Genomic DNA, 115,343 nt, shown 5'->3' with positions numbered 1-115,343 from the left:
GACATGAAATTCTTCGCAGAGCGCGTAGACAGCGATGCGGTGGCGCGTCTGGAGCGTTTCGTCTCCGCCGACTTTGCGCAGGTGGACTATACCGACGCGGTAGCGATCCTTGAAAAATGCGGTGAGAAGTTCGAGAACCCGGTTTACTGGGGCGTCGATCTGGCGTCTGAACACGAACGCTATCTCGCCGAGAAACATTTCAAAGCGCCGGTTGTCGTTAAAAACTACCCGAAAGACATTAAGGCCTTCTATATGCGTCTTAACGAAGACGGGAAAACCGTGGCAGCGATGGACGTACTGGCGCCGGGCATCGGTGAAATCATCGGTGGTTCTCAGCGTGAAGAACGTCTGGACGTGCTTGACGCGCGCATGGAAGAGATGGGTCTCAACCCTGCGGACTACAGCTGGTATCGCGATCTGCGCCGTTATGGCACCGTTCCGCACGCAGGGTTCGGTCTGGGCTTCGAGCGTCTGATCGCCTACGTAACCGGTGTTCAGAACGTGCGTGACGTGATTCCGTTCCCGCGTACTCCGCGCAACGCCAGCTTCTAAGTAACACAACAGACAATGGCCAGCATTTGCTGGCCATTATTTTATTCTGCCTTGTCAGTTTTTGTCAGCGTAAAGTCAGCGTTTATAAACCACTACCCCGTCACAACCACTACCTGTTACGTTTTGTTTCCGCGAAATATCCAGCCACAAAAAATAAACCTCAGTCTTATTGCGATTATTACAGCCTGAAGTAATAGCACAAATTTCAACCAATTTTTCAGCCATCCAGAAGTCTTTCTATGGTCATAAGAAAAAACGAGTCGTTTAACTTTCGTTTATAGGAATTGCCTTTATTCAAATTAAACATAAGGAATTCATATATATAGGAAAGGTGCTGTTGCTTAGTTCGCCAGGCCGCTCTGAAATTTGAGATGGTTCACAAAGTTCCTAAAAATACATATTTAGTTACACATATTTTCTTTCTGTAACTCAATCTTGAGAATTGTAGCACTTTCAGGCTAGCGAAACGCTTCGGTGAATGGAAAGATGCCTGTCAGATACATAAAGACACCTAACTCTCATCAATAGTTCCGGAAATATTTATTGACAGAATTTATTGACGGCAGTGGCGAGTGTCATAAAAAAACCAATGAGGGTAATAAATAATGATGAAGCGCAATATTCTGGCAGTGGTAATCCCTGCCCTGCTGGTAGCCGGTGCAGCTAACGCTGCAGAAATCTATAACAAGAACGGCAACAAACTGGATCTGTACGGAAAAATTAACGCTGAGCGTGATTTCGTTACCAACGGCGATAATACCAACAACGCAGACTCCACCTACGCGCAGATCGGTTTCAAAGGCGAAACTCAGATCAACGACCAACTGACCGGTTATGGCCAGTGGGAATACCGTGCACTGGCCAGCTCAGCTGAAAGTGAGCAGTCTTCAAACAACTCTACCCGTACTCGTCTGGCTTTCGCGGGTCTGAAAATGGCTGACGCTGGCAGCATCGACTATGGCCGTAACTACGGCATCGTATACGATGTTGAGTCTTACACCGACATGGCGCCAACCTGGTCCGGCGAAACCTGGGGCGGTGGTTATGTTGATAACTACATGACCAGCCGTTCTACTGGCCTGCTGACCTACCGTAACAGCGATTTCTTCGGTCTGGTTGATGGTCTGAGCTTCGGTATCCAGTACCAGGCTAAAAACGAGCGTGCTGATCTGCGTCGTGCCAACGGCGACGGTGTTGGTTACTCTGTGGGTTACGACTTCGGCGGTGGCTTTGGTCTGACCGGCGCATACAGTAATGCTAACCGTACTCTCGACCAGAAAGCTGATGGCAAAGGCGACAAAGCTGAAGCATGGGCAATCGGTGGTAAATACGATGCTAACAGCCTGTATCTGGCAGCTGTGTACGCAGAAACTCGCAACATGAGCATCCTGGGTAACAGCACCGGTTCCAATACTCCGGATGCTAATGGTGACGTGTTCAACGTAGCGAACAAAACCCAGAACTTCGAAGTTATCGCTCAGTACCAGTTCGATTTCGGCCTGCGTCCATCCCTGTCCTACGTGCAGAGTAAAGGTAAAAACCTGAACACCGTAGCCGGCGGCGATGCAGATCTGGCTAAATACGTTGAAGTAGGCGCAACTTACTACTTCAATAAAAACTTCAACGTGTCTGCTGACTACCGTATCAACCTGATCGACGAAGATCAGGCCAAGCGCACTGGCGGCGGCTGGGTTGGTACCGACGACCAACTGGGTCTGGCTGCAGTTTACCAGTTCTAATCAGAACACCACTTTGTTATATGCATAATGAACAGGGCTTCGGCCCTGTTTTTTTATGCCTGACAGAAAATAATGGCGACTTTTGAAAAGCCGCACGCTTTTCGTCGCAAACGGTTGGCATTTTGTAAATCTACCGTTAACCTGATAGCGGATTTCACTTCTGTAATCACAATGGAACTTCGTCATGTTTGAGAACATTACCGCCGCTCCTGCCGACCCTATTCTGGGCCTGGCCGATCTGTTTCGTGCCGACGACCGCCCTGGCAAAATCAACCTGGGTATTGGTGTATATAAAGATGAAACCGGCAAAACTCCGGTACTGACCAGCGTTAAGAAAGCCGAGCAGTATCTGCTGGAAAATGAAACCACCAAAAACTACCTCGGTATTGATGGTATCCCTGAATTTGGTCGCTGCACCCAGGAGCTGCTGTTCGGTAAAGGCAGCGCAATTGTGAGTGACAAACGTGCGCGCACGGCGCAGACCCCTGGTGGTACCGGCGCGCTGCGCGTGGCGGCGGATTTCCTTGCGAAAAACACCTCTGTTAAGCGCATATGGGTGAGCAACCCAAGCTGGCCGAACCACAAGAGCGTGTTTAATTCTGCGGGCCTGGAAGTGCGCGAATATGCATACTACGACGCGGCAAACCACGCTCTGGACTTTGACGGCCTGCTTTCAAGTCTGAGCGAAGCGCAGGCGGGTGACGTGGTGCTGTTCCACGGCTGCTGCCACAACCCGACCGGTATCGATCCAACGCTTGAGCAGTGGGAACACCTGGCGAAGCTCTCCGTTGAGAAAGGCTGGCTGCCGCTGTTTGACTTTGCTTACCAGGGCTTCGCCCGCGGTCTGGAAGAAGATGCCGAAGGCCTGCGCGCGTTCGCAGCCGTGCATCAGGAGCTGATCGTTGCAAGCTCCTACTCCAAGAACTTTGGTCTGTACAATGAGCGTGTAGGTGCCTGTACGCTGGTTGCGGCTAACGATGAAACCGCCGATCGCGCCTTCAGCCAGATGAAATCCGTTATTCGCGCTAACTACTCTAACCCGCCGGCACACGGTGCGTCTGTTGTTGCGACCATTCTGAGCAACGATGCGCTGCGCGCGATCTGGGAACAAGAGCTGAACGATATGCGTCAGCGTATCCAGCGCATGCGCCTGCTGTTTGTGAACACCCTGGCTGAGAAAGGCGCAGACCGCGACTTCAGCTTCATCATCAAACAGAACGGCATGTTCTCGTTCAGCGGCCTAACCAAAGAGCAGGTTCTGCGTCTGCGCGAAGAGTTCGGCGTATACGCCGTAGCCTCTGGCCGCGTGAACGTTGCAGGCATGACCCCTGACAACATGGCGCCACTGTGCGAAGCGATTGTCGCCGTCCTGTAATAGCGCCCACAAAAAAGCCTGCGCTAAGCAGGCTTTTTTTTATGCTGGTTACCAGACAGGCATTTCATCCTGAAGGAACGGGTTATGGAGCCGTTCATAGCCCAGCGTCGACATCGGACCGTGTCCTGCGATAAACGTTACGTCATCACCCAGCGGCAATAACTTCTGTTTGATCGACTGAATCAGCTGCCCGTGGTCGCCACGCGGAAAATCGCTGCGTCCTACGCCACCTTTGAAAATCACATCGCCGGATATCAGCAGACGGGACTGGTCGTCAAAGAAGACGATATGGCCTGGCGTATGCCCAGGACAATGCAACACCTGTAAAGTCACATTCCCTACGTTAACGCGCTCTCCTTCGTTCAGCCAACGATCGGGCGTCAAAGGCAGACACTCATCAAGGCCAAACATGCGGCTTTGGGCGGGTAACCCCTGCAGCCAGAACTCATCCTCTTTTTCCGGGCCGATAATCGGCACACCGTAGTATTTAGCCAGTTCAGCCGCTGCACCCACATGGTCGAGGTGACCATGCGTCAGTAAAATCTGCATCAGCGTCACGCCGCTGTCGGCAACTTCCTGCTTGATTTTCTCAGCGTCACCGCCGGGATCGACAAGCGCGGCCAGTTTGGTTTGTTCGCACCAGATTAATGAACAGTTCTGGGAGAACGCGGTAACCGGAATAATACGATAGTTCATACTGCTCCTGTGTTTCGTTATTACCAGTGCCGAACCGGCCCGGTATCAATATGCACAAAGTTGCTACGTGGGTAATATCCTACACCACCAGCGCGCATAGATAACGCGGCTTTGCGAATATTGGCTAACGAAACGCCTTCAATGTGGAAATCCATTGCCTGTCCCTTCGTGTGGTAGCTTTTTTTCGCTACCCCACGGCTATGGGCGCGCAGTTCGTTATTGGTATCAATTGAGCGATAACCAGAAATAAGCTGCACCGGCTTGCTGGTGCCCAGCAGGCCCTGAAGGCGGAAAAGCTGATCAAACAGTCCAGGGTCGATGGCTTTTACTTTATTCGCGCGGAAATCACGGAAAAAATGGTTGAGTCTTGCTAATTCATCCTGAATATAGCCTCTGCCATCGAAAAACTCCGCTTTTAGCGACTCACCGGTGTGAAGATTGCTGAGCGTTAAAACGCGCGGACGAGGTGTCGAGAGGGTGGCAAATGCTGGCGTCGGTAAGATGGCCGCTGCGCCAAGCGCAACACCACCTAACGCCAGCAGCTTGCGGCGATTAGCGTCAAATTTGTCCATGATAATCAGGTCTACAGGTCAAAGAAATCGTAATATGCTTAGCGCACGAAGGGCACCTTAACTGGCAAAACGGGGTACGTCAAGGCGCCCAACCCCAGTGAATACGCGGCTTACAGCGATATTGGCCCCGATTCACCATAACTTACGACAATCATTTTTCCCGAACTGCTTCATTTACCTGATTAATTGTTCCGCTTTTGGCAAAATTTGTGCGCCGGATCGCGCGGTGAGATCATAATTGTAAATATCTGTACGGTACTGAGTGCGCCCGTCTTCGCCCACAAACGCCGTCAGATAGTAAAGATTGACCGGAATGTTGTGGCGAATATTCACGTAGCGCGTATCCCCCTGCTTCAGGGCGTCAGAAATACGCGTATCGTTCCAGCCCGCATCCTGCAACAGCATGTTGGCCAACTCCGAGGCTTTATTCACGCGCACGCAGCCTGAACTCAGTGCCCGGGTATCTTTCTGGAACAGATTATGGTTCGGCGTATCGTGCAGATAGATAGCATCTGAACTCGGCATGTTGAATTTATAGCGTCCAAGCGAGTTATGTGCGCCAGGTGCCTGCTGGAAGCGGAACGGCAGGTTTGATGGCGTGATCGTCGACCAGTCGACCATATAAGGATCGATCGCCTCTTTACTGTTCCAGCCACGCATTACCGTATAGCCATGACGTTCCAGATAACCCGGATCGTTCCAGACCTTAGGCAGAATGTCCTTACGCGCCAGCGTCGGCGGTACGTTCCACGGCGGGTTAACCACCACGTTATTTAACGCGCTGCTCATCATCGGCGTTTTACGATCAGGACGCCCGACAATCACGCGCGAGGCCAGCTTCTCGCTACCATCCTGATAATAGACCAGGGAATAGGCCGGGATGTTAACCATAATGCCGGTTGACAGCGTTCCCGGCAGCAGGCGCAAACGCTGAATATTGAGCGCCAGCACCCCTGCCCGCTGCGCAGGCGATACGTTAAGCCAGTCACGCGTTGACGGGCCAATGACGCCATCGGCTCCTAGCCCCTGAGCGGCCTGGAACTGTTTAACCGCGGCGACCAGTTCGCGATCGTAGGCCGCGGGCTTATTACTCAGGTTAGTGGCCTTGCTCTCTTTCACGGGCGCTGACGGGCTGACCACCGCGCTTTGCGGATCGTCGCCCGGCAAGGCAATCTTCGGCCCGCCATCAAGAATACCGGAGCGTTTCAGGATCTCGCGCAGGGCAGGCACATCGCTGCTCCACTGACCCGGCCGCAGCGTTGCGGTCCCCCGCATTTGCGGCCATGGCCGCGAGTCCCCCACCAGCGCGAGGAGCGACTGGTGCAGGGTGGCATACTGCGGATGCGCCGGCGCGAGGCTGGCAATGAAGCGCGGCAGGTCGCCGTTATCCAGCGCTAATTGCCACTGGTTAATCACCGACAGGGCTGGCGTCGCCAGCTTATAGGGCTTATCGCTGTACAGCCAGCGGTTGCCGTTGACCGGAATACCCGCCACAAACTGCAGGTAGCCCATCATGGCATCGGAAAGGACCACATCTCGCGCCTGACCGGTGACGGCAGGATCGGTTAACAGCTCAACCCACTTCGTAAACTGCGGCTGAAAGCCCGCAATCGCCACTTCCGCCAGCTGCTGCTGGAAGGCGCGCACGGCTTCACGGTTTTCCCACATGGGTTTCATATCGCGGGCAGCATAAAGCAGCGTGAGCTGATTGATATAAGCGGGCGTGTAGCCTGACGGCAGCCCCGTCTGGAGCTGCTGGCTGAGCGATTCGACGTCGATGCCTTCCGGCAACGGCTTAATCCCGGCCATGATGGCCGTTGCCGGAGACTGTTCCAGCGGCTGAGACAATGACGTCGGCTGCGCGCCTGTCGCTGCGGAGCTGTCAGTCGGCACAATTTCAGGCTCGTCGGCCTGGGCGGTTAACAGTGGAGCAAACATCACTGCCAGGCAGAAACTCAGCGCTGACAGCTGACGACCACATTCTTTCTTTAGCAACATCCCTTGCCCCCTGTTTTCACGACATGCCCATTACACTGGGGCTTTTCTTCATTATAGAAAGGCTTATAGGCTGTTGCCTTACCTTATGTAAAGAAGTTTAAAGATAACGCAGCCGCGAGGGGATGTTAAGTTAAATCAGAGTCTCCCCGCATCACAGGATGCGGGGGAAACGATCATTTCGTTATTGAAACAGCAATGTCATACGAAAGTAATTTAATTCCAGAGCTCCAGTCCTGTCCGTAAAAGGTTATATGCCCCGTATAGTGCCCTGCCGGCAAATCCGGATTACTGGAATAATAAAAATTAAGACGTGGCGCATTCTTATGCCCTTCGCAAACAGCTGCATTGTTAAATGCAAATTGTGCGCAGTCGTATGTAACCCTGGCAGCAGCAATGATCACATTATAGACCTGCCCCTCATCATTGGTCACTGGTACGGTTAAAACGCTACCGCCTGGAGTTCCGCTCTGGTATAAACTTGTTGGACCTTGTGTATCACCCGATACAACGAAACCAATAGCCGGGTAATTTGGAATAATATCTCCCGTATATTCATTTGATGAATTGTGATCAACCGTCCAGTCATACTCAATGAGGTTGATAAATTTTGCGCTATTGTCCTTCAACGACGTGCCATTCGCTGCTGCCGTCACGGTTACATAGCCAAGTGATGTGCCATCCAGCGTCACTTTCGCATTACCCGAACTGTCGGTTTGGCTTGTGGTAGCGGAGAGTTTATTGAGATCCGTTGTCCAGGAAACCGATTCCCCCGAGACAATATTACTGTTCGCATCCTTGACCACGGCCGTATATACCACGCCTCCGGTATTTATCCCCACTTGTGTTTTAGAAGGCGAAAGGCTCGTCAGCTTCGCGGTTTTCGCGTCACCAATAAACGTCATGTCGCCTCCCTTTTTCTGACCTGCGCTGTTGCCAGAAGGGGTTGCCGTGACGCTCACCGAACCGGCTTTTATGGACGTCCCCTGGGTGGTCGCCTTCCCGCTGTCATCCGTACTGCTGGTTGCTGGTGCCAGCGTCACGCCGCTCAGGCTGGCGCTCCAGTTCAGTGGCGCTCCGCTCAGGACGTTACCGTTGGCATCCGTCACCGTCGCCGTCCAGGTAATCGCTTCTGCGCCGTCGGCGACCGCCTGCGGTTTGTCCGCAGTGATATCGGTCACCTTCGCCGTCGCCGGGTTACCGACAACCTGCAATGTCAGAACTTTGCTGCTGGCGGTCATCGCTGTGGTTGCCGTCACGTCGATACTGCCCGCCTTCAGGCTGGAGAACGTGACGGATGCTTTACCATCGCTGCCGGTGACCGACGAATTTGCGCTGAAGTTGCTGTTGGTTTCACTGCTGCTCCAGTTGACTGTCACACCGGAGACGGGATGCTGCTGCGCATCCACCACCAGAGCGGTCAGGCTGACGTTGTCTTTCTCCGCCACGATATCCGTGGTTTTGTCCGCCGTCAGGGCGGATAGCTGAGCTGTACTGCCGTCGGACGTAAAGCTCAAATCCTGCAGTGATTTTGTTGAACCATTGTCGCTGGCCGTGATGGTAAATTTCGCCACATCAGTCGTCGTCAGCTGCACCTGTGCCACACCGCTGGCATTGGTCTTACTGCTGACTGCCGACAGTTTTCCGGTCGCCGATGAGGCGTCCTGCGCTTTCACGCTCCAACTGACGTCCGAGCCTGAGAGCACATTACCGCTGGCGTCAGTTACCGTTGCGCTCACCGTAATCGCATCCGCCCCCGTCGCCAGCGCTGCGGTTTTGTCGCTGGTGATGGACTGAACCTGAGCGGTCGAGGCATCCGCAATGAATGTCACTTTTTCCGCCTGTCTCGCCACCGATTCGGAGGTCTGCGCGGCGATCACCACGTTGCCGGCTTTCTTCGATGTCACGGTAATCTGTGATGTCCCGTCGCCTGAACTGGTGGTCTGACTGGCACTCAGCTTCGCGTCGCTGCTGTCTGCCGACCAGCTGACCGCCGCGCCGTCTATCACATTGCCCTGTGCATCGGTCACCGTCGCGGTATAAGTAATGCTGTCCGTACCGTTCGCCAGCGCCTGATCCTTGCTGCGCGTAAGCGTGCTTACCCTCTGCGAAGCCGTATCCGCCACAAAGGTGATCGGATCCGTTTCCTGAGCGGGCGTGCCCTTCACCTCTGCGCTTACCGTCACACTACCAGTTTTGGATGATTTCAGCGTCAGCACGGCATTACCGCTGCTGTCGGTGGTTGTGGTTTTAGTGATCACTGGCGTGTTGTCCGTTTTTTCCACCGTCCAACTGACTGTCACCCCGGGGAGCGGATGGCTGAAATTGTCCGTCACCTGCGCCGTGATTTTATCTGTGTCGTTGTTGTTAGCGACCACCTGCTGTTTTTCACTGTCAATAGTCGCCACTTTTGCCGTAGAGATGTCTGCGGTAAAGGTCAGTGATGGCGTCGCCATGGTATTCCCCTCCGGCAGCTTCGCCGTCACCACGGTGGCGATCACATCCTTACTACTGACCTGAATCTGCGCGCTCCCGTTTTCATCGGTACTGCTCTGCGCGGCAGACAATACGGCCTGCGCACTGTCGGCAGACCAGTCAAGTATCACCCCGGGCAGCACTTTTCCGTACTGATCGGTAACGTGCGCCGTTAGCGTGATTGATGCACTGCCGTCTGCCAGCGCGCTGGTGGTGGACGAGTCCAGGGCGGTTATCTGTGGAATAAGCGCGGTGGCCTCTTCAATCAGCTTCGCTGTGGCCAGTTTCGTCGTCCCGTCGACCAGAGGCTGAATGGTCAGAGTGTCCGGCGTGGTGCCGCTGGTCAGGGTAGCGGTATAGGCTCCGTTTCCTGATTCCGTGAAGGCGGCTATCGTGGGCGCTTTTTCTGGCTCCAGGCCCGCCGTTTTCACTCCGGCGGCCGCCGACGAGGTCAGCGTCGCCGTCAGACGCGGGGCCAGACCGGTCGCCGCTTCACCCGTGGCGGTTTTAAGCGTTACGCTCACCGTGGCCGGGGTTTTTCCGTCTGCGGGGATCTTTGCCGGCGAAACCACCGTGGTAGACTGCAGGGTACTGACATCTATTCCATTGACCGTGACGGTCATCTGCGCCGGCTTCGAGGCATTACCGCTTTTATCCCACGCGGTGGCGTTCAGGGCGTAGCTGTTACTGCTGCTGCCCTGCCAGACCGGCAGCGTCATCACAAACTGTTCTGGGCTGCCACCTGCGGTTATTTTCCCGCCGTGGCTGAAGAAGCTGTCGCCCTGCCATTCAATGCGATCCAGGCCGTGCTTCGCTTTCACCTTCGCCGTTACAGCCTGTTTCGACTGCTCTGCTCCTTCCAGCTCTGGCGGCAGTGAGAGGGAGATCACCTCCTGCTTGCGGTATTCCAGCACGATGTTGTTGTTACGATCAACCAGATCCATCCGTCCGCCCTGCAGCGTGCGGCGCAGCGCCACCTGAGACGGGTCGAGCTGGGCACTGAGCGGCACACCCGGCGTCCAGGTCAGGGCCAGATTCACTTGAGTATCATTCTCGCCGCTCTTGCCCATTTTCTGATTCAGACCCATGGTGACCAGCGGCACAGGCGTGTAGTTCACGCCGAGCGTGACGGCATAAGGATCTTTTTGTCTGTCGTCGTCGTCATCGCCAAACAGGCCGACGCTGTCGCCATAATACTGCTCATAAATAATATTCGCCCCTAACTGCGGGTGCGCGGGTAAATAGCCGGTGGCGCGAAGATCAAACCCGTTAGCCACGCGCTCATCGTAATCCTCATAAGCGGAAGAGGACATCCAGTCGCTCAGGCGAAAATAACCGTTAGCGGAAACTTTCAGATAATCCCATCCCATTTCGGAACCAAATCCAAGACGCTGGTGCTGATTGCCTGAAACCTGCCTATCGTAAAAAACATTCGTTCCCCACATCCAGTTCTGATTAAAATGACGATAACCAAATCCGCCATTCACAATATTGCGTTCATCGTGGCGACGGCCGCCCAACTGGGTGAAAAACATGTTTTCTTTACCATTATATAAGGGAACCAGTAAATCCAGATCTGAATCATTGAGGGTAAAATGTTCGTCGGTACTGATGTTCACACGGGCGGTGCCAAACTGGCTCAGCCACTGCTGTGCACTGGACGCAGCCTTGCCGGCTACGGCGGAGACCACTGCACTGCCGAGAGCATCAGAGGCATTGTCGTTGCTGAGCAGAGAGCCTGCCTGAACAGCCCCCTGCGCGATACTGTTGTCAGATTGACCGGCATTGTTCGTGGATTGTTTTTCGGAAGAAGATTTTATTTCTTTCGCAGTGGCATTAAAGGTCGGGGATAAATAGATTAACGATGAAGGTGAGAGTAACTGTAATATAATTTGTATTACAGCAAACAACTTCCTTGTTCTTGTCTTCATAATTACCAGCCTCACTAAAAGAAGTTTATTAAATACAAACACTGTATTAATCTCCCGAGCCGATCGCAATAATACAGTAGAGGATGGCATTGCTTAAACGAAGACTCAACCGTCGCTGAAAATAAACCATATGAATATAAAATGGGATAATTTTATTTATAATAAAGAAATACAATACAATTTATTCATTAAACAAATAAATCACGATAGCAATGTTATTAAACTGATTGTCATAATATTATCTTAATATTGATTTAAGAATATCTAATATCAAAATAAAAATGCAGTAATAAAGTCTGCTTCGGACTGCTGAAAAAGTGCATTTTGTACATTTCGCACAGCGGCACTACGCTTGCAGGGACACACAATGAATTGCGTAGTGTATCGTTAAACAATGTAGGCCGGGTAAGCGTTGCGCCACCCGGCATGAAAGGCGGCTACATTAGAGATGATAAATATACTAAGAGGCGTCAGCCGCATCCGGCAGTGACTCCGGCGGCTGCGGCGCAAAGCCACGCAGCCCGACAACGTGCACGTGTTCGCTGTTCTGGAACACTTTACGCACCAGTTTATAGGTGGTGCCTTTTTCAGGGCTGATGTTTTCCGGTGCCGCAATAATGAGCTGCATATCGAGACGTTCGCAAAGCTCGAACAGCGTGGCAATAGAGCGGGCATCGAGACGCGCCGCTTCATCCAGGAACAGCAGTCGGCATGGGGAGATATCTTTCCCGCGCAGACGACGTGCTTCATCTTCCCAGCTCTGCACCACCATCACCAGAATTGACATCCCGGTACCGATCGCTTCACCGGTAGAGAGCGCCCCGGATTCCGCACGCAGCCAGCCGTCTGAACCACGGTTAACCTCAACTTCCATTTCCAGGTAGTTACGGTAGTCCAGCAGCTCTTCACCGATGGTTTGCGGCGTACGCTGGCCCATATCAATCTGCGGATTCAGGCGCTGATACAGCTTCGCCAGCGCTTCGGAGAAGGTCAGACGGTTGCTGTTGAACAGATCCTGATGCTGCTCGTGCTGCTCAGAGAGCACTTCCAGCAGCGTCGCGTGGGCTTCACGGACGTTGACGTTAAGACGCACGCTGTTGACCTGACCAAACGAGACGCTCTGCAGCCCCTGGTTCAGCTGGCGGATACGGTTCTGCTCGCGCTGAATGGTTTTGCGAATGATGTTCGCCACGCTGCGGGAGCTGATCGCCAGCTTCTGCTCGCGGGAGGTCAGCTCTTCCGTCAGACGCCCCAGCTCAATTTCCATCTGTTCGATGGCTTCGACCGGATCGTCGGTACGGATGATGTCCTGACGAATACGCTCGCGCAGGTGCTGATAAACGGCCACGAAGAACTGAATTTTACGTTCAGGACGTTTCGGATCCTCTGACATGCGCAATACATCGCGCAGATGTTCGTTATCCGCCACCGCCAGACGCAGCGCACCCAGCGCCTTATCCGACATCGAACGCAGCTCATCGGCAGAGAGGTATGCCAGCTCGCGACGGTGCAGGCGACGTTCAACGTTGTTGTCTTTCACCATGCGCATCACGGCGCACCAGCCCGCTTTCGCCGTCACGACCTGCTCACGCATTTCGTGATAGTCGCGCTCCAGCTTGCGCAGGCGACGGGTCAGGTTATCCATTTCCGCTTCGCAGAAGGTGAGCGCTTTCTCCAGCTGATTACGACGCGCACGGTTATTGCTGAGCTGGCTATGCAGCTCGTCACGACGAATGCGCGCACGCTCTTCCGCCCCGCTGTCGGCACGAACGCCAATGTCCTGCAGCTCTTTCTGCAGGTCGTTTAACAGCTCTTTCTTGGTGTCGAAGGAGCTTTTCAGCGAGGCCAGCACCTGGTTGTACTGATTCAGCTGAGCAGAGTGGCTGCGCATCGCTTCGCGGGCGCGGGTACGTTCGGCTTCCGCCTGCTCAAGGCGTTGACGCAGTTTTTCATTCAGGTCGCTGTTACCGCTCAGCATTTCAGCCGAATCGGAGTAGCCGAAATGGGCCCGACGCTGCACCACTTCCGTCAGGGCAAACGCCTGCTGGCGCGCCTCGCGCTGCACCTGCTGCGACCAGGCATAATCTTCTTTTAACTGCTCGAACTGTTCCGGGTCGCTTTGCAGTACAGACACCACGGGCTCCAGCTTCGCCAGCTGGTTGCCGTGCTGCTGCACGAAACGCGCGGCTTCCTGGGCTTCATCCAGACGCTCCTGGATCTCATCCACGCGGTCGGCCAGCGTATCATCCGCCAGCAGGTTGAGGCGCGGCAGGATGCGGTTAAGGGCAGCGACGCCCTCTTTCGCCTGTTCAAACTGGACGCGGCTCTGCTGGTTGTCACTTTCATGACTGGTAATCGCGCGCTCCAGCTCGCCACGGCGGGTATTGAGCTTGCGGATTTCCGCTTCCGGGTCGGCTTCAAACGCCACGGCGAGATGGCTTCCGATAAAGCGGCTGAACGCCTGGTGCAAACGCTGGGTTTTCTGCACGTCAAACGACAGGGTCGCAAAACGTTCAGACAGCGTTTCACGCTCGGCGTGCAGGCTCTCGATGCGGCTTTCGCGCGCGGCGCGGCCAAACAGCGGCAGCTCGGGGAAGCGGGAATAGCGCCACTGGCGATCGGCGATTTTCACCACCACCGCTTTTTCCAGCTCGTCAACGCTGAAGACGCTATCATCGAACGACTGCGGATCCCCTTCGATCAGATAGAGATCTTCCGGACAATCCTCAAGCCCTGCCAGCTGCTCAGAAATCAGTGACAGATCCGGCACCACGATTGCGTTGCGGGATGGACCGTACAGCGCGGAGAAATACGGCGCATCGTCCAGGCCAACGTCATCGTAAATCTCAGACAGCAGTACGCCGCCAAAACGCTCGGCCAGGGTATTCAGACGCGGATCTTCTGACCCGCCCGGCTGGCTTAAGCGCTCGATTTCTTCATCCACGTCACGCTTGCGCGCGCCCACTTCGTCACGCTCAACGATGGCTTCGCGCTCGCGCTCCAGCAGCTGCTGCAGGTATTCGGTCACCTGCTGGCTGGATTCAAACTCCTCGCCACACTGTTCGCTGAGCTGGTTCAGGCTGCTTTGCGCTGCCAGCCAGACAGGCGCACGCTCCAGAAGCGTCTTCGAACGAGACTGAAGCTGCTCCAGCTCCTGACGCAGCGTCATACGCTGTTCGCTGGCGTTTGATACGGTATCAGACAGGGCCGCAATACGTGCTTCCAGCTCCTGATGCAGTACCTCAAGCTCGTCGAAATCGTATTGTTTGCCCTGGCGCTTGCAGAACTCAGCGAGCAAACGCTCGGCTTCCTGCTGCTCGCGCAGGCGCTGTTCCAGTTCGTTCAGGCGCATACGCAGCGGCTGCACCTGTTCGGCCAGATGGCGCTGGTTCACGCCGTCGCGCAGCAGTTCACGGGCTACGTCCCAGGCTTCATTACGCGCCAGCGGGCCGTTAATCGCGACCACCAGCTGATAAGCCTGCTCAAACTGGCTGTGCGCCGTTTGCGCGACGCTCATTTTCTGTTCAAGCGAGAGCAGTTTCTCGGTGGCTTCCTGCTCTTTGGCCTGGAAGGTATCCAGCCACTCGTCGGCGCTGTCCGGCGTCAGGTCTGGCAGATGGCACAGCTCTTTCGCACGCTGTAGCGCCTGCAGCGCCTGGTTGTACTGAATCGCACGCGTCTGCTGCACGTCCAGCGCCTGCTGGTAATCAGCAAGCTGGCTTTTCAGCTCGTCCACTTCCAGCTCGGCAGCTTCGGCGCGGGCTTCGTTCTCTTCCTGCATCTCGGCGGCTTCGGCCACCACTTCATTTTGCTCTTCGAGACGAATCTGCAGCTCATCGAGATCCGCTTCGTAGCGCTCGATCTTCTCCTGCTGGCGCAGCGCGGTCTGCACCAGGTTCAGGTGATCGCTGGCAGCCTGGTAATCGGCTTCCAGATCGCCTTCGGCACCGTTGTGCTCGCCCAGCTCGCGCGCCATCTCGACGTGCTTGTACTGCTCGGCCACCAGCTGTTTACGGGAGGTAAACAGTTCGCGGCGGTATTCTAACGCCTGGTCGAGATGGACGCGGCGCTCGTTGGCGTGACGCATATAGTCCGCCGCCACGTAGTTAGTGGCTTCGCTGATCAGGTGTTTAAACAGGTCGCGGTCAGACTGGGTTACGCGAATCGCTTCCAGCGTCATGCGGTTTTCACGCAGCGCCGCTTCCATATCCTGGAAGGCCTTACGCACGCCGCTGTTTTCCGGCAGCAGGTAGTCTCGCAGGGAGCGGGTAATGGCGCTGGAGATACCGCCGTACAGGGAGGCTTCGATCAGACGGTAGTATTTGCTACGGTCTGATGCGGTGCGTAGACGGCGCGCCACCACGCCCAGATCGAACATCAGGGAGTGGTAATCGGTAATCGAGTTGAACTGCTTGAACTGCACGCCTTCAATAGCTTCGAGCTTGTCCTTCAGCTCCTGCAGCGTCAACACGCGCGCCTGGCGTTCGTTTAGGGTTTCCGTGAGCAGCGCGGTCGGCTGCACGGAGGTTGGCAGCCCCTGGATGGCAAACGGTTTGATATCCACTTTACGGTCGCGACCGGCGACCTGCTGCAGGCGCACGCCCACCACCACGCGCTGGTGACGCGAGTTAATGACGTCCAGCACGGAATAACAAACGCCCGCTTTCAGCTTACCGTGCAGACCTTTATCACGGGAGCCGCTTGTCGCGCCCGCTTCGGTGGTGTTACGGAAGTGAAGCAGCGTCAGATCGGGGATCAGCGCCGTAACAAACGCCGCCATGGTGGTGGATTTCCCCGCCCCGTTACCGCCGGAGAGCGTCGTGACCAGCTCATCCAGATCGAACGTTCGGGCAAAGAAGCCGTTCCAGTTAATCAGCGTCAGTGAGCGAAATTTACCGCGTTCAATCATTACTCTTCCTCCCCGCTATCCGGCAGATTCTCTTCATGCTCGTCGTTGAGCTGCAAATGGTTTTCCACCGGCATCGCTTCACCGTCGCGGATCATGCGAAGCTGCGCTTCACGCGCGTCATCGCCCGCACGCACGTCGGCGCCGAAGCGGAAGACCGATTCCGTAATGCGGAATTTGCTGCTGTCGTGGCCCATAAACCAGACCATCCCCAGACGGCGCAGACGGTTCAGGGAAGAGCGAACCTTTTCCTGTAATTTCTGACGATCGAGATCCGACCCCGTGGAGCGGTTGTTCACCAGCTTGAGCAGCTTGCTTTCATCCGCCAGCGTCAGCAGCTCGTCGTAAAGTTCCTGCTGGGTGAAGATCCCTTCATTCGCCAGACGTTCCGGGCTGAGATAGAGATAGCAAAGAATTTTGCCGACCATCATGTCCAGCTCGGAGAGAACAGAGCGCGGGATCAGGGTCGTGGAGCGCGGGCGCAGGTAGAAAAAGCCTTCCGGCGCGCGGATAAGCTCCACGTTATAGCGGGCGTAAAACTCTTCCAGGTACTCCTGGAAGTCCATCAAAAAGGCGTGATTATCCAGCTCGTCCAGGCCAATGTGACGACCGGCACGTAGCTGGCTGTCCAGCGCCGGAAATAACGGATTCGCCAGCGCCTGTGCCAGCTTAACTGGCATCACTTGTTCAATATTTGTCAATGACATGCGCCTGTACCTTGGCTCCGTAATCGTTAATTGGCTGCCACTTCGGCGGCAGTCCGGTGAAATCTGCTTGCGCGATACCCAGGCGCACCGCCTGGTCTACCACAATGCGGGCAACGTCGAAATGGCGCGCGCGAGGATATTGCGCCAGATAGTCGCGCACCACGAGTCCAAGATCCAGCGGCGCTTGTCTGGTTTTGTAGACAGCGAGCTGTTCTTCGATCATCGCCGCAAGCTGCTCGCGAATTTCGTTGAATTCTTCGTACTCCAGATCCGGCGGCAGTTCACCGGTCACCTCTTCATCGCGCAATGCCATCTCTTCGTCGCGCATATCCAGCAAACGATCGGCATTGGCATAGGTCAGCGCCCACGGCGCATCAAAGTAGGTCTGTACCGACTGACGCAGACGCTGGGCAAAGACACGATTTTTATCCATATCAATCGCGGTACGGATAAATTTATGCACGTGGCGGTCATAGCCGATCCACAGATCGATCGACTGCTGGCCCCAGCTGATAATGCGGTCGAGTTTACTCTGCAGATCGAACACCAGACGGTCAATAAAATGCAGATCGTCGTGCGCCAGGGTCGCGTCCTGGATGCGCAGCAGGTTGGCCTGCAGCTTGTCCCCTGCGGCCTCCAGCGTATCCTGCAGTTCACGCAGCGTACCAGAGGTTTCTGACAGCAAAAGTTCACAGCTGGAGATGGCCGCTCGCCAGTCTTTATTCAGCAGCTGCGCGATATCGTCTTTCACCTGCTGCTGCTGTTCGTCCATCAGGCGCTGGGTGAGATCGATACTGTCGAAAATCTCGGCCACCGAGTATTTCAGCGGCGCGTAAACGTTGCGATGCCAGTGGAATTCGTCACCGTTTTCATCCGCCGCATCGGCGGCGCGCTTAAGCTCACCGGCCACGATCGAGAGCTGCATGGAAAGACGCAGCGTGGAAAATTCGCGCTGGCGAATATAGTAATCGGTGATGCCGATGCCCAGCGGCGTCAGGCGATAGATGGCGTTTCCTTCCGCCTGCTCGCTGGTAAAGCGGTTCAGCAGACGTTGACGCACCATATCGTTGATCGCGTTGTTGGCACGCACGCTAATGGTTTCGCTGGTTTGCTCAAACGCATCACTGACGTGGCGGAACGCATCCACCAGTTCACCCTCGCTCATTTCACCGTCCAGCCGCTCGCCGTTCAGCGTGGCAACCGCCAGCAGGAAAGAGAGTCTGTCTACCGGCAGCGAGATGGAGAAATCGTTTTTCCTGGCCCAGGCAACCAGTTCGGGGACTGTCTGGGAAAATTCACTCATAGGTTATCCTTGCATCTGCGGCTTGTGCGCGGTGACGTGAATATAGCGGCCAAGGCTGACAAAAGGCTCCTGGCGGCAATACCGCGTTTCTAATTCTGTTAAGGTGTCAAAACAGTCACGCTGTTTGTGTTTTTCACGCAGATAATCATGAAACACCCTGACGCCCGTCTTCCCGACGATCTGCCAGCCAATCTCTTCCAGCCAGCCGTAAACCTGCTGCGGATCGCGCGGATAGTCCGGGGAAAGCGTGCGTTTTTTCTTTTTAGGCATCCCGACCTGAACATAGTCGAAGTTTCCTGCCACCATGTTGTGCATCAGGAAGCCGTTAGCATTGTAGAACATCAGCGACAGCGTGCCGCCCGGGCGTAACATCGACCACAGGGTTTGTAACACGCTTAGCGGATCGGCAACCCACTCCAGCACCGCATGAAACAATATCAGATCAACCTGGGTTTCCAAATGCTGTGCGATGTCCTGAGCGGCGCATTGTATAAAATGCATGTTGTCGCTCACACCTTTCTCTTCTGCGGCACGCGTCGCGCGGGCGACCATTTCAGCAGAAAGATCGCAAAGCGTGACGTGATGACCGAGCCCGGCCATTTTTATCGCCGTCTGCCCTTCACCGCCTCCGGCGTCCAGCACGCGCAACGTTTGGCCGCCAAAGGTAGCCAGAATGGTGTCCAGATCCTGCCAGAGGATCGTCTGACGGAGCTGCCCTTTCGTGGTGCCATAAATGTTGCGCGAAAACTTTTCCGCGATGTCATCAAAATTGCGATCCCGCATTGGGAGAGTTCCACTCGCTAACTGCAAAACCGCTATTTTGTCACACCCGCGCGGAGAATGAACCTCTCTGGTGTAATATCACGGGTAATCACCTGCTATATGGTCAAAAAAGGAACCAAAAAGGATGCTTTTTACCCTTAAGAAATACGTTGGAGGGATGATGCTTCCCCTTCCGCTGCTACTCATCATCATTGCGCTGGGGCTGGCGCTGGTGTGGTTTAGTCGCTTTCAGAAAAGTGGCAAAACGCTTATCACGTTCGGCTGGCTTGTCCTGCTGCTGCTGAGCCTGCAACCGGTGGCGGATGGCCTGTTACGTCCCATCGAAGCTAAGTACCCAACGTGGCAGGGAAATCAGAAAGTTGAATACATCGTGGTGCTGGGCGGCGGATATACCTGGGATCCTGACTGGGCCCCCAGCTCGAACCTGATTAACAACAGCCTGCCGCGGCTAAACGAGGGCATTCGCCTCTGGCTGGCGAATCCGGGATCAAAAATGATCTTCACCGGCGCGGCGGCAAAAACGAACCCGGTGAGTACGGCTGAAGCGGGCGCCAGAATCGCGGAATCGCTCGGCGTCCCGCGTTCCTCGATTATCACCCTGGACAGCCCAAAGGATACCGAGGAAGAGGCCGCTGCGGTGAAGCAGGCGATTGGCGATGTTCCGTTCTTACTGGTGACCTCCGCCTCACACCTGCCAAGAGCGATGATCTTCTTCGAGAAGCAAGGCCTGCACCCGCTTCCCGCACCGGCAAACCAGATGGCCATCAGCGCGCCGCTCAACCCATGGGAGCGGATTATTCCATCTCCGATGTGGCTAATGCATAGCGATCGCGTCGGCTACGAGACGCTCGGACGCCTCTGGCAGTGGCTGAAAGGATCGTCAGACGAGCCAGGGCAGGAGTGACCTCGCCGCAAGATCGAAGTTGGCGCGATTGAAACGTCCGGTGTTGACCAGCTGCGCCACTTCGTCCCAGAGCAGGTAGAGCCAGCGTCGCCAGAGAAACGCCTCCGCAACGGGCGCGCGTTGAAGGTAGTGCCACAGTAACCCTTCCGCTGCCCCGCTGTCGCTGAGCCTGAACAGTTCATATTCCCGCGGCGCCCAGAGCATGATCCCCGGCCCCAACATCGCCAGAAGCTGATCGCTGCGGGAGTCCTTTAGCATGCTGCGCAGAGTAAAATTACCGTGGATCAGCACGCAGTTGTCATTAAAACCGTCGAACAGCGCCGGCAAGCACTCGCGGGTACGAAACAGGATACGTTTGTCCTGCATGGTTAAACCGGTATTGTTGAACTGGTTAAGCGTCCCCCACAGCACTTCCACCCGCTGGCGATACCACAGCGGCCACAGGTTTTCCTGAGTGCTGTCGACCGGACCGACAAGCCCGCGGCTATCCTGACGGTGCCAGGCCAGCAGCGCCTCGACAATCTGGTCTTTCAGCTGCTCCCAGCGTTCCGGCGTGCGCGCGGGCGCTTCAACGGGCACGCCGCGCAAACGCTCAATCAGCAGTACGTCCGGACCGGGGTGTTCCTCATGCGTCATCACGCCGTACACGGTCGGCATACGGACGGTCCCCTCCCGCGCCAGCATCGACATTTTCCACGCAAGCTGCCTGGCAACGCCCGGCGAGGTGAAACTTCTGGCCATCAGCGGCATCGGGTTGCCCTGGCTGTCATACAACGACCAAAGTGCGGTATCGGCCTTTTCACTCACGCATTCGACCCGGCTTAACTTCTCACCCAGCAGATGGCTAAGTTCGGCACGCAGCTGTTCCATATGAGATTACCCCCATTAAGACTACTGCTTTTATAATGAGCGCACAGCGTGAAGATGTCACCCGGAAGAGATCAATTAGGGTAAAGAAAGGGGAATTAGCGGGGAGAGGACATCCCCCCGAAAGGAGGGATGCAGGCGGGATTAGCGCAGCTCGGCGCGGACGCGCTCAAGATCTTCCGGCGTATCAACACCCGTTCCCGGAACTTCGCGGGCAACGGCAACGTGGATTTTTTCGCCATACCAGAGCACGCGAAGCTGCTCCAGCATTTCGATATGCTCCAGCGGGCTCGGCGCCCAGGCAACATAGCGACGAATAAAGCCGGCGCGATAGCCGTAGATCCCAATATGACGCAGGAAGGAATCACCGATGGTCTCTTTTGATACCGCAAAGCGATCGCGATCCCAGGGGATCGTGGCGCGCGAGAAATAGAGCGCGTAGCCTTCGGCATCCATGACAACCTTCACCGCATTCGGATTGAATGCCTCTTCAGCGTGGTGAATGGGCACCGCGAGCGTCGCCATACCGACCTGGCGCTGCGCCAGATTCTCCGCCACCTGACGGATAATAACCGCCGGGATCATCGGCTCGTCGCCCTGCACGTTTACGATGACCGTATCGTCACTGAAACCACACTTCTCAACCACTTCCGCCAGACGCTCGGTGCCGGACTGGTGATCGGCGCGGGTCATGCACACCTCACCGCCTGCGGCTTCAACCGCGCGGGCGACATCAGGATGGTCGGTTGCAACGATAATGCGGTCGGCACCGGACTCACGCGCCCGCTCAAGGACATGCACAATCATCGGCTTGCCGTTGATATCCACCAGAGGTTTACCCGGCAGACGCGTTGAGGCATAACGCGCAGGAATAATGACGACAAAACTCATGGTTTGCTCTCTTCTGCCACCAGGGAACGGGCTTCGTTTTCCAGCAATACCGGAATGCCGTCACGCAGCGGGAAGGCCAGACTGTCCAGCTTGCAAATCAGCTCCTGTTTGTCCTGGCTGTAGTAGAGTTTGCCGTTGCATACCGGGCAGGCAATAATTTCAAGTAAACGGTGATCCATAGTTCCTCCGTATGGGTAATCGCTAAAGCTTAACACATTCCCTTTTCAGGGAGTGCCTGTTTCCCAGCCACTTCGACAGGATGTGAATAACCCGTCAGGTACCCGGCCAAGCGTCACGTCGTGAGCTCCCTGCCAGCGCGCGAACTCGCTAATGGCGAACGTTAGCCCTATTTCCAGGCTCGCAGTGACCCTGACGCCTTCTTCCAGATAAAGCGCAATGACTTCCAGCGTGCCGGTCTTGCGGTGCATTTTGGCATCCATGCGGCCGACCAGTTGCCCCTTGTGCAGCAGCGGTAAAACAAAATAGCCGTACTGCCGCTTTGGCGCCGGGGTATAGCACTCCAGCCGGTAGCTGAAATCGAATAGCTGCTCGGCGCGCTTTCTGTCCCAGACCACCGGATCGAAAGGTGACAACACCGCGCTGTGCGTTGCCCGGAGTTTCCCCTCCAGGGCCTCAGGCAGCAGAGGGAGGAGATCCGCATGCAGCCACATTTCTCCCAGCGCTTCCACCGTGACGGGAATGACTCGCTGTTCGCGCTGCCATATCTCCAGCAGCGGCTTCAGCGCGGGCTGGCGAAGGCGGTAATAATCTGCCAGCCATTGCGCACGGAAAATACCCAGGCTGCGGGCGCTGTTTTCCAGCATGATAGCCTCGGCGGCCTCCTGAGTAAGCATGTCGCGCTCGTCGTCCCAGTGGGGCATCACGCGATGCGTCAGGTCATAAACGCGCTGAAAATTACGCCGTTCAATGACCATGACTTTGCCTGACGTGAATAACCCTTCCAGATGACGCTTGTGCGGTTTCCACTCCCACCAGCCACTTGCACCTTTGCGGGGATGTTCAAAATCAGCGGAGCGAACGGGGCCTTTTTCCTGAATATGGCTGATAAGCTGCTCTATTTCGGCCGCGTGTTCCTGCATCCACGCCTGCCGGTATTTCCAGCCCATTTTTTCCGGGGCAAGCATACGGTGGCGCACCAGGGCAAAGTCGCTGCGGGGCAGGAAGCAGGCTTCGTGCGCCCAGTACTCCATCAGTTCCCCTTTGGAGAGCGCCTCATCCAGCCACTGCGAAGGATAACTTCCCAGACGGCTAAACAGCACCAGGTAAGGGCTACGGGCCACAATATTAATGGTGTCGATTTGGAGCAGCGACATGCGCTGGACGGTAGAGAGGATATCGGCAGGCTGCGCGCGGCGGCGGGGCTTTTTGAGCAGCCCCTGCGCGGCAAGGTGTAAATGACGTGCGGCTGAAAGCGAGAGTTGCGGTAAAGACATGCGTTTTCCTGTCAGTCAAAGCGCCACCAGAACCGCGTAAGTCTCTACTGCACCAACGCAATCAGTTCCTTGAGCAAGTGTTCCGGCTGTTCGCCGCTGAGTTCAGCGTCAACCGGCAGATACCACCAGTTTTCTTTCGCAAAGGCACGGCATTTCACCGCATCTTTTTCGGTCATGATCAGCGACTGTCCGGGTACGGTCAGGGCATCCACCTGCCCTTCCACCAGCGCCTGATGGTCGGCCAGCGGAACGCGTTTTTCAAGCCGGGCGCCACACTGCTCCAGCGTCGCGAAGAAGCGCGGCGGATGACCAATTCCCGCCATCGCCACCAGTGAAGGTAGCTCAGCAACCGACCGGCGTTCACCCGTCGCCAGGTTGACCGCCAGACCCGGCTGCAGGTTCATCGGGATTTCACCCGATTTTGCCTCTCCACCGTTCACAATCACTGCATCAACGGACTTCAGTCGCGAAGCGCGTTCGCGCATGGGGCCAGCAGGCAGCCACCAGCCGTTGCCGAAACGGCGAACGCCGTCAATAACCACGATCTCTTTATCACGCGCCAGAGCGTAATGCTGCAGGCCATCGTCAGTGATGATGATTTGTACCGCCTGTTCGGCAAGCAGTGCCTGAATGGCGTCGCTGCGCACCGGAGAGACCGCAACCGGCGCGCCGGTACGCTGGAAAATCAATACTGGCTCATCCCCCGCTTCTGCGGTCGTGGTTTCCGCCGACAGAAGCAATGGGTAATGCGCCGCTTTGCCACCATAGCCGCGCGACACCACGCCGGGGCGAATACCGCGCTTTTGCAACTGCTCTACCAGCCAGATCACCACCGGCGTTTTGCCGTTGCCGCCCGCCGTGAGGTTACCCACCACTACAACCGGCACCGGCGCGCGCCAGGCGCGCTTGATCCCCAGACGGTAAAACAGGCGAATAGTGCCGCTCACCAGGCCATACAGCCAGGAGAGCGGCAAAAGCAGCAGCCACAGCGGGGATTCACCGGACCAGATGCGTGCAATCATTCGCCGAACTGCATCTTATGAAGCTGGGCGTAAACGCCGCGGTGTTCCAGCAGATCAGCATGGCTTCCGCGTTCAACAATGATGCCGTCCTCAACCACGACGATCTCATCCGCCTGCTCGATAGTGGACAGACGGTGCGCAATCACCAGCGAAGTACGGTTCTTCTGCAGTTCATCCAGCGCCGACTGAATCGCGCGTTCAGATTCCGTATCCAGAGCAGAGGTTGCTTCGTCCAGGATCAGAATCGGGCTATCGCGCAGCAGCGCGCGCGCAATGGCGATACGCTGGCGTTGACCGCCGGAGAGCAGTACGCCGTTTTCACCGATTATCGTATCCAGACCGTTATCCATCTTGTTAATAAAGTCCATTGCATAGGCCATACGCGCGGCGTTCTCAATCTGCTCGCGGCTGTACTCGTCAGTGCGCGCATAAGCAATGTTGTTGGCAACCGTATCGTTGAAGAGATGCACGTTCTGAGAAACCAGCGCAACCTGGTTACGCAGCGACTGCAGGGTGTACTCCCGCAGGTCGTGACCATCCAGCAGGATCTCACCTTCGTTAATGTCGTAGAAACGGGTGATGAGGCTGGCAATGGTGGATTTACCGGAGCCGGAGCGGCCTACCAGCGCAACGGTTTTACCTGCCGGAATCGTCAGGTTGATATTGCGCAGAGCCGGCGTTTCGCGGCCTGGATAGGTGAAGGTCACGTTGCGGAACTCAACGTCGCCGCGCGCACGCTCTACCTCGCGTTTACCTTCGTCTTTTTCCTGTTCGGAATCCAGAATGCTAAACAGCGTCTGGCAGGCGGCCATCCCGCGCTGGAACTGGGCGTTCACGTTCGTCAGGGATTTCAGCGGGCGCATCAAGGCGATCATAGAGGAGAAGACCACGGTGATGGTACCCGCCGTCAGTGTCTCCATTACGCTCGGGAAGCTTGCCGCATAGAGAACGAACGCCAGCGCCAGTGAGGCAATCAGCTGAATGATCGGGTCAGAGATGGAAGAGGCCGAGACCATCTTCATCCCCTGCAGACGCATTTTGTTGCTGACTTTGTCAAAGCGTTTGGTTTCGACTTCCTGACCGCCGAAGATCAACACTTCTTTATGCCCTTTCAGCATCTGCTCTGCGCTGGTCGTCACCTGCCCCATGGTGTTCTGCATATTTTTACTGATATTGCGGAAGCGCTTCGAGACGACACGGATAGCAATAGAAACTATCGGCGCCAGAACGATAAGGATGATCGACAGCTGCCAGCTGTAATAGAACATCATCGCGAACAGGCCGATGATCGACGCCCCTTCACGCACGACGGTAATCAGTGCGCTTGAGGACGAGGAGGCTACCTGCTCTGAGTCGTAGGTGATGCGGGACAGCAGCGTCCCGGTAGACTGCTTGTCAAAGAATGAGACCGGCATGCCCATCATGTGGCTGAACAGACGACGGCGCATGGTCATAACCACTTTCCCGGAAACCCAGGAGATGCAGTAGCTGGAGATATAGCTGGTGATACCACGTAAGATCATCAGCCCGATAACCACCAGAGGCATCCATAGCAACACTGAGCGATCCGTTTTACCAAAACCGTCATCCAGTAACGGTTTGAGGAGCGATAACATAAAAGTATCGCTGGCTGCGTTGAGAATTAACGCTACACCCGCCACGATCAGGCCTGCTTTAAAAGGTGCAATCATCGGCCAGAGTCGGCGGAAGGTTTGCCACGTGGAGAGATCTTTGTCGTTATGCATTCAAAAAACCAGCATTTGTTGAAATAGCCGCATATTCTACCCGTTATCTACGGGCGCGCCAAACCACTGATGATACCAACGTGGTAAAAATTGATCCCGCAAGAGCCGGATTTGCCAGCGATGGTGCGAAAACGTCACCGATATTTGCCCGGAATGGGGGGTATCGTGCCAGATATACCCCTCTTTTCGATAACGCCGGACCACTTTAACCGACGGGAACCGCCATGCGTTGTAGCGGGCCGCTGAATCCAGCGCAATCTGTCCATCCACCCGCTGTACCAGCGGCAAAGATGACGAGGTATTGCTGCCGTGATGCGGTACCTGTATGAGTGTTGACGTAAGATGTTTCCAGTAATGGCTAAGCATAGCCTGTTCTGCCTGTGCTTCAATGTCTCCCGTCAGCAGAACGCTCTGCTCGCCGTCGTCAATTTTTACCACGCAGGAGTGATTGTTCCCCTGAGCCGGATAATTTTCAGGAGGCCAGTGGACGGAGAAGGTTAACCCCTGCCATCGCCATTTTTGCCCACGAAAACAGGGAAGATGCCCCGCCAGGCGCAGCGGACTTCTTACCCATATCTCAGGCCATGCTTTTTGTAGCGATGCAAGGCCTCCCGCATGGTCGAGGTGCTCATGGCTGAGAATAACCCCCTCTGGCCGCAGGTGATGCCAGCGCAGCCACGGTATAATTAACCGCTGCGCGCTATCCCCGCCCGGCCAGGCGAGCCCGGTGTCATAGAGAATGGCTTTACCCTGCCGTTCAATGACCATTGCCAGCCCCTGCCCTACATCCAGCATATGTAGCGTCCAGGCGTCGCTTTTCGCCGTTCGCCAGAGGGGAAATGCCAGTAAGACACTTCCAGCCAGACAAACGGCAGGAACGGTTTTCCAGGCACGAAAACGCCAGCCGATGATGATAAGCCAGGGCAGTAACGTTATGTATTGCCAGCGTTGATCCACACTCTGCCAGCCGTCTGGCAGGCGCATCAGCAGCCAGAACAACCCGGCAAGCGTCTTATCGGCCGTATACCAGATGCCGCTTTCCAGCCCCGCCAGTGGCAGCAGATGGAACAGCATGCCAAGTAAAATCAGCGGTACGCAGACAAACGTCACCAGCGGAACGGCAAAGAGATTGGCGATCAACGATGAAATGCTAAAGCCATGGAAAATCAGAACCTGTAACGGCATGAGAAGCAACAGCATGCCGACCTGAAGATAGAGAAGGTTCAGCAGCGGCCGAATACGTCGAGCCCGTTGCCAGTCAGGAAGCGGCAGCCACTGAAACCAGAAAATCAGCGCGGCGACGGCAAATGCAGACAGAAGCAGACTCTGCGATAGCATGGCTAAGGGATCGCTTATCAGGATCGCCGCGACACAGCAGATCCACACCTGCCAGGGAGACCACTGCCGGGCACCGATGCGCAGTGCCGCCAGCACGGCAAGTGCGATGACCGTGCGTAGCGCGGGCGGCTGCAGGCCGGTCAGCCAGGCGTAGAAAGCGGCAAAGCATAACCCGGCCAGCAGAGGCATTTGCCAGTGGACACGATGGCAAGGTAATAAAAACTGAAGCCCGCGCGTGAGCAACCAGACGATGGAGGCCGCCAGCGCGATATGCAGGCCCGAAATCGCCATCAGATGCAGCGTGCCGGTTTCACGCATCAGATCTTTTATTTCTCCTGGAACATCCAGACGTTCCCCCATCCCCAGCCCGAGGATCACCGCACCCCAGCGATAAGCAGAAAGTCGGTTTTGCAGCGACGTCAGGTATTGCGCTCGCAGACTGCAACGCCCATCGACGAGTTCTGCATGGGTAAAGCGCCCGCTCAGCGTTTGATGGCGAGCAATAGCGCTGCGCTGGGGATCATACCCTCCGTCGTTCAGTTCGCCGTGAGCCGGCCTGAGCCTGAGGGTCATTGCCCAGCGCTGACCGGCGCACGCTTTCTGCGGCAGATAATGACCATAAAGCGTTACGCCCGTTGACGCCCACCAGCGTTGGCCATCAACGGTGAGTATTTTTCCCTGATGCACAGTGGCACCATCAGTGGTGGAGATTTCTACCTCGGCCTGTACGGCACCTGTGGTTAAATGCTGCATCGGCCAGACGCTCTCTTGCGCAGCCAGAATGCCCCACACGCAAAAGAGCAGCGTAAGCCCCACATACTTAAGCCGTATGTTTTGGCGTGCGGCCAGTGCAGCCCCGCCAGCCATCATTATCCACACGGTATAACGCGATGGCAGTTCGGGTAACCAGAGTAACGGGGCTATCGCCAGAATGGCGCAGATACCTAAAGCGGGAATTCCCATTGCTACCTCCCTGTTTCAGGGTGGCAGTATGCTAGCGGGTGGTGCGGGTCGTCAGGTAAGAAGAATGCGATTTACAGCAAGCGCAGCAATGTATTTTATGCGTTACAGAAAACGAAACGGAAAATGCGGGGCACCTTCAGAAAGAAAGCGACGGGTACAAAAAAAGCACCCGCAGGTGCTTTCTTTCGAACCCAGTTTAACCGGCTGGCTAAACTCAGTTGCCGTAAATATTGGCGCGATCGCGCAGCTCTTTACCCGGCTTAAAGTGTGGAACGTACTTACCTTCCAGCTCGACTTTATCACCAGTTTTCGGGTTACGCCCGGTACGTGGAGCACGATAGTGCAGAGAAAAACTACCGAAACCGCGGATTTCAATGCGCTCGCCCTGGGCAAGAGTGGAGGCCATATGCTCCAGCATCTCTTTTACGGCATCTTCCACTGCCTTGGCAGGGATATGCGGTTGCTGACTGGCAAGTCTTTCAATCAATTCTGACTTGGTCATGATTCCTCCGGTTCCTTTCAAACCAATTAGCTGAACAGCTCATTAAACAAGGGCGGCCGTAGCCGCCCTTTGTTATTGATTACAGGACGAATCCTGCAATCTGTCAAGTCTGCTCCTCATCCTTCGCGCTGTAAATGCGTTACAGTTCAAATGATGCCGAGAACCTGATATTACTCGCCTTTAGCTGCTTTGAAAGCTTCAGCCATTGCGTTGTTAGAGAAGTTTGCATCTTCCTGTTTGTTAACAGTTGCGATTGCATCTTTCTCATCAGCTTCGTCTTTAGCACGAACAGACAGGCTGATTGCACGGTTCTTACGGTCAACACCGGTGAACTTAGCTTCAACGTCGTCGCCAACGTTCAGAACCAGAGTGGCATCTTCAACGCGGTCACGTGAAGCTTCAGAAGCGCGCAGGTAACCTTCAACGCCGTCAGCCAGTTCTACGGTTGCGCCTTTAGCGTCAACTGCAGTCACTTTACCGTTTACGATTGCGCCTTTCTTGTTCAGTGCAACCCAGTTGTTGAACGGATCTTCTGCGAGCTGTTTAACGCCCAAGGAGATACGCTCACGCTCTGCGTCAACCTGCAGAACAACTGCAGCGATTTCGTCGCCTTTTTTGTATTCACGAACTGCTTCTTCGCCTGCAACGTTCCAGGAGATGTCAGACAGGTGAACCAGGCCATCGATGCCGCCGTCCAGGCCGATGAAGATACCGAAGTCAGTGATAGACTTGATTTTACCTTCAACACGGTCGCCCTTGTTGTGGGTTTCCGCGAACTGCTGCCATGGGTTGTTTTTGCACTGTTTCAGGCCCAGGGAGATACGACGACGTTCTTCGTCGATATCCAGAACCATCACTTCCACTACATCACCAACGTTAACAACTTTGGATGGGTGGATGTTTTTGTTGGTCCAGTCCATTTCGGAAACGTGCACCAGGCCTTCAACGCCTTCTTCGATTTCAACGAAGCAGCCGTAGTCGGTCAGGTTGGTTACGCGACCAGTCAGTTTAGTACCTTCTGGGTAACGCTTAGCGATAGCTACCCATGGATCTTCGCCCAGCTGTTTCAGGCCGAGGGATACACGAGTACGCTCGCGGTCGAATTTCAGCACTTTAACAGTGATTTCGTCGCCCACGTTCACGATTTCGCTTGGGTGCTTAACGCGTTTCCACGCCATGTCGGTGATGTGCAGCAGGCCATCAACGCCGCCCAGGTCAACGAATGCGCCGTAGTCAGTGAGGTTCTTAACGATACCTTTGACTTCCATGCCTTCCTGCAGGTTTTCCAGCAGCTGATCGCGTTCTGCGCTGTTTTCGGATTCGATAACGGCACGACGGGAAACAACAACGTTGTTACGCTTCTGGTCCAGCTTGATTACTTTGAACTCAAGCTCTTTGCCTTCGAGGTGCAGGGTGTCACGGACTGGACGAACGTCTACCAGTGAACCTGGCAGGAACGCACGAATACCATTCAGCTCAACAGTGAAGCCACCTTTAACTTTGCCGTTGATAACACCGACCACAGTTTCAGCTTCTTCGTAAGCTTTCTCCAGCGTGATCCATGCTTCGTGACGTTTAGCTTTCTCACGAGACAGCAGGGTTTCGCCGAAGCCGTCTTCTACTGCGTCCAGAGCAACGTCAACTTCGTCACCAACCTGGATTTCCAGCTCGCCCTGGGCGTTTTTGAACTGCTCAGCCGGAATGGCGGACTCAGATTTCAGACCGGCGTCAACCAGTACTACGTCTTTGTCGATAGCAACAACAACACCGCGAACGATGGAACCCGGACGGGTTTCGATTTCTTTTAAGGATTCTTCAAACAGTTGAGCAAAAGATTCAGTCATGTTTAATCTTCAGGTTAATATTAACGTCCACCTGGCTCCGTGCCGGATGGGGTTGTTTCACATACCCGCCGTCAGTCCATTGCAGCGGGGGTACTGCTAAATCGGTCGCAATTACGCGAGTGCCAGTTTTTGGCGCGCATATTGTAGCGCTTTTTCAATCACTTGCTCAATAGTTAAACTGGTTGAATCCAGTACTAAAGCATCTTCTGCAGGAACAAGTGGTGCGACGGCGCGGTTACGATCGCGGTCATCGCGCTCTTTTATCTCGGATAAAAGGCGATCAAAGTTAACACTAAACCCCTTTTCCTGCAACTGAAGCATGCGGCGTTGAGCACGCTCTTCCGAAGAGGCGTCAAGGAAAATTTTTACTGGTGCATCAGGAAATACTACGGTTCCCATGTCGCGTCCGTCAGCGATCAGACCCGGGGCTTCACGAAACGCACGCTGCCGACGTAGCAGCGCCTCGCGAACGCGTGGGAAAGCGGCCACCTGAGAGGCCGCATTAGCGACTTCCTGCGTACGGATTTCGCCGCTCACATCTTCACCTTCCAGAATCACTTCCAGGTTGCCATCGGTGGAAACAAAACGCACATCCAGATGCGCTGCCAGCGGTACCAGCGCTTCTTCAGAGGCGACATCCACATGATGATGCAGCGCAGCCAGCGCCAGCACGCGATAGATTGCTCCCGAATCTAAAAGATGCCATTGCAATGCTTCCGCCATCGCTTTGCACAGAGTACCTTTCCCTGCGCCACTCGGCCCATCAATGGTGATTACCGGGGCAATTGCCGTCATCTTTTTCTCCTTAAATAAGGCATACCGTTAACATGAACGCCGCGCATTATACGCGCCAACGTGCGCAACTGTTACCTTTGCGTGCAAATTGCGGAATGATTGAAGCAGAGTGTAGAAGAAATGAGCGGGAAAGATCGTCAGGAAGCGTAAGGAAATGCCGCATCAGGTGATGCGGCAGGTATTCATTATGCCAGGGTACTAATGCGCGCCAGCTGTTCGAAATAGTCCGGGAAGGTTTTTGCCGTACATTTCGGATCGAGAATGGTCACAGGGGTATCGGACAGCGCCACCAGCGAGAAACACATCGCCATACGGTGATCGTTATAGGTCCCGATTTCAGCAAACTGCAGTTTTGCCGGAGGGGTAACGCGAATGTAATCTTCGCCCTCTTCTACCTCAGCGCCGACTTTACGCAGCTCTGTCGCCATTGCGAACAGGCGGTCCGTCTCTTTTACGCGCCAGTTGTAGATGTTACGCAGCGTGGTGGTGCCTTTGGCAAACAGCGCCGCCGTGGCAATGGTCATCGCCGCATCCGGGATATGGTTCATGTCCATGTCGATGGCGTTCAGCTCGCCGCGGGTACAGGAGATGAAGTCATCACCCCAGGTGACAATAGCGCCCATTTTTTCCAGCACGTCCGCAAAACGAATATCGCCCTGCACGCTGTTGCGGCCAATGCCGGTCACTTTTACCGTACCGCCTTTAATCGCACCCGCGGCCAGGAAGTAGGACGCGGATGACGCATCCCCTTCCACCAGGTAGTTACCCGGAGACAGATACCGCTGTGCCCCGCGCACCACGAAGCGCTGGTAAGACTGGTTTTCCACCTCAACGCCGAAGGTTTTCATCAGGTGCAGCGTGATATCAATATACGGTTTGGAGACCAGCTCACCTTTAATCGTGATAACCGTATCCTGTGGGGCCAGCGGCGCGGTCATCAGCAATGCCGTCAGGAATTGGCTGGAGACGCTGCCGTCAACCTCGACGTGACCGCCGGTAAAGCCCCCGCGCAGACGCAGTGGCGGATAATTTTCCTGCTCCAGATAGTCAATCTGCGCGCCGCCCTGACGCAGGGCATCTACCAGATGACCGATCGGACGCTCTTTCATGCGCGGCTCGCCGGTCAGCACGATGTTGTTGCTCCCCAGGCACAGGGCCGCCGCCAGCGGACGCATCGCGGTACCCGCGTTGCCCAGAAACAGCTCAAGCTCTTCACTCGCCTGCAGCGCGCCGCCGTTGCCGGTCACTTCGCAGCGGGTACGATCGTCAGAGAGTGTGTAATGAACGCCCAACGCTTTCAGCGCATTGAGCATATGGCGCACGTCATCGCTGTCCAGCAGGTTAGTGAGGACGGTGGTGCCGTTTGCCAGAGCTGCCAGCAGCAGAGCGCGGTTCGAGACACTTTTTGAACCAGGCAGATTGATAGTGCCATCTACCCGCGCGATAGGTTGTAACGTCAGGGATTCCATGAAAACTAAACTCTCAACTCAACATAATAAAAACCCCGCAGGGACGCTGCGGGGGTGAAAAACAGCAAATTAACCGTGACGACGTTCAAAGTCGATCATGAAATCCGTCAGGGCCTTAACGCCTTCCAGCGGCATCGCGTTATAGATAGAGGCACGCATGCCGCCCACCACACGGTGGCCCTTGAGCGCGTGCAGGCCTGCCGCGAAGGACTCTTCCAGGAACACTTTGTCCAGGCTGCTGTCCGCCAGCTGGAATGGCACGTTCATGCGGGAACGGTTAGCTTTCGCTACATCGTTGCGGTAGAAATCGCTCTTGTCGATCACGCCATACAGCAGTTCGGCTTTCTGCTGATTCACCTTGTCCATCTGCGCCACGCCGCCGTTTTGCTTCAGCCATTTGAAGACCAGGCCGGAGAGGTACCAGGCAAACGTTGGTGGGGTGTTGAACATGGAGTCGTTATCGTTCAGCACGGTGTAGTCGAGAATCGACGGGCAGGATTTATGCGCTTTACCCAGCAAATCTTCACGCACGATGACGATAGTCAGACCCGCAGGACCGATATTTTTCTGCGCGCCCGCATAGATAACGCCGTAACGGCTGACGTCAAGTGGCGCAGACAGAATGGTGGAGGAGAAGTCGGCGGCAACTACAACATCTTTGCCAAAGTTTGGCGTCTCGTCGATGGCAATCCCGTCAATGGTTTCGTTCGGGCAGTAATGAAGATAGGCGGCGTTATCAGAAAGCTGCCACTCGCTCATAGGCTTCACGGCGCGCAGGCCGTCAACGGTCACTTTGGCGTCGATAACGTTCGGCGCGCAGTACTTGTGCGCTTCTTTAACGGCGCTTGCCGCCCAGTAACCCGCGTCAACGTAGTCAGCCGTCGTTTTGTCACCGAGGATATTCAGCGGTACGCCTGCAAACTGACCGCGGCCGCCACCGTGGCAGAACAATACTTTGTAGTTCGAGGGAATATTCAGCAGATCGCGAAAATCCTTTTCTGCCTCTTCGGCCACCTGAATAAACTCTTTACCACGGTGGCTGATTTCCATCACCGACGTACCCAGACCGTTCCAGTCACACAGCTCCTGTTGAGCCTGTTTAAGCACGTCTGCCGGTAACATTGCCGGACCTGAACTGAAATTAAAAACTTGAGCCATTTCCCCTCACCACGCTAAAAGCCATAAGTTATAACTGTGGATATCGGTTTTATCATTCAGTGACACGCGCCGCAATGTCTAAAACTTATGACCGGGGAAATGTGCCCCGCGTCACACAAAACAATCTGCCGCCTCGATACGACAAAACCGACAAAATGGCTGTCAGGTAATACGTTTGGCCCGGCTAACCTTCGTCCATTCCGGATTTGCACAGCGGGGGCATAATTGACGATCCCCTGGCTGCATCGCGACAACATGGCTACACCTTACGCAAGCATACTCGCCTGATTCAGGTACCGTTCTGAAACGCTCTATGAGCATATCCGGCAGGATACACAGTCCCGGCTTCACCTCGTCGTCAGAATAGTAATAGACGCTGATTTGGCCGTTGGTTTCCATAATCGCCAGACGCACCTGCCCCAGTTGCTCAACGCTGTTCAGGCGAAGCTCCATAAAGAACTCAAACTCGGTCATGTTGGCGCTTTGCACATTTTGCCAGGCCAGTTGGCCGTCCTCGACGATAACCACCGGCTTCCCTTCGAACAGATCTTCCAGCTTTTCGCTTTTCGACATCAGCCACATGACGAGACGGTAAAGTAGCGCCAGTGAGACAAAAACGATAAACACCGGCACCATCGGCACATCGTCATAAAAGGCGACGTCTCCCGCCGCCGAGCCCAGCGTCAGAATGATCAGCACCTCAAACAGCGACATCTGCCGAACGCCGCGACGGCCGGTGATTTTAAGAAACAGGAAGACGAGTACGAAGGTATACAGGCTGCGCAGCGCCACTTCGCCCAGAAATTCAGGAGGAACTTTATCAAACGCCATCCGCTGGAGATCAAATGCTTTCATTTTTCTATGCCTTAACAGTCAGTTACTGTCACTAAGCATAGCCCAGCCATTTATTTTCGCCGGAGATAGCACCCGTCACTCAAAACCCGTATCATTGCGCGCTTTACGTACGATAAAAGTGAACGCCATGACTCAAACGTTTATCCCCGGCAAAGACGCCGCTCTGGAAGATTCCATCGCTCGCTTCCAGCAGAAACTGACCGACCTGGGCTTTAACATCGAAGAAGCCTCCTGGCTCAACCCGGTGCCTCACGTCTGGTCCGTGCACATTCGCGACAAAGACTGCGCGCTCTGCTTTACCAACGGTAAAGGCGCGACGAAAAAAGCGGCACTGGCCTCTGCGTTGGGTGAGTATTTTGAGCGTCTGTCCACCAACTATTTCTTTGCTGACTTCTGGCTGGGTGAAACCATCGCCAACGGTCCTTTCGTTCACTATCCGAACGAAAAATGGTTCCCACTGACCGAAGACGACGAACTGCCGGAAGGGATCCTCGATCAACGCCTGCGCGCTTTCTACGATCCAGAAAACGAACTGACTGCCAGCATGCTGATCGATCTGCAGTCGGGTAACGAAGATCGCGGTATCTGCGCCCTGCCGTTCACCCGTCAGTCTGACGAGCAGACCGTTTATATTCCGATGAACATCGTCGGCAACCTGTATGTGTCCAACGGCATGTCCGCCGGTAACACCCGCAACGAAGCGCGCGTGCAGGGCCTGTCTGAGGTGTTCGAGCGTCACATTAAAAACCGCATCATCGCTGAATCCATCAGCCTGCCGGAGATCCCGGCGGACGTTCTGGCGCGCTACCCGGGCGTGGTGGAATCCATCGCGAAGCTGGAAGCGGAAGGTTTCCCAATCTTTGCCTACGACGGCTCGCTGGGCGGTAAATATCCGGTTATCTGCGTCGTGCTGTTTAACCCGACTAACGGCACTTGCTTTGCCTCCTTCGGCGCGCATCCTGACTTCGGTGTGGCGCTGGAGCGTACCGTGACCGAGCTGCTGCAGGGCCGTAGCCTGAAAGATCTCGACGTGTTTACCCCGCCAACGTTTGACGATGAAGAAGTGGCCGAGCATACCAACCTCGAAACCCACTTCATCGACTCCAGCGGTTTGATCTCCTGGGATATGTTCAAGCAGGACGCGGACTATCCGTTCGTGGACTGGAGCTTTGCCGGTACCACGGAAGAAGAGTTCGCCACGCTGATGGCAATCTTCAACGCCGAAGATCAGGAAGTCTACATTGCCGACTACGAACACCTGGGCGTTTACGCGTGCCGCATCATCGTGCCCGGCATGTCCGACATCTATCCGGCGGAAGATTTGTGGCTGGCTAACAACAGCATGGGCGCGCACCTGCGTGAGACCCTGCTGTCCCTGCCGGGCAGCGAGTGGGAGAAAGAAGATTATCTCAACCTGATCGCCCAGCTGGACGATGAGGGCCACGATGATTTTACCCGCGTGCGCGAACTGCTGGGTCTGGCGACCGGGAAAGACAACGGCTGGTACACCCTGCGCATCGGCGAACTAAAAGCGATGCTGGCGCTGGCGGGCGGCGATCTGGATCAGGCCCTGGCCTGGACCGAATGGACCATGGAGTTTAACCAGTCGGTCTTCTCCGCCGAGCGCACCAACTATTACCGCTGCCTGCAAACCCTGTTGCTGCTTGCACAGGAAGACGATCGCGAGCCACTGCAGTACCTGAACGCTTTCGTACGTATGTACGGTGCTGAAGCGGTTGAAGCCGCCAGCGCGGCGCTGAGCGGTGAAGAGCCGTTCTACGGTCTGCAGGCAGTTGACAGCGATCTGAAAGCCTTTCCGGCGCATCAGTCTCTGCTGAAGGCCTATGAGAAGCTGCAGAAAGCAAAAGCCGCTTACTGGTCAAAATAAGCGCACATAACATTAACAGCAGTAGGCGTATTCAATCGTCTGGGCTATATTACGGGGCAATTTCATTGCCCCGTTTTTTATTCTCTTCGGCAATGATTATTGATTGTAATAATAAAGTTAAACATGGGTAAATATAATAATATTTGCCTGGGCTTTATTGTTACTTTTTATGGTAAATACCCCATATTAATTAACTGTTTCGAAGGGGGCCGAACGAAAAAATTCAACTCTTTTCATAACTTTTAAAATTTATTTTTATACGGATAATCAAATACTTACTCCGCATTTGTTGTAAAACCATACACACTGCGGGCCTATAAGCCAGGCGAGATATGATCTATATCAATTTCTCTTCTATAATGCTTTGTTAGTATCTCGTCGCCGACTTAATAAAGAGAGAGTTAGTGTGAAAGCTGACAACCCTTTTGATCTTTTACTCCCCGCCGCGATGGCAAAAGTTGCCGAAGAAGCGGGTGTCTATAAAGCAACGAAACACCCGATGAAGACGTTCTATCTGGCGATCACCGCAGGTGTGTTCATCTCAATCGCTTTCGTCTTCTACATCACCGCCACCACCGGTACTGCCGGAATGCCTTTCGGCATAGCTAAACTGATTGGCGGCATTTGCTTCTCACTGGGCCTGATTCTCTGCGTCATCTGCGGCGCCGACCTCTTCACCTCAACGGTGCTGATTGTCGTGGCAAAGGCCAGCGGAAGAATTACCTGGGGTCAACTGGCGCGCAACTGGCTTAACGTCTACGTTGGTAACCTGATTGGCTGTCTGCTCTTTGTTCTGTTGATGTGGCTCTCTGGCGAGTATATGACCGCCAACGGCGGCTGGGGCCTTAACGTCCTGCAGACCGCCGACCACAAAATGCATCACACATTTATCGAAGCCGTTGCTCTCGGCATCCTCGCAAACCTGATGGTCTGCCTGGCGGTCTGGATGAGCTACTCGGGTCGTAGCCTGATGGATAAAGCCATGATTATGGTTCTGCCGGTTGCGATGTTTGTTGCCAGCGGCTTTGAGCACAGTATTGCGAATATGTTCATGATCCCGATGGGGATTGTTATCCGCAACTTTGCAAGCCCGGAGTTCTGGACCGCAGTTGGTTCATCCCCGGAAAGTTTCTCTCACCTGACTATTATGAATTTCATTACTGATAACCTGATCCCCGTCACTATCGGGAACATTATCGGTGGGGGTCTGTTAGTTGGGTTGACATACTGGGTCATTTACCTGCGTGGCGACGATCATCATTGATGGTTTTCTCAGGCAGTAAATAAAAAATCCACTTAAGAAGGTAGGTGTTACATGTCCGAGCTTAATGAAAAGTTAGCCACAGCCTGGGAAGGTTTTGCGAAAGGTGACTGGCAGAATGAAGTAAACGTCCGCGACTTCATTCAGAAAAACTATACCCCGTATGAAGGTGACGAATCCTTCCTGGCTGGCGCAACTGATGCGACCACCAAGCTGTGGGACAGCGTAATGGAAGGCGTTAAACTGGAAAACCGCACTCACGCGCCAGTTGATTTTGACACCTCCGTTGCTTCCACCATCACTTCTCACGATGCTGGCTACATCAACAAAGCCCTTGAGAAAATCGTTGGTCTGCAGACTGAAGCACCACTGAAACGCGCAATCATCCCGTTCGGTGGTATCAAAATGGTTGAAGGTTCCTGCAAAGCGTATAACCGCGAGCTGGACCCAATGCTGAAAAAAATCTTCACCGAATACCGCAAAACCCACAACCAGGGCGTATTCGATGTTTACACCAAAGACATTCTGAACTGCCGTAAATCTGGCGTTCTGACGGGTCTGCCAGATGCATATGGTCGTGGTCGTATCATCGGTGACTACCGTCGCGTTGCGCTGTACGGCATCGACTTCCTGATGAAAGACAAGTACGCGCAGTTTGTTTCCCTGCAGTCCGATCTGGAAAACGGCGTAAACCTGGAAGCGACTATCCGTCTGCGTGAAGAAATTGCTGAACAGCACCGCGCGCTGGGTCAGATCAAAGAGATGGCTGCGAAATACGGCTGCGATATCTCTGGTCCTGCAACCAACGCTCAGGAAGCTATCCAGTGGACCTACTTCGGCTACCTGGCTGCGGTTAAGTCTCAGAACGGTGCAGCAATGTCCTTCGGTCGCGTGTCTACCTTCCTGGATGCGTACATCGAACGTGACCTGAAAGCAGGCAAAATCACCGAGCAAGACGCTCAGGAAATGATTGACCACCTGGTCATGAAACTGCGTATGGTTCGCTTCCTGCGTACCCCTGAATACGATGAACTGTTCTCTGGTGACCCAATCTGGGCAACAGAATCAATCGGTGGTATGGGCGTTGACGGCCGTACGCTGGTTACCAAAAACAGCTTCCGCTTCCTGAACACCCTGTACACCATGGGTCCTTCTCCGGAGCCGAACATCACCGTTCTGTGGTCTGAAAAACTGCCTCTGAACTTCAAGAAATTCGCCGCTAAAGTGTCCATCGACACCTCTTCTCTGCAGTACGAGAACGATGACCTGATGCGTCCGGACTTCAACAACGACGATTACGCTATCGCTTGCTGCGTAAGCCCAATGGTTGTTGGTAAACAAATGCAGTTCTTCGGTGCGCGTGCAAACCTGGCGAAAACCATGCTGTACGCTATCAACGGCGGCGTTGATGAAAAACTAAAAATGCAGGTTGGTCCTAAGTCTGAGCCAATTAAAGGTGACGTGCTGAACTATGACGAAGTCATGGAGCGCATGGACCACTTCATGGACTGGCTGGCTAAACAGTACGTCACTGCACTGAACGTTATTCACTACATGCACGACAAGTACAGCTACGAAGCCTCTCTGATGGCGCTGCACGACCGTGACGTTATCCGCACCATGGCGTGTGGTATCGCTGGTCTGTCCGTTGCTGCTGACTCCCTGTCTGCAATCAAATACGCGAAAGTTAAACCAATTCGTGACGAAGACGGCCTGGCCGTAGACTTCGAAATCGAAGGCGAATATCCGCAGTTTGGTAACAACGACGCTCGCGTTGATGACATGGCGGTTGACCTGGTAGAACGTTTCATGAAGAAAATTCAGAAACTGACTACCTACCGTAACGCTATCCCGACTCAGTCTGTTCTGACCATCACCTCTAACGTTGTGTATGGTAAGAAAACCGGTAACACCCCAGACGGTCGTCGTGCTGGCGCGCCATTCGGCCCAGGTGCTAACCCAATGCACGGTCGTGACCAGAAAGGTGCGGTTGCCTCTCTGACCTCCGTTGCTAAACTGCCGTTTGCTTACGCGAAAGATGGTATCTCTTACACCTTCTCTATCGTGCCAAACGCGCTGGGTAAAGACGACGAAGTGCGTAAAACTAACCTCGCGGGTCTGATGGATGGTTACTTCCACCACGAAGCGTCCATCGAAGGTGGTCAGCACCTGAACGTGAACGTAATGAACCGTGAAATGCTGCTCGACGCGATGGAACACCCTGAGAAGTATCCTCAGCTGACCATCCGCGTATCTGGCTACGCAGTACGTTTTAACTCCCTGACTAAAGAACAGCAGCAGGACGTTATCACCCGTACTTTCACTCAGTCCATGTAAGTGGAATTGACTGAAATCACGCGTTAAAAAGCGTACAATAAAGGCTCCACGCAAGTGGGGCCTTTTTAACACCCTCGCTTCATCAGTCTCTTTTGTCCGCTATCTATACTCTATGGATAACAGCCAAAACAGACTCGACATAGCCTTTGAGCTGTGCAACTACACAGGCCCCCGGATGGGCCAAATTCGGAGATATCACCGCAATGTCTACTATTGGTCGCATTCACTCCTTTGAATCCTGTGGTACCGTCGATGGCCCGGGGATCCGCTTTATTACCTTTTTCCAGGGCTGCCTGATGCGCTGCCTGTACTGCCATAACCGTGATACCTGGGACACGCACGGCGGTAAAGAAGTCACCGTGGAAGATTTGATGAAAGAGGTGGTGACCTACCGCCACTTTATGAATGCGTCCGGCGGTGGCGTGACCGCGTCCGGCGGTGAAGCTATTCTGCAGGCTGAGTTTGTCCGCGACTGGTTCCGCGCCTGCCGTAAAGAAGGTATTCATACCTGTCTCGACACCAACGGCTTTGTGCGCCGCTACGATCCGGTTATTGATGAACTGCTCGAAGTGACCGATCTGGTGATGCTCGATCTCAAACAGATGAACGATGAGATCCACCAGAATTTGGTTGGCGTTTCTAACCACCGTACGCTGGAGTTTGCCAAATACATTGCCGACAAAGGCATCAAAACCTGGATCCGCTACGTTGTAGTTCCCGGTTGGTCAGATGACGATGATTCCGCGCACCGCCTGGGGGAATTTACCCGCGACATGGGCAATGTCGAGAAAATTGAGCTTCTGCCCTATCACGAGCTGGGTAAACACAAATGGGTGGCGATGGGCGAAGAGTACAAACTCGATGGCGTGAAGCCGCCGAAGAAAGAAACGATGGAGCGCGTGAAAGGTATTCTTGAGCAGTACGGTCACAAGGTCATGTATTAAAGAGAAGGCCCGGTGAGAACCGGGCCTTTTTATATTCTATTTAAAGACGCCGTTAATAACGGAAGTCACAATCGCCGTACTCAGCGCAATTAAGACCAGATCGTCACCCACGACGCGCCATTCATAGCCAGGGTAGGAAGGAAGCTGGCCGAGCATAGACGCTGGCACGGTTTTCTTAGCAATGCCCGGAGGAAGTGGTTTACCGCGGGCGAGGTTTTTTGCAATACCCGGAGGCAGAGACTCATAGCCCGTTAAGCCGTAATTCAGTGCCAGGTGGCGGGCATGATCGAAGCTCACGCGAGCATCAACGTCATTACCGACATCTTTGCTGTTTTTGAAGCTCTTATCCGATTTTCCAGGGTTATCCTTTCCGCTATTTTGCTTATTACCATGGTTACCGGAGTTACCAGAATTCCCGTTACCATGATTGCCGCCATTACCTTGTCCGCCACCGTTTCCGTGACCACCGCCGTTCCCGTTACCAGGATTAGCCATGACCGGAGCCGTTGCAAACGTTAAAGACAACACTACGGCAAGTGCGGTAGTGGAAAAACGACGTATAGACATGATTGTTGCCTTTTAGTGGTAGAACTCATTTGAATTATCGCCAGGCGGGAAAAACAAACAATACGTAAAAGTCTTATATGTGACAGGGATAAAAAAGCCTGTCTATGACAGGCTTTTATTTAATCAGGCGTGAGCCACAGGCGTTGGATGCTCGCCCGCTTTACGCAGCAGCATTAAGAGATAAATAAACGACACGCTGGCGATCATGATAAACAATAAATTATCGGAATAATTCTGCATCAGCATCGCGGTAAACGTCGGCCCTAATAAACTGCCGATAGTATAGCTCAGTAACAGCGCCTGATTCATTGCCACCAGCTGGTGATGTTCAACTTTCTCACAGGCCCAGGCCATCGCGACCGGATAGAGCGTAAAGCCGGCAGCCCCCAGAATAAACAGCGCGGGCGCCATCGCGGCGTTGCTGAGCATGGCGAGGCATCCCATGATCACCACGAAGACCTGAACGCGCAGCACCAGCAGACGACCAAAGCGGTCCGCCAGGCGGCCAATCGGCCACTGACCCACAATACCCGCGCTCACCATCACCGCCATCCAGAAGCCAATTCCGGAATCACTGACCCCCTGGTGGTTCAGGTAGAGCGGCATCAGGCCGTAGAGCGAGCCCAGTACAATCCCTGAGATAATGCAGCCGTTAACGCCCAGACGCGCCTGACGGAGTCTCAGCATTGGCCAGACGTGGGTCGCTTCCTGATGTTCGCTGTTTTGGTTCACAATGCGCGTAAAGAGCAGCGGCAGGATCGCCGCCAGCACCATGCCTGTCACCCACGGCAGCACGCTCATCAGGTCGGTTGACAGCTTGCTGACCATCAGTTGACCCAGCACGGTGCCGACGTAGTAAACCATCATGTAGGCCGCCAGCAGACGTCCGCGGTTGCGGGAGGTGCCGCTGCACATCAGCGCACTTTCAACCACCACCCAAATCATCGCGCAGCCGATACCGGCGATAAAGCGCCACGCCATCCAGCTCCAGAAGCCGACCATCAGACCCAACCCGGCGCACCCGGCAGCGAAAATCAGCGACGCCAGATAATAGCTGCGATTAAAGCCGAAGCGCTTAATCAGGCTCCCGGTTAATAATGTGCCCAGCAGGTTCCCGGTGAAAAAGGACGAGCTGACCATACCCACCTGCCAGGTCGGTAAGTTTTCATGGGCGAGCCACAGCGGGACGAGCGTGTTTAACACTGCGATCGCCAGGGTCAACAGAAGCAGGCCACAGAGCAACAGGAGCACTGGCCGGGTATAGGTGGTCATGGATTAAAAACCGTGAGGAAGTTCAGATTTCGTGCGCATCATGCCACTGGCAAAAACAAAGTCAATCCACTGATTTAGCTGGCTCGCACAATATGTTCCCTGTCGATTTAAAAAACTTATCCTGCTAATGCAGCGCCTGCTATAGATATTAATTATGTGTCTGTTTTTATTTATTAATGACCGAAATTAAAACAAAACGACAGTCGAAAAATTTCATGATCGAAAAAAGAAAAAGCCGGGCACTCAGGCCCGGCTTGATATAACTAAATGCAACGTTAACTGGCGATAGCCATACCAACGGTCATATGCAACCCGTAGAAAATGCCGCGACCAATCAACTCCCCTGCCAGTACCAGCACAAAGGCCAGTGACAGCAGCGGCAGCGCGGGCTGATAACCTTTAAGCTGAGGAGCGATCCAGAATACCAACGCCGCGACCAGCAGAACGATGCGCCAGGCCATCAGAGAACCGTAATCAGGAACCAGGGCGGACGCCTGCTGAATGGAGCTGTGAATAGTTGCCAGCTCAGCCCCCTGCATCAGAGCAACCATCGCACTCACCACCAGCGCCAGCAGCGAAACGGCGGGCAGAAGACGCATTGCCCACCCGTCGATACCCGCCACGCGCAGCAGCAGGTAGCCCAGCAGCGGCCCGCCGATAAACATCGTCAGGAAGAAGCTCATCGGCGTCCAGACGCTGTACCAGGTTGGGACGGTATCGATGGTGTTATAGACGCGCACCATCATCCACACGAACACTACGCCCAGCACCATGGTGACGATCAGCCACAGGCTTCGCAGACCCGCAGGCAATTTCTTCATCGCGGCCAGCAGCCAGCCCAGCCCGCCGACGGCAAAGAAAATTGCCCCGCTCGCAATCTCGTTACTGAGGGACGACGCTCCTACGCGGTTCAGAGAGTTAAACGCGCGCATCGGCGAACCCAGGTGCAGCGTGGAGGCGATAAAGCCAATTCCCATCAGCACCCACAGACCAAACATGCTCAACACCAGACGCTGCTGCTGTTCAGCGTTGAGATCGCCTTTCAACAGCGCCAGCGCGAGTACGATGAAGCCGCCCGCCACGCACTGACCAAAGACCGTGAAGATCATCAGCGGCCATTCATGCCATCCACTTCCCATCTTACACCTCCTTCGGATTTGCCAGGTAGCCGGTGGTGTCACCCGTCGGACGGCTGTTGGCGTTAGGTTTAATGACAATACTCGGCTTCGTGAAGTGCGCTGACGGCAGCGGCGCCACTGCGGCAAGCTGACCGTGTTTTTGTCGCAGCTCTTCAACAGGACCAAAGTCCAGCGCGCGGAGTGGACAGGACTCGACGCAGATGGGTTTCTTACCATCCGCTACGCGGCTGTGGCAGCCGTCGCACTTGGTCATATGCCCTTTGGCGGCGTTGTACTGCGGCGCGCCGTACGGGCACGCCATATGGCAGTAGCGGCAGCCGATGCAGACATCTTCATCCACCACCACAAAACCGTCTTCCCGCTTGTGCATCGCCCCGCTCGGGCAGACCTTGGTGCAGGCCGGATCTTCACAGTGGTTACAGGCAATCGACAGGTAATATGCAAAGACGTTCTGATGCCAGACGCCGTTATCTTCCTGCCAGTCGCCCCCGGCGTATTCGTAGATGCGGCGGAAGCTCACGTCCGGAGTGAGATCTTTGTAATCTTTACAGGCCAGCTCGCAGGTTTTGCACCCGGTGCAACGGCTGGAATCAATGAAAAATCCATACTGGGTTGTCATCGGTTACTCCTTAAACCTTTTCAACCTGGACAAGGTTTGTGTGGGATGGGTTGCCCTTCGCCAGCGGCGACGGACGTTGCGTGGTCAGCACGTTAATACTGCCCGCCTGGTCGATGCGGTTGGCATCGGGGCTGTACCAGGCCCCTTCCCCCAGCGCCACCACGCCTGGCATCATGCGCGGCGTCACTTTGGCCTCAATGTGTACCTCGCCGCGACCGTTGAAGATACGCACGCGATCGCCATTGCCGATGCCGCGAGCCTTGGCATCCATCGGGTTGATCCACATCTCCTGACGGCAGGCGGCTTTCAGTACGTCGACGTTGCCGTAGGTGGAGTGCACTCGCGCTTTGTAGTGGAAACCGGTCAGCTGCAGCGGGAATTTCGCCGTCAGCGGATCGTTATAGTTTTCAAAACCAGGCGTGTAGATCGGCAGCGGATCGATAACGTCCCCTTCCGGCAGTTCCCAGGTCGACGCGATTTTTGCCAGCTCTTCGGAGTAGATCTCGATTTTGCCCGATGGCGTGGTCAGCGGATTCGCCTGCGGATCTTCACGGAACGCTTTGTACGCCACGTGGTGCCCTTCCGGATCGCGCTGTTTGTACATACCCTGCTTGCGGAAGGTATCGAAATCCGGCAGGTCAGGGATCGCTTTACGGGAAAGTTCATGCAGATGGCGCATCCACCCTTCCTGAGTACGTCCCTCGGTAAACTGCGGCTCAACGCCAAGACGTTTCGCCAGCTCAGAGGTCATCTCATAGATGGTTTTACACTCGAAGCGCGGTTTAATCGCCTGGTCGGTAAAGATCACGTAGGACATGTTGCCGCAGGAGGCGTCCAGCGCGAAATCCATCTGCTCAGAGGCGGTGCAGTCCGGCAGCAGGATATCGGCATATTTCGCCGAGGAGGTCATGTGGCAGTCAATCACCACAATCATCTCGCACTTCTTGTCATCCTGCAGGATTTCATGGGTGCGGTTGATTTCAGAGTGCTGGTTGATGAGACAGTTACCGGCATAGTTCCAGATCATCTTGATCGGCACGTCCAGCTTGTCCTTGCCGCGCACGCCATCGCGCAGGGCGGTCATTTCCGGGCCGCGTTCGATCGCATCGGTCCACATAAACATGGAGATGCTGGTCTGAACAGGGTTATCCAGCGTCGGCATACGTTCAAACGGCACTTCATAAGAGCCTTCACGCGCGCCGGTGTTTCCGCCGTGAACGCCCACGTTACCCGTCAGAATAGAAAGCATTGAGATGGCACGGGTCGCGATTTCGCCGTTCGCATGACGCTGCGGTCCCCAGCCCTGGCTGATATAGGCCGGTTTGGCTGAGCCAATCTCACGCGCCAGCTGAACGATACGCTCCACCGGAATACCGGTGATGGTGGAGGCCCACTCGGGCGTTTTCGCCACGCCATCGCTGCCCTGACCGAGAATATACGCCTTGTAGTGACCGTTAGCCGGCGCGCTGGCGGGCAGGGTTTTCTCGTCATAGCCGACGCAGTATTTATCCAGGAAAGGCTGATCGACGAGGTTTTCGGTGATCATCACCCACGCCAGCGCGGAAACCAGCGCCGCATCGGTACCCGGACGGATTGGGATCCACTCGTCTTCACGTCCGGCACCGGTGTCGGTATAGCGCGGATCGATGATGATCATGCGAGCATTGGATTTTGCGCGGGCCTGTTCCAGGTAGTAGGTTACCCCGCCGCCGCTCATACGGGTTTCGCCCGGGTTATTGCCAAACATCACGACCAGCTTACTGTTTTCGATATCAGACGGGCTGTTGCCGTCCGCCCAGCCGCCGTAGGTATAGTTGAGACCCGCTGCAATCTGCGCGGAAGAGTAGTCGCCGTAGTGGTTGAGATAACCGCCGCAGCAGTTCATCAGGCGCGCCACCAGCGTTTTACCCGGCGGCCAGGAGCGGGTCAGCGTGCCGCCGAGCGTCCCGGTGCCGTAGTTCAGGTAGATGGATTCGTTGCCGTACTCTTTGATAAGGCGCTGCATATTGGTGGCGATGATGTCGTAGGCTTCATCCCAGCTAATACGCTCGAACTTCCCTTCCCCACGCTTACCGACGCGCTTCATCGGATACTTCAGGCGGTCCGGATTATACACGCGACGACGCATGGAGCGACCGCGCAGACAGGCGCGAACCTGATGTAACCCTTCGTAGTTATCGTCCCCGGTATTGTCGGTTTCGACATATTTAATTTCACCATCCACTACATGCATACGCAGCGGACAACGGCTACCGCAGTTTACGGTACAGGCACTCCACACCACTTTTTCCGGAGCTGAGGCTGGGGACAGTGCATCTGCCGCCGACGCCAGTCGGGTGAAAGGGAGCGTGAAGGCACTACTGGCTACGGCCAGGCCGCCAATTGCCGTGGTTTTCATCAACCCACGGCGAGTGACCTCGGCAGCCATTAACGCTTCAGGCGCGTTGATTTTCATAAAGACTCACTTTGGTTGCTCACAAAGAAATGAGAGGCGGCATAGACCGCTATATAGTTTTATTTATAACGAATTTCTTCGTTATCAGCTTTTTATGCTGACTTTCATTCGGAAGAGTATTACTACTTTAGAGGGAGAGGTTATTGCTTCGTATCAAATCAAAGGCATAAAAAAAGCGCCCTGAGGCGCTTTTTTGTTTTAAGACAAATTATCAGCCGATGTACTGCTGGCCTTTCATGTATGGACGCAGCACTTCAGGGATCTCGATGCGGCCATCTGCCTGCTGGTAGTTTTCCAGCACGGCAACCAGCGTACGGCCAACGGCCAGACCAGAGCCGTTCAGAGTATGCACCAGACGGGTTTTCTTGTCAGACTTGCTGCGGCAGCGTGCCTGCATGCGGCGCGCCTGGAAATCCCAGACGTTAGAGCAGGAGGAGATCTCACGGTAGGTGTTCTGCGCAGGTACCCAGACTTCCAGGTCGAAGGTTTTGCAGGCACCAAAGCCCATGTCACCAGTACACAGCGCCATACGACGGTACGGCAGACCCAGCAGCTCCAGCACTTTCTCAGCGTGGCCGGTCATCTCTTCCAGCGCGTCCATGGACTCTTCCGGACGAACGATCTGCACCATCTCAACTTTGTCGAACTGATGCATACGGATCAGACCGCGCGTGTCACGACCGTAAGAGCCCGCTTCAGAACGGAAGCACGGAGAATGTGCTGTCAGCTTAATTGGCAGGTCATCTTCGTCGATGATCTCATCACGTACGAGGTTGGTCAGCGGTACTTCCGCGGTTGGGATCAGCGCGTAGTTGCTGCTGTCTGCCTCTTCGTCCAGCGGGCGGGTATGGAACAGATCGCCGGCAAATTTCGGCAGCTGGCCCGTGCCGTACAGCGTATCGTGGTTAACCAGATACGGAACGTAGGTTTCGCTGTAGCCATGCTGTTCGGTGTGCAGATCCAGCATGAACTGCGCCAGCGCGCGGTGCAGATGGGCAATCTGGCCTTTCATCACCACGAAGCGAGAACCGGTCAGCTTAACCGCTGCTGCAAAGTCCAGGCCCGCGTGCATTTCGCCCAGCGTCACGTGATCGCGCACCTCGAAGTCGAACTCGCGAGGCGTGCCCCAGCGTTTCACTTCAACGTTGTCGTTCTCGTCTTTGCCGACAGGCACGCTGTCGTCAGGAATGTTCGGGATCGCCAGGGCGATATCACGAATTTCGGCCTGAAGAACGTCCAGCTCCGCTTTCGCCTGATCCAGCTCTTCACCCAGTTTGTTCACTTCCAGGCGTAATGGCTCAATATCTTCCCCGCGCGCTTTCGCCTGGCCAATGGATTTCGATCGAGAGTTACGCTCTGCCTGCAGATTTTCAGTTTGTACCTGCAGAACTTTACGACGCTCTTCAAGAGCGCGCAGCTTATCTACATCCAGCTTAAAGCCCCGGCGTGCCAGTTTTTCAGCGACTGCGTCTGGCTCATTACGCAGCAGATTGGGATCGAGCATGCTTATCCTGTGCTTATCGAATTAAAATAGGAAAATGTGACCACAGCCTGCGGCCACAGGGATACTACGCCAACATTACCGCAACGATAGCGCTAACGGTAGCGTTTTATAGGGCTATTTTGATCCTGTCCGGCAAGCCAGGCGAGCTTTTCGCCAATCTTGCCCTCAAGACCTCTGTTTGTGGGGTGATAATAGCGGGTTTGTGCCATTTCCTGCGGGAAATATTCCTCGCCAGCGGCGTAGGCGTTGGGTTCATCATGGGCGTAGCGATACTCCTGCCCGTACCCCATCTCTTTCATCAGTTTGGTTGGCGCATTTCGCAGGTGGACCGGCACATCGTAGTCAGGGCGTTCGCGCGCATCCGACATCGCGGCTTTAAATGCGGTATAGACGGCGTTGCTTTTCGGTGCACAGGCCAGATAGACAATCGCCTGGGCAATGGCGCGCTCGCCTTCCGCCGGGCCTACGCGGGTAAAGCAGTCCCAGGCCGAGATCGCAACCTGCATGGCGCGCGGGTCGGCATTGCCAACATCTTCTGACGCAATTGCCAGGCAGCGGCGCGCAACATATAGCGGATCGCCACCCGCGGTGATGATACGCGCGTACCAGTACAGCGCTGCATCCGGAGCGCTGCCGCGCACGGACTTATGAAGCGCCGAAATCAGGTCGTAGAAACGGTCGCCTTTATTATCGAAACGCGCGCTGCGCTCCCCGGCAATTTCGGTCAGCAGCTCCTGCTTTAGCACCCGCTTCCCGGCATCATCCACTTCGGCCATATCGGCCATCATTTCCAGCGTGTTTAGCGCCCGACGCGCATCGCCGTTGACCAGCTCCGCAATCGCACGTCGCGTGTCGTCAGGCAGCACGATATCCTGCCCGCCGTAGCCCCGCGCCTTATCCTCCATCGCCTGCGTGAGGACCTTTTCGATATCCTCGGTGGTCAGGGATTTAAGCAAATAAACGCGCGCGCGGGACAGCAGCGCCGAGTTCAGTTCAAACGATGGATTTTCGGTGGTCGCCCCGATGAAGAAGATTGTGCCGTCTTCAATATGCGGCAGGAAGGCATCCTGCTGGCTCTTGTTGAAGCGGTGGACTTCGTCGACAAAGAGAATGGTGCGGCGTCCGGCATTGCGGTTCTGCCGCGCTCGCTCGATCGCCTCGCGGATCTCCTTCACCCCCGACGTCACCGCAGAGATACGCTCAACGTCCGCGTTAGCATACCGGGCGATCACTTCTGCAAGCGTGGTTTTGCCGGTGCCCGGAGGTCCCCAGAGGATCATCGAGTGTAAATGCCCGGCCTCAATGGCGCGCGGCAAGGGTTTCCCCGCAGCCAGCAGATGCTGCTGACCGATGTACTGCGCTAAATTTTCTGGCCGCATACGGGCGGCCAGAGGTTGAAACGCGTTATCTGAAAAATCGAGCGACAGATTGCCCACTCATGCCTCTTACTTATTGCGTTGGTCGTCCACCGTTACGCCCTGCGGCGGGGTAAAGGTGAATTTCGATGCGTCAACGGCGCCGTTCTGCTGAGATTTAAGCTGGTAGCTGCTGCGCTGATCGTCTTGCTCAACCGCGCCGAACTGGTTAATGGTACCGTTGGTGCTTACGTTGATGGTGAACTGCTTCAGGTTGCCGTTGCTGCCTTTCGGCGTCAGGACAAATTCGTCACCCTTCTGTTTAATATTGTACTGCTGCCAGTCGCTGGCCTGGTTGCGGGCAATCAGCATAAACGGCGTGTTGCTGGTCGCGTCCTTCAGCCAGGTCGCCGTAGCCTGCTCAACGAACGGGTTGAAGAACCACAGGGTTTTACCATCTGACACCAGAATACTTTCATCAGGCTGGGTCATATGCCAGTTAAACAGATTAGGGCGTTTCACCCACAAATCCCCCTGTCCTTCCTGCACCGCGTTGCCGCTGCCGTCTGTCACTTTTTGCGTGAAGCTGGCGTGGAAGCTGCTGACTTTGTCCAGTCGGCTTTTAAGGTCGCTGGCTGCATCAGCCCAGACGCTGCTGGCAACAAAACTGGTGAGTAATGCACAGGCGATGGCGATTTTTTTCATTGTTATTCCTTAAAATACGTCTTCCCGAAATGGGGGTTCCGTCATCTATTCTGGACCTGCCCGCAGGCAGGCGACAGAAGAAAATGCTTAATTTTTGCTGATTTACCCTTCTTTGCAAATGTTGAGGGTTAATCAAACGGCGGCGGAGCCAGCACCTCACGGTTACCGTTGTGCCCCTGCTCGCTCACGATGCCCTGCGCTTCCATCTGCTCGATGATACGTGCCGCGCGGTTATAGCCGATGCGGAACTGACGCTGCACGCCAGAGATGGAGGCTTTACGTTTTTCAGTGACGAAGTTAACCGCCTGATCGAATAACGGATCCAGCTCTTCACCGCCGTCAAAGCCACCGCCGCCACCTTCGCTTTCGCTGTCGGAGGTAATACCGTCAACGTACTGCGGACGTCCGCGCGCTTTCCAGTCCTGCACCACCGCGTGTACTTCCTGGTCGCGAACGAACGCACCGTGTACGCGCACCGGTGAGGTGGAGTTCGGGCCGGAGTACAGCATGTCCCCCATTCCCAGCAGAGACTCAGCGCCGCCCTGGTCGAGAATGGTACGGGAGTCAATTTTGCTCGAAACGGTAAACGCGATACGAGTCGGTATGTTCGCCTTAATCAGGCCGGTGATAACATCCACGGACGGACGCTGGGTCGCCAGCACCAGGTGAATACCTGCCGCACGCGCTTTCTGTGCCAGACGCGCGATCAGCTCTTCCACTTTCTTACCGACGGTCATCATCAGGTCGGCGAATTCATCCACCAGCACGACGATATAAGGCAGTTTCTCCAGCACCGGATGCTGTGCATCCATACTGTCACCCGGTTTCCAGTAAGGATCCGGGATTGGACGGCCCATGCGCGCCGCCTCGGCGATTTTCTCGTTATAGCCGGCCAGGTTACGCACGCCCAGCGCAGACATCAGCTTGTAGCGGCGCTCCATCTCGTTGACGCTCCAGCGCAGGGCGTTGGCGGCGTCTTTCATGTCGGTGACCACTTCCGTCAGCAGATGCGGAATGCCTTCGTAGACCGACAGTTCGAGCATTTTCGGGTCGATCATGATGAAACGCACATCTTCCGGCTGCGCTTTGTAGAGCATGCTGAGGATCATGGCGTTCACGCCGACGGACTTACCGGAACCGGTGGTACCCGCTACCAGCAGGTGAGGCATTTTCGCGAGGTCAGCCACCACCGGGTCGCCGGCGATATCTTTACCCAACACTACGGTCAGCGGGGATGGGTTATCGCGGAACTTGGTGTTATCCAGCACTTCGCGCAGGTAAACGGTCTGACGTTTCTTGTTCGGCAGCTCAAGGCCAACGTACGGTTTACCCGGAATCACTTCCACCACACGTACCGCAACGGTCGACAGAGAACGCGCCAGATCGCGGGACAGGTTAGAAATGCGCGCGGCTTTGACGCCCGGCGCCAGGTTAAGTTCGAAACGGGTAATAACCGGGCCCGGTGAGTAATTCACCACGTCCGCCTTGATGCGGAAGTCTGCCAGACGGGCTTCCACCAGACGGGCCATCTGCTCCAGAGCAAACGTATCAACCGGCTCGACTTCAGCCGGCGGCGGCGTCAGCAGATCCAGCGACGGCAGCGGCGTGCTCGGACGCTGCAGCGGACGGCTGTCACCGTTACGCATCAGCAGCGGGTGAATCAGGCTCTCCTGAGGCTGTGGCGCTGGCTGCTGGAACTGCGGCGGCTGTTGTTGCGGCTGCTGCGGTTGCGCATACGGCTGCTGAACAGGTTGCTGCGGCTGCGCGTATGTCTGTGCCTGCGGCGCCGGCTGCTGGCGCACAGGCTCTGCTTCAGGCATCACGCTCGGGGTGAACAGAGGCTCGCTCGGGCCATCATCCACCAGATCTTTCATTGGTGAGAACTCGAAATCCGATAATGAGAACGGGTTCGCGCCAGCAGGCTGTTCACCGGAGTAACGTTGCTGCTGGGTTGCCGCAAACTGACGCGCTAATTCGGCTTCAGCCGCGTCATCTTCGTCTTCCAGCATCGGTTCATCGTGCTGATAGGCTTCACCGTAGCGCTGATTCTGCTGCGCGGCGAACTGGCGGGCCAGTTCGTCCTGCTGCATTTCATCGGCATCATCTTCATAGTCCGTCTCACGCGCTTTTTCTTCGGCCATCCGCTGGGAAGGCAGCTTGATACCATAGGAGGCAAGCTCACGTCGGGTTGGAACGCGGACGCGGTTAGGGCGAGGCAGTTGGGGACCAATTCCCTCTTTCACCTGCGGACGCGGCGCACCGCCCGTTGCCAGGCTAAATACCGGTGCTGCCGCCGCTGAGGCCGCAGAAGCCTGCTTCACGCTTTCCGCTACGGGGGCAACAGCAGGCGTCGGGTCGACCGGCGGAACCGAAACTGAAGGTGCCTTTGTAACCGGCTCCTGCACCGGTTCAGGCACAGGCTGATACCATGCCGCCAGCTGTTCGCGTTCACGAGCCCGGCGTTCTTCAACTTCTTCAAAATAGTACATTGGCGGACGAGACGGTTTCACCTCTTCCACCACCTCAGGTTCAGGCTGAGGCTCCACATAAGGCTGCGCGGGTTCAACCGGTTCAGGCGCGTACGCCTGATAAGGCTGGGCCGCAGGCTGCTCATAGTGCTGCGGTTCATACTCAGGTTGCGGCGGCTGATAAGGCTGCTGCCACTGCTCCTGCTGTACAGGGATGTAGCTCTCTGGTTCAGGCGCGATAACGGGCTCCGGCGTGTGGACACCCGGTGCGGTCTGCCAGGCAACCTGAGGCTGCTGGATAGCGGATTCCGGTGGTGGAACCGGCGCGGATGGCATCACGGCTTCGACAGGGGCGGCATACGCCTGTGCTGCGGTCGTTGCTGCTGCGGCTGCGGCAACCGGCGCGGTAACGGTATGCCCGTTAAGCAGCGGATCGTATTCATCGAAATCACCCGGCATCGCACGGTTGCCGGAGAAAAGCACATCATCAGGATCTACTGCGCTACCCGCTGCGCGGTACTCAACCTGCTCATCTTCATCCATACGCTTACCGGAGAAGAGCGCCGCATCGGTTTTACGTCCAAGCGGGTTAGCAAATTTTTCAGCAACGCGCTGGCGACGCGCCAGGGCACCGCGCAGAATACGAGCACGACGAGATTCACGACGCTGCACCGGAACATCGTCTTCCTCTTCGTACTCATCTTCATATTCTTCTTCATCGACCCACGTGTCGTCGCGGCGGGTACGGTTGCTGGCGAAGGTCAGGATCGTAAGAATAAAGCTGCCGATCTTCTCGGCAATGCTCACCCATGACCAGCCGGTAAACAGCGTCAGCCCTGCCGCCCAGATGCAGAGCAGCGCCAGCGTGCCGCCGCTACTGTGAAGCATTGGCTGTAGCGCAGAGCTCAGCAGGCTGCCAATTACCCCGCCGGAGGCGAAGTACCAGATATCATCGGCGTTAATCGCCGCCAGCCCGCAGGAGGTGAGGATCAGCGCCAGCGCGCCAATCAGGCGCAGGGAAACCGCGAAATAATCGATGTAATCATCGTTCTGACGATGACGCCATGCAAACCAGCATCCGCCAATAATAATGACGGGAATGGTGTAGGCCATTACACCGAAAATGAAAAAGAGCGTGTCCGCAAGCCAGGCTCCGGGTACGCCGCCTAAATTATGGATAGGCTCATGCCACGCGGTTTGCGACCAGCTGGGATCGGAAGGGTTGAAACTGAGTAAGGCTGCCATCAGCCAGACGGCAAAAAGGGCAATAACGATCAGCAAAGCCTCGAGGAGACGACGTCCGCTGCTTAGCTTCGATAGTGTGACTTCTTTGTCTTCAGTGTATTCCTGGCTCAAGAAAGGCTCTCCAGGTATCAGGCATATCCTGCCTGTTTGCTAAAACGGACAACAGCGCCGGGGCTCCCCGGCACTGTTGCTGTATGGATTAACAGGAGTGTAATCAAACTACGCTGATTTTGCACCTGTTCCGTGTTAGCGCGTCTTAATAACCAGACGATTGCTCTGTTTGACCTCTTCCATCACCACATAGGTACGGGTGTCGTTCACGCCTGGCAGACGCAGCAGGGTTTCCCCCAGCAGCTTACGGTAGGCGGACATATCAGGCACACGGGTTTTCAACAGGTAGTCGAAATCACCGGACACCAGATGACACTCTTGAATTTCTTCAAGTTTTTGTACAGCGGCGTTAAATTGCTCAAACACATCCGGCGCACCACGATTCAGAGTAATCTCAACAAATACCAGAAGTGAGGCATCCAGATAATGCGGGTTCAGCAGAGCCGTATAGCCCTGAATAAAACCCTGTCTTTCCAGTCGGCGCACACGCTCAAGGCACGGCGTCGGGGAAAGTCCCACACGTTTTGAAAGCTCGACGTTGGAAATACGCCCATCCTTTTGCAATTCATTAAGAATGTTACGATCGATACGGTCGAGATCTTTGCCAGGGCGCTTCTTGCTATCTACCATTATTATTGTCTCTCTGTATTCCTTCCCTACTCCTGCCTGGACCCTGTGCACATCACTGTTCAGAGCCTGTACCCGTTAGTCATCACATCGCCTGGTTATGTATTAGACGCGATGCGGATTCGGGTTCTGTTGGTAAGAAGACCGCTGCCCGAAGGCTGTCACCGACATCACGTATGGCGTCTGTCCACGCCATGCGTAGATTTCACTGACACGGTAAAAATGGCATTTACGTGCATGCCTATGCGGCATACGGTTAACGCGGTTTTTTTTCTTCCTTGAATGTTTTCGCAAATGCGCAGGGGATTGTCAAAGCAAAACATCGTTTTTTAGTACAAGATGCCGGATATTCATTACGGGGGGGTATTAATCCTCATTTTACTGCCTTATAAACGAGCGGTTTTAAGTAGAAAACGTGATGTAACGGCGCAAGATTCATCGGGCGCAGCTATTGCATATATCGAAAGCAAAATCCCAGCGCTCTTTTTTTACGGCAACAAATTCCCTACAATCCAGCCCATTGCCTGCCAACAACAATGGGGATCTCATGGGCACGACCAAACACAGTAAGTTGCTAATCCTTGGTTCTGGACCTGCGGGATATACCGCGGCGGTCTATGCTGCACGCGCAAACCTGCAGCCGGTACTGATCACTGGCATGGAAAAAGGCGGTCAGTTGACCACCACCACGGAAGTGGAAAACTGGCCGGGCGACCCGAACGACCTGACCGGGCCGCTGCTGATGGAACGCATGCACGAGCATGCTGCTAAGTTCGAAACCGAAATCCTGTTCGACCACATCAACAAGGTTGACCTGCAGAACCGTCCGTTCCGCCTGACGGGCGACAGCGGCGAATACACCTGCGACGCGCTGATCGTCGCTACCGGGGCCTCTGCCCGCTACCTCGGCCTACCGTCTGAAGAAGCGTTCAAAGGCCGCGGCGTCTCTGCCTGCGCCACCTGCGACGGTTTCTTCTATCGTAACCAGAAAGTCGCGGTTATCGGCGGCGGCAACACCGCGGTGGAAGAAGCGCTTTACCTGGCGAACATTGCCTCTGAAGTGCATCTGATCCACCGTCGTGACACCTTCCGCGCCGAGAAGATCCTGATTAAGCGCCTGATGGATAAAGTGGCGAGCGGCAACATCGTGCTGCACACCAACCGTACCCTGGAAGAAGTCACGGGCGATCAGATGGGCGTTGCGGGTCTGCGCATTCGTGATACCCAGAACACCGATAACGTCGAAACGCTGGAGGTGGCGGGTCTGTTTGTGGCTATCGGCCACAGCCCGAATACCGCGATCTTCGAAGGCCAGCTGGAGCTGGAAAACGGGTACATCAAAGTGCAGTCCGGCAGCCACGGTAACGCGACCCAGACAAGCATCCCGGGCGTGTTCGCTGCCGGTGACGTGATGGACCATATTTACCGTCAGGCGATCACCTCTGCGGGCACCGGCTGTATGGCCGCGCTGGACGCTGAACGCTATCTCGATGGACTGGCTGAACAAGGTAAATAATCTTTACAAGTCAGTAACAAACGTAAATAAAGGCGGCCACAGGTCGCCTTTATTTTTGCTCGCGTGTAACATGCAGATGTCTAATTTCTTATAACGTCACCTGCAAAATACGCAATGGAAAAAACCCGTCAACAAGAGTTAACACGCTGGCTGAAACAGCAAAGCGTTATTTCCCGCCGCTGGCTTACGATCTCCCGTCTTTTGGGGTTCGTTAGCGGTCTGTTGATTGTTGCCCAGGCATGGCTGCTGGCCCGCATTCTTAATCACATGATCATGGAGAACATTCCCCGCGAAGCGCTCCTGCTGCCCTTTATTGTTCTGATCCTGGTTTTTGTCCTGCGCGCCTGGGTGGTGTGGCTGCGTGAGCGCGTCGGCTTCCACGCCGGACAGCATATCCGCTACGAGATCCGCCGTCAGGTGCTGGATCGCCTTCAGGAAGCCGGGCCCGCGTGGATCCAGGGTAAACCGGCCGGAAGCTGGGCGACGCTGATCCTTGAGCAGATCGACGATATGCACGATTACTACGCGCGCTATCTTCCGCAGATGGCGCTGGCGGTTTTTGTTCCGCTGCTGATTGTTATCGCCATTTTCCCCGTCAACTGGGTGGCGGCAGTGATCCTGCTGGGCACCGCCCCGCTGATCCCGCTGTTTATGGCGATGGTCGGCATGGGTGCGGCTGATGCCAACCGCCGCAACTTCCTGGCACTGGGCAGGCTGAGCGGACATTTCCTCGATCGCCTGCGCGGGATGGAAACCCTGCGTATTTTTGGTCGCGGTGAAGCGGAAACCGAGAATATTCGTCTGGCATCACAGGACTTCCGCCAGCGCACGATGGAAGTGTTACGCCTGGCGTTCCTGTCTTCCGGCGTGCTGGAATTCTTTACCTCGCTGTCGATTGCCCTCGTGGCGGTTTATTTCGGTTTCTCCTATCTCGGCGCGCTGGATTTCGGCCACTACGGCACGGCAGTCACCCTCTCTGCCGGTTTCCTGGCGCTCATCCTGGCCCCGGAGTTTTTCCAGCCGCTTCGCGACCTGGGGACCTTCTATCATGCCAAAGCGCAGGCCGTTGGCGCGGCCGACAGTCTGAAAACCTTCCTGGAGACGCCGCTGGCGCACCCGGAGCGCGGTGACGTGACGCTGAATGCTAAAGACCCCGTGACCATTGAAGCGCAGGACTTTTCCATTCTGTCACCTGAAGGCAAAGTGCTCGCGGGTCCGCTGAACTTTACCCTGCCAGCCGGAAAACGCGTGGTGCTGGTCGGCACCAGCGGTTCCGGGAAAAGCTCTCTGCTGAATGCGTTATCCGGTTTTATGGCCTACACCGGTTCGCTGCGGATAAACAAAGCTGAACTGCGTAATCTCGATCCCGACGCCTGGCGCAAGCAGCTCAGTTGGGTCGGACAAAACCCGCAGCTTCCTGCCTCCACGCTGCGCGAAAACGTGCTCCTGGCGCGCCCGGATGCCCGTGAAGATGAACTACAGTCCGTTCTCGACCGCGCCTGGGTCAGCGAGTTTCTGCCGCTGCTCCCGCAAGGAGTTGATACCGTGGTCGGCGACCAGTCCTCCGGGCTGTCAGTAGGACAGGCGCAGCGTGTGGCCGTTGCCCGCGCGCTGCTTAACCCGTGCCAACTGATGCTGCTGGATGAGCCCGCCGCCAGCCTGGATGCCCACAGCGAACAGCGTGTCATGGCGGCCCTGAACGCTGCATCCCGGCAGCAAACCACCCTGATGGTCACCCATCAGCTGGAAGGCATTGCCGACTGGGACCAGATCTGGGTCATGGAGAACGGCCGAATTGTTGAGCAAGGCGATTACGCCGCTCTCGTTGCCGCGCAGGGGCCGTTCGCCGCCCTGCTGGCGAACCGTCAGGAGGACATCTGATGCGTGCTCTGCTGCCTTATCTTGCGCTCTATAAACGCCACAAATGGATGCTGACGCTGGGGATCGTGCTGGCGATTGTGACGCTGCTCGCCAGCATCGGCCTGCTCACGCTTTCAGGCTGGTTCCTGTCGGCCTCCGCCGTCGCAGGGTTCGCCGGATTATACAGCTTCAACTATATGCTGCCGGCGGCAGGCGTGCGGGGTACCGCCATTACCCGTACTGCCGGACGCTATTTCGAGCGGCTGGTCAGCCACGACGCGACGTTCCGCGTTCTGCAGCACCTGCGCATTTACACCTTCAGCAAACTGCTGCCCCTCTCCCCTGCCGGGCTGGCGCGTTTTCGTCAGGGTGAGTTACTTAACCGTGTCGTTGCGGATGTCGACACGCTGGACCACCTTTACCTGCGGGTGATCTCCCCGATTGTAGGCGCGTTTGTAGTAATTGTAGTGGTCACGCTGGGGCTGTCCGTTCTGGATGTTCCCGTTGCGCTGACGCTGGGTGGAATTATGCTGCTGACGCTCCTTATTTTGCCGCCGCTGTTTTACCGCGCCGGGAAATCCACCGGGGAAAACCTGACGCGTCTGCGCGGGGATTATCGCCAGCAGCTGACCTCCTGGCTTCAGGGGCAGGCAGAGCTGACTATTTTTGGTGCCAGCAAGCGCTACCGCGCCCGACTGGAAAATACGGAGCTGAACTGGCATGACGCCCAGCGCCGTCAATCTGAACTGACGGCCTTCTCGCAGGCGCTGATGGTGTTAATCGGCGGCGTGGCGGTGATCGCCATGCTGTGGCTGGCTTCCGGCGGGATTGGCGGTAATACCCAGCCAGGCCCTCTAATTGCGCTCTTCGTTTTCTGCGCGCTGGCCGCTTTTGAGGCACTGGCCCCGGTGACGGGCGCCTTCCAGCATCTTGGACAGGTGATCGCCTCTGCCCTGCGCATCACCCAGATTGCCGAGCAGGAGCCTGAAGTCAGGTTCAGCGCAGCACAAACCGCCGTGCCTGAGCAGGTGGCGCTGAAGCTTGATAACGTGGCCTTCGCCTATGACAAGCAGGCCCAGAACGCGCTGGACGGTATCAACCTTTCTGTTAATGCAGGGCAGCGGATGGCGATCCTCGGCCGTACCGGCTGCGGTAAGTCGACGCTGCTGCAGCTGCTGACGCGGGCCTGGGATCCACAGCGCGGTCAGATTCGTTTTAATAATACGCTGCTGACCGATTTCAGCGAGCAGGCCCTGCGCAAGACCGTGAGCGTCGTTCCACAGCGCGTGCATCTGTTTAGCGCCACCCTGCGCGATAACCTGCTGCTGGCCGCGCCAGAGGCTTCGGACGATGATCTTCGCGCCGTACTGGAGCAGGTCGGACTGCAAAAGCTGCTTGAGGACGAAGGTCTCAACAGTTGGCTGGGCGAAGGCGGTCGTCAGCTTTCCGGTGGAGAGCTACGCCGTCTGGCCATTGCGCGCGCGATGCTGCATGATGCGCCGCTGATGCTGCTCGACGAACCGACAGAAGGGCTTGATGCGACAACCGAGAGTCAAATCCTTGATTTGCTGGCGAACGTGATGGCAGGAAAAACCGTCCTGATGGTGACGCACCGCCTGCGCGGGCTGGCAAGTTTTGATCGGATAATTGTGATGGACAACGGGCACATTATTGAGCAAGGTAGTCACGCAGAGCTGTTGGCGAAACAGGGTCGCTACTATCAGTTTAAACAGCGTCTGTAGACTATATTTGTAGCGTCCTCACTCGCGTACTGGAGTTTTGCTGTCATGCGCCTGGTCCAGCTTTCTCGTCATAACATCGCGTTCCCTTCGCCGGAGGGAGCGCTGCGTGAGCCCAACGGGCTGCTGGCCCTTGGCGGTGACCTTAGCCCTGCGCGGCTATTAATGGCGTACCAGCGCGGCATCTTCCCGTGGTTTTCTCCGGGCGACCCCATTTTATGGTGGTCTCCCGACCCGCGCGCCGTGCTGTGGCCAGCGCAGTTTCACGTAAGCCGCAGCATGAAGCGATTCCATGCAAAATCCCCGTACCGTGTAACGCTGAATCACGCCTTTGGACAGGTGATCGAAGGCTGTGCCGAAGATCGCCATGAAGGGACGTGGATCACCCGCGATATCGTCAACGCCTATCATCAGCTCCATGAGCTTGGCTACGCCCACTCCATTGAGGTTTGGGAAAACGGGGAACTGGTTGGCGGCATGTACGGCGTGGCGCAAGGGACGCTATTTTGCGGCGAGTCGATGTTCTCCCGTGCGGTCAACGCCTCGAAAACCGCGCTGCTGGTCTTCTGCCATGCCTTTGCCCAACGCGGCGGGCGTCTGATCGATTGTCAGGTGCTCAATGAGCACACCGCCTCCCTCGGTGCCGTTGACATCCCGCGACGACAGTATATCGAGCATCTGGACGCCTGCCGTCAGGAGAAGCTCCCGCGCGACTTCTGGATCCCCAGAACGCTCTTTATGCCCAATGCCTAAATGTTTTCCGCATATTTTTTGTGAGGGTGTTATAATTATGCCGCAGAGTAGCTTCTGCCTGTTGCCCCGCCGCCGTTTGGGACCTTCGCTTCAGATAACGTCCTGACGTTTATCCTGTTGTATCCCCTTTACGAATGCGCTTTCCGTTCGGTTGTACCGTGACGCTTGGGCAATGCGCCGAAACTGTTTTGCTGCGTTTTAAACGCGCAATTCTTTACTTAATTGATGAATTTCGGCATTATCTTGCCGGTTCAAAACTTGGTAGTGATACCCCAGAGGATTAGATGGCCAAAGAAGACAATATTGAAATGCAGGGTACCGTACTTGATACGTTGCCTAATACCATGTTTCGCGTAGAGCTGGAAAACGGTCACGTGGTAACTGCGCACATCTCCGGTAAAATGCGCAAAAACTACATCCGCATTTTGACGGGCGACAAAGTGACTGTTGAACTGACCCCGTACGACCTGAGCAAAGGCCGCATTGTCTTCCGTAGTCGCTAATTGTTTTCGCCTGTAATGGCAGATGAATATTAAATAAGGCCGGGATATTCCCGGCCTTATTTTTTTGTGGCGCAGTCGATAATTTGAACAATTATTTGACGGTCCGTTTGAGCATCGTGGCTGTCTGTTCGACAGTGTAGGAAGTAAGGGGTGTGAGGCCTTATTTTCTATTTTGCTGAGCTGCGTGTGCGGCAGTGCACTTCATCCTGTGGTGATAGTTGCCCATTTCCCTTTTCTAAGCTGCCTGTACGGCAGTGCACAGCCGCCGCCAGTATTTCGGCGTCATTTTTCTTTTCTAAGCTGCCTGTACGGCAGTGCACAAGTTCGCCACATCAGCCCACTTGTGAGTATTTTTCTAAGCTGCCTGTACGGCAGTGAACTGGAATAATATCCACACACCATCATGATTTTCATACAAAAAAAGCTAAAAACCTTTCTCTCTCCCTCTTTTTCATCCACTCAACATTTTCATTTAAAATCAACAAATTACAAGAAGGATAAAAATTAGGGTCAAAACACCTTTCTTCTCATAAACCACCCAGTACAAAAATCACCCATTCCACACACCCTGACAAATGACTATACTTAACCATGACAAATGACATTAATAGGGAGGTAACATGAGAACCTGGATCCCCGCGCAGAAACCTGCTGATAACGCACTTTGGCGCTACGCCGGTTTACCTGCAAACAGAGGTATGCGGCTGATTGAATTTCTCAATCAGGGATTGCCCGTCAGCGTCCTCGACAATATCCATGAGTGGACGGCCATGTCGAAAGCGGACATTTTGCGCGTCACCGGGATTAATGAGCGTAACGTGGCCCGCCGTAAAAGCGCGGGACGGACGCTGACACCGGATGAGAGCGAACGCGTGGCCCGTTTCGTTCGGGTGCTGGATGCTGCCGTCGATTATTTTGGCAGTAAAGAAGAGGCATGGAACTGGCTGCAGGCGCCGGTACGCGGGCTTGGCAATGTTGCGCCTGTCAACCTGATCGCTACGGAAACCGGTGCGCTGGAAGTCACCGACCTGATTGGTCGACTCGAACACGGAGTGTTTGCATGATTTTTTATCGGCTGGTAACGGGGCGCTATGCCAGCGAAGCGTGGAGTGGAAGCGGCGCAAATCAGTACGGCGGTCGCTGGAATCATAAAGGACATCCCGCCGTATATGTGTCCACGTCCATCTCGCTGGCATCACTGGAGATTTTGGTGCACGTCAGAAAAGATACCGTATTGAATCAGTACCAGCTTTTCAGCATTGATATCCCGGATGACCAGATTGATTACCTGGATAAAGCGTGGCTCCCCGAGGACTGGCAGGAAAACCCGGCACCGGTATCGACGATGGATCTGGGAACCGGGTGGTTGCAGGCTAACAGCGCCCTCGCCCTCATCCTGCCTTCCTGCATCATTCCTTATGAAAACAATGCCATCCTTAACCCCTTACATCCGGCATTCCATTCGGCGCTCAGCTCTGTTCAGCAACTGCCCTTTATTTTTGATACCCGCCTCGCAGAAAAAACCGCACCCTGAACGCTGATGCGGCCGTGTTTTCTCAGAACCAGGGAACTGTCGCTGTCGCGCTCAGCCCGTAGGTTGAAAAGCATCCATCCATGGGGGCGGGAAGCAACTCACCATGACGAATAAAAAGTTTGAAAGACTGACCTGTAGAGAGGCTACGTAAATTAAGCCAGGGCAAATCAGTCCGCGCTTCTTCCATTTTAAATAGGCGCTGCTGCGCCTCTGCCTCAGTGATCCACCCTTTTTTTACCGAACGGCGCATAAGCCGCTGCGCGCTGCTTTTCACCTGCACACGGGACACGCATCGCCATTGCTTTACCTCTGGCACGGGTTGTATCGCCGTGCACAGACAGTAATCGCTTAGTCCCCTTCGCCATGCCAGCGAGTCGAGCTCGCTTAATGCCGGGTGAGTACCGTGCAGGCGTAACACCGCGCCGGGCTTAATGCCGTGCGCAGGGAAACTAACACCAATATCCCCCTTCCCCCGCTGGCCCAGCGCACGATGCAGTTTAGCCACCAGCGCGGCCATCAGCATCTCCTCGCTGAACTCCGGGTCGGGCAGGACGCGGATCTCAAGATAGTGATCCATAACCACTCCTTACTCGCCCTTCTCACCGAAGACGCCGCCACGGATCAGGACGGCCATCACATAATGCTGCTGCTCAACCTCGGGTTTCTGCCCTTTCGTCACCCAGTTATCGAGAAGCGTGTAGAAGTCCATTTTCTCTTTCGGCTGACGACAAGCCACACCGCGGCTGGTGACTGAGCCATACGGTTCAACGGCTATCGCGCCCAGCTCATCCACTTTTGGATGCCAGGTATCGATAGTCCGAATCGCATTACCAATTTTCTGCGAGTGCATACCGGCAACATCATCCACCTGATACAACAGACGACTCTTGCTGCTGTTGCTGTCCAGGACCAACTCCTGGGACGGGAAAATTTCCTGTCCGGCACCGAGAAGCACCTGCGCTTCGACGTTCAGGAGAACAAATCCTTCGCCACTAAGCCCTTTTTCGATTTCCCGCGCAAGCGTATCGAGCTGCTCATCGCTCGCGGAAAAATCACGCAGCGCATAACGATACGCATCAAACGTCCATGTTTTACTGCCCGTCACGTTCACGACAATTTTTTCAGCGCCGACGCGGTTACGCCATAAGAAGCGGCCGTTCGCCAGATTGGTTGCATATCGACGCGCCAGTTCGGCAAAACCGTGTTCACTGATATAACCTTCGATAACCTGCTGAAGTTCATCCTGATACGCGCGATCATTACATACGGAAGGCGTAGACAAATTGCCCAGCACGCGCAGGGTAAATTTCACCTGCAGGGTGTCTGAGTCTGCGGGCAGAGCGGCCACGTCCACCCGCTGGAGGTTGGCTTTCTGGATCTCAGCATCCAGTTTCGCCGGATCGTTAGTGAGCGCGTTTTTAAGGCGGTTGGAAATGGTTCCGCGCACCGCTTTTTCCTGGATGCGGATCGGTTGCCAGTTTTCTCCCTCCCAGCTTCCTGAATACATCACCGCATCCGAGGTAGCCAGTTTACGTTCAAATGCCAGTACAGATGCCGTTTTAACGGCAGTTGGAGCCTTTGCCATAGATAAGTCCTTTTTAAATAAGATGTTCAGATGTCGCCGGCGCGCCCGCGCCCTGACAGTAGTAGCCTGTTTCTGTCGTGCGATAGCGCCAGAAAATATCGTCTAATGACCGAATCCGGTGCAGACCGCACCATTCGCCCACACCATACGCCGCTTCGGTAAACGCGAATGGCGTTTCTGCATCGCGCGCGTTTGCCACGACGCCGGGCGCGTAGAGTTCAGAGATACGCTGGTAGCCGATCATCAACGGCACCAGATAACCGGGGTTAGGTTTGGGGACGTAATGCCAGTCTGCCGGATCGCCTTCACGGATATTGCCGTCTTCCGGTGTTTCGGCCTGCATTTTCAATGCAGCGAAATCAAGCCAGGCATCAAGCAGCGTGGCATCAGGCTTGTTTTCAAGAAGCGTGTGATGATGTTCGCCCAGCCAACTGCTGCGGTCGCGCAGGGCAAAGCCGGGTATCAGTTGCCACTGCAACCGACACATATCCCGACTGCTGGACGGCATCGCCATGACGGTAACAGCCTCAATATCAACAATGATACCGCCCGCCAGCCTGAGCATTGGGCACAGCTGCATGAGGTGCTCCGCCAGATCGCGCTGCCCATATTCGCCGTTAGGGATTTCCCCGTGACACTCCAGCAGCAATGAAACGGTCATATGCATGCGCCCCTCTTCATTAAAGGAGGCCGTTTTCGCTTCACGGGTAAGAGGATTGCGGGTCAGCGCAAACTGATAGTCACGACCGGATGAATGGGCATGGATCTGCTGCTCGTGGCTGACAACGGCACAGCCATCAATGCACAGCCCATGCGTTTCGGTCAGACGGCGAGACAGCGCATGAGAGAATCCCAGGAAATGAGTAATCGCGGGAAAACCATACGTCAGCCCGGCTATCGCGTTGGCGTTTTCGACGCTGATACGGCGAAGCAGGATCAGTGAGCTCATTTAAGTGCCTCCTGGATAATTTTTTCCATCTCGCGGAGGTGAGTACGTAAACGTTCGCGGGTTTCCCATTCATGTTTTTCTACAGCACCTAAATCCGGCATCGACTTACGCAGACGTGCGTTCAGCCACTGGGCAAAATCTTGCGCCACAGCGTCCTGCCAGTCATCTTTTTCTCGTTCAAGACGGAAGGCTTCGTCCGTTTTTGTGCGCCAGGGATCGAGCCAGAGCTGTTGATGGCGTTTCAGATCGGGGCTGTTAAGTGTCCAGTTCTGCGTAGGTTCACGCTGAAGTTCAGATGCGATCTCGAACAGCAGATCGATAATCATATTGATGTAGCCTTCGCGGGCTTCACGGATACGAAAATTGGTGTAATCTCCCGTTTTTGTTAGTAACGAGACAAGTAGCTGAATGTGATTCCTCGCACGGCGGTCAAATTGCCCACCCGAAGCGAAAACGGAACGTAAACCCGCAGGCGGCTTGTCTGCCCTTTTCCACTGCGGTGGCTGGCAGGATAGTAGCCAGCTACGCCCGCCCCGCACGCTGTTCAGATAGGAAATATTTTGCGGTTTGGTGCCACCGAAGTGTATTTCCGCTGAATCCGGGAATAACGTCAGCGGAGAAGGATGCCAGGTTTTCTCACGACGCGCTTTCCAGATGGCTTTAACCTCATCACCAAAACGAAAGGCGATCATTTTATGGTGCATGTCGTGAACAAGCGAGGTGGCAAATAACGGGCTTACGAGATGGTAACCTTCTCCTGCCGGAAAATACCCCTGTTTCGCCAGCCTGTGGGAAGCCGGTTCGCCGGGCGTAAACGCGCGGGAAAATCCCGCTATCCATTCACTCAGTTGACTGGCATCTTCGGTAAAAGCGGCCAGCGCAGCGTGCTCGCCACGTTTCAGACTGGCGAGTAGAGAATCGCCATCTTCTACCCACGTTTGCAGCAGTTTCGCGACGTCCAGCGCAGCTGCGTTACCCACCGCATCCGGTTCCAGACCTGACAAGGCAGCGGTGCTGAGATACCCTTCCTGTGCCACTACCTCGCTGTACATACTGCTACTTTTTGAATCCCCGTGGGTGAATTTCGCCGCGTGGGTCACAAGGTTAATTTGTCCGGCTCGCTTCGCTGCATCCGTCAGCCATGCTTTCGGCTCATAGCGAAGCTCCAGTTCCCGGCGTTCTGCCGCGAGCGTTGCGCTAACTGTATCGCTGCGCTTTGCGGCCTCTTTATCAAATGCTTCCAGCTTTGTTTGTCGTCGTCCGGCGATGTACTCAGCGATGAAAGCGCTTAGTGCTTCAACTGACATACTGTCTCCTGGTTTTTTATAGAAATTCCCTGAACACACCCAACACCGGGTGGTACAGCCATTGCTCTGCTTCCTCCTCCCTGGTCACTCTCAATGTAATTTCGCCATACCGTCGCGACACCGCGTTCAGCTCCATTTGCTTCGTTTCGGCCAGCGCCTGTAATACCTCGCCATAATCAATTGCAATCCACGGCTCTACGCCGTCGGCCATGGACAACGCCTGTTCGCAAAACCCTCCCGCAGGTTTTAACACCCCGTTTTCCTGCATCAGGCAAAACTCGGGTTCATCGCCTTCCTCTTCCATACTCAAAAAGAACGTTTCCTGCGGTGAAGCGCGGCGAAACGGCGTCCGCCGCTGCAACTCGCCGTTCCACGTCAGCGGCAGTCGCCACCACGACGCAGCTACCGCATCGGACTTGTCGTCTCGGTCCAGCAGAGCAGCGCGCAACCGTGCATGCTCCAGCGCCGCCAGCGCATTGCCGGGCAGATTTTCAACGATGCGCGGAATCGCATTCAGCATGCGATAGCCTTCTTCATCGATCAGTTCATGAAGATCGTGATGAGGCAGCGTATGGCGCTCAGTTTCAAAACCGGGTCGGCAGTAGGCCACCGTCTCCCCGCGAAGCGCGCGAACGTTGCGTTCCAGAATCACCAGATTTTCGCGCTCAGGAACGATCTGACGGTGGCGCTGAATACGCCCCGCAAACTGGATCAGCGAGCGCATAGAGCTGGGCTCGATAATTCCCCAGTCGGCATCAAAATCGCGCCCGACTTCGAGAACGGATGTTCCGAGCACGACAAAAAGATGGTGCTGTTCCGGTGACGTAAGCGCCTGCTTAACGTCAGGCAACTGCCAGACCCGCTCCGGCTCGTGCCGCGTGAACGCGGTATCAAGTCGTTTTTCAATCGCCGCACGCACCGCCAGCGGGTGCTGGCTGTGATACACGCAATAATGAATGCGGTAATTGTCCGGAGAAGGTAAGGCCATCAGCGCCCGCGCGACGGCAACCAGCGGATTGATATTCGCCATCCGCACCAGACCAAAGGATACGGTTTTGCCACTTTTATGCGTGCTGTGATGCTCGCCATGCAGCGCGATCGTTTGCTGGTACAGCGTCTGCGCTAACGCAGAGACAACATCCGCATTGCGGGAAGCGTGCGGCTCCACGGCGGCAAGTTTACCCAGACGAAGCCGGGGCTGGTCTGGCAGACGTTTAATCCGCTGCATGACAAAATCGCCATGCACCTGACGAAAATTCGCGTCGTCAGCCACGTCCTGCGACTGCGCGCCATACTCATCAAACCAGGCGCAACAAATACTCGTCGGCCTGTCCGACTGACCGCACGCGTCCTGCCAGGCTTTGCGCCCTTCCCGATAGGCTTCAAACAGCGCTTCTGTTAATGCAGGGGGCAGCGTTGCAGAGGAGAGCAGCACGCGAGAGCCGAGCATGCCCGCCCAGTTAACCAGCCGACAAAGGGCGTGCAAATCATCAACGTCAAAATCATCAGGCTCATCAAGCACCAGATCGCTGGTCATCAGGCGCAGCATGGCGGGGATCTGCCTGCCGCCGCGCACGCCTTCCGTGGCAGGCATCAGATGATCGATAGTTGTCACCAGGACCGGAGCACTGACCAGGCGGTTGAGCGCCGGTTCTTTCGCCAGCCACTGCTGGGCGATCCCGCTGCTGGTCGCCCCTTCGTAATGCACATAATGATGGCTGGCGAAGAACGCTTCATCGCTGGCGCTGCTGGTATCTTCAGCATCATTACCCTGATACAGCTCCTTTACTGCTGCAGCACCGGTCACGACGGCCAGCGCGTCGTCATCAAGCCCCAGGCGCGACTGCAGAGCCTGACCCGTTTGCAGCGTCAGCGTGCGCAACCCCAGCGCCACGCTGAAACGACATCCCGCCTGCTCATCTGCCAGCGCGTACATAATTCGGACATTGGCGAAGGTTTTACCACATCCGGTCGAGGCCATATTGATGCCGAAGAAGCCCTGCTCGGCACTCTTCTCGCGCAGGGACGACGCCACGTTCCACGCGTCGTTTTGCCAGTGAAAGCGCTTTTCTTTCGCCCTTTCCCTAAACGTTTTATGCCGGGCGATGGCGGGTAACGAACGGCGCAACGCGGGAAGAGAACGCCCCATCAATAGCGCCTGATGCGCCACGCCGACATTGTGCTCATCCAGCTTTTGCTTGAGCTGCCTGGACTGGCGGTCGCTATTAGCCCACGCCTGAAAGGCATCATCCTGCCATCCGGCATACGCGGGTTGAGAGGAGTAAACGTGATCGGCCAGCATCAGCGCCAGGCGAGCGAGATGTAGAGTGAAGAGATTATCCAGCGATCCCGCATGAAGCAGCGCGGGAAGATTTCGGATGCGTTTGCCAATCTGCCGGGCCTTCTCGCGCCAGGTTTGGCTTTTTAGCGGCGTACCGTGGGGAAATTTCCAGACATTTTTAAAATCACGCTCTTTCCATGGATGTTTTTCGGTGGATTTATGATTAAGCGAGTTCCAGTCCGCGTTCAGCTGTTTCTCAATCCAGCCTTCACTGTACAGTAATGAGGTTTTTGCCGGGTGCGGTTGAGGTAAACGGTGGTGCGATAGCATTAGCCACGCCACTACCCTCGCCACAGGAGGTAATTTTTCAAGTGGGCTATTGCTCCACTCTGCCCTGTCCATCTTCAGCGCTTTCAGCATGGCCTTTTCGTCAGCGGCTTTTAGCTGAGTAAGGGATGTCAGCCACTGCTCATCGGTTTGCTCACCTACAAACGCCTCGAACAGACGAACCGAGATCCACTCATGGCGATACGGCTGACAAAGGTGCTGACTTTCACCCTTAAGCGTCTGCTGAAAGCACATCCCTGCTTTACCAAAATCATGAAACAGCCCGGCAATCGCCGCCAGCAGGGCGATATTTTCCGCACTTTGCCAGCGGTGTTCGCTGTCATTGCGGATAATTTGCAGCGTTGTGCGATTTGTTGGCACGCGCCCCTGCGCGTTAAAGCGGCGCAAATTTCCCACTATCCACAGCAGTTCGGTTTGACCGTTTTTTTTCAGCCAGTGGCAGGCCACAGCGGTGTTACGACGTGCCGTTTTACGCAGCAGCTTGCGCAGCGTGATGGCACCTTCCATCGTAATTGTCGTCTGCCATGCCGCATCACCCGTACGCTCTGCGAACTGATCGATAATCTGACAGCTTTGCTCACGCGCACGTTTGGTACATCGGGAGATAATCAGCACATTCATTTTGCGACGCCCGCCAGCGAGTGCGAGGTTTCCTGCAAGGTAGTAATCATTACGTCCAGCGCATCAGCCTGTTGAAACGCGTTGATGCAGCGCTGACGAAACTGTTGATTATCCTCACCCTCCATCGCCGCAATAAATGCCTGCGGCATAACGAGGGCGTCTTTGATTAAATCGGCAATATCAAAAACCAGCCCTCCGCGTCGGGTTTTGCCGTGCATGACAGCCAGACCATGAGGAATGCCCGTCACCCAGGCCGCGACAGCCGCCAGCCCGTAGGCGAGATAGTTGCCCTGATCGAGAAAACGGTTCGCTATATCCGCCCCGCCGCCCCGTTTGGCGCGCGTAAAGCTGCCGTAGCCCACCGTCTGGCTGGTCAGTTTGTAGAGCGATTTTGTGAGCTGTGCTTCCTGGAGCATCAGCGACGTGTGGTCCTGTGCGTTTTCCATGCCCTCTTTCGCACGCGCCAGAATAGTATTCAGCGCATCCCGTTCGGGCTGAAAAGACGTTTCCCGTTGCATCCGCAGCCCTGCCCACTGTTTTTCGATTTGCTGTAAACGGATAAACTGAAACTGCTTTGCCGCCTGCAGACGTTTTTCTTCATCAAACCAGAATGAGACCCAGTTTTGTAAATATTCGGTCGGGCGGTATTCGCTTTGCGGGCTGAACCATGAGACATCGATATCCACCTCGTTCGCGGAGTAAAGCGGCGTGCCGTCCGTTCCGCAAAAGCCGACCATTACCCCTGCCCGGGCAAACTCCCGCATTGCCATTTGCGTAACGGATGTTCCCATTCCCAGCATCACCGCGGTGGTATTGGCGATGGGAATATTCCAGTAAAATGACTCCTTGCCTTCCTGAGTGACATATTCAACGCGGCCCCCATTTACCTGGATGCGACATTTCTCCAGGTAATAAATGTTGGCGCGCTTTGAATGCAGAATGGTTTTTAAGTCGGTAGGGGTAATGCTGTTTGTAGGCATAGCAAGGGCTTTTATTTCAAAGTGTTGTATGCATTGCATGTTATCGGAGACAAGATGAAAAAAAATGTGACGGGTATCAAATGAATACTAATTACAGTTATAATTGAGATAAAAAATAACTCTACCTACTTCAATCATTATTTTCACCAATGATATATACGTAATAATATAATTCACCCGTGAATATTTACGTGTATACGTTTGAAAAAAAGCGAGAGCTTGAATACTTCCACTTATAAAATTGACATACCGAATATTTACTATAAAGAGGGGGGCTGCCTGTACGGCAGTAAACGTTTTATTGCGGAAAAATTCGCAGTCGAGTTTTTCTAAACTGCCTGTACAGCAGTTAAGCAGGAAGAACGTCGCTCATCTTAATGTCAGGAAATAAATTACGCAACTTCTCTTCCCTGCCAGGTTCAGAAAGGTGTCATTGATACAGACGCTTAAAAAAGCGCCTGTAAGCATAACAAGAGTCAGGGGGTCTCACCATAAATTTCATTGGCTTTTTCACTTGGCCACTTCTGGAGCGGGCTACACGAATACGTCTGAGGACCAAGGGCAAGGCTATAAGAAACCTCATCCTTATCATTTTTTGAGCTCCCCCAGACTATATCAATTTCGTTATCTTCGCGGGCAACAAAACTCTTTGACAGGTTATCATATTTGGCGGGAATGAATTTCGCATAATTCATTTCCTCGGAAGATTGCTCGGATGAGAGAAATAGATCCAGATTATGTGTTTGTTTATTCTGCAGGCCGATCAAAGTAGAGTGATTTGCAAGCATAATAACTTCCACATCGATATTTTTCCCACAAACCTGATGACTTTCGGCTTTAAGTTCCCCCATGAGAGGTATTACACCCGCATTACTGGCTAATGGAAGAAAAAGAATTGTTGTCATAATAACCCATTGAAATTTCATATACTTCTCCTTGTTTTTGACGGGGAAAGAATAACTCAAAGGTATTTTATTTCCAGGTTAAAAATGCCAAGTCCCCATACAAGGTCAACATAATGAAGAGGTGACGTTTAGCTCAGCATTAAAACGGGCATTCGCCTGGTAGACTCGGTTATGATTGCCGATGGTTTTTATTCTGCCTGTGCGGCAGTGAACATAACGGTTCTACTCGTTTAGCAATTGAAGATTTTCTAAGCTGCCTGTATGGCAGTGAACGTCATAGCCTTTCCACTGATCGTTTTCGTTATTTTTCTAAGCTGCCTGTACGGCAGTGAACGTGATCCAATAGGTACGAATCCGGGAACAACCTTTCTAAGCTGCCTGTACGGCAGTGAACGTACAATCGTTGTCATTTGAATGGCAGCTCCATTTCTAAGCTGCCTGTACGGCAGTGAACTCGTTCCGTTCTTTGTAGATGAAGCCCTTCCATTTCTAAGCTGCCTGTACGGCAGTGAACAGGGGCAGCATCATTCGCGGGAACGGCGGCAGTTTCTAAGCTGCCTGTACGGCAGTGAACTGAAAGGAAACAACGCCATCTTATTGTTAGCAAACAAAATAATCAACTTTTACGCATAAAACCCTTTTTTCTGGAATAGAAATTCGCACCATATAAATCAATATGTTACGTAAGCATCAGAAAAAAGGGTTTAAACCAATAGCGTCAGAGGAACTCCCCCGACGCCTCAGATTGCACTCAGGAAATGATGTGAATTACCGTTTCTGCACGTTGAGGTGCAGCGACATCAGCAGCCATCGAATGCGTAATGTCATGAAGGAGCCCCGTCAGGTGCGGCAACATTTCGCGGTCAAAATGCGACACCAGCAGCACGTGGTTTAACGCCCGGCAGTAGTCGCATTTCGTTTCTGTATCTTCCAGCAACCACTCTTTTTGTCGCGGTTGTTCCGCCTCGTCCTCAAATTCCACCACCTGAAAATCACGCATTGATTCAGTGAGGCCGGATTTCACCTCTTCCAGGTAAGCTCCGAGACAACGGCAAACGGGCTGCGTTTGCGGGAGTGATTTGCAGTCGAGGAGGATTTCGGTGAGCAGTTTGCAGCGCTCGGCAAGGGTTGGGAGATCGGGGTTGAGGGAGAGTTCGCTGTATAAATGGGCGAAATGGTTTTCTGTATTCATTGGGTAATTCCTTCACACACTTTGAATTTACCACCGCAGGAAACGCCAATTTGCTGGCGGCGGACGAAAAGGAATTGGCGTACCAGTGTGTGTGCTACTGGCGCTTCAAAAGAAGCTTCCGATTCGCCCGCCAGATGCAGAATTATACCCTTTTCCTTAGGGCGAACGAAGCCTGCAGCATTACTGCTGCTCACACACTTTCAGGACGCCAATCCCGGCACCTGCTTTTGCAGGTGCGCCGCCATTTTATTACTGTGGTTTTATCCAGCAACTGACTTCGAAAGAAACTGGAAAGCGCCTCGCAAAATTCCTCGGCGGCCTGTTCCCCTCACCCTAACCCTCTCCCCAAAGGGGCGAGGGGATAGTTCACTGCTCGCATTAATTTGTGGAGATTCCTCAGCCCACAGGGAGAGGAAGAAAAGCGGGCACAAAAAAGCCGGGTTAAAAACCCGGCTTTTGAACTAAAACAACTTAGTGAGCCGCTTCCGGCTTGTGCTTCGCCGCACTCTGGAAATCGTACGTCAGTTCGTTCTTCGCCTGGTCCAGCGCCACGGTCACCTGACCGCCGTCCACCAGCGAGCCAAACAGCAGCTCGTTCGCCAGCGGTTTCTTCAGGTTGTCCTGAATCACGCGCGCCATCGGACGGGCCCCCATCGCACGGTCGTAGCCTTTTTCGGCCAGCCAGTTGCGGGCCTCCTGGCTCACTTCCAGCGACACGCCTTTCTGATCCAGCTGAACCTGCAGTTCGACGATGAACTTATCCACCACCTGATGGATCACCTCGGTAGACAGGTGATCGAACCAGATAATGTTGTCCAGACGATTACGGAACTCCGGCGTGAAGATCTTCTTGATCTCCTCCATCGCATCGGTGCTGTTATCCTGGTGGATCAGGCCGATGGATTTACGCTCGGTTTCACGCACCCCGGCGTTGGTGGTCATCACCAGCACCACGTTGCGGAAGTCCGCCTTGCGCCCGTTGTTGTCGGTCAGCGTCCCGTTGTCCATCACCTGCAGGAGAATGTTGAACACGTCCGGGTGCGCTTTCTCGATTTCATCAAGCAGCAGAACCGCGTGCGGATGCTTGATCACCGCGTCGGTGAGCAGGCCGCCCTGGTCAAAGCCCACGTAGCCCGGAGGCGCACCAATCAAACGGCTGACGGTGTGGCGCTCCATGTACTCGGACATATCAAAACGCAGCAGCTCAATGCCCAGCGCTTTGGAGAGCTGAACCGTCACCTCGGTTTTCCCCACGCCGGTCGGGCCGGCGAACAGGAAGGAACCGACAGGCTTGTGGTCATGCCCCAGTCCGGCACGGGCCATCTTGATCGCTTCGGTTAAGGCCTCAATGGCTTTATCCTGACCAAAGACCAGCATTTTCAGGCGGTTGCCGAGGGTGCGCAGCGTGTCGCGGTCGCTCTGAGAAACGCTCTTCTCAGGGATACGCGCGATGCGGGCCACCACGGACTCAATATCCGCCACGTTAACGGTTTTCTTACGCTTGCTGGCCGGCATCAGACGCGCACGCGCCCCTGCCTCATCAATCACGTCAATCGCCTTATCCGGCAGATGACGGTCGTTGATGTATTTCACCGCCAGCTCCACCGCCGCACGGACCGCTTTCGCGGTGTAACGCACGTCGTGGTGCGCTTCGTACTTCGGCTTCAGGCCGTTGATGATCTGCACCGTTTCCTCGACGGACGGTTCGGTCACGTCGATTTTCTGGAAGCGGCGCGCCAGCGCACGGTCTTTCTCAAAGATGTTGCTGAACTCCTGGTAGGTGGTGGAGCCAATCACGCGGATCTTGCCGCTGGAGAGCAGCGGTTTGATCAGGTTCGCGGCATCCACCTGGCCACCGGAGGCCGCCCCTGCGCCGATGATGGTGTGGATCTCATCGATAAACAGGATGCTGTTGGTATCCTGCTCCAGCTGTTTCAACAGCGCCTTGAAGCGTTTTTCAAAATCACCGCGGTATTTGGTGCCCGCCAGCAGCGAGCCGATATCCAGCGAGTAGATGGTGCAGTCGGCAATCACTTCCGGCACGTCTCCCTGCACAATGCGCCAGGCAAGACCTTCGGCAATCGCGGTTTTACCCACGCCTGACTCACCCACCAACAGCGGGTTGTTCTTGCGGCGACGGCACAGCACCTGGATCGCGCGCTCCAGCTCTTTATCGCGACCAATCAGCGGGTCGATGCCGCCAACGCGAGCAAGCTGGTTAAGATTGGTGGTGAAGTTTTCCATACGATCCTCCCCGCCTGCTTGCTCTTCATTGTTATTGACCTGATTGCTGGAGTCCGATGCCTGGTTAGGCTCGTCTTTGCGCGTTCCGTGAGAGATAAAGTTAACCACGTCGAGGCGGCTGACTTCGTGTTTGCGCAGCAGGTAGGCAGCCTGTGACTCCTGCTCGCTGAAGATGGCGACTAAGACGTTTGCGCCAGTCACTTCGCTACGTCCGGAAGACTGGACGTGGAATACCGCGCGCTGCAGCACGCGCTGGAAGCTGAGCGTCGGCTGCGTGTCGCGCTCCTCTTCACTGGCTGGCAGCACCGGTGTGGTTTGTTCGATGAAGGCTTCGAGTTCCTGACGTAGCGCCACCAGATCCACGGAGCAGGCTTCCAGCGCTTCGCGGGCGGATGGGTTGCTAAGCAGTGCGAGCAGTAAATGCTCGACGGTCATAAACTCATGTCGGTGCTCACGCGCTCTGGCGAAAGCCATGTTTAAACTGAGTTCCAGTTCTTGATTGAGCATAGGCACCTCCCCCAATTTTATGCCTTATCAGGCCTTTTCCAGCGTACACAGCAACGGATGCTCGTTCTCCCTCGCATAGTCGTTCACCATCGCCACTTTGGTTTCCGCCACCTCGGCGGTAAAGATGCCGCAGATAGCTTTGCCACGATAATGAACGGTAAGCATCAGTTGCGTTGCACGTTCTACATCATAAGAAAAGAACTTTTGTAGCACGTCAATAACAAATTCCATCGGCGTGTAATCATCGTTCATTAACATAACTTTATACATAGATGGCGGTTTTAGCGCGTCACGCACTTTGTCTTCCGCCAGCTGGTCAAAATCCAGCCAGTCGTTGGTCTTACCCATTTTGCATAACCACTTTGAATCTACCTCAGATGTTAGATAACAATCATCTATTACTGTCATCCGCGATGTCTGTCACAAACTGTTGCAATAGCGTTAACTGCTTCAAACTTTGGTTGATTATTGTCCCAACTCCAGCGCCAAACGCTTGACGGCGTCTTTCGTTTATCTAAATTGTACAAGCGTGAGATGGCGAGGTTTTGAACAGCCCCCACTCCACCACCGGTTCATTCCATCTTAATTTATAAGATTTACGAAGGATGTCGAAGCATGGAAATGGGTACTGTTAAGTGGTTCAACAACGCCAAGGGGTTTGGCTTCATCTGCCCCGAAGGCGGCGGCGAAGATATCTTCGCTCACTATTCCACCATTCAGATGGATGGTTACAGGACGCTCAAAGCCGGGCAATCCGTCCGGTTCGATGTACACCAGGGGCCAAAAGGCAATCATGCAAGCCTTATCGTACCCGTTGAAGCAGAAACGGTTGCATAGCTCTCTGTTTTATTGTGTACATCCCGCAGTCAAAATGCCAGCCCGATCGGCTGGCATTTTTATTTTCGGGTTATTCCCGAGCCAGCGCGTCCACCGGATCCAGCCGCGCCGCGTTGCGCGCAGGCAGCCAGCCAAACAAAATGCCGGTAAAGGTGGAACACAAAAACGCGGTGAGTATCGCCATCGGCGAGAAGCCAATCTCCCAGCCGGGTAAAAAGAGCTGGAGCGCAAAGGCAATCATCATCGAGAGCGCAATGCCCATCGCACCGCCCACCAGGCACACCAGCACCGCCTCAATCAGAAACTGCTGGAGCACGTCGCTGGCTCTGGCCCCGACCGCCATGCGGATGCCAATCTCCCGGGTGCGTTCGGTCACCGACACCAGCATGATATTCATCACCCCGATACCGCCGACGACCAGCGAGATCACTGCCACCAGCGTCAGGAACAGCTGAAGAGTACGTGTGGTCTTTTCCGCCGTTTTCAAGAGGCCGTCCATATTCCAGGTGAAGAAATCCTTCTTCCCGTGGCGCAATGTCAACAGCCGCTCCAGCTGCTGTTCCGCCAGCGCGCTGTCATAGCCCTCCTTCACGCGCACGGTGATGGAATTGAGCCAGGACTGGCCCATAATCCGCCCGGAGATGGTGGTATACGGCAGCCAGACGCGCAGGATCTTGCTGCTGCCGAACATCGACTGTTTCTCTTCCGCCACGCCAATGACCGTGGCAGGCATATTGCCGACCAGGATCACTTCGCCCACCACGTTCGCTTTATTGGGGAAGAGCTGCCTGCGCGAGTTGGCGTCCAGCACCACCACCTGCGCCCTGCCCGCCAGCTGTTCGGCGTTGAAGGTGGCGCCTTCGCTGAAGGTCATGCCGTAGACGTTAAAGTAATCGCCGCTCACGCCGTTAGCGCTGGCCGCCACGTCGATATTGCCGTAGCGCAGACGCAGGTTTTGCGAGACCGCAGGCGTGGCGGAGTTCACCCACGGCTGCTTCTGGATGGCCGCCAGATCGTCATACTTCAGCGCCTGCTGATACTGCGGCTCGTCGTCACCAAAGTCTTTGCCGGGATAAACGTCGATGGTGTTGGTGCCGATAGCGCGAATATCCGCCAACACCAGCTGCTTGGCCGCATCGCCCACCACCACTATCGACACCACCGAGGCAATACCGATGATGATGCCGAGCATGGTCAGCAGGGTGCGCATTTTATTGGCCGCCATCGCCAGCCAGGCCATGGTCAGCGCTTCACGAAAGCCGCTGGAGAACTGTCCCCAGCCGGTCGAAGCAGGCAGCGCTTCCTTCGGTGCCGCCGTTCTGGCCTCGCGCGGCGGCGGGTTGCTCACCAGCTCACCGTCGCGGATCTCGATAATGCGTTCAGCCTGGGCCGCCACCTGCGGATCGTGGGTAACGATAATCACCGTGTGGCCCTGATCGCGCAACTGATGCAGGATCGCCATCACCTCTTCGCCGGAATGGCTGTCGAGCGCTCCGGTCGGTTCATCCGCGAGGATCACCTGCCCGCCGTTCATCAGCGCACGGGCAATACTCACGCGCTGCTGCTGGCCGCCGGACAGCTGCGACGGCTGGTAATCCACCCGCTCCGCCAGCCCCAGACGCGTTAACAGCCCCTTCGCGCGCTCAAGGCGTTTCTTCCGCTCAACGCCCGCATACACCGCGGGCACCTCTACGTTTTGCGCCGCGCTAAGGTGAGAGAGCAGATGGTAACGCTGGAAGATAAAGCCAAAGTGTTCCCGGCGCAGCTTCGCCAGGGCGTCGCCGTCCAGCGTTGAGACGTCCGTCCCGGCCACGCGGTAGGTACCGCTGGTGGGCTTATCCAGGCAGCCGAGAATGTTCATCAGCGTCGATTTACCGGAACCCGACGCGCCTACGATCGCCACCATCTCGCCCGCCTCCACCCGCAGGGAGATGCCCTTCAGCACCTCCACCGGGCCGTCGCCCGACGGATAGCTGCGACGAATGTCATTCAGTTCAAGCAGCGCGGTCATTTAGCGGCTCCGGGCAGGCTTTCGCTGACAACAACCTCCTCGCCCTCTTCCAGCCCTTTTACCACCACCACGTCGGTGTCGTTGCGCGCGCCAATCACCACCTCACGCTCGCGCGTCTCGCCGTTGCGCAGCACTTTCACCTTATAGCGATTGTCCCCGGCGGATTCACCCAGCGCGGAGAGCGGAACGGTCAGCACGTTCTTCACGCCGGTCAGCTGGATATGCACCTGGGCGGTCATGTCCAGACGCAGCACGCCCTTCGGGTTCGGGACTTCGAAACGCGCATAGTAGAATATGGCGTCGTTAACCTTTTCTGGCGTCGGCAGGATATCTTTCAGCACGCCTTCGTAGCGGGTTTGCGGGTCGCCGAGTACGGTAAACCAGGCGTTCTGCCCCGGCTTAAGATGGATCACATCCGCCTCGGAGACCTGGGCCTTCACCAGCATGGTGCTCATGTCCGCCAGCGTCAGAATGTTTGGCGCCTGCTGGGCGGCAATTACCGTCTGGCCCTGCAGCGTGGTAATTTGCGTCACTTCCCCGGCCATCGGCGCGACGATCTTTGTGTAATCAAGGTTGGTTTTCGCCGTATCCAGCGAGGCCTGATTACGCTTGATTTGCGCGTCAATCGTACCAATCTGCGCCTGTTTCACCGCCAGTTCAGTCGCGGCGGTGTCTAAATCCTGCTTTGAAATAGCCTGGGTTTTCGCCAGGGCCTGCTGGCGGGTCAGCGTTACCTGCGCCAGGTTACGCTCTGCCTGCGCCTGCGCACGCTGCGCGCGCAGCTCCATCAGCGTAGCTTCCACTTCGCGGATCTGGTTCTCAGCCTGCTCGGGATCGATAACGCCAAGCAGCTGGCCTTTTTTCACCTTGTCGCCAATCTCTACCGACAGCGTTTTCAGCTGGCCGCTGACCTGCGCGCCGACGTCAACTTTGCGCAGCGCATCAAGTTTGCCCGTCGCAAGGACGTTTTGCTGCAGTTCACCGGGACGAACGATCAGCGTCTGGTACTGCGGCACAGGCGCGTTAAGCACCTGCCATAACCAGAATCCACCGGCTACAATCACCAGCGCCAGCAGCAGAAACAGCGTTCTGCGTTTTCCCTTGAGGTTCATAAATATTCCAATTAAATGTTCTGGCAATAATAAACGTTGATTCTATCTAAACGACTCCTTAACGAAACCCCCGTTCTCCGAAATCACCTTAATTTGTTTACAAGACGTTGATATTTCCCCTGCTGAAATAGCGGTATTCCAAAAGACTCAGGATTTATCATGTCTTCTATCGTCGATACACCTCTTTCAAACCTGACGCAGCCGACATCCGGCTGGCAGCTCTTCAAAAACCTGGCGTTCGGTAAGATCGCGCCCGGCCTTGCATGGCAGAACCCCGCCTATCGCCGTAAGTTCATGCTGCGTTCGCTGGCAACGCCCATGAGCACGTCTCGCCTGTTAACGAACCTCGCTAAGCAGCCTCGTCTGATGCAGATGTTGCAGGTGCAGCCCGGTCTGCCGTGTCGGCTTCACCGTCCCTGGCTGACGGTGAAAATGGACCGCCAGCATGCGCTGGAATCCCTGAACTGGCACTATGAGGCCATGAGCCGACAGCTTCCGGCCACGCTCCTGAAGGGCTATCTTTCGACGCAGGGGACTACGCTGCTGACCTTAACCGGGAAAGATGACCAGCCATTTACCGTCCGCCTGTGTGCCGATGCGTTCCTGGATAAAGAGGGCGAGGCCACCCTCACCTTCTGCAACGGTCAGAATACAGTGCTGGCGGAGCTAACCTTTACGCTCTGCCAGTTTGAAGGAAAATCGACGCTGTTCATCGGCGGTTTGCAAGGCGCGAAAGCGCATGTTCCCCATGAGCAGATCCAGAAAGCGACGAAGGCCTGCCACGGCCTGTTCCCGAAACGCCTGCTGGTTGAAGCCGCCATGACGTTCGGCGCCGCATTCCCGGTCGCGCAGATTGTTGCCGTCAGTAACGCCACCCATATTTATCGCAGCTGGCGCTACCGCAAGAAAAAAGAGGGGAAACTGCTGGCCGATTACGACAGCTTCTGGAGTTCCCTCGGTGGGGAAAAACAGGATAGCGGCCACTTTATGCTGCCGCTTGCCATGTCGCGTAAACCGATGGACGAGATTGCGAGCAAAAAACGTTCTGAATATCGCCGCCGCTACGCGCTGCTGGATAGCCTCATTCAGCAGGTAGAACAGGCAACCCGGCGTTAATCCGCCCTTCCGCGTGCCAGCCACAGCACGCGGGAGAACATTTTCCGCAGCAGCGTCGGAACGGCCTCCACGCCCCGCCTTCCCGCTTCCGTCGCCACTTCAATGGCTAAATCCGGTTTCGACGAACGGTGAATAGCTTTGGCGATCACGCGCCGCATGTTCATTGGTACGTCGATCGGCACCATCGCAATGCGGTGGAATACGTCGTCAAAGCCCTGACGGTACATAAAATGCTCCATGTCCATCGCGGGCAGCATCGTTAAGTGGTCGCGCTCTTCTTCGCGCTCGTTGTTCAGCAGGCTGCGCACGGTTGAGGCATATTTTTTCCCCGCCTCGTCACCGTCCACCAGCACATGCCATTCAATCCCCATTCGGCGGGCAAATTTTATCAGCGGTTTTAATCCCGACTGGGCAAATTCGATGACCTTAATGCCCTCTGCATCAAAATGGTGGCCGCACTGGCGCGCCAGTTCGTTGATGACCCAGGTTTCCGTTTCCCCCTCAACCAGCAGCCAGCAGCGGGCAAAGAGCGACGAAGCGCGATTAAAGCGGATGTGAAACGCGATACGCCGCCCGTCTTCGGCATTCATCCCGCCGGGTCCGAGGCGGTACGCGGATACGCGGGAGGACTCGCGCACCAGACGGCAGATGTGCTCCACCGGCGTCAGCGATAGCAGCTCACCGGAATTGGTGGTGGTAATCCGCTGGAGCGGCAGCAGATTCAGCAGGTGCCACGCCACGGAGAGCATGATGGGGTGCAGGCGCGTTTCCGGGTCTTCCACCAGCAGCAGCGGCCGGGCATCCCGGTCAAGACGCACGGTGCCCTTCGCCTGCAGAAGCGTTGAAAACAGCCCCAGTAATATCACCCGATGGGTACGCCCGCCGGGCCGGTCAATCATCCTGTTGATGATGTCGAGATAGCGCCAGCTGCGCTGTTCATCATGAGAGCGGCGGCGCATCAAACGATGGCGGGACTCCGACGTGCCCTGCTCGGAAAAGTAGTGCTCCAGCAGTTGCACCATCGCGGACAGCCCCTGACGAATTTGACCATCGGTAAGATTCTGCGGACGCGACACCAGCTCTCGCGCCAGAAAATCCAGCTCGCGGGCGGTGACTTCCACTTCCGGCATGTTCGGTACGGTGCCGTTACGAATACGGCGCATAAAGCGCGCATCGCGCAGGCGTAACACCGGCGTCAGGCGGATCAGATGACGCGCAAGATCGTCGATATTCTCCAGCGGGATCGGGTTGGCTTTCTCATCGAGGAATTCACGCAGGGTCAGCACCCCCTCGTTTTCCGCCATCTCCCCTTCCAGACGATAGAAAATCCGGTGGAAACTATCGTCGCAGGGCACCCAGCAGGGCGACAGCGGACGGAAGCGACGCACGCGGTGACGGCCGGGCTCGGATTCGCGGAACGTCAGGATGATATGCAGATGCTTCTCGCGGCCCGTCACGTCGCCGGGCGGGAACCAGAAATCATCGTGAACAAAGTGGTACAAATCATCTTCGGGTGAAAGCAGCAGCGTCAGCGCATCCAGCAGGCTGGACTTACCCCACGCGTTCTCGCCGATCAGGACGTTGTTCTGCTCCAGCTGAAGCGACAGGCGGTTAATACCGCGAAACCCGACAATTTCCACACGTTCGAGAAGCATAAATCCCCCGCGAAATGATCACTTTTTCCTTTAAGTTATCAGCAGTATAGCGGCAGGAATCCTGGCACGACAGCAGAACATTCATCCTTGTGAGATTTGAACTATGCTCTATTTACCGCTGACTTGAACAAGGATTGACATCACATTGCCTTAAATCAAATTAATCGAATTTATTTAAGTGGCGAAGGGGTGTTGTTGGTTTTTAAAATACGGGCTCTTTGAGTCGTCATCCCTTTATGGCGATATATCCCGCGCGCGGGAAAACGCGTGGAAAATAATTTTGAGGTGGTTATGTTTAGAAAATTGGCAGCAGAGTGCTTTGGTACATTCTGGCTGGTATTTGGTGGCTGCGGTAGTGCCGTTCTGGCAGCAGCATTCCCGGAATTAGGCATTGGTTTTGTCGGCGTCGCGCTGGCGTTTGGTTTAACCGTATTAACCATGGCGTTTGCCGTAGGGCATATTTCCGGGGGTCATTTTAACCCGGCGGTGACATTAGGTTTATGGGCGGGCGGCCGTTTCCCGGCGAAAGAGGTTATTGGCTACATCGTGGCGCAGGTGGTTGGCGGTATTATTGCGGCGGGCGTTCTGTACGTCATTGCCAGCGGTAAAGCGGGCTTTGACGCAGCGGCCAGCGGCTTCGCCTCTAACGGCTTCGGCGAACACTCTCCGGGCGGTTATTCCATGCTGTCTGCCATCGTCATTGAAATTGTGCTGACCGCAGGCTTCCTGCTGGTGATCCACGGCGCAACCGACAAATATGCGCCAGCAGGTTTTGCGCCTATTGCCATCGGTCTGGCGTTGACGCTTATCCACCTGATTTCTATTCCGGTCACCAACACCTCTGTTAACCCGGCGCGCAGCACCGCGGTGGCCATTTTCCAGGGCGGCTGGGCGCTTGAGCAGCTGTGGCTGTTCTGGGTGATGCCGATCGTCGGCGGTATCCTGGGCGGCGTGCTGTACCGCACCCTGCTGGAAAAACGCGATTAATCTATCCCTCCCTCTCCCCGTGGGAGAGGGCCGGGGTGAGGGCAACAGGCCGCACATACAAGCCGGGTAAGGCGCAGTCGCCACCCGGCTTTCTTTTGCCGCTTTACTGAATAGCCTTTATTGGGTAGTGTCTCTGGCGCTTAACGAATACTCAAAAGGACCGGCTGTTCATGTTTTCAGGACTCCTCATTATTCTGCTGCCCCTGATTGCGGGCTATCTTATTCCGCTGCGTCATGAATCGGCCTTAAAGCTTATCAACCGTTTTCTCAGCTGGATTGTTTACGTCATTCTGTTCTTTATGGGAATCAGCCTGGCCTTCCTGGATAATCTGGCGACGAATTTACTTTCCATCCTGCATTATTCTGCGGTCACCGTGGTGGTTATTTTGCTGTGCAATATTGCCGCCCTGCTGTGGCTGGAACGCACTATTCCATGGAAAAATAATCACCACCAGGAAAAGCTGCCCTCCCGAATTGCAATGGCGCTGGAATCATTAAAGCTCTGCGGCGTCGTGGTGCTCGGATTTCTTCTGGGCCTTACCGGATGGACATTTTTACAGCACGCAACAGAGGCCAGCGAATATACCCTGATCTTCCTGCTGTTCCTGATTGGCATTCAGCTGCGAAATAACGGCATGACGCTGAAACAGATCGTCCTGAACCGTCGGGGAATGATCGTTGCCGTTATGGTTGTCGCCAGCTCAATGGTGGCGGGCGTCATTAATGCCTTTATTCTCGATCTGCCTCTGAAGACCGGCCTGGCGATGGCCTCCGGGTTCGGCTGGTACTCCCTCTCCGGTATTCTGCTGACCGAATCCTTCGGCCCGGTCATCGGCAGCGCCGCCTTCTTTAACGATCTGGCGCGAGAGCTGATTGCCATCATGCTGATCCCGGGTCTGGTTCGCCGCAGCCGCTCAACGGCGCTGGGCTTGTGCGGCGCGACGTCGATGGACTTTACCCTGCCGGTCCTTCAGCGTTCAGGCGGGCTGGAGATGGTGCCCGCCGCCATCGTACACGGCTTTATTTTAAGTCTGCTGGTTCCGGTTATGATGGCCTTCTTCTCCGCCTGATACTTCTTTGGCGGTAGGTTTCCTGCCGCCAAAATTGCGCTAAATCAATCTCCCCCTATTTTGTAGCAGAAAACCCTTTTCACCGTTCAGGCACAGGCATAACCTTAAACATGTATATCAAATATAACTTTAACAGGTGTGATTATGTTTTGTGTGCAATGTGAACAAACCATCCGTACTCCGGCAGGCAATGGCTGCTCTTACGCACAGGGTATGTGCGGCAAAACCGCAGAAACATCAGACCTGCAGGACCTGCTGATTGCTGCCCTGCAAGGCCTTTCCGCATGGGCGTTCAAAGCCCGCGAATACGGCATCGTCGACCATTACGTTGACAGCTTCGCCCCGCGCGCCTTCTTCTCCACGCTGACCAACGTTAACTTCGACTCTCCGCGCATCGTCGGCTATGCCCGTGAAGCGATTGCCCTGCGCGAAGCGCTGAAGGCGCAGTGCCTGAAGGTGGATGCTAACGCTCATGTGGACAATCCTATGTCAAAGCTTCAGCTGGTGAGCGACGATCTGGGCGACCTCCAGCGTCAGGCGGCAGAATTCACCCCGAATAAAGACAAAGCGGCGATTGGCGAGAACATTCTCGGCCTGCGCCTGCTGTGCCTGTACGGCCTGAAAGGCGCTGCGGCCTATATGGAGCACGCGCACGTGCTCGGTCAGTACGACAATGACATCTACGCTCAGTACCACAAGATCATGGCGTGGCTGGGTACCTGGCCTGCCGATATGAACGCCCTGCTTGAGTGCTCAATGGAAATCGGCCAGATGAACTTCCGCGTGATGAGCATTCTGGATGCCGGTGAAACCAGCACCTACGGCCACCCGACGCCAACGCAGGTCAACGTCAAGGCGACCGAAGGCAAGTGCATCCTGATTTCCGGTCACGACCTGAAAGATCTCTACAACCTGTTGAAGCAGACCGAAGGCACCGCTGTTAACGTCTATACCCACGGCGAAATGCTGCCGGCGCACGGCTACCCGGAGCTGCGTAAATTCAGGCATCTGATCGGTAACTACGGCAGCGGCTGGCAGAACCAGCAGGTGGAATTTGCCCGTTTCCCTGGCCCTATCGTGATGACCTCTAACTGCATCATCGACCCGACCGTGGGCGCGTATGACGACCGCATCTGGACCCGCAGCATCGTCGGCTGGCCGGGCGTGAGCCACCTCGAAGGCGACGATTTCGGTCCGGTTATCGCCCAGGCGCAGCAGATGGCAGGCTTCCCGTACAGCGAAATTCCGCACCTGATCACCGTCGGCTTCGGTCGCGAGACGCTTCTCGGCGCCGCTGATTCGCTGATCGATCTCGTCAGCCGTGAAAAGCTGCGCCACATCTTCCTCGTCGGCGGATGCGACGGCGCGCGCGGCGAACGTAACTACTTCACCGATTTCGCCACCCGCGTGCCGGAAGACTGCCTGATCCTGACCCTGGCGTGCGGTAAATACCGTTTCAACAAGCTGGACTTCGGCGACATCGAAGGCCTGCCGCGCCTGATCGATGCGGGCCAGTGTAACGATGCCTACTCGGCCATTATTCTGGCGGTCACGCTGGCGGAAAAACTGGGCTGCAGCGTCAACGATCTGCCGCTGTCCCTCGTGCTCTCCTGGTTTGAGCAGAAAGCGATTGTCATCCTGCTCACCCTGCTCTCTCTGGGCGTGACCAACATCGTGACCGGCCCGACCGCGCCAGGCTTCCTGACGCCGGACCTGCTGGCCGTGCTGAACGAGAAATTCGGTCTGCGTTCAGTCACCAACGTTGAAGATGATATGAAGCAACTGCTGAGCGCGTAAGGAGCTATTCATGACCATGCCAACCTCACAATGTCCGTGGCGGATGCAGGTTCATCACATCCATCAGGAGACGCCGGATGTGTGGACGCTGTCGCTGCTCTGTCACGACTACTATCCGTACCGTGCAGGTCAGTATGCGCTGGTCAGCGTCCGCCATTCGGCGGACACTCTGCGCGCCTACACGATCTCCTCCACGCCGGGCGTGAGCGAGTACATTACGCTCACCGTCCGCCGCATTGATGACGGTGCCGGCTCGCAGTGGCTGACCCGTGACGTGAAGCGCGGAGATTACATCTGGCTGTCCGACGCCCTGGGGGATTTCACCTGTGACGACAAGGCAGACGATAAATTCCTGCTGCTGGCGGCGGGCTGCGGCGTAACGCCGATTATGTCGATGCGCCGCTGGCTGGCGAAGAACCGCCCGCAGGCCGACGTGCAGGCGATCTTCAGCGTGCGCTCTCCGGAAGACGTTATTTTCGCCGAGGAGTGGCGTGATTATCCGGTGACGCTGGTGGCGGAACATAACGCGACGCACGGCTTTGTGCCCGGCCGCCTGAGCCGTGAGCTGCTGCAAAGCGTGCCGGACATTGCGAACCGTACCGTAATGACCTGCGGCCCGGCGCCGTACATGGATATCGTGGAGAAAGAGGTGAAAGCGCTCGGCGTAACCCGTTTCTTTAAAGAGCAGTTCTTCACGCCGGTGGCGGAAGCGGCAAGCAGCGGGATTCAGTTCACCAAGCTGCAGCCCGCGCAGACCTTCTTTGGCCGCGTGGGCACCACGCTGCTGGAAGCGCTGGAAAGCAACAAGGTGCCGGTAGCAGCGGCCTGCCGTGCGGGCGTGTGCGGCTGCTGTAAGACGAAAGTGGTTTCCGGGGAGTACACCGTCACCAGCACCATGACGCTGTCCGACGCGGAGATTGCCGAGGGTTACGTGCTGGCGTGCTCGTGCCATCCGCAGGGGGACCTGGTCCTCGCATAAACGGTAAACGTTCGATCGCAGGCCCGGTAAGCGTCAGCGCCACCGGGCTTTTTGTCGGATGATACTGCGTATACCCGACCTGGATTGTGCGGGCTGCTTGTACGGCAGTGAACGAGAATGGCAAAATCGCCGCAGCGGTAACGATTTTCTAAGCTGCCTGTACGGCAGTGAACGATAATTTCAGGCCATGTCTTGGTGCGCAGCTTTTCTAAGCTGCCTGTACGGCAGTGAACCGTTTCGTGTGTGCATCCTGGTTTTCTCCTGTTTTCTAAGCTGCCTGTACGGCAGTGAACCTTGATATCCATTTAGCCAAAAAGCTCTCTGTTTTCTAAGCTGCCTGTACGGCAGTGAACGGGTTAAGAGTTGGTGTTGTAGAAGTCATTGATTTCTAAGCTGCCTGTACGGCAGTGAACGAAACCGCGTAATTGTGGTTGCCATCAGAAACTTTCTAAGCTGCCTGTACGGCAGTGAACGATACTCACATCGAAGGTGTGCTGGAGTGGAGCTTTCTAAGCTGCCTGTACGGCAGTGAACATTTAGCGCTAAAGCGTCAATGAGTGATTCCTTTTCTAAGCTGCCTGTACGGCAGTGAACTCGTCGACGTTCTGGAAAAGGAAATCCGCACATTTCTAAGCTGCCTGTACGGCAGTGAACTGCCCGCGTTGCCTGGGCGAAGGCAAGGGGGATTTCTAAGCTGCCTGTACGGCAGTGAACCTTTTCGCCCCGGCTACCGCAAACCGTGCTTCTTTCTAAGCTGCCTGTACGGCAGTGAACTCAACATCGTTGCCGAACTGCTTACGCACGGATTTCTAAGCTGCCTGTACGGCAGTGAACTGGAACAATCTACACCTATAACCTTGTCAGATAAAGAATTCCCCTAAAAATTCCCCTTAAACCCTTTTTTACCACTTACAATTCAACGTAATAAAATCAACCACTTAAAACCCACCAATAAAAAAGGGTCCGTAGACCCCTTCCTTCATTCCAGCATCCAACTTTCACCGCCACGCCGGACCTTTCCCCAGCGCAAACCGCCCTGCCCCTAAAAACGCCACCGCCAGCGAGCCAATAAAGAAGTACACCAGGCTTTCAATCGCCCATGCGCCGACCTTATCGAGCGCGAATGTCTCATCCATTCCCACCATCAGCCACGCCACGATCATCGTAAACGCCAGCACCAGCGCGGCCGGGCGCGTGAAGAGGCCGACAATAATCAGTATCGGTGCCACCACTTCACCAACCAACACGCCGTAAGCGATAAACCCCGGCAACCCTTTCTCCGCCAGCATGCCACTGATAAAGCCCACGCCGCCGAAAAGCTTGTGCAAACCGTGAAACAGCATCAGCCCGCCGACGGTAAGTCGTAACAAGAGTTTGCCAAAATCGTCGTGCGACAGCTTTTCATTAACAGCAATTAACAATGATTTAACCATTTGAAATGATTCCTGTTTCCATCCAAGTGATGACCAGATTATGCTGAATAATCGCACAGGAAAACCACCTTTAATTAAGGGGTATAGAGCAGGCAATACAGTGACTTTCTTCTAAGCTTGTAAGCGATATCACAAAAAGGAGACGGACAACCATGAAACAAACCGTGGCTGCATACATAGCGAAGACCCTTGAACAGGCAGGTGTAAAACGTATCTGGGGCGTAACCGGCGATTCCCTGAACGGGCTTAGCGACAGCCTCAACAAGATGAAGACCATCGAGTGGATGCCCACCCGCCATGAAGAGGTCGCCGCCTTCGCCGCGGGTGCCGAAGCGCAGCTCACCGGAGAGCTGGCCGTGTGTGCGGGCTCGTGCGGGCCGGGCAACCTGCATCTGATCAACGGCCTGTTCGACTGCCACCGTAACCACGTGCCGGTGCTGGCGATTGCCGCCCATATCCCCTCTTCCGAAATCGGCAGTGGCTATTTTCAGGAGACGCATCCGCAGGAGCTGTTCCGTGAATGCAGCCACTATTGCGAGCTGGTTTCATCCCCGGAGCAGATCCCGCAGGTGCTGGCGATCGCCATGCGCAAGGCCGTGCTGAACCGTGGTGTGTCAGTTGTCGTTATCCCCGGCGACGTGGCGCTCAAGGCCGCGCCGGAAGGGGCCAGCACCCACTGGTATCACGCCCCACAGCCCGTGGTAACGCCTGCCGAAGAAGAGCTGAAAAAGCTGGCGCAGCTGCTCCGTTACTCCAGCAATATCGCCCTGATGTGCGGCAGCGGCTGCGCGGGCGCGCATAAAGAATTACTTGAGTTCGCCGGTAAGCTCAAAGCGCCGATCGTCCACGCCCTGCGCGGCAAAGAGCACGTGGAATACGACAACCCCTTTGATGTGGGCATGACCGGGCTTATCGGTTTCTCCAGCGGCTTCCACACCATGATGAACGCCGACACGCTCATTCTGCTCGGCACCCAGTTCCCGTACCGTGCCTTCTACCCGACGGATGCCAAAATTATTCAGATTGATATCAACCCGGCCAGCATCGGCGCGCACAGTAAGGTCGATATGGCGCTGGTGGGCGATATCAAATCCACCCTTGCCGCCCTGCTGCCGCTTCTCGAAGAGAAAACCGATCGCAAGTTCCTCGATAAAGCCCTGAGCGATTATCGCGACGCGCGCAAGGGGCTGGACGACCTCGCTAAACCGAGCGACAAAGCCATTCACCCGCAGTATCTGGCGCAGCAGATCAGCCATTTTGCGGACGACGACGCCATTTTTACCTGCGACGTCGGCACGCCAACCGTCTGGGCGGCGCGCTATCTGAAGATGAACGGCAGGCGCCGACTGCTCGGCTCGTTCAACCACGGCTCGATGGCCAACGCCATGCCGCAGGCGCTGGGCGCAAAAGCGACGGCGCCGGAGCGCCAGGTAGTGGCGATGTGCGGTGACGGCGGGTTCAGCATGCTGATGGGGGATTTCCTGTCGGTAGTGCAGATGAAGCTCCCGCTGAAAATCGTGGTCTTTAACAACAGCGTGCTGGGCTTCGTGGCGATGGAGATGAAGGCCGGAGGCTATCTCACGGACGGCACCGAGCTGCACGACACCAACTTTGCGCGCATCGCCGAAGCCTGCGGCATCACCGGTATTCGGGTAGAGAAAGCCTCCGAGGTGGATGAAGCCCTGCAGCGCGCTTTCTCTATCGACGGCCCGGTACTGGTAGATGTCGTCGTCGCCAAAGAAGAGCTGGCCATCCCGCCGCAGATCAAGCTGGAGCAGGCCAAAGGTTTTAGCCTCTACATGCTGCGCGCCATCATCAGCGGGCGCGGTGACGAAGTGATCGAACTGGCAAAAACCAACTGGCTCAGGTAAAACATTTCGCATGACCTCTTAAACTAAAGGGATGTGAAATGATTGATTTGCGTAGTGATACCGTTACCCGCCCGAGCCGTGCCATGCTAGAAGAGATGATGGCCGCCCCGGTCGGGGACGACGTCTACGGCGATGACCCGACGGTCAACGAACTGCAGCGCTATGCGGCAGAGCTGAGCGGCAAGGAGGCCGCCCTGTTCCTGCCAACCGGCACGCAGGCGAACCTGGTGGCACTGCTCAGCCACTGCGAGCGCGGTGAAGAGTATATCGTCGGCCAGGGCGCGCATAACTATCTCTACGAAGCTGGCGGTGCTGCCGTGCTCGGCAGCATTCAACCGCAGCCGATTGACGCCGCACCGGACGGCTCCCTGCCGCTCGACAAAGTGGCGGCGAAAATCAAAGCCGACGATATTCACTTCGCCCGCACCAGGCTGCTCAGCCTCGAAAACACCCACAACGGCAAAGTTCTGCCGCGCGAGTACCTGAAAGCGGCGTGGGAATTTACCCGCGAGCGAGGGCTCGGCCTGCACGTTGACGGCGCGCGTATCTTCAACGCCGTGGTGGAGTACGGCTGCGAACTGAAAGAGATAACGCAGTATTGCGACTCGTTCACCATTTGCCTCTCAAAAGGTCTGGGTACACCGGTGGGCTCCCTGCTGGTCGGCAATGCGGACTACATCAAGCGCGCCAACCGCTGGCGTAAAATGACCGGCGGCGGCATGCGTCAGGCCGGCATTCTGGCGGCCGCGGGGCTGTACGCGTTAAAAAATAACGTGGCGCGCCTTAAGGACGATCACGACAACGCCGCGTGGATGGCGACGCAGCTGCGCGAGATCGGCGCAGACGTGATGCGTCACGACACCAACATGCTGTTCGTTCGCGTGGGCGAAGAGCACGCTGCTGCGCTGGGCGAATTTATGAAAGCGCGTGGCGTGCTGATCAACGCCTCCCCGATCGTGCGTCTGGTGATGCATCTCGACGCGAGCCGCGAACAGCTGGCGGACGTGGTGAAACACTGGCAGGCGTTTTTACAGCGCTAAGGAGCATCACGTGCCGCAACGCATTCTGGTGCTTGGCGCCAGCGGATATATTGGTCAGCATCTCACCTCTGCGTTAAGCCAGCAGGGGCATCAGGTGCGGGCAGCGGCACGCAACACCGAGCGTCTGCAAAAACTCACTTTGCCAGGCGTGACCTGTCACAACGTCGATCTCAACTGGCCGAAGGAGCTTCCCGCGCTGCTGGAAGGGGTAGACACGCTTTACTACCTGGTTCACAGCATGGGCGAAGGCGGCGATTTCATCGCCCACGAGCGGCAGGTGGCGATGAACGTCCGCGATGCCCTGCTGCAAACGCCGGTGAAGCAGGTGATTTTTTTAAGCTCGCTTCAGGCGCCCGAACACGAGCAGTCCGATCACCTGCGCGCCCGCCAGCTGACGGCCGACACGCTTCGCGGGGCGAATATTCCCGTCACCGAGCTGCGCGCCGGGATCATCGTTGGCGCGGGTTCCGCCGCCTTCGAGGTGATGCGCGACATGGTCTACAACCTGCCGGTGCTCACGCCGCCGCGCTGGGTGCGTTCGCGCACCACGCCGATTGCGCTGGAGAACCTGCTGCATTATCTGGTGGCCCTGCTGGATCACCCGACAGAGCAACACCGCGTGCTGGAAGCCGCTGGCCCGGAGGTGCTGAGCTATCAGGAACAGTTCGAACACTTTATGCGCGTCAGCGGACGCCGCCGCTGGCTTATCCCCATCCCCTTCCCGACCCGCTGGATATCGGTGTGGTTTTTGAATGTGATCACCTCGGTTCCCCCGACGACCGCGAAGGCGCTGATCCAGGGGCTGAAGCACGATCTGCTGGCGGACGATCGCGCGCTGCGCGCGTTGATCCCCCAGGAATTGATCCGCTTTGACGACGCGGTGCGCCATACGCTGAAGGAAGAAGAGAAGCTGGTGAACTCCAGCGACTGGGGTTACGACGCCCAGGCCTTTGCCCGCTGGCGGCCCGAATACGGCTATTACCCGAAGCAGGCGGGCTGCACGGTAAAAACCTCTGCCAGTCTCCACGCGCTGTGGGAGGTAGTGAACCAGATCGGCGGCAAAGAGCGCTATTTCTTCGGCAATATCCTCTGGCAAACGCGCGGCGCGCTGGATCTGCTGGTAGGCCATCGTCTGGCGAAAGGTCGTCCTGCCGCCCCATATCTCAACGTGGGCGATACGGTCGACAGCTGGAAGGTGATCATCGTCGAACCGGAAAAACAGCTGGCGCTGCTGTTCGGCATGAAGGCTCCGGGCCTGGGGCGGCTCTGCTTTACGCTCAGGGACAAAGGCGACCACCGGGAACTGGACGTTCGCGCCTGGTGGCACCCGCACGGGATGCCGGGTCTGTTCTATTGGCTACTGATGATCCCCGCGCACCTGTTTATCTTCAGGGGGATGGCGAAACGCATTGCGCAACTGGCAGAACAAAAGACGAAAATAACTCAATAAAACCCTCTTTCTTTCACCTTTCCCATTGCAACACATCGTAATTCACGAAAGAATGCGCACGAAATTCTTTTCAACACAGTGGATTGATATGAAGGTACTGGTTACCGGGGCGACCAGCGGCTTAGGCCGAAATGCGGTCGAATTTCTGCGCAACAAGGGCATCAGCGTCAGGGCCACCGGTCGCAACGAAGCGATGGGTAAACTGCTGCAAAAAATGGGCGCGGAGTTCGTCCATGCCGACCTGACGGAGCTGGTCTCCTCGCAGGCGAAGGTGATGCTCGCCGGTATCGACACGCTGTGGCACTGCTCCAGTTTTACCTCCCCGTGGGGAACCCAGGAAGCCTTCGATCTCGCCAACGTGCGCGCCACGCGTCGTCTGGGCGAATGGGCCGTCGCCTGGGGCGTGCGTAACTTTATTCATATCTCGTCACCGTCACTCTATTTTGACTATCACCACCATCGTGACGTGCAGGAAGATTTCCGCCCTGCTCGCTTTGCCTGTGAGTTTGCCCGCAGTAAAGCGGCCAGCGAAGAGGTGATCGACCTGCTGGCCCAGTCAAACCCGCACACCCGTTTTACGGTCCTTCGCCCGCAGAGCCTGTTCGGGCCGCACGATAAGGTGTTTATTCCGCGCCTGGCGCAGATGATGCACCACTACGGCAGCGTGCTGCTGCCGCGCGGCGGTGATGCGCTGGTGGATATGACCTATTACGAAAATGCCGTCCACGCAATGTGGCTGGCGAGCCAGCCAGACTGCGACAAGCTGATTTCCGGGCGCGCGTATAACATCACCAACGGCGAACCCTGTACGCTGCGCAGTATTGTGCAGCGGCTGATTGATGAACTGCAGATCGACTGCCGTATCCGTTCCGTGCCCTACCCGATGCTGGACATGATCGCCCGCAGCATGGAGCGTTTTGGCAGTAAATCCGCCAAAGAGCCTGCGCTGACGCACTATGGGGTATCGAAGCTCAACTTTGATTTTACGCTGGATATTTCGCGGGCGGAGAACGAGCTGGGGTATAAGCCGATTGTGACGCTGGATGAAGGCATTATGCGCACGGCGGCATGGTTACGGGATCACGGGAAGCTTCATCGCTAGCGTTTTGCCCGCCTGCAACAGCACCGTACCGTCCCCTCGCCCCTCCGGGGAGAGGGTTAGGGTGAGGGGAAAGTGCAAATACTAAAACGGCAACCTTTCGGTTGCCGTTTCGCTTTTACAGAGCCGTCCAGGCATCAGCCCATGCCAGACCTGCGCCTGGTTCATAGTATGCCGGGGCGTTGTTACACCAGCCGCTGTACGGGAACGGTTTGCACTGGAACAGTTTACCGTGGTTGTTCACGATATCACCTGCGTTGTACTTGCTGTTCGCGCTCCACGCCGGGTAAGAGCCGGAAGTGCCTTCGTCCTGAGACGGGGTCGCTTTCGCCTTCACGTTCAGCAGATATGAGGTGGTGCTGCTCAGCTCGCCATCGCTGACGGTCAGGCTCACTTCAATCTGCTGCGCCGTTGCGGACTCAGGTGCAGTGAAGGTCACTACCGCTTTGTCTTCGCCGGTCACGGTCTGGCCGTCCTGAGAGCGCCAGGTATAGGTCAGCTTATTGCCGTCGGCATCGGTAGAACCTTCGGCGCTCAGAGAGACCTGTGCGCCCGCGTCAACAGCCCCGATTGGACCCGCAATATGCGCAACCGGTGCATGGTTTGCCACTACAGGCTCTGCCGGGGTTTCATCCGGCGTCGGCGCTGGTGCCGGTGCCGGCGTTTCATCTTCGGAAGGCGCTGGCGTTACCGGGGTTTCGTCCGGCGTTACGGCAGAGCCGTCATCGTTTACGATATTGACGTTATAGAACTTCTGCACACACTTGGTGTAGTCACCGTCTTTAAAGGCGCTGAACGGCGTCTGATAGCCCACCAGCTGGCAAGAGTAGGTCTTACCGTCCGGTGTATCAGCGCTCCATCCCCAGTCCTGTTCCCAGTAAATCTTCAGGGCACCGGCACCGTATTCGTCGAACTGCTTCATGTTGGCGCAGCCCAGCACTTCATTGGCCGGAACGGGCACTTTCAGATAGTTCGCGAACTCTTTGTAGTACTTGATACGGTTCTGCGACTGGGCAATTTCAGTCGGGCCGCCGCACTCTACGCCGCCGTTGATGATCTGGGTGGTCACGCCGAAGCCAGGGACCAGACCGTTGGCTTTATCGTGATCGTTCGGCTGCCACGTGCCGTCGATAACCTGCAGCATGCTTGGTTTTGGCGGCTGTGGATAGGCGAAGAAGAAGATTGCACTCGCCAGGTTCAGCCAGGTGTCCGCCACCAGCTCAGGTTTGTCGAGCAGCGTACGTACGTCGCCGTACATCGCTTCAGAGAATGGACCGTAATTGTAGTTGTAGGACAGCTGCTTCGCACCGCGACCGAAGTAGCTCAGGAAGTCGCCGTCTTTGTCTTTACCGCACGGCCAGGTCTGGCCCTGCCAGACGTCCGGGTTACATTCGCCGTTATAGCCGCCCTTCTGGCCTTCGCTCCAGCCCATTTCACGCACGTGCACCAGCGCCTGACGCCATTCGGCTTCCGGACGCCAGCTTTCGTGACCGCCGGTTTCCTGGGCAAAGTGAGCAAACATGGTTGCCAGCTCTTTGCGGCAGATCGCGTCGCTGTCACGGCCGTCGTTGTAGGTCTTACACAGCGCCGGGAATTTACCTACCGCTTTCAGGAAATTGCTGTAGGTGTATGCCTGAGCACGCAGCGGGAACAGGTATTCCCAGTCGCTGGCTTTCACAATCCCTTCAACGCGCTTCACGTTTTCCGGGTTCGCCGCGCGGCCTGGTTCAATCAGTTCAACCTGAGCGTTGTCCAGAGTCTTGATGGTCTCTTTAACGGAGGCCATCAGCGGGAAATCCGTCAATTCCTTCTCTTTCTTCGCCAGATCGCTGGCTTTCATGGTGTATGGTTCACTGGTGGTCGCCTGCAGCGAGGCAGCCTGCGCCATAAACGGTGCTACGCATGCGCCGGCAACGAGTACACTCAGTAACGTCCTTTTATTCATTTCAGTATTCCTGTTAATTGAAGTTAAAGATAAATCCCGGCTTATGTATTAATCCATTAATAAATAAACCACAGACAGCTGTTTTCACTTTTCGAAGAACACCCTCGGGAATTCTTCAAAAATAAAAAACCTTAATATTGCGCCGCTAATTTCAACTGTTGATATTTTTTCCAGACCTTATGCGCATACTTCATTCGCTGCGGATAATTCTCTTTTTTTAAACCGGCGTTATAGGCACCTACCGCTTCCCAGTTATAGCCGTACACCTTGATCATCCCTGAAAGGATGGAGGCGCCGACCATGATGGAGGTACAGGGTTCGGTCATCAGCCGATATTCGTCAATGCCTCTGCTTTCCAGCTCCGTAAAATGTGTACTGTTAATCTGCATCAGCCCGACATCACGCGTGCCGTCATGATTTTGCCCAACCGCATACGGATTCATACCGGATTCAACATTGGCTATGGCATACAATAAATACGGATCGACATGATAATAGTGCGCTGCTCTGTCCCAACAATTTGCCAGTGCGCTTTGGCTTATTATCAATAACAACAATATTACCTTTTTCATTTTTACCTGCTGTAAGCGTCAGTGATTTCTCCTTAGCAACATCCTGTAAAATGAATTTTGAATCACTCACCATCCCTCACGGGGATGGTGAGTGATTATCGGGCCAGATTATTTGCAGTCTGTTGAAGGACCTTCTTTCACCCATACATCGCTGTTAGCCGGGTTATCACCGCGAGTCCACCATTTGGCACGGTAAACGTTGCCCTCGTAGGTGGTGGTATCACCGCCGTTGTAGACCAGGTCAGAACGCCAGTTCATCTTCACGTCGCTGACCAGTTCCCATGCGTCCACACCGAAGCCAGGCTGGTTGCCCTGCGTCCAGTACTTCGCTTTCCACACCAGATGGTCGAAGCTGACGGTATCGCCATTGTTGTAGATTTTGCTGGCATCCCACGCGGCATACTTGCTGGCGTTAGCATCAACAGGCGCGTCGCAGCTGCCGGTTGCAGAGCCTTCGTCAGAAGGTGGTGTAACGTCATCAGCCGGAGGAGTAACGTCGTCCGCTGGAGGCGTAACATCGTCAGCAGGCGGCGTAACGTCAGCCGGTTTCGGATTCACGGTCACCTGGACGTTAGACTGCACGCTGGTTTTACCATCCGTCACTACAACGCTCAGCGTGTAGGAAGAGGTATTGTTCACCTCTGGCGCAGTGATGCGAACGTTCGCAGTATCGGTACCCGTTGCGTTCATATCAGCCGGTACGCTCCAGCTGTAGGTCAGCGCATCGCCATCAGGATCGGATGCCTGTGCATGCAGAGAAATCGCTTCACCGGACTGAACGGTGACGGCTTCCATTGCATTGATTACCGGAGCCTGGTTAGCTTTAGGTGCTTTGTTAACTACCTGTACGTCGACAGCGTTGCTCAGCCCTTTCGCGTCGGTCACAGTCAGGCGGAAGACCATATTTTGGTCGCTGGTGACGGCCGGCACACTGAAGCTGGCTTTCGCGCTGGTGCTGTTTGCCAGGGTCACGGTCGCACCGGAAACCTGCGTCCATTTGTAGGTCAGCGCATCGCCGTCCTGGTCGCTGGATGCAGAGCCATCCAGGGTAACAGTAGCCGGACCAGTCACGGTCATGTCGGTTGCAGAGGCGACCGGTGCATGGTTGGTCACAACAGGATCAACTGGCGTTGAACTGCCGCCGAGCAGGCTTTCGTTCATAGCGTTCAGGATATCCCCGTTATCGGATTCGATAGACCATGCGAACAGACCACCCAGGTTCTTGTTCATCACGTATTTGCCTTTCGCATTGACGGAACGGGCGTTATCGTATGTCACCAGCTCACCGGTGGATTTGTTGAACACGTACGGGGCTTCTGCTGCTTCGTCGTATTTGTATTCCCAGCCTGGTTTGCCCAGCATCTGGTTTACAATCTGACGGTAGTCAACGATACCGTTTTCCCAGGTGCCTTTGACTGGGCCAGTCGCGGTACCAGTGAATGGATTGTCACCCGTGTAACCGTGAACGCCGGTCCAGCCGCGGCCATACATAGCCGCACCAACGACGATCTTGCCTGGCTGTACGCCCTGCGACAGCATCTCTTTCACAGCGTTATCGGTGGTGTAGTTGGTATCTGGTTTCCAGGAAGCACCGTACAGTGCGGTCTGGTGGCCCAAATCGGTATTGCTCCACGCGCCGTAGAAGTCGTAGCTCATCAGGAAGATATGGTCGATGTACTGCTGCGCGGTGTTGTAGTCCACGTCTTCGATCTTATCTTTACCCGCACCGATTGCGGTGGTCAGCTCGTAAGTACGGCCAGTTTCCGCAGACAGTTCGTTCAGCATCTGACGCAGGTCGTGCATCAGCGCGGTGTAGGTCGCTTTATCGGTCTGCGGATTACCCAGCTTGGCGTTTTCACCGCCGCCGCCCGGGAATTCCCAGTCGATATCCACGCCGTCGAACACTTTCCAGGTGGTCAGGAAGTCCTTAACGGACGCAACGAAGCGGTCGCGCAGCACTTTGTTATCCATCTGATAGAACGGGTCAGACAGAGTCCAGCCGCCTACGGATGGCAGAATTTTCAGGTCAGGATGGGCTTTTTTCATCGCCATCAGCTGGCCATAGTTGCCTTTGTACGGCTCGTCCCAGCCGGTCACGCCCTGCTGAGGTTTCTGCAGCGCAGCCCACGGATCGTGGATCGCCACGGTGTAGTCCTGACGGCCCTGGCAGGCGCGTTTCAGAGACTCCAGCGCGCCGGAAGATTTGGCGCTGTCGTTAATGCCGTCGCCGCCACAGATTGGAATGAAGCCGTACAGCAGGTGGTTGATGTTCGCGACAGGAATTTTGTCCGCAGAGAAGTTACGGTCGTAAACGCCCCACTCAGGGAAGTAAGCGCCAACCACTTTATCGGTGTGCTGCGCGAAGGTTTTGTTGTTTTCCAGCAGCGGGGTGTTCAGCGGGAGCAGGTGGCTTCCGTCGGTATCCGCCACGATGATCAGCTTGCTGGCGCTCCTGGTGCAGCCGCTGTCGTTACACAGTTCAACCTGCTCCTGGTAACGACCCCCTTTCTTCACTTTAAAGGTCGCGAAACCTGCGGCACTACCCGCACCGGTCCAGACGGTTTTGCCGTCCAGCAAGACTTTTGCAGACGTTGGAGCATCACCGCTCCAGACGTTCCACTCCACCTTAACGTCAACGCCATCTTTGTGTACTTTGACAAGGTTGTTATAGTCCTGCGCGGTCTGATCCACTTCTACCAGCGCAAATTTATCATTGCCCGACGTAATAGAAGGTGTACCTGGCGCCGCTGCAAATACTGAGCTTGTTGCGGCTGCAACAAAAAGCGCCAGATATTTAGGCTTCATAAATTTCATTTTTATTTCCTGATAAATTTATTCGTAACGTTAATAATCCATGTCTTCCTTGAGAGCATGGGATCTCTTCGCGTAATGCGTATTTAACCAACCTGAAAACCGTGACAAAAAACGTTTTGCTGCGTTGTATTCCTCCATAAAAAGATACAAGCCCAAATTCCGTGTAGCTTATATCCTTTACGATACACTGAGCGCAAAGAGGCGTCCTTCTCTTCCACCGTCAAAAAAATTTATAAAAAAACTTGACCCGTATATTTAAAATATGAAAGCAAACTGCTGTCCAATAAACACCACTATTCCAGCAAATGAGAGATACGGTCCGAAAGAAATAGTGAGGTTATTTTTATTTAAATTATTTAATGTGAAATAACCCACAATACCGCTCAACGCTGCCGCGAGTTCAATTGAAGGCAGCGCCTGCCAGCCGCACCAGGCGCCCAGGGCCGCCAGCAGCTTAAAATCGCCATATCCCAGCCCTTCCCGCCCGGTAATCAGACGGAATGCCCAGTAGAGCAGCCAGAGGGAGAGATAGCCCGCGACCGCGCCGAACAGCGCATCGCGCAGCGGCAGCTGGTGGTCAAACGCATGGAACAATAATCCTGCCCACAGCAGAGGCTGCGTCAGACAATCCGGCAGGAGCTGATGCCGCCAGTCAATCATTGCCAGGGGCAGCAAAAAAGCGGCCAGCAACCACAGGGTGAAAAGGGACAGGATGTCTGGCATACACCAGGCGGTGATGCCGCAAAACAGTGCGGAAAAAAGTTCGATTAAAAATAGCCGCAAGGGGATAGCCGTTCTGCACTGGCGGCAGCGCCCGCGTAATACAAGCCAGCTGACCAGCGGGATATTCTCCCAGGCGGTCAGGGTGTGCTGGCACACCGGACAGTGCGACGCCGGAAAGAGCAGATTACCGCCCCCCTCCTCCTGCATCACCATGCCCGGCACGCGTTCGGCAACCACCCCAAGAAAGCTTCCGATAATACCGCCGAAGATCGCACTCATTACCGGGAACCCCACCGGGTATACGTCCCGCATCAGCGCGAACGTGTTCATGCCTTTTTGCTCCAGGTGAGCTGGACTTCCGCTTTCACATCGCTGAGGTGGTCGACCGGCGTGAGGTTCATTTTCTGCAGCCTGACGCCGGAGGTCTGGTTTATTTCCCGCAGCCAGCTCTTTAATTCATAGACATTTACGCGACTGACCACGAACGATAAGGTTTGCCCATCCTGACGCACGTCTGTCAAAGGCAGATGAATTTCCTGGGCGCTGTTCTCCACCACCGTGCGCGGATTATCCGTTTTGACAATCTGGACCTGGAGATGGTTTTTATCTATTTCACTGCGCATCCAGTTCAGCGTCTCTTTTTGTCTGCTCAGCGTGGCCTTACTGTTCTGAATCATATTATCCAGCGGAACCATTCCCGCGTAATAAATAACTGCCCCCGCTATCGCGACGGCACATATTTTCAGAATAATTTTTTCCCTGGCACTGTAATTCTGGTAACGAGACTTAAGCTGCGTGATTCGCTCTTTCATTTATATTTCCCTGCGATCATGGCGGTATAAGGAGCAGAGGTCGAAACAGGCTGTAAGGTGAAATCAAAATATTCCCCCGCCTGGTTTACAAACGTCTGCAACGCGGATTGGCTTTGTGAACTGGCGCTCAGCGTCAGCGTGTTTTGCTGAGCATCGTACTCGAGCAGCGTGATCTCCAGCGCGGGTACGGCCTGCCTGGCTTTCTCCAGATCTTCCAGCTGCAGAAACACCCCTTTGCTCTGCTTTTTCATGTTTTGACCAAAGTGATATTTGATATTGGTCTGCTGGCGCATGCTCGGAAAATGGTGCTGATAAACCTGCAGGATCTCCTGCTGAAGCTGATTTTCCTGCTGCACCAGCATCCAGGCCATGGCGACGCGCGGGCCCAGCAACAGGCCGAGAGAGAGCAGACCCGCCGCGGCAATTGCCGCTTTGATGCCCTTCGAGGCTTTCCCCGAGCCCGCTTTCGCGCTGAATTCGCCGTGCAGGAGCGTGACGCGGCAGGCTTGCCACTGGGGCTGGATCAGCACCAGCGGATGCTGCCAGGGCTGGGCGATGTCGACCGCGACACCGGCAGGCGCTTCACCGTAGCAGCACACCTCCCCCTCTCCGGCCTTCTGCATCAGAAGCGGCAGCAGGCTCGCTTCCATCTCACTGGCAATATGCGGTGATAAACGCAGCCAGTAGCTCTCATCCAGGGCGACGAGGGTACTTCCGCCAGCCGTCACGGGCAGCAGCCAGGCATCCGGCAGCACCTGAATCACCTTTAACCCCGCCTCCTGACAGCGGTTTAACCACCCGCGCAGCAGATCGGCGTCTATCGCCACCGCATCCACTTCGGCCCCTTTTTTATTCAGCACCGTCCAGTGGAGATTATCCACGTCGCCAATCAGCGTCTCTTCCGCCATCCAGGAGAACGCCGTCGCCTGAGAGGCGACTTTCTTCGGCAGCGTAAAATGACGGAAGATCATGCTGCTGGCGGGCAGCAGCAGACAAACACGGGACGCCAGTGGATGGTCCGCCAGCGCGTCCAGGCTCTCCAGCGTCTCAACCTGCTGGCTGCCGGAGACACACCCCATTATTTTCCCGCCCTCGCGGCTATCGGGACGAACAAAAAGTACCTGTTTCATAGCGATCTACTTTTCTTATTCAATCATTCGGTAACGACGTTGCCACGTCACGATCTCACCGGCTTCGTTATTGACCTGAAGCTGGCTAACCACGCGAAGCGTTAATTCATCGGTATTGCCGGTATAGTTCACCCGGAAATACCGGCTGCTGATGGAGAGAAGCTCAGCCACCTGCGGGAGATCGTCTTTCAACTGCGGGAAGGTCTGCTCCAGCGCCTTGCTGAAGGTTTCCATATTTTCCCAGCCGGTTTCTGGACGCGAATCAATCAGGCGAACGGCGTCATCTTCCGTTAATTTTCCGGGGAACAGGGCGGCCAGTAAGGCGGCCTGCTCCGGTTTCAGGGTATTCACATCCACTTTGCTGGCAGAGTCCGGCAGCGCGCAGAGCAACTTGCTCACCTTCGGGTATGCCGCTGCCGGGAACGCGGGCAGCTGTTTGATCTCAGCAATGGTGCGCATCATCTGGTTTGCGGGCTGGCGGGCAGGCACGACGCCGGCCCAGGCATCGCTCTCTGCACCGTCTTTGGCCGTCGTCGCGTCACCATCGAGATAGTCCACTAGCTGTTGATACACCTCTTCCGCCGTAGCGTGGCTGATGCCGCTTTCCGTCAGGATCTGTTCAACAATCTGCTCGTTACGCGGTTTTTCCGGCACGGCGGGCGCGTTTTGCCCCTGCGGTATTTTCTCTGCGGCCAGCAGGTTGTTGACGTTAAAGCAGTCCTGCGCGTCTTCCACCTGGCTGACCACCGTGTAATCTTCGCCCCGGGTTTCCAGCGGCTGATGCCAGTCGCCGTCAAGGTTCAGGGCCTTGTTTTCACCGCTGGCGTCGGCCTGCAGGCGGTCTTTCACCACCTTTTCCTGCGCCTGCATCGCCCAGCGCAGCTGCTGCTGGCTCACCTGGTAATGGGTTTTCTGCAGGTTGCGGCAGAACTGCTGGCTGATTTTGGCGGCCAGCGCCGACATCATGACCAGCAGGATCAGCACCACCAGCAGCGCGACCCCTTTCTGTTTACGTAATGCACTCATGATTTTGCTTCCGGTGCTGGTGCTGGTGCTGGTGCTGGTGCTGGTGGCGGCGCAGACGCAGCGGCGGGCGCAGCCGCTTCGGGCATATCGCCCGGGGTCGTGAAGACCCAGCGCCAGGTGTCGCCGTTTTCCATGGTCAGCGTCAGCTCCACGCCGTCCGGCAGATGCGCCGCGTCGCTCCAGCTTTTCTGCCAGCCCTGACGGTAAAAACGCCACTGCAGGGATTTCACCTCGCTGACAATCGGCACCTCATCGGGTTTAACGTCCGCCGGGCCGTCAATCACCGGCCAGACGTCGCGATACAGACGCCCCTCTTCCAGCCGCCAGCGCACGCGCTCCAGCTGAACCGTTCCACTCACCCCGTTCAGGGTGGTCAGCTCAAGGGCATCGCCCTCCTGACGAAACAGTTCCGGCTCGTTACGCGGCGCGCGCGCCTGAAGCTGATAAAAATCGCGCTCCATCAGATTCCAGGCCCGCTGCAGCTGGTTGAGCTTTGCGGCGCTGGCATCCGTCGCCGAACTGGTGCGCATCGCGCCGTCCAGAATTTGCCAGGCCAGCGTGCTGATCACCGCAAAGATGGTCAGGGCAATCATGATCTCCAGCAGGGTAAATCCGCGCTGGCGTCGCGTTTTTTTCACTTGCTCTCTCCCGGCGGAATGATGTGCAGGGCAATAACCGGCTGGCTGTCGTCGCCTTCCGCGTAGACGCGGATCGCGTTCGCCCAGACGTTGTCGGCGGTTTTTACCCGCTGCTTGCGCCAGTTCCAGCTGCGCCCGCCCATGATTTCCGTCCCCTGCTCCTCGGCGTCCGGGAAGTCGGTTTTCGTGAGCTGCGCTTCCGCCAGCTGATTTTCCGCCACCCAGCTGGCCTGCAGCGTTTCGGCCAGACCGTGGGTAAAACGCACGTTCAGGGTGACGGAGTTCATCAGAGCCAGCGCGGCGGTGGAGAAGATCACCAGCGCGACCATTACCTCCAGCAGCGTCATCCCCTTTTGCTTTTTATTGCCGTTAGCCATCGTTTTCTACCGATACCGGGGCCGCGCCTTGCGACACCACGCGGAAATGGTGCTGTTTGTCGTAGCTTTGCAGCGTCAGCGTGAAGCGGCTGATTTCGCCGTCCGGTAAAAAGAGCACCTGCGGGTCGGAGGTTACCGTGGCGGCAAGGCGCTGCGGCGAGAGCGAAACGTGCATCTCCTCCGGGAAATAGCCTTTGGTGGTAATTCGCCCCGCGGATAAAGGCACCCAGCGACGTTCGCCATTTTTATCTTCGAGCGTCACCAGCTGATAGTTATCGGTGGTAATCACCAGCCCGACGATATTTCCGTCCATCACCGCACGGTCTGAACCATAATCAACGAGGGCTTTTAATTGCTGGCCAAATATATCCGCACCGCTACGCGAAGGTATTGTTGACACTACCATCATGGCGCAGCTGGCAAATATCACCAGCGCCAGAATAATTTCCAGCAACGTAAAGCCGCGTTGTTTATTCATTATTTCTCTTTCTTGTCCAGAGACCAGTTCGTAATATCATCGGCGGTATTCGCTTCACCGTCCGGACCGGCTGAGAAGACATCGACCGCGCCGTGTTCGCCCGGGCTCACCAGAATGTAATCCCCGCCCCACGGATCCTGCGGCAGGCGGCGGATATAGCCATCGGCGCGGTAGCCGTTCGGAATTGGCGCGATTTCAGGCTTGGTCACCAGCGCCTGCAGGCCCTGCTCTGTGGTCGGGTAGCGGTGGCTATCCAGCTTATACATATCCAGTGAACCTTCGAGCGCAACAATATCGCTGGTCGCTTTTTGTTCGTCCGCTTTCTCTTTATTCCCCATTAAGTTTGGCACTACCATACTCGCCAGAACACCGAGAATAACAATCACCACCATTAATTCGAGCAACGTGAAGCCCGCCTGGCGCGCCAGGTTTTTACGTTTTAAAGCCATGATTTAACCTACCATATTATTAAGTTGCAGAAGCGGTTGTAATATTGACAGTACGATGAATAAAACAATCGTTGCCATGGATACCACCAGCGCCGGTTCAAATACCGACAGCGTTAATGTAATGCGATGCTGTAATGCTGATTCCTGGTTTTCCGCCGCGCGGTCCATTAAATTACCTAATTCCCCGCTCTCTTCGCCGGAGGCAATCATATACAGCATGGTCGGCGGGAATAATTTCGCCTGTTCAAGCGCCGCGTAAAGGGATGCCCCCTGGCGCACGGTATCCGCCGCCTGCTCCAGCACCTGCCGGGCGTAGAGGTTTTCGATACCGTCCATCGCGATATACATCCCCTCCAGCAGCGGCACGCTGCTGGCCTGCAGAATGCTCAGGGTGCGGATATAGCGGGCGCTGTTGATGGCGCACACCAGCTTTTTAATCGGCGAACCGTTCACCAGCCAGCTGTTCCAGCGAAAGCGGTTTTTGACATTTCTGAGCCAGGTTTTAAAGCCGATAAAGCCGCCCCCCAGGATGCCCACAATATAGATGCCGTACGCCTGCAGGAAATCGCTCACCGCAATCAGCGTGCGGGTAGTGATCGGCAGCTGCTGCTTCATGTGGGTGAACTGCTCGATCACCTGTGGCACCACCGCCACCAGCAGAATGCTGATGACCGCGATGGCCACCACGGTCAGGGTGATCGGGTAGACCATCGCCTGCGTCAGCTTGCTCTTCATCTTCTGGCGCTGCTCGTTGTACTCCGCCAGCTTCTCCAGCACGTCGCCCAGGTGGCCGGTCTTTTCACCGGCCATCACCAGCGTGCAGTAGAGCTTGTCGAAGGTGCGCGGAAACTGGCTGAAGGCGTCAAACAGCGTGTGCCCTTCCACCACCTTCTCGCGGATCTCCACCACCATCGCTGCCAGCTTTTTGTCTTCCGTCTGCTTAGAGATCGCCTTCAGCGCACTCTCCAGCGGCAGCGCGGCGTTGACCAACGTGGAAAGCTGGCGGGTAAACATCGACAGCACCGGCGTTGAGAGCTTTGCCCCGGTTTTTGCTTTTCCGGCGGACGCCGCTTCACGGGTTTCGGTGATGCTGACGGGCATCAGCTTTTGCTCGCGCAACATCTGGCGAACCTGCTTTTGCCCCTCGGCCTGCAGCGTACCGCGCTGGGTTTTCCCCGCGGCATCCGTCGCCGTCCAGGCGTAGAAGGCCATTACGCATCCCCCCCACGCTCGGCGGTGACGCGCATCACCTCTTCCAGAGAAGTCACGCCGCTAATCACCTTCAGCAGCCCGTTTTCACGCAGGCTGTAGGCCTGCTTAAAAAGCTGCGTTTCAATCGACATTTCGTCTTTATCTTCATGAATGGCGCGGCGCATGGTGCTGTCCACCACCAGGAACTCATGAATACCGGCACGGCCCTGATAGCCGCTCTGGCGGCAGTGTTCACAGCCCACCGCGCGGTAGATTGCTTTTGGCGGCGCGTCCATAAAGCTGAACAGCGCTTTTTCATTGGCGTCCAGCGGACTGGTGGTCCGGCAGTGCGTGCACAGCCGGCGCACCAGACGCTGGGCAATGACACCGAGCAACGATGATCCGATTAAAAACGACTCCAGCCCCATATCCCGCAGACGCGTAATCGCCCCTGCGGCGCTGTTGGTGTGCAGCGTAGACATGACCAGGTGACCGGTGAGCGACGCCTGCACCGCGATTTGCGCGGTTTCGCCGTCGCGAATTTCCCCGATCATCACCACGTCCGGGTCCTGACGCAGAATGGCGCGCAGCCCGCGGGCAAAGGTCATGTCCACGCGCGGGTTAACCTGCGTCTGCCCCACCCCTTCCAGCTCGTATTCAATCGGGTCTTCAACGGTCAGGATGTTGCGTTCGTGACCGTTCAGCGCCGAAAGAATGGCGTACAGGGTGGTACTTTTACCGGAACCTGTCGGCCCGGTGACCAGGATAATGCCGTGCGGGCGGTCAATCAGCCCCTTTAACTTCTCCAGCTCTTCATCAATCAGCCCCAGCTTGTTGATGTCGGGCTTCAGATTGCTTTTATCGAGCAGACGCATGACCACGCGCTCGCCGTACTGGGACGGAATGGTTGAGACACGCACGTCAATCGCCTTGCGGCCAATGCGCAGGGAGATACGGCCATCCTGCGGCAGGCGCTTCTCGGCGATATCCAGCTTCGACATGACCTTAATACGCGACACCAGCAGCGGCGCGAGCTTGCGCGCCGGCTGAAGCACCGGGCGCAGCACGCCGTCGACGCGGAAGCGAATGCTCAGCGTGCGCTCAAAGGTTTCGATATGAATATCCGACGCGCCGTCTTTCACCGCCTCGCCGAGAATGGCGTTGATAAGGCGGATCACCGGCGAGTTTTCGTCGTTATCGAGCAGATCTTCGTTGTCCGGGATCTCCTCGGTTAACGCCATCAGGTCGATGTCCGCGTCCATGTCATCTACCAGCTGCTGCGACACGCCGCTGCTCTGCTGCCAGATTTTAGCCAGCATCTCGTCAAACGCTTCCGGCGTCAGGGTGACCGGGACGAACGCGCGTCCCAGCACCCGGCGCACCTCCAGCAGTGCAAATGCCGGAGTGTCATCACGGATATAGACGTCATTGTTATAAAATAAAACGCCGTTATCTTTTGCGTAGCTGCTGCTACACAGAGTTTTACTCAGTTCGTCCACGTTGCCCCTCCGCCTTACTCTTTAAACGGATTGCGCGTCGCGCTGGTTTTCACCGGAGCGGCGTGGGTGCCAGTACTGGTGCCGGCCGACGGAAACGCGGGTAAAACGGCGTTATCCGCCGGTTCAAGAATGCCGAGCTTTTTCTCCTCCGCGCGCTGCATCTGGCGAACGCGGATCTGGTCATATTTCTCTTTCGACGCCGCGCTGTAGTTTTCGTCGTCACGCAGGACGGTGGTATGGATAAACACCATCAGGTTGCGCTTGGAGGTATCCTGCGAGGTGTAGCGGAACAGCTGCCCGACCAGCGGGATATCGCCCAGCAGCGGGACTTTGGAGACCGACTGTTTGGTGACGTTTTCCATCAGGCCGCCAAGCACCACCGTCTGACCGCTGTGCACCATCACTTCGTTATTGATGGTGCGGGTGTTGAAGGTTGGGCCGAGGCTGGCGTCTTCCGTTGCGCTGTTGTCAACGCTGGACACTTCCTGCTCAATCTTCAGGTGGATCATGTCGCCATCGTTGATTTGCGGCACAATTTTCAGCTTGGTACCGACGGTCTTACGCTCAACGGAGTTAAAGACGTTGTCGCCGCTGGTGGTCTGCGAACCGGAAAGGACCGGCACGTCCTGGCCGACGTTAAACGACGCTTCTTTGTTATCCAGCGTAACGACGCTTGGCGTGGAGAGAATGTCGTTTTTACCGTCGGTAGAGAGCGCGGTCATCAGGGCGCCGAAATCACCGTTAAAGAAGCCGGTCGCCAGGCCGGTGAAGCTCGCCCCCTTCATGGTGCCGTTCTTAATCTGGCTGATTGGCAGGCCGGTGGAGCCGAACTGTACGCCACCGTGCTTGCCGGTCCACTGCACGCCGAGATCCAGGCCGTTACCGTCCTGCACTTCAGCAATGATCGCTTCCACCAGCACCTGCGGACGACGAATATCCAGCTTGTCGATCACCTTCTCCAGGGAGTTCATCACGTTAGGCTGCGCGGTGATCACCAGAGAGTTGGTTGACTCGTCGGCGGTAATATTCAGATCCGTTGAGGCTCTCGCGGTTTTCGCTTTGGCGGTGCCCGGCTTGTCTTTCAGCTGCTCGCCAATCCCGGTGAGAACCGGAACCACTTTGGTGGCGCTGGCATATTTGAGATAGAAGACGCGGGTATTCCCCTCGTTGTTCTGCTCACGGTCCAGCTGATGAATAAGGGAACGGGTACGCGCGCGCGCGTCTTCCGGGCCGCTGATCACCAGGCTGTTGGTTTCGTCATCGGCCACCACTTTTGTGGCCAGCTGCGGTGCGTTCTGCCCTTTCTGCTCCTCGTTGTTGAGGTTATTCAGCATATCCGACAGATCTTTGGCGGAAGCAAAACGCAGCGGCACAATTTCGCGACGCTGAACACCGTTTTTATCGACGCGCTGCACCAGGTCAACCAGGCGGTTAACCACCGAGGCTTTACCGGTTAACAGCAGCACGTTGGACGGTTCGAAGTGGACCACGTTCCCGATACCGGTGGCATCGTTAAGCTGACGCAGCAGCGGGGCAAGCTCGCGCACCGGCACATTTTCCATGCGCACCACGCGGGTGATGATCTCATCGCCCTTGCCCGGGTTTTTGCTGTCGGCCAGCGGCGCACCCGCGGTGCGGGCTACGCTTGAGCGCACCACTTTCACCATCCCGTTGTCCATCGGGATCACCGACAGACCATACAGATCCAGCACGCTCAGGAAGAACTGGTAATACTCATCTTCCGTCAGCACGTTATAGGTTCTGACCGACACCGTGCCCTGAACGGACGGGTCGACGAGAATGGTTTTGTTAAGATTGCGGCCTACCGTATCGATAAACTCGCGGATATCGGTATTTTTAAAGCTCGCGCTAAAGTTGGCTGCAAGCAGCGAACTGGAATATAACGACAATGCGGTCAGCGCCACGCACGCCCAAGGAAATTTCTTCATGTCTGTACACTTGTTAATTGTTTAGAACATTGACCCGAATATTTTCAAGGTGAGCGTGACGTCTGACGACGACCTCCGCTTCTTTCATTTTCGACCAGTTGGCAATAATACTTTTTGCCTTTGCTTCATCGGTCATATCGACAGAGTTAACTTCTACCGCCACATCGCCCTTTTGTAGCCCGGAATGGCTATAGAACGAGGAGGCATTCCTTGGATTAATGTTGTAGCCTTCCAGCTGGCCTTTTTCGATTAACGGTTTGAGCACCAGATAATCATCCAGATGCACGCTTTCCGCGCCTGCATCTTTCGTCGATTTGGTTACCGGGCCGCTGTCAACGCCACCCTTAAAATAGTCAGGCTTATTTAACGCCAGTACCTGCGTAGCACCTTCGTAATTAACCACCACATTGTCTTTGTTAATTTCCTGAATAAACGCATCGTTGAAACCGGTCAGAGGCTCGCCTTCACGATAGCTCTTCTCCCCCCCCGGCGTTTTGATAACCGCGAAGGAAAGCCAGGCGTCATCGCTACGCACGATACCTTCTATCTCCGCTGCCAGCGGGGCTTTCGTCGCAGTCGGTAAGTTGTCCTGACGCACCGCAGCCGTGAAAAGGGTGAACTTTTTTTCTTCACGACGATTTTTCAGTGGCTGTTCATCAGATTTAGCCAACTTATTCGTAACTTTTTTATAATCTTTAAACGTCAGATAGCCTTGCTGGCCGCAAAAAATTAACAGCGCAAACATAATGCAAGGCGTTATCCACCGTGACAGAAATGAGAACCTCATTTTTCATCTGGCCTTTAACAAAGCGAAAATAAGCAGCGTCGTGCTGCGCCAATATGTGAGAAAATAGTAATTAGCTGCTGTAAATACGACCACTGACTTTGCCGCTAACTTTCATAAAGAAAAATATTGACCGTATAAAATCCAGATGTTAGGCATCATCCACTGGATATTTTTACCCTGCACGCAAATTGACCACCCTATAGCGTTGCTTTACTTTCTCGTCCTGTTGCTATTCCTAATCAGAGACGGTAAGTCGTTATGTATCAGAGCCACTTTCATTTTAAAAACCCGCCGTTCAGGGAGATCGCCCGCTCATCCGGGGATTTTCTGGTGCCCTATCATCAGGACGTGTTCAACCTGCTGAAAGAGAAAACCCAACAGGCGGGCGTGAGCGGTCTCTTTTGCGACGACGCCCGTTTGTTAGGTCAGTTCAGCCATGCGCTGAAAACCGCGACGCCCGGCGTTCTTGCCATCAACGCGTTTCCAAAACTGAGCGCCAGTAGCCTGCTGTACAAGCTCAACCCGGGAACGAAAGAGAACAAGAACCGGATTCAGGCGGTAGATGCGGTGCTGCAGCAGTGGCAGGGTGGGAAAGCCAGAACGAAAGTGCTGGTCATTACCCATACCGAAGCCATGAAAGAGAGCTGCCGCGAGGTGCTGGGTATGTTGCTCACGCGCGCCCAGGAGCTGGAGTTTCGCCTGGCCGTGGTGCTGATGGGCACGAAGGATCAGGACGCCGTTCTGATGCAGCAATCTGAACTGCGTGAATATGCACATACCCGTCACACGTTACGTCCCCTGACCTGCCGGGAATTTCTCGGCTATGTGCAGGCGCAGTGTGAAGAGCACGGGTGCGAGAACTCGCCGCTTACGCCGGCGCGCGTGCGTAAGATGCACGCGCTGACCAAAGGGAATATCAGCAAGCTGAATGAACTGGCACACCTGTCAATGCTGGCCGCCTGGACCGAACGTGCGCTACAGGTTAGCCCGCGTCATTTACGCCTGGCGGCCGGTGAGATCCTTCCTGCGAAAAAACACGGTAAGCGCCTGGCAACCGTGGGACTGTTCGCTTCCGTGCTGTTCGCCGCCTGCGGCTGGTATTTAACCTCCTCGATCAACGCAAAACTTCCCGTTCAACTGCCGGTGCCCGTCAACTGGAAACAGCAGGCGCCAAAAGTTGAGGCGCCCGCGGTGCCGGTTATCGACAACGAAATGGTTAATCAGCCGGATGCGATGCACCAGCTTTACCTGATGTGGGGGTACGACGCCTCGGCGGATGACGCCCTGTGTCAAAACGCCGCGAAGGTGAACCTGATGTGTAAACAGGGCAACGCCTCGCCGGATGCGCTGGCACGAGAGGGTTATCCGTGGGTCAGTGAACTCAAAACCGGTGACCATCTTAACTACGCCGTGGTCGCCCGCGTTGGGGATACCTCTATCGACCTGCTGATGAACAACCGCACCTGGCAGGTAAGCCGCAGCTGGTTTAACCAGCATGCGACCGGGAACTATACCCAGCTGCACCGCCTGACGCCGGAAGGTAAAGACGCCATCAGTGCCGCCAGCGATGCGAAAGACATGGGCTGGCTGGATCAGCAACTGAGCCTGGCTCTTGCCCAGCCTGAAACCCATGCTCAGACCTGGACGGCGGAGATGATGAAACGCACCCGCGAGTTCCAGCAAAAAATGAATCTGCACGTGGATGGCATTCCTGGAGAAGACACGCTGATGCAGCTCATGCGTGAAACCCATACCACGCCGAGCGTATTGCTCCAGGCCACATCAGACGCCAAAACGCAGGAGAAGCATTCCTAATGTCTACCATCTGTCTTGCGGCTCAGCGCAGCTACGTCACCGGGGAGGCGGTCTGGTTTTCATACCGCGTCCCCAGCCTGAGAAAAATTTGCGGTAATACCTTTTTGTGGGCGTTAGGTTTGTGCGCCATGGTCATGGCAGGGTTGTACGCGCACGTTTACTGGAACCTGCGCCATCCGGCGCCGGAACCGGTTAAAGCGAGCGTCGCGAAACCCGAAACGCAGCTTTCAGATATGCACTACGTGTATGTGAGTAAGCCGTTCCCGCATCCGCATCCAAAACCCGCGCCGGTACACGCTGATGTTCCCGCCATGCAGGATCTGCCCATCAACAGCGATGATGCTGACTGGCAGCAGGCACCTGACGGCGGCGTGCCGCACGATACCTCGCGGGATACTTTACCCGGAACCGAAGCGCACGATGCGGTACCCGCCAGCGCGAGCGGTGACGATGCCTCAATAACCGAATTATTTAAGCAGGCATTAAAAGAACAAGAGCAGGATTATTCGCAAGGCAAAATTCCCGCGCCGCCGGTTGACGAGACGCAGGATAATTCGCAGAAAGGTTCATTGCAGAAAGTGGATCCCCGGTCACCTTTGAGTAAGAAAGGAGACCGGCTGGAGTAGTTAATATTTTTCAGGCAACGTTGTCAGGTTAAGGAGTCGACCCTTTTCCACGACAATATACTGACCTTTTTTCAGATCGGAGAGGATTTTAATAATGGTACTGCGCGCCAGGTTGGTGTATTCCTGAATATAATCATAAATATTGATATCGCGCTGATGATGAACAATTAGATCGTTAATTTCGTACAAAAATTCACGTACGACAGAATAAGCACTGCGGGCAACCAGCACATCATCGCGTTTGCTCAGCATGCAAATGTACCAGGAGAGCACTTTGGTCAGTTCAGGCCATAAGTTTTTATCGGTCATCAGCTGCGCGAAGACCTCTTTTTTGATTGAGCGCACCACGGTGTTGGCGCGAACGAGGCCGTACATGTGGGTCGCATTGTAGTACATAGCCGCGAGGCCAAAAATGCACTGACCCGTTACCGTGAACATGCACAGCTCGTCGGATTCGCGTCGGAACTCCACTTCGCCGCTGACGATAATATGAATATATTGCGAATCAGACGTGGATATTTTTTGCCATTTCTTTAAAGTTTTTTCTTCAAAACCTGAAGTTGCGGAAATAATGGCTTCCATTTCATGTTGCGGACGTAATTTTTTTGCGTAGATGCTTAACATTGTTATACCCGATTTAAGATATGAAATTTTAAAGATGCAGGACCAAGGCAATAAAAGCCTTAATCTTCGAAAATTTTTCTGAAGATGTTCTCAAGGAGAAAAATTAAGAACTGAATGCGATATATTTATCTGCTGCATTAGTTAGCAAGCTATGTGTCTATCTTAAATCCGGATAATTTTAAGTCAATTAACTAAAAATGAATTGAGTTTGTACTTAAGATTAATCTGAAGGGTTTTCAGGAAAAACAACTGATTCGGGGTATTCCGAAGGATTACCCCTGCCCGTACTTCTCTAAGAGCGCTTCACCTATGGCCATCGTTTCAACATCGGCGATGCCGTTCCACAGGTCAGGCCTGAAGTGCATCTGGAATGCCATGATGATGCGTTTCTGCTGCGCCGGGGTACTGTTAACCGGCACGTCATAGCCATAGCGCGCAAGCACATCGAGCAACGCGACGGTATCTACCTGCTGAAAGCGCGGTCGTCCGTTTATATAGAACGCCACGCGCGCGGGATCGGGCCATGCACCTATCCCCTGCTGAGCCAGCTCCCGCCACGGGAACAGCGGGCCAGGATCGTCTTTGCGCTGCGGCGCAATGTCCGAATGGGCCACTACGTTTTCAGGCCTGATGCTGTAGCGGGCAATGATATCTTTCGCGAGCGGCACCAGCGCCGCAATCTGCGCAGGCTCAAACGGCGTAAAATGCTTCACCCCGGCCGTTTTCTGCCAGCCACGATTTTCCAGCTCAATGCCGACAGACGTATCATTGATGCGGTTGGTGCCGCGCCAGAAGCTGATGCCGGCGTGCCAGGCCAGCTCGCTCTCCGGCACCAGCTGCCAGATGCGCGGCTTGCCGTCCGGTGCCGGGGGCTTCGCGGGGATCAGATAATGCGAACTGACGTTTTTGTCGGTTAAGGTCGCAAGCGAGGTGTCGAAGTCATCGGCGGTATAGTGGATTACCAGCACCTTGATACGCGGATAGGCCGCCTGCGCCTGATGGCGCGTATCCAGCTCGTAGGCGCCTTTATCAACAATACCTTTTTCCGGGGCGCATCCTGCCAGCAACATCGCCAGCAGGAGCGTTGAAAGCGAACGCTTCATCGACGGGTTTTCACCGCCGTGCCGCTTACGCTCACCATCAGCATGCTGGAATCTTTGCCGACGGTTTCATAATCAATATCGATTCCCACAACGGCGTCCGCGCCCAGCGCTTTTGCCTGCTCGCCGAGCTCCTTAAACGCAATTTCTCGCGCTTTACGCAGCTCTT

General features: G+C 55.5%; 90 protein-coding genes, 1 pseudogene and 2 CRISPR repeat arrays (2 of these 93 only partly in view). Of the genes and pseudogenes, 28 read left to right on the top strand and 63 right to left on the bottom strand.

Annotated features, from left to right (window positions below):
* The 3 genes from asnS to V1603_RS10965 form a co-directional block, all read left to right on the top strand.
* Positions 1–552 carry the 3' end of an asparagine--tRNA ligase gene (gene asnS / locus V1603_RS10975; protein WP_048960458.1) on the top strand. The gene continues 849 nt to the left of window position 1, outside the view, so 552 of the gene's 1,401 nt are visible here — the last part of the coding sequence; the start codon falls outside the window, past its left edge; its stop codon occupies positions 550–552.
* 605 nt (positions 553–1,157) lie between these two features.
* Complete coding sequence (locus V1603_RS10970; protein ID WP_302218973.1) at positions 1,158–2,291, top strand: porin; 1,134 nt, start codon at positions 1,158–1,160, stop codon at positions 2,289–2,291.
* Between the two features lie 184 nt (positions 2,292–2,475).
* On the top strand, positions 2,476–3,666 hold the full coding sequence (locus V1603_RS10965) for an amino acid aminotransferase (RefSeq protein WP_395313915.1): 1,191 nt from the start codon (positions 2,476–2,478) through the stop codon (positions 3,664–3,666).
* 48 nt (positions 3,667–3,714) lie between these two features.
* Here V1603_RS10965 and V1603_RS10960 read toward each other — a convergent pair whose 3' ends face one another.
* From V1603_RS10960 to cmoM, 8 genes are all read right to left on the bottom strand, one after another.
* Positions 3,715–4,362, bottom strand: a complete 648-nt coding sequence (locus tag V1603_RS10960) for an MBL fold metallo-hydrolase (protein WP_116340934.1) — start codon at positions 4,360–4,362, stop codon at positions 3,715–3,717.
* A 20-nt stretch (positions 4,363–4,382) separates the two neighbouring features.
* Positions 4,383–4,934, bottom strand: coding sequence for a YcbK family protein (locus tag V1603_RS10955; protein ID WP_028012580.1), 552 nt, complete (start codon positions 4,932–4,934; stop codon positions 4,383–4,385).
* Positions 4,935–5,108: 174 nt separating this feature from the next.
* Positions 5,109–6,932 (bottom strand): L,D-transpeptidase, encoded by a 1,824-nt coding sequence (ldtD, locus tag V1603_RS10950; RefSeq protein WP_233002296.1) that lies wholly within the window; start codon positions 6,930–6,932, stop codon positions 5,109–5,111.
* Positions 6,933–7,105: 173 nt separating this feature from the next.
* Positions 7,106–11,335: an Ig-like domain-containing protein gene (locus V1603_RS10945; RefSeq protein WP_395313914.1), complete on the bottom strand. Its 4,230-nt coding sequence runs from the start codon at positions 11,333–11,335 to the stop codon at positions 7,106–7,108.
* Positions 11,336–11,795: 460 nt separating this feature from the next.
* Positions 11,796–16,244 carry a chromosome partition protein MukB gene (gene mukB, locus V1603_RS10940; RefSeq protein WP_395313913.1) on the bottom strand — a complete coding sequence of 1,483 codons (4,449 nt, stop codon included), beginning with the start codon at positions 16,242–16,244 and terminating at the stop codon, positions 11,796–11,798.
* The gene (gene mukE, locus V1603_RS10935) at positions 16,244–16,948 is read right to left on the bottom strand and encodes a chromosome partition protein MukE (RefSeq protein WP_008499954.1); all 705 of its coding nucleotides are present in this window, start codon (positions 16,946–16,948) and stop codon (positions 16,244–16,246) included. Before mukE ends, mukB begins: the two co-directional genes overlap by 1 nt.
* A complete protein-coding gene (gene mukF / locus V1603_RS10930; RefSeq protein WP_041910621.1) occupies positions 16,929–18,251 on the bottom strand; it encodes a chromosome partition protein MukF in 1,323 nt (440 codons plus the stop codon). The genes mukE and mukF overlap by 20 nt, the downstream gene beginning before the upstream one ends.
* A 3-nt stretch (positions 18,252–18,254) precedes the next feature.
* Positions 18,255–19,034, bottom strand: a complete 780-nt coding sequence (cmoM, locus tag V1603_RS10925; protein ID WP_116340942.1) for a tRNA uridine 5-oxyacetic acid(34) methyltransferase CmoM — start codon at positions 19,032–19,034, stop codon at positions 18,255–18,257.
* A gap of 124 nt (positions 19,035–19,158) precedes the next feature.
* Between cmoM and elyC the strand changes: the two genes are divergently transcribed.
* On the top strand, positions 19,159–19,938 hold the full coding sequence (gene elyC, locus V1603_RS10920; protein ID WP_395313912.1) for an envelope biogenesis factor ElyC: 780 nt from the start codon (positions 19,159–19,161) through the stop codon (positions 19,936–19,938).
* On the opposite strand, the gene V1603_RS10915 is transcribed toward elyC, so the two are convergent.
* From V1603_RS10915 to V1603_RS10855, 13 genes are all read right to left on the bottom strand, one after another.
* Positions 19,915–20,808 carry a YcbJ family phosphotransferase gene (locus V1603_RS10915; RefSeq protein WP_395313911.1) on the bottom strand — a complete coding sequence of 298 codons (894 nt, stop codon included), beginning with the start codon at positions 20,806–20,808 and terminating at the stop codon, positions 19,915–19,917. The genes elyC and V1603_RS10915 overlap by 24 nt on opposite strands.
* A 141-nt stretch (positions 20,809–20,949) precedes the next feature.
* A complete protein-coding gene (gene kdsB, locus V1603_RS10910) occupies positions 20,950–21,696 on the bottom strand; it encodes a 3-deoxy-manno-octulosonate cytidylyltransferase (RefSeq protein ID WP_116340948.1) in 747 nt (248 codons plus the stop codon).
* Entirely contained in the window at positions 21,693–21,875 is a 183-nt protein-coding gene (gene ycaR / locus V1603_RS10905; RefSeq protein WP_006174474.1) for a protein YcaR, read from the bottom strand. The genes kdsB and ycaR overlap by 4 nt, the downstream gene beginning before the upstream one ends.
* 45 nt (positions 21,876–21,920) lie before the next feature.
* The gene (locus V1603_RS10900; RefSeq protein ID WP_395313910.1) at positions 21,921–23,150 is read right to left on the bottom strand and encodes a winged helix-turn-helix domain-containing protein; all 1,230 of its coding nucleotides are present in this window, start codon (positions 23,148–23,150) and stop codon (positions 21,921–21,923) included.
* Between the two features lie 44 nt (positions 23,151–23,194).
* Complete coding sequence (gene lpxK / locus V1603_RS10895) at positions 23,195–24,172, bottom strand: tetraacyldisaccharide 4'-kinase (protein ID WP_233002290.1); 978 nt, start codon at positions 24,170–24,172, stop codon at positions 23,195–23,197.
* Complete coding sequence (msbA, locus tag V1603_RS10890; RefSeq protein ID WP_166710643.1) at positions 24,169–25,917, bottom strand: lipid A ABC transporter ATP-binding protein/permease MsbA; 1,749 nt, start codon at positions 25,915–25,917, stop codon at positions 24,169–24,171. The genes lpxK and msbA overlap by 4 nt, the downstream gene beginning before the upstream one ends.
* Positions 25,918–25,953: 36 nt before the next feature.
* Positions 25,954–28,218 (bottom strand): ComEC family protein, encoded by a 2,265-nt coding sequence (locus V1603_RS10885; protein ID WP_395313909.1) that lies wholly within the window; start codon positions 28,216–28,218, stop codon positions 25,954–25,956.
* A 214-nt stretch (positions 28,219–28,432) separates the two neighbouring features.
* Positions 28,433–28,720, bottom strand: coding sequence for an integration host factor subunit beta (gene ihfB / locus V1603_RS10880; protein ID WP_008499965.1), 288 nt, complete (start codon positions 28,718–28,720; stop codon positions 28,433–28,435).
* 170 nt (positions 28,721–28,890) lie between these two features.
* Positions 28,891–30,564, bottom strand: coding sequence for a 30S ribosomal protein S1 (gene rpsA, locus V1603_RS10875; RefSeq protein WP_008499966.1), 1,674 nt, complete (start codon positions 30,562–30,564; stop codon positions 28,891–28,893).
* A 111-nt stretch (positions 30,565–30,675) separates the two neighbouring features.
* Complete coding sequence (gene cmk, locus V1603_RS10870) at positions 30,676–31,359, bottom strand: (d)CMP kinase (protein ID WP_024907794.1); 684 nt, start codon at positions 31,357–31,359, stop codon at positions 30,676–30,678.
* Positions 31,360–31,544: 185 nt separating this feature from the next.
* The gene (aroA, locus tag V1603_RS10865; protein WP_395313908.1) at positions 31,545–32,828 is read right to left on the bottom strand and encodes a 3-phosphoshikimate 1-carboxyvinyltransferase; all 1,284 of its coding nucleotides are present in this window, start codon (positions 32,826–32,828) and stop codon (positions 31,545–31,547) included.
* A 69-nt stretch (positions 32,829–32,897) separates the two neighbouring features.
* Positions 32,898–33,986 carry a 3-phosphoserine/phosphohydroxythreonine transaminase gene (gene serC / locus V1603_RS10860; protein ID WP_395313907.1) on the bottom strand — a complete coding sequence of 363 codons (1,089 nt, stop codon included), beginning with the start codon at positions 33,984–33,986 and terminating at the stop codon, positions 32,898–32,900.
* Positions 33,987–34,148: 162 nt separating this feature from the next.
* Positions 34,149–34,841 (bottom strand): DUF421 domain-containing protein, encoded by a 693-nt coding sequence (locus V1603_RS10855; RefSeq protein WP_163328589.1) that lies wholly within the window; start codon positions 34,839–34,841, stop codon positions 34,149–34,151.
* Positions 34,842–34,968: 127 nt separating this feature from the next.
* On the opposite strand from V1603_RS10855, the gene ycaO reads away from it, so the two are divergent.
* The 4 genes from ycaO (at position 34,969) to pflA (ending at position 41,271) form a co-directional block, all read left to right on the top strand.
* Positions 34,969–36,729: a 30S ribosomal protein S12 methylthiotransferase accessory factor YcaO gene (ycaO, locus tag V1603_RS10850; protein WP_162874956.1), complete on the top strand. Its 1,761-nt coding sequence runs from the start codon at positions 34,969–34,971 to the stop codon at positions 36,727–36,729.
* Between the two features lie 406 nt (positions 36,730–37,135).
* On the top strand, positions 37,136–37,993 hold the full coding sequence (focA, locus tag V1603_RS10845; RefSeq protein ID WP_162874957.1) for a formate transporter FocA: 858 nt from the start codon (positions 37,136–37,138) through the stop codon (positions 37,991–37,993).
* Between the two features lie 51 nt (positions 37,994–38,044).
* Positions 38,045–40,327 (top strand): formate C-acetyltransferase, encoded by a 2,283-nt coding sequence (gene pflB / locus V1603_RS10840; RefSeq protein ID WP_023338210.1) that lies wholly within the window; start codon positions 38,045–38,047, stop codon positions 40,325–40,327.
* A 203-nt stretch (positions 40,328–40,530) separates the two neighbouring features.
* Complete coding sequence (gene pflA, locus V1603_RS10835; protein WP_014883212.1) at positions 40,531–41,271, top strand: pyruvate formate lyase 1-activating protein; 741 nt, start codon at positions 40,531–40,533, stop codon at positions 41,269–41,271.
* 36 nt (positions 41,272–41,307) lie between these two features.
* Here pflA and V1603_RS10830 read toward each other — a convergent pair whose 3' ends face one another.
* The 10 genes from V1603_RS10830 to lrp all read right to left on the bottom strand — a co-directional run bounded on the left by V1603_RS10830 (position 41,308) and on the right by lrp (position 55,341).
* Positions 41,308–41,838, bottom strand: coding sequence for an anti-virulence regulator CigR family protein (locus V1603_RS10830; RefSeq protein WP_061098704.1), 531 nt, complete (start codon positions 41,836–41,838; stop codon positions 41,308–41,310).
* Positions 41,839–41,961: 123 nt separating this feature from the next.
* Positions 41,962–43,110 (bottom strand): MFS transporter, encoded by a 1,149-nt coding sequence (locus V1603_RS10825; protein ID WP_395313906.1) that lies wholly within the window; start codon positions 43,108–43,110, stop codon positions 41,962–41,964.
* A 275-nt stretch (positions 43,111–43,385) separates the two neighbouring features.
* The gene (locus tag V1603_RS10820; protein WP_116340968.1) at positions 43,386–44,249 is read right to left on the bottom strand and encodes a dimethyl sulfoxide reductase anchor subunit family protein; all 864 of its coding nucleotides are present in this window, start codon (positions 44,247–44,249) and stop codon (positions 43,386–43,388) included.
* Between the two features lies 1 nt (position 44,250).
* Positions 44,251–44,868 carry a DMSO/selenate family reductase complex B subunit gene (locus V1603_RS10815; protein ID WP_116340970.1) on the bottom strand — a complete coding sequence of 206 codons (618 nt, stop codon included), beginning with the start codon at positions 44,866–44,868 and terminating at the stop codon, positions 44,251–44,253.
* Positions 44,869–44,878: 10 nt separating this feature from the next.
* Positions 44,879–47,323 carry a dimethylsulfoxide reductase subunit A gene (gene dmsA / locus V1603_RS10810; protein ID WP_395313905.1) on the bottom strand — a complete coding sequence of 815 codons (2,445 nt, stop codon included), beginning with the start codon at positions 47,321–47,323 and terminating at the stop codon, positions 44,879–44,881.
* Positions 47,324–47,534: 211 nt separating this feature from the next.
* A complete protein-coding gene (serS, locus tag V1603_RS10805; protein ID WP_008499983.1) occupies positions 47,535–48,827 on the bottom strand; it encodes a serine--tRNA ligase in 1,293 nt (430 codons plus the stop codon).
* 92 nt (positions 48,828–48,919) lie between these two features.
* Positions 48,920–50,263: a replication-associated recombination protein RarA gene (gene rarA, locus V1603_RS10800; protein ID WP_163328579.1), complete on the bottom strand. Its 1,344-nt coding sequence runs from the start codon at positions 50,261–50,263 to the stop codon at positions 48,920–48,922.
* Positions 50,264–50,272: 9 nt separating this feature from the next.
* Positions 50,273–50,887: an outer membrane lipoprotein chaperone LolA gene (gene lolA, locus V1603_RS10795; RefSeq protein WP_116340976.1), complete on the bottom strand. Its 615-nt coding sequence runs from the start codon at positions 50,885–50,887 to the stop codon at positions 50,273–50,275.
* Between the two features lie 128 nt (positions 50,888–51,015).
* The gene (locus V1603_RS10790; protein ID WP_395313904.1) at positions 51,016–54,711 is read right to left on the bottom strand and encodes a DNA translocase FtsK 4TM domain-containing protein; all 3,696 of its coding nucleotides are present in this window, start codon (positions 54,709–54,711) and stop codon (positions 51,016–51,018) included.
* A 135-nt stretch (positions 54,712–54,846) separates the two neighbouring features.
* Complete coding sequence (lrp, locus tag V1603_RS10785) at positions 54,847–55,341, bottom strand: leucine-responsive transcriptional regulator Lrp (RefSeq protein ID WP_000228469.1); 495 nt, start codon at positions 55,339–55,341, stop codon at positions 54,847–54,849.
* A 544-nt stretch (positions 55,342–55,885) separates the two neighbouring features.
* Here lrp and trxB point away from each other — a divergent pair.
* The 8 genes and pseudogenes from trxB to V1603_RS10745 all read left to right on the top strand — a co-directional run bounded on the left by trxB (position 55,886) and on the right by V1603_RS10745 (position 63,243).
* Positions 55,886–56,854: a thioredoxin-disulfide reductase gene (gene trxB / locus V1603_RS10780; protein WP_116340982.1), complete on the top strand. Its 969-nt coding sequence runs from the start codon at positions 55,886–55,888 to the stop codon at positions 56,852–56,854.
* 114 nt (positions 56,855–56,968) lie between these two features.
* Positions 56,969–58,735: a cysteine/glutathione ABC transporter permease/ATP-binding protein CydD gene (gene cydD / locus V1603_RS10775; RefSeq protein WP_395313903.1), complete on the top strand. Its 1,767-nt coding sequence runs from the start codon at positions 56,969–56,971 to the stop codon at positions 58,733–58,735.
* Positions 58,735–60,456, top strand: a complete 1,722-nt coding sequence (gene cydC, locus V1603_RS10770) for a cysteine/glutathione ABC transporter ATP-binding protein/permease CydC (protein ID WP_395313902.1) — start codon at positions 58,735–58,737, stop codon at positions 60,454–60,456. Before cydD ends, cydC begins: the two co-directional genes overlap by 1 nt.
* A gap of 45 nt (positions 60,457–60,501) precedes the next feature.
* Positions 60,502–61,206 carry a leucyl/phenylalanyl-tRNA--protein transferase gene (gene aat / locus V1603_RS10765; protein ID WP_395313901.1) on the top strand — a complete coding sequence of 235 codons (705 nt, stop codon included), beginning with the start codon at positions 60,502–60,504 and terminating at the stop codon, positions 61,204–61,206.
* Between the two features lie 183 nt (positions 61,207–61,389).
* Positions 61,390–61,563, top strand: a pseudogene (locus tag V1603_RS10760) (hypothetical protein); the annotation flags it as partial.
* Complete coding sequence (infA, locus tag V1603_RS10755; protein ID WP_002211347.1) at positions 61,491–61,709, top strand: translation initiation factor IF-1; 219 nt, start codon at positions 61,491–61,493, stop codon at positions 61,707–61,709. The pseudogene V1603_RS10760 and the gene infA, both read left to right, overlap by 73 nt.
* Positions 61,710–62,329: 620 nt before the next feature.
* On the top strand, positions 62,330–62,773 hold the full coding sequence (locus tag V1603_RS10750) for an antitoxin Xre/MbcA/ParS toxin-binding domain-containing protein (RefSeq protein ID WP_395313900.1): 444 nt from the start codon (positions 62,330–62,332) through the stop codon (positions 62,771–62,773).
* Complete coding sequence (locus V1603_RS10745; RefSeq protein WP_233002279.1) at positions 62,770–63,243, top strand: RES family NAD+ phosphorylase; 474 nt, start codon at positions 62,770–62,772, stop codon at positions 63,241–63,243. Before V1603_RS10750 ends, V1603_RS10745 begins: the two co-directional genes overlap by 4 nt.
* 22 nt (positions 63,244–63,265) lie before the next feature.
* Here V1603_RS10745 and cas6f read toward each other — a convergent pair whose 3' ends face one another.
* From cas6f to clpS, 10 genes are all read right to left on the bottom strand, one after another.
* Entirely contained in the window at positions 63,266–63,820 is a 555-nt protein-coding gene (cas6f, locus tag V1603_RS10740) for a type I-F CRISPR-associated endoribonuclease Cas6/Csy4 (protein ID WP_395313899.1), read from the bottom strand.
* A 9-nt stretch (positions 63,821–63,829) separates the two neighbouring features.
* Positions 63,830–64,828, bottom strand: coding sequence for a type I-F CRISPR-associated protein Csy3 (gene csy3 / locus V1603_RS10735; protein ID WP_233002277.1), 999 nt, complete (start codon positions 64,826–64,828; stop codon positions 63,830–63,832).
* A 13-nt stretch (positions 64,829–64,841) separates the two neighbouring features.
* Positions 64,842–65,777, bottom strand: coding sequence for a type I-F CRISPR-associated protein Csy2 (gene csy2 / locus V1603_RS10730; RefSeq protein WP_233002276.1), 936 nt, complete (start codon positions 65,775–65,777; stop codon positions 64,842–64,844).
* Complete coding sequence (csy1, locus tag V1603_RS10725; protein WP_395313898.1) at positions 65,774–67,084, bottom strand: type I-F CRISPR-associated protein Csy1; 1,311 nt, start codon at positions 67,082–67,084, stop codon at positions 65,774–65,776. Before csy1 ends, csy2 begins: the two co-directional genes overlap by 4 nt.
* 16 nt (positions 67,085–67,100) lie before the next feature.
* Entirely contained in the window at positions 67,101–70,334 is a 3,234-nt protein-coding gene (gene cas3f / locus V1603_RS10720; RefSeq protein WP_395313897.1) for a type I-F CRISPR-associated helicase Cas3f, read from the bottom strand.
* Positions 70,331–71,314, bottom strand: a complete 984-nt coding sequence (gene cas1f / locus V1603_RS10715) for a type I-F CRISPR-associated endonuclease Cas1f (RefSeq protein ID WP_395313896.1) — start codon at positions 71,312–71,314, stop codon at positions 70,331–70,333. Before cas1f ends, cas3f begins: the two co-directional genes overlap by 4 nt.
* A 476-nt stretch (positions 71,315–71,790) precedes the next feature.
* On the bottom strand, positions 71,791–72,240 hold the full coding sequence (locus V1603_RS10710; RefSeq protein WP_233002272.1) for a hypothetical protein: 450 nt from the start codon (positions 72,238–72,240) through the stop codon (positions 71,791–71,793).
* Between the two features lie 164 nt (positions 72,241–72,404).
* A CRISPR array of direct repeats spans positions 72,405–72,793; the repeat unit is 28 nt; unit sequence TTTCTAAGCTGCCTGTACGGCAGTGAAC.
* 177 nt (positions 72,794–72,970) lie between these two features.
* Positions 72,971–73,411 carry a hypothetical protein gene (locus tag V1603_RS10705; protein WP_395313895.1) on the bottom strand — a complete coding sequence of 147 codons (441 nt, stop codon included), beginning with the start codon at positions 73,409–73,411 and terminating at the stop codon, positions 72,971–72,973.
* Positions 73,412–73,882: 471 nt separating this feature from the next.
* Positions 73,883–76,162 (bottom strand): ATP-dependent Clp protease ATP-binding subunit ClpA, encoded by a 2,280-nt coding sequence (gene clpA / locus V1603_RS10700; protein WP_008499992.1) that lies wholly within the window; start codon positions 76,160–76,162, stop codon positions 73,883–73,885.
* A gap of 27 nt (positions 76,163–76,189) precedes the next feature.
* Positions 76,190–76,510, bottom strand: coding sequence for an ATP-dependent Clp protease adapter ClpS (gene clpS / locus V1603_RS10695; RefSeq protein WP_006174393.1), 321 nt, complete (start codon positions 76,508–76,510; stop codon positions 76,190–76,192).
* Positions 76,511–76,777: 267 nt separating this feature from the next.
* On the opposite strand from clpS, the gene cspD reads away from it, so the two are divergent.
* Positions 76,778–76,999: a cold shock-like protein CspD gene (gene cspD, locus V1603_RS10690; RefSeq protein ID WP_006809408.1), complete on the top strand. Its 222-nt coding sequence runs from the start codon at positions 76,778–76,780 to the stop codon at positions 76,997–76,999.
* Positions 77,000–77,069: 70 nt separating this feature from the next.
* Here cspD and macB read toward each other — a convergent pair whose 3' ends face one another.
* A complete protein-coding gene (macB, locus tag V1603_RS10685; RefSeq protein WP_116340990.1) occupies positions 77,070–79,010 on the bottom strand; it encodes a macrolide ABC transporter ATP-binding protein/permease MacB in 1,941 nt (646 codons plus the stop codon).
* Positions 79,007–80,122, bottom strand: coding sequence for a macrolide transporter subunit MacA (gene macA / locus V1603_RS10680; RefSeq protein ID WP_061098716.1), 1,116 nt, complete (start codon positions 80,120–80,122; stop codon positions 79,007–79,009). The genes macB and macA overlap by 4 nt, the downstream gene beginning before the upstream one ends.
* A 159-nt stretch (positions 80,123–80,281) precedes the next feature.
* Between macA and V1603_RS10675 the strand changes: the two genes are divergently transcribed.
* Positions 80,282–81,238 carry a VirK/YbjX family protein gene (locus V1603_RS10675; protein WP_395313894.1) on the top strand — a complete coding sequence of 319 codons (957 nt, stop codon included), beginning with the start codon at positions 80,282–80,284 and terminating at the stop codon, positions 81,236–81,238.
* Here V1603_RS10675 and V1603_RS10670 read toward each other — a convergent pair.
* Complete coding sequence (locus V1603_RS10670) at positions 81,235–82,893, bottom strand: ATP-dependent endonuclease (RefSeq protein WP_116340994.1); 1,659 nt, start codon at positions 82,891–82,893, stop codon at positions 81,235–81,237. The two genes, V1603_RS10675 and V1603_RS10670, sit on opposite strands and share 4 nt — an antisense overlap.
* A 291-nt stretch (positions 82,894–83,184) precedes the next feature.
* Between V1603_RS10670 and aqpZ the strand changes: the two genes are divergently transcribed.
* From aqpZ to hcr, 4 genes are all read left to right on the top strand, one after another.
* The gene (aqpZ, locus tag V1603_RS10665) at positions 83,185–83,880 is read left to right on the top strand and encodes an aquaporin Z (RefSeq protein ID WP_014831264.1); all 696 of its coding nucleotides are present in this window, start codon (positions 83,185–83,187) and stop codon (positions 83,878–83,880) included.
* A gap of 170 nt (positions 83,881–84,050) precedes the next feature.
* Positions 84,051–84,950 (top strand): lysine exporter LysO family protein, encoded by a 900-nt coding sequence (locus V1603_RS10660; protein ID WP_116340996.1) that lies wholly within the window; start codon positions 84,051–84,053, stop codon positions 84,948–84,950.
* Between the two features lie 144 nt (positions 84,951–85,094).
* Positions 85,095–86,747 (top strand): hydroxylamine reductase, encoded by a 1,653-nt coding sequence (hcp, locus tag V1603_RS10655; protein WP_395313893.1) that lies wholly within the window; start codon positions 85,095–85,097, stop codon positions 86,745–86,747.
* Between the two features lie 10 nt (positions 86,748–86,757).
* Positions 86,758–87,726, top strand: coding sequence for an NADH oxidoreductase (hcr, locus tag V1603_RS10650; RefSeq protein WP_395313892.1), 969 nt, complete (start codon positions 86,758–86,760; stop codon positions 87,724–87,726).
* Between the two features lie 85 nt (positions 87,727–87,811).
* Positions 87,812–88,560: a CRISPR direct-repeat array (repeat unit 28 nt; unit sequence TTTCTAAGCTGCCTGTACGGCAGTGAAC).
* 164 nt (positions 88,561–88,724) lie between these two features.
* On the opposite strand, the gene V1603_RS10645 is transcribed toward hcr, so the two are convergent.
* Complete coding sequence (locus V1603_RS10645; RefSeq protein ID WP_166710612.1) at positions 88,725–89,159, bottom strand: DoxX family protein; 435 nt, start codon at positions 89,157–89,159, stop codon at positions 88,725–88,727.
* A 152-nt stretch (positions 89,160–89,311) separates the two neighbouring features.
* On the opposite strand from V1603_RS10645, the gene poxB reads away from it, so the two are divergent.
* The 4 genes from poxB (at position 89,312) to V1603_RS10625 (ending at position 94,622) form a co-directional block, all read left to right on the top strand.
* A complete protein-coding gene (gene poxB / locus V1603_RS10640) occupies positions 89,312–91,030 on the top strand; it encodes a ubiquinone-dependent pyruvate dehydrogenase (protein WP_116341004.1) in 1,719 nt (572 codons plus the stop codon).
* 38 nt (positions 91,031–91,068) lie between these two features.
* Complete coding sequence (gene ltaE, locus V1603_RS10635; protein ID WP_233002265.1) at positions 91,069–92,070, top strand: low-specificity L-threonine aldolase; 1,002 nt, start codon at positions 91,069–91,071, stop codon at positions 92,068–92,070.
* A gap of 10 nt (positions 92,071–92,080) precedes the next feature.
* Positions 92,081–93,520, top strand: coding sequence for an SDR family oxidoreductase (locus tag V1603_RS10630; RefSeq protein ID WP_233002264.1), 1,440 nt, complete (start codon positions 92,081–92,083; stop codon positions 93,518–93,520).
* An 88-nt stretch (positions 93,521–93,608) separates the two neighbouring features.
* On the top strand, positions 93,609–94,622 hold the full coding sequence (locus V1603_RS10625; protein WP_116341168.1) for an NAD(P)-dependent oxidoreductase: 1,014 nt from the start codon (positions 93,609–93,611) through the stop codon (positions 94,620–94,622).
* Between the two features lie 115 nt (positions 94,623–94,737).
* Here the strand turns inward: V1603_RS10625 and V1603_RS10620 are convergent, their stop codons facing one another.
* The 15 genes from V1603_RS10620 to gspC form a co-directional block, all read right to left on the bottom strand.
* On the bottom strand, positions 94,738–96,564 hold the full coding sequence (locus tag V1603_RS10620) for a glycoside hydrolase family 19 protein (RefSeq protein WP_395313891.1): 1,827 nt from the start codon (positions 96,562–96,564) through the stop codon (positions 94,738–94,740).
* A gap of 131 nt (positions 96,565–96,695) precedes the next feature.
* Positions 96,696–97,136 carry a type III secretion system invasion protein IagB gene (gene iagB / locus V1603_RS10615; protein WP_116341012.1) on the bottom strand — a complete coding sequence of 147 codons (441 nt, stop codon included), beginning with the start codon at positions 97,134–97,136 and terminating at the stop codon, positions 96,696–96,698.
* Positions 97,137–97,244: 108 nt separating this feature from the next.
* Positions 97,245–99,950 (bottom strand): glycosyl hydrolase family 18 protein, encoded by a 2,706-nt coding sequence (locus V1603_RS10610; RefSeq protein WP_395313890.1) that lies wholly within the window; start codon positions 99,948–99,950, stop codon positions 97,245–97,247.
* 255 nt (positions 99,951–100,205) lie between these two features.
* A complete protein-coding gene (locus V1603_RS10605; RefSeq protein ID WP_395313889.1) occupies positions 100,206–101,003 on the bottom strand; it encodes a prepilin peptidase in 798 nt (265 codons plus the stop codon).
* Positions 101,000–101,485 (bottom strand): type II secretion system protein GspM, encoded by a 486-nt coding sequence (gspM, locus tag V1603_RS10600; RefSeq protein WP_116341016.1) that lies wholly within the window; start codon positions 101,483–101,485, stop codon positions 101,000–101,002. Before gspM ends, V1603_RS10605 begins: the two co-directional genes overlap by 4 nt.
* A complete protein-coding gene (gspL, locus tag V1603_RS10595) occupies positions 101,482–102,615 on the bottom strand; it encodes a type II secretion system protein GspL (RefSeq protein WP_395313888.1) in 1,134 nt (377 codons plus the stop codon). The genes gspM and gspL overlap by 4 nt, the downstream gene beginning before the upstream one ends.
* 15 nt (positions 102,616–102,630) lie before the next feature.
* Positions 102,631–103,641, bottom strand: a complete 1,011-nt coding sequence (gene gspK / locus V1603_RS10590; RefSeq protein ID WP_116341020.1) for a type II secretion system minor pseudopilin GspK — start codon at positions 103,639–103,641, stop codon at positions 102,631–102,633.
* A complete protein-coding gene (gene gspJ, locus V1603_RS10585; protein ID WP_316380021.1) occupies positions 103,638–104,279 on the bottom strand; it encodes a type II secretion system minor pseudopilin GspJ in 642 nt (213 codons plus the stop codon). The genes gspK and gspJ overlap by 4 nt, the downstream gene beginning before the upstream one ends.
* Positions 104,276–104,656: a type II secretion system minor pseudopilin GspI gene (gene gspI, locus V1603_RS10580; protein WP_116341024.1), complete on the bottom strand. Its 381-nt coding sequence runs from the start codon at positions 104,654–104,656 to the stop codon at positions 104,276–104,278. The genes gspJ and gspI overlap by 4 nt, the downstream gene beginning before the upstream one ends.
* Complete coding sequence (gene gspH, locus V1603_RS10575; protein WP_116341026.1) at positions 104,649–105,134, bottom strand: type II secretion system minor pseudopilin GspH; 486 nt, start codon at positions 105,132–105,134, stop codon at positions 104,649–104,651. The genes gspI and gspH overlap by 8 nt, the downstream gene beginning before the upstream one ends.
* Positions 105,134–105,583, bottom strand: coding sequence for a type II secretion system major pseudopilin GspG (gene gspG, locus V1603_RS10570; protein WP_395313887.1), 450 nt, complete (start codon positions 105,581–105,583; stop codon positions 105,134–105,136). Before gspG ends, gspH begins: the two co-directional genes overlap by 1 nt.
* A 3-nt stretch (positions 105,584–105,586) precedes the next feature.
* Positions 105,587–106,795, bottom strand: a complete 1,209-nt coding sequence (gene gspF / locus V1603_RS10565) for a type II secretion system inner membrane protein GspF (RefSeq protein ID WP_166710589.1) — start codon at positions 106,793–106,795, stop codon at positions 105,587–105,589.
* On the bottom strand, positions 106,795–108,273 hold the full coding sequence (gene gspE, locus V1603_RS10560; RefSeq protein WP_006809432.1) for a type II secretion system ATPase GspE: 1,479 nt from the start codon (positions 108,271–108,273) through the stop codon (positions 106,795–106,797). Before gspE ends, gspF begins: the two co-directional genes overlap by 1 nt.
* A gap of 14 nt (positions 108,274–108,287) precedes the next feature.
* Positions 108,288–110,222 (bottom strand): type II secretion system secretin GspD, encoded by a 1,935-nt coding sequence (gene gspD, locus V1603_RS10555; protein ID WP_233002257.1) that lies wholly within the window; start codon positions 110,220–110,222, stop codon positions 108,288–108,290.
* Between the two features lie 13 nt (positions 110,223–110,235).
* Positions 110,236–110,967 carry a type II secretion system protein GspC gene (gene gspC / locus V1603_RS10550; RefSeq protein WP_116341034.1) on the bottom strand — a complete coding sequence of 244 codons (732 nt, stop codon included), beginning with the start codon at positions 110,965–110,967 and terminating at the stop codon, positions 110,236–110,238.
* 300 nt (positions 110,968–111,267) lie between these two features.
* Between gspC and V1603_RS10545 the strand changes: the two genes are divergently transcribed.
* Both V1603_RS10545 and V1603_RS10540 read left to right on the top strand, forming a co-directional pair.
* Positions 111,268–112,824: an ExeA family protein gene (locus tag V1603_RS10545; RefSeq protein WP_233002256.1), complete on the top strand. Its 1,557-nt coding sequence runs from the start codon at positions 111,268–111,270 to the stop codon at positions 112,822–112,824.
* Positions 112,824–113,450 (top strand): hypothetical protein, encoded by a 627-nt coding sequence (locus tag V1603_RS10540; protein ID WP_395313886.1) that lies wholly within the window; start codon positions 112,824–112,826, stop codon positions 113,448–113,450. Before V1603_RS10545 ends, V1603_RS10540 begins: the two co-directional genes overlap by 1 nt.
* Here the strand turns inward: V1603_RS10540 and V1603_RS10535 are convergent, their stop codons facing one another.
* From V1603_RS10535 to V1603_RS10525, 3 genes are all read right to left on the bottom strand, one after another.
* Positions 113,451–114,074 (bottom strand): helix-turn-helix domain-containing protein, encoded by a 624-nt coding sequence (locus tag V1603_RS10535; RefSeq protein WP_395313885.1) that lies wholly within the window; start codon positions 114,072–114,074, stop codon positions 113,451–113,453.
* Between the two features lie 272 nt (positions 114,075–114,346).
* Positions 114,347–115,177, bottom strand: a complete 831-nt coding sequence (locus tag V1603_RS10530) for an N-acetylmuramoyl-L-alanine amidase (protein WP_116341041.1) — start codon at positions 115,175–115,177, stop codon at positions 114,347–114,349.
* Positions 115,174–115,343 carry the 3' portion of a heavy metal-binding domain-containing protein gene (locus V1603_RS10525; protein WP_028012516.1) on the bottom strand. Its footprint extends 154 nt past the window's final position, so 170 of the gene's 324 nt are visible here — the last part of the coding sequence; its start codon lies beyond the right edge, outside the window — the gene reads right to left on this strand; its stop codon occupies positions 115,174–115,176. Before V1603_RS10525 ends, V1603_RS10530 begins: the two co-directional genes overlap by 4 nt.

Source organism: Enterobacter sp. ECC-219 (assembly GCF_043966805.1).
GTDB lineage: Bacteria > Pseudomonadota > Gammaproteobacteria > Enterobacterales > Enterobacteriaceae > Enterobacter > Enterobacter cloacae_N.
The sequence above is the reverse complement of the archived record's forward strand: the minus strand, read 5'-3'. Positions and strand labels throughout refer to the sequence as shown.

Excerpts from the sequence above, each read along its gene's own strand:
- cydC (WP_395313902.1), top strand. The coding sequence starts at position 58,735 with ATGCGTGCTCTGCTGCCTTATCTTGCGCTCTATAAACGCCACAAATGG.
- V1603_RS10705 (WP_395313895.1), bottom strand. The coding sequence starts at position 73,411 with ATGAATACAGAAAACCATTTCGCCCATTTATACAGCGAACTCTCCCTC.
- V1603_RS10820 (WP_116340968.1), bottom strand. The coding sequence starts at position 44,249 with ATGGGAAGTGGATGGCATGAATGGCCGCTGATGATCTTCACGGTCTTT.
- V1603_RS10830 (WP_061098704.1), bottom strand. The coding sequence starts at position 41,838 with ATGTCTATACGTCGTTTTTCCACTACCGCACTTGCCGTAGTGTTGTCT.
- pflB (WP_023338210.1), top strand. The coding sequence starts at position 38,045 with ATGTCCGAGCTTAATGAAAAGTTAGCCACAGCCTGGGAAGGTTTTGCG.
- ycaR (WP_006174474.1), bottom strand. The coding sequence starts at position 21,875 with ATGGATCACCGTTTACTTGAAATTATTGCCTGCCCGGTATGCAACGGC.
- gspC (WP_116341034.1), bottom strand. The coding sequence starts at position 110,967 with ATGTTTGCGCTGTTAATTTTTTGCGGCCAGCAAGGCTATCTGACGTTT.
- gspG (WP_395313887.1), bottom strand. The coding sequence starts at position 105,583 with ATGGCTTTAAAACGTAAAAACCTGGCGCGCCAGGCGGGCTTCACGTTG.
- V1603_RS10915 (WP_395313911.1), bottom strand. The coding sequence starts at position 20,808 with ATGGAACAGCTGCGTGCCGAACTTAGCCATCTGCTGGGTGAGAAGTTA.
- ycaO (WP_162874956.1), top strand. The coding sequence starts at position 34,969 with ATGACTCAAACGTTTATCCCCGGCAAAGACGCCGCTCTGGAAGATTCC.
- V1603_RS10545 (WP_233002256.1), top strand. The coding sequence starts at position 111,268 with ATGTATCAGAGCCACTTTCATTTTAAAAACCCGCCGTTCAGGGAGATC.
- V1603_RS10605 (WP_395313889.1), bottom strand. The coding sequence starts at position 101,003 with ATGAACACGTTCGCGCTGATGCGGGACGTATACCCGGTGGGGTTCCCG.
- V1603_RS10710 (WP_233002272.1), bottom strand. The coding sequence starts at position 72,240 with ATGAAATTTCAATGGGTTATTATGACAACAATTCTTTTTCTTCCATTA.
- pflA (WP_014883212.1), top strand. The coding sequence starts at position 40,531 with ATGTCTACTATTGGTCGCATTCACTCCTTTGAATCCTGTGGTACCGTC.
- V1603_RS10750 (WP_395313900.1), top strand. The coding sequence starts at position 62,330 with ATGAGAACCTGGATCCCCGCGCAGAAACCTGCTGATAACGCACTTTGG.
- elyC (WP_395313912.1), top strand. The coding sequence starts at position 19,159 with ATGCTTTTTACCCTTAAGAAATACGTTGGAGGGATGATGCTTCCCCTT.
- V1603_RS10670 (WP_116340994.1), bottom strand. The coding sequence starts at position 82,893 with ATGCTTCTCGAACGTGTGGAAATTGTCGGGTTTCGCGGTATTAACCGC.
- V1603_RS10620 (WP_395313891.1), bottom strand. The coding sequence starts at position 96,564 with ATGAATAAAAGGACGTTACTGAGTGTACTCGTTGCCGGCGCATGCGTA.
- serS (WP_008499983.1), bottom strand. The coding sequence starts at position 48,827 with ATGCTCGATCCCAATCTGCTGCGTAATGAGCCAGACGCAGTCGCTGAA.
- V1603_RS10965 (WP_395313915.1), top strand. The coding sequence starts at position 2,476 with ATGTTTGAGAACATTACCGCCGCTCCTGCCGACCCTATTCTGGGCCTG.
- aat (WP_395313901.1), top strand. The coding sequence starts at position 60,502 with ATGCGCCTGGTCCAGCTTTCTCGTCATAACATCGCGTTCCCTTCGCCG.
- gspH (WP_116341026.1), bottom strand. The coding sequence starts at position 105,134 with ATGAATAAACAACGCGGCTTTACGTTGCTGGAAATTATTCTGGCGCTG.
- lrp (WP_000228469.1), bottom strand. The coding sequence starts at position 55,341 with ATGGTAGATAGCAAGAAGCGCCCTGGCAAAGATCTCGACCGTATCGAT.
- V1603_RS10885 (WP_395313909.1), bottom strand. The coding sequence starts at position 28,218 with ATGGGAATTCCCGCTTTAGGTATCTGCGCCATTCTGGCGATAGCCCCG.
- poxB (WP_116341004.1), top strand. The coding sequence starts at position 89,312 with ATGAAACAAACCGTGGCTGCATACATAGCGAAGACCCTTGAACAGGCA.
- ihfB (WP_008499965.1), bottom strand. The coding sequence starts at position 28,720 with ATGACCAAGTCAGAATTGATTGAAAGACTTGCCAGTCAGCAACCGCAT.
- iagB (WP_116341012.1), bottom strand. The coding sequence starts at position 97,136 with ATGAAAAAGGTAATATTGTTGTTATTGATAATAAGCCAAAGCGCACTG.
- clpA (WP_008499992.1), bottom strand. The coding sequence starts at position 76,162 with ATGCTCAATCAAGAACTGGAACTCAGTTTAAACATGGCTTTCGCCAGA.
- hcr (WP_395313892.1), top strand. The coding sequence starts at position 86,758 with ATGACCATGCCAACCTCACAATGTCCGTGGCGGATGCAGGTTCATCAC.
- V1603_RS10540 (WP_395313886.1), top strand. The coding sequence starts at position 112,824 with ATGTCTACCATCTGTCTTGCGGCTCAGCGCAGCTACGTCACCGGGGAG.
- gspK (WP_116341020.1), bottom strand. The coding sequence starts at position 103,641 with ATGAGTGCATTACGTAAACAGAAAGGGGTCGCGCTGCTGGTGGTGCTG.
- V1603_RS10610 (WP_395313890.1), bottom strand. The coding sequence starts at position 99,950 with ATGAAATTTATGAAGCCTAAATATCTGGCGCTTTTTGTTGCAGCCGCA.
- cas3f (WP_395313897.1), bottom strand. The coding sequence starts at position 70,334 with ATGAATGTGCTGATTATCTCCCGATGTACCAAACGTGCGCGTGAGCAA.
- ldtD (WP_233002296.1), bottom strand. The coding sequence starts at position 6,932 with ATGTTGCTAAAGAAAGAATGTGGTCGTCAGCTGTCAGCGCTGAGTTTC.
- mukE (WP_008499954.1), bottom strand. The coding sequence starts at position 16,948 with ATGTCATTGACAAATATTGAACAAGTGATGCCAGTTAAGCTGGCACAG.
- hcp (WP_395313893.1), top strand. The coding sequence starts at position 85,095 with ATGTTTTGTGTGCAATGTGAACAAACCATCCGTACTCCGGCAGGCAAT.
- macB (WP_116340990.1), bottom strand. The coding sequence starts at position 79,010 with ATGACCGCGCTGCTTGAACTGAATGACATTCGTCGCAGCTATCCGTCG.
- V1603_RS10625 (WP_116341168.1), top strand. The coding sequence starts at position 93,609 with ATGAAGGTACTGGTTACCGGGGCGACCAGCGGCTTAGGCCGAAATGCG.
- V1603_RS10855 (WP_163328589.1), bottom strand. The coding sequence starts at position 34,841 with ATGAAAGCATTTGATCTCCAGCGGATGGCGTTTGATAAAGTTCCTCCT.
- mukB (WP_395313913.1), bottom strand. The coding sequence starts at position 16,244 with ATGATTGAACGCGGTAAATTTCGCTCACTGACGCTGATTAACTGGAAC.
- cas6f (WP_395313899.1), bottom strand. The coding sequence starts at position 63,820 with ATGGATCACTATCTTGAGATCCGCGTCCTGCCCGACCCGGAGTTCAGC.
- V1603_RS10535 (WP_395313885.1), bottom strand. The coding sequence starts at position 114,074 with ATGTTAAGCATCTACGCAAAAAAATTACGTCCGCAACATGAAATGGAA.
- gspD (WP_233002257.1), bottom strand. The coding sequence starts at position 110,222 with ATGAAGAAATTTCCTTGGGCGTGCGTGGCGCTGACCGCATTGTCGTTA.
- aqpZ (WP_014831264.1), top strand. The coding sequence starts at position 83,185 with ATGTTTAGAAAATTGGCAGCAGAGTGCTTTGGTACATTCTGGCTGGTA.
- gspM (WP_116341016.1), bottom strand. The coding sequence starts at position 101,485 with ATGAAAGAGCGAATCACGCAGCTTAAGTCTCGTTACCAGAATTACAGT.
- lpxK (WP_233002290.1), bottom strand. The coding sequence starts at position 24,172 with ATGATTGCACGCATCTGGTCCGGTGAATCCCCGCTGTGGCTGCTGCTT.
- V1603_RS10815 (WP_116340970.1), bottom strand. The coding sequence starts at position 44,868 with ATGACAACCCAGTATGGATTTTTCATTGATTCCAGCCGTTGCACCGGG.
- gspL (WP_395313888.1), bottom strand. The coding sequence starts at position 102,615 with ATGAAACAGGTACTTTTTGTTCGTCCCGATAGCCGCGAGGGCGGGAAA.
- V1603_RS10970 (WP_302218973.1), top strand. The coding sequence starts at position 1,158 with ATGATGAAGCGCAATATTCTGGCAGTGGTAATCCCTGCCCTGCTGGTA.
- cmoM (WP_116340942.1), bottom strand. The coding sequence starts at position 19,034 with ATGCGGGATCGCAATTTTGATGACATCGCGGAAAAGTTTTCGCGCAAC.
- ltaE (WP_233002265.1), top strand. The coding sequence starts at position 91,069 with ATGATTGATTTGCGTAGTGATACCGTTACCCGCCCGAGCCGTGCCATG.
- kdsB (WP_116340948.1), bottom strand. The coding sequence starts at position 21,696 with ATGAGTTTTGTCGTCATTATTCCTGCGCGTTATGCCTCAACGCGTCTG.
- V1603_RS10675 (WP_395313894.1), top strand. The coding sequence starts at position 80,282 with ATGTCTTCTATCGTCGATACACCTCTTTCAAACCTGACGCAGCCGACA.
- msbA (WP_166710643.1), bottom strand. The coding sequence starts at position 25,917 with ATGCATAACGACAAAGATCTCTCCACGTGGCAAACCTTCCGCCGACTC.
- aroA (WP_395313908.1), bottom strand. The coding sequence starts at position 32,828 with ATGGAATCCCTGACGTTACAACCTATCGCGCGGGTAGATGGCACTATC.
- serC (WP_395313907.1), bottom strand. The coding sequence starts at position 33,986 with ATGGCTCAAGTTTTTAATTTCAGTTCAGGTCCGGCAATGTTACCGGCA.
- V1603_RS10825 (WP_395313906.1), bottom strand. The coding sequence starts at position 43,110 with ATGACCACCTATACCCGGCCAGTGCTCCTGTTGCTCTGTGGCCTGCTT.
- mukF (WP_041910621.1), bottom strand. The coding sequence starts at position 18,251 with ATGAGTGAATTTTCCCAGACAGTCCCCGAACTGGTTGCCTGGGCCAGG.
- csy1 (WP_395313898.1), bottom strand. The coding sequence starts at position 67,084 with ATGTCAGTTGAAGCACTAAGCGCTTTCATCGCTGAGTACATCGCCGGA.
- V1603_RS10955 (WP_028012580.1), bottom strand. The coding sequence starts at position 4,934 with ATGGACAAATTTGACGCTAATCGCCGCAAGCTGCTGGCGTTAGGTGGT.
- cmk (WP_024907794.1), bottom strand. The coding sequence starts at position 31,359 with ATGACGGCAATTGCCCCGGTAATCACCATTGATGGGCCGAGTGGCGCA.
- V1603_RS10530 (WP_116341041.1), bottom strand. The coding sequence starts at position 115,177 with ATGAAGCGTTCGCTTTCAACGCTCCTGCTGGCGATGTTGCTGGCAGGA.
- lolA (WP_116340976.1), bottom strand. The coding sequence starts at position 50,887 with ATGAAAAAAATCGCCATCGCCTGTGCATTACTCACCAGTTTTGTTGCC.
- V1603_RS10645 (WP_166710612.1), bottom strand. The coding sequence starts at position 89,159 with ATGGTTAAATCATTGTTAATTGCTGTTAATGAAAAGCTGTCGCACGAC.
- gspF (WP_166710589.1), bottom strand. The coding sequence starts at position 106,795 with ATGGCCTTCTACGCCTGGACGGCGACGGATGCCGCGGGGAAAACCCAG.
- V1603_RS10945 (WP_395313914.1), bottom strand. The coding sequence starts at position 11,335 with ATGAAGACAAGAACAAGGAAGTTGTTTGCTGTAATACAAATTATATTA.
- V1603_RS10960 (WP_116340934.1), bottom strand. The coding sequence starts at position 4,362 with ATGAACTATCGTATTATTCCGGTTACCGCGTTCTCCCAGAACTGTTCA.
- V1603_RS10660 (WP_116340996.1), top strand. The coding sequence starts at position 84,051 with ATGTTTTCAGGACTCCTCATTATTCTGCTGCCCCTGATTGCGGGCTAT.
- infA (WP_002211347.1), top strand. The coding sequence starts at position 61,491 with ATGGCCAAAGAAGACAATATTGAAATGCAGGGTACCGTACTTGATACG.
- rpsA (WP_008499966.1), bottom strand. The coding sequence starts at position 30,564 with ATGACTGAATCTTTTGCTCAACTGTTTGAAGAATCCTTAAAAGAAATC.
- cas1f (WP_395313896.1), bottom strand. The coding sequence starts at position 71,314 with ATGCCTACAAACAGCATTACCCCTACCGACTTAAAAACCATTCTGCAT.
- dmsA (WP_395313905.1), bottom strand. The coding sequence starts at position 47,323 with ATGAAAATCAACGCGCCTGAAGCGTTAATGGCTGCCGAGGTCACTCGC.
- V1603_RS10745 (WP_233002279.1), top strand. The coding sequence starts at position 62,770 with ATGATTTTTTATCGGCTGGTAACGGGGCGCTATGCCAGCGAAGCGTGG.
- clpS (WP_006174393.1), bottom strand. The coding sequence starts at position 76,510 with ATGGGTAAGACCAACGACTGGCTGGATTTTGACCAGCTGGCGGAAGAC.
- cydD (WP_395313903.1), top strand. The coding sequence starts at position 56,969 with ATGGAAAAAACCCGTCAACAAGAGTTAACACGCTGGCTGAAACAGCAA.
- trxB (WP_116340982.1), top strand. The coding sequence starts at position 55,886 with ATGGGCACGACCAAACACAGTAAGTTGCTAATCCTTGGTTCTGGACCT.
- csy3 (WP_233002277.1), bottom strand. The coding sequence starts at position 64,828 with ATGGCAAAGGCTCCAACTGCCGTTAAAACGGCATCTGTACTGGCATTT.
- V1603_RS10900 (WP_395313910.1), bottom strand. The coding sequence starts at position 23,150 with ATGTCTTTACCGCAACTCTCGCTTTCAGCCGCACGTCATTTACACCTT.
- macA (WP_061098716.1), bottom strand. The coding sequence starts at position 80,122 with ATGAACCTCAAGGGAAAACGCAGAACGCTGTTTCTGCTGCTGGCGCTG.
- gspI (WP_116341024.1), bottom strand. The coding sequence starts at position 104,656 with ATGGCTAACGGCAATAAAAAGCAAAAGGGGATGACGCTGCTGGAGGTA.
- cspD (WP_006809408.1), top strand. The coding sequence starts at position 76,778 with ATGGAAATGGGTACTGTTAAGTGGTTCAACAACGCCAAGGGGTTTGGC.
- csy2 (WP_233002276.1), bottom strand. The coding sequence starts at position 65,777 with ATGAGCTCACTGATCCTGCTTCGCCGTATCAGCGTCGAAAACGCCAAC.